This is a genomic window from Candidatus Kaistella beijingensis (assembly GCF_020084865.1).
Lineage (GTDB): Bacteria > Bacteroidota > Bacteroidia > Flavobacteriales > Weeksellaceae > Kaistella > Kaistella beijingensis.
In genome coordinates this window covers 2,422,200-2,537,542 of record NZ_CP071953.1, presented here as the reverse complement: position 1 = coordinate 2,537,542, position 115,343 = coordinate 2,422,200, and the positions used below count along the sequence as shown (strand labels likewise).

The 115,343-nt window shown below is 37.1% G+C and carries 113 protein-coding genes, 1 tRNA gene and 1 pseudogene (2 of these 115 cut by a window edge); 40 read left to right on the top strand and 75 right to left on the bottom strand.

Annotated features, from left to right (window positions below):
* A protein-coding gene (locus tag J4771_RS11825; RefSeq protein ID WP_224135198.1) for an NHL repeat-containing protein crosses the window boundary here: on the top strand, positions 1-423 show its final stretch. Its footprint begins 627 nt before the window's first position; the window shows 423 of its 1,050 coding nt (coding positions 628-1,050); the start codon falls outside the window, past its left edge; it ends in the stop codon at positions 421-423.
* 98 nt (positions 424-521) lie between these two features.
* Here J4771_RS11825 and J4771_RS11820 read toward each other — a convergent pair whose 3' ends face one another.
* Positions 522-1,943 carry a CCA tRNA nucleotidyltransferase gene (locus J4771_RS11820; RefSeq protein ID WP_224135197.1) on the bottom strand — a complete coding sequence of 474 codons (1,422 nt, stop codon included), beginning with the start codon at positions 1,941-1,943 and terminating at the stop codon, positions 522-524.
* 234 nt (positions 1,944-2,177) lie between these two features.
* Complete coding sequence (locus J4771_RS11815) at positions 2,178-2,429, bottom strand: hypothetical protein (RefSeq protein ID WP_224135196.1); 252 nt, start codon at positions 2,427-2,429, stop codon at positions 2,178-2,180.
* 217 nt (positions 2,430-2,646) lie between these two features.
* On the opposite strand from J4771_RS11815, the gene J4771_RS11810 reads away from it, so the two are divergent.
* The 4 genes from J4771_RS11810 (at position 2,647) to J4771_RS11795 (ending at position 6,431) form a co-directional block, all read left to right on the top strand.
* On the top strand, positions 2,647-3,105 hold the full coding sequence (locus J4771_RS11810) for a GtrA family protein (RefSeq protein WP_224135195.1): 459 nt from the start codon (positions 2,647-2,649) through the stop codon (positions 3,103-3,105).
* A 53-nt stretch (positions 3,106-3,158) separates the two neighbouring features.
* Positions 3,159-3,884 (top strand): lysophospholipid acyltransferase family protein, encoded by a 726-nt coding sequence (locus J4771_RS11805; protein ID WP_224135194.1) that lies wholly within the window; start codon positions 3,159-3,161, stop codon positions 3,882-3,884.
* 44 nt (positions 3,885-3,928) lie between these two features.
* Positions 3,929-5,377, top strand: coding sequence for an MFS transporter (locus tag J4771_RS11800; RefSeq protein ID WP_224135193.1), 1,449 nt, complete (start codon positions 3,929-3,931; stop codon positions 5,375-5,377).
* A gap of 145 nt (positions 5,378-5,522) precedes the next feature.
* Positions 5,523-6,431, top strand: coding sequence for a DUF3810 domain-containing protein (locus J4771_RS11795; RefSeq protein ID WP_317196345.1), 909 nt, complete (start codon positions 5,523-5,525; stop codon positions 6,429-6,431).
* Between the two features lie 253 nt (positions 6,432-6,684).
* Here the strand turns inward: J4771_RS11795 and J4771_RS11790 are convergent.
* The 7 genes from J4771_RS11790 to greA form a co-directional block, all read right to left on the bottom strand.
* Positions 6,685-6,758: transfer RNA gene (locus J4771_RS11790), tRNA-Met, on the bottom strand.
* A 46-nt stretch (positions 6,759-6,804) separates the two neighbouring features.
* Positions 6,805-8,088, bottom strand: a complete 1,284-nt coding sequence (locus J4771_RS11785; RefSeq protein ID WP_224135192.1) for a TlpA disulfide reductase family protein — start codon at positions 8,086-8,088, stop codon at positions 6,805-6,807.
* A 60-nt stretch (positions 8,089-8,148) separates the two neighbouring features.
* The gene (locus J4771_RS11780; RefSeq protein WP_224135191.1) at positions 8,149-8,370 is read right to left on the bottom strand and encodes a signal peptidase; all 222 of its coding nucleotides are present in this window, start codon (positions 8,368-8,370) and stop codon (positions 8,149-8,151) included.
* 11 nt (positions 8,371-8,381) lie between these two features.
* On the bottom strand, positions 8,382-10,430 hold the full coding sequence (locus J4771_RS11775) for a T9SS type A sorting domain-containing protein (protein WP_224135190.1): 2,049 nt from the start codon (positions 10,428-10,430) through the stop codon (positions 8,382-8,384).
* Positions 10,431-10,519: 89 nt separating this feature from the next.
* On the bottom strand, positions 10,520-11,701 hold the full coding sequence (gene clpX / locus J4771_RS11770) for an ATP-dependent Clp protease ATP-binding subunit ClpX (RefSeq protein ID WP_224135189.1): 1,182 nt from the start codon (positions 11,699-11,701) through the stop codon (positions 10,520-10,522).
* An 89-nt stretch (positions 11,702-11,790) separates the two neighbouring features.
* The gene (locus J4771_RS11765; protein ID WP_224135188.1) at positions 11,791-12,180 is read right to left on the bottom strand and encodes an HIT family protein; all 390 of its coding nucleotides are present in this window, start codon (positions 12,178-12,180) and stop codon (positions 11,791-11,793) included.
* An 81-nt stretch (positions 12,181-12,261) separates the two neighbouring features.
* Entirely contained in the window at positions 12,262-12,735 is a 474-nt protein-coding gene (gene greA, locus J4771_RS11760) for a transcription elongation factor GreA (protein ID WP_224135187.1), read from the bottom strand.
* Positions 12,736-12,832: 97 nt separating this feature from the next.
* Between greA and J4771_RS11755 the strand changes: the two genes are divergently transcribed.
* The 6 genes from J4771_RS11755 (at position 12,833) to J4771_RS11730 (ending at position 16,217) form a co-directional block, all read left to right on the top strand.
* On the top strand, positions 12,833-13,282 hold the full coding sequence (locus J4771_RS11755) for a hypothetical protein (RefSeq protein WP_224135186.1): 450 nt from the start codon (positions 12,833-12,835) through the stop codon (positions 13,280-13,282).
* Positions 13,283-13,300: 18 nt separating this feature from the next.
* Positions 13,301-13,750, top strand: a complete 450-nt coding sequence (gene dtd / locus J4771_RS11750) for a D-aminoacyl-tRNA deacylase (RefSeq protein WP_224135185.1) — start codon at positions 13,301-13,303, stop codon at positions 13,748-13,750.
* A gap of 85 nt (positions 13,751-13,835) precedes the next feature.
* Positions 13,836-14,336, top strand: coding sequence for a hypothetical protein (locus J4771_RS11745; RefSeq protein ID WP_224135184.1), 501 nt, complete (start codon positions 13,836-13,838; stop codon positions 14,334-14,336).
* An 81-nt stretch (positions 14,337-14,417) separates the two neighbouring features.
* The gene (locus tag J4771_RS11740) at positions 14,418-14,978 is read left to right on the top strand and encodes a hypothetical protein (RefSeq protein WP_224135183.1); all 561 of its coding nucleotides are present in this window, start codon (positions 14,418-14,420) and stop codon (positions 14,976-14,978) included.
* A gap of 34 nt (positions 14,979-15,012) precedes the next feature.
* Entirely contained in the window at positions 15,013-15,795 is a 783-nt protein-coding gene (locus J4771_RS11735) for an alpha/beta fold hydrolase (RefSeq protein WP_224135182.1), read from the top strand.
* Between the two features lie 56 nt (positions 15,796-15,851).
* Entirely contained in the window at positions 15,852-16,217 is a 366-nt protein-coding gene (locus J4771_RS11730) for a DUF1304 domain-containing protein (protein ID WP_224135181.1), read from the top strand.
* Positions 16,218-16,250: 33 nt separating this feature from the next.
* Here the strand turns inward: J4771_RS11730 and J4771_RS11725 are convergent, their stop codons facing one another.
* Positions 16,251-17,258, bottom strand: coding sequence for a DHH family phosphoesterase (locus J4771_RS11725; protein WP_224135180.1), 1,008 nt, complete (start codon positions 17,256-17,258; stop codon positions 16,251-16,253).
* Positions 17,259-17,650: 392 nt separating this feature from the next.
* Here J4771_RS11725 and rpmH point away from each other — a divergent pair, with 392 nt between their 5' ends.
* A complete protein-coding gene (gene rpmH, locus J4771_RS11720) occupies positions 17,651-17,809 on the top strand; it encodes a 50S ribosomal protein L34 (protein WP_039365072.1) in 159 nt (52 codons plus the stop codon).
* Between the two features lie 259 nt (positions 17,810-18,068).
* Positions 18,069-18,779 carry a cell division ATP-binding protein FtsE gene (locus J4771_RS11715; protein ID WP_224135179.1) on the top strand — a complete coding sequence of 237 codons (711 nt, stop codon included), beginning with the start codon at positions 18,069-18,071 and terminating at the stop codon, positions 18,777-18,779.
* Between the two features lie 314 nt (positions 18,780-19,093).
* On the opposite strand, the gene J4771_RS11710 is transcribed toward J4771_RS11715, so the two are convergent.
* The 3 genes from J4771_RS11710 to gltX all read right to left on the bottom strand — a co-directional run bounded on the left by J4771_RS11710 (position 19,094) and on the right by gltX (position 22,915).
* Positions 19,094-20,017, bottom strand: a complete 924-nt coding sequence (locus tag J4771_RS11710; RefSeq protein WP_224135178.1) for a Dyp-type peroxidase — start codon at positions 20,015-20,017, stop codon at positions 19,094-19,096.
* Positions 20,018-20,135: 118 nt separating this feature from the next.
* Positions 20,136-21,092 (bottom strand): acetyl-CoA carboxylase carboxyltransferase subunit alpha, encoded by a 957-nt coding sequence (locus tag J4771_RS11705; protein ID WP_224135177.1) that lies wholly within the window; start codon positions 21,090-21,092, stop codon positions 20,136-20,138.
* Positions 21,093-21,403: 311 nt separating this feature from the next.
* Positions 21,404-22,915: a glutamate--tRNA ligase gene (gltX, locus tag J4771_RS11700; protein WP_224135176.1), complete on the bottom strand. Its 1,512-nt coding sequence runs from the start codon at positions 22,913-22,915 to the stop codon at positions 21,404-21,406.
* A gap of 188 nt (positions 22,916-23,103) precedes the next feature.
* Between gltX and J4771_RS11695 the strand changes: the two genes are divergently transcribed.
* The 3 genes from J4771_RS11695 (at position 23,104) to J4771_RS11685 (ending at position 25,660) form a co-directional block, all read left to right on the top strand.
* Positions 23,104-23,451 (top strand): phosphomannose isomerase type II C-terminal cupin domain, encoded by a 348-nt coding sequence (locus J4771_RS11695; RefSeq protein ID WP_224135175.1) that lies wholly within the window; start codon positions 23,104-23,106, stop codon positions 23,449-23,451.
* A 576-nt stretch (positions 23,452-24,027) separates the two neighbouring features.
* Positions 24,028-24,858, top strand: a complete 831-nt coding sequence (locus tag J4771_RS11690; RefSeq protein WP_224135174.1) for an LTA synthase family protein — start codon at positions 24,028-24,030, stop codon at positions 24,856-24,858.
* A complete protein-coding gene (locus J4771_RS11685; RefSeq protein WP_224135173.1) occupies positions 24,848-25,660 on the top strand; it encodes a class I SAM-dependent methyltransferase in 813 nt (270 codons plus the stop codon). Before J4771_RS11690 ends, J4771_RS11685 begins: the two co-directional genes overlap by 11 nt.
* On the opposite strand, the gene J4771_RS11680 is transcribed toward J4771_RS11685, so the two are convergent.
* The 11 genes from J4771_RS11680 to pdxA all read right to left on the bottom strand — a co-directional run bounded on the left by J4771_RS11680 (position 25,657) and on the right by pdxA (position 35,557).
* Positions 25,657-26,946 (bottom strand): glycosyltransferase, encoded by a 1,290-nt coding sequence (locus tag J4771_RS11680; protein ID WP_224135172.1) that lies wholly within the window; start codon positions 26,944-26,946, stop codon positions 25,657-25,659. The two genes, J4771_RS11685 and J4771_RS11680, sit on opposite strands and share 4 nt — an antisense overlap.
* The gene (locus tag J4771_RS11675; RefSeq protein ID WP_224135171.1) at positions 26,943-27,875 is read right to left on the bottom strand and encodes a glycosyltransferase family 2 protein; all 933 of its coding nucleotides are present in this window, start codon (positions 27,873-27,875) and stop codon (positions 26,943-26,945) included. Before J4771_RS11675 ends, J4771_RS11680 begins: the two co-directional genes overlap by 4 nt.
* A complete protein-coding gene (locus J4771_RS11670) occupies positions 27,872-28,825 on the bottom strand; it encodes a CgeB family protein (RefSeq protein WP_224135170.1) in 954 nt (317 codons plus the stop codon). Before J4771_RS11670 ends, J4771_RS11675 begins: the two co-directional genes overlap by 4 nt.
* A 9-nt stretch (positions 28,826-28,834) precedes the next feature.
* On the bottom strand, positions 28,835-29,602 hold the full coding sequence (locus tag J4771_RS11665; RefSeq protein ID WP_224137842.1) for a glycosyltransferase family 2 protein: 768 nt from the start codon (positions 29,600-29,602) through the stop codon (positions 28,835-28,837).
* A 4-nt stretch (positions 29,603-29,606) separates the two neighbouring features.
* Positions 29,607-30,857 carry an ornithine--oxo-acid transaminase gene (rocD, locus tag J4771_RS11660; RefSeq protein WP_224135169.1) on the bottom strand — a complete coding sequence of 417 codons (1,251 nt, stop codon included), beginning with the start codon at positions 30,855-30,857 and terminating at the stop codon, positions 29,607-29,609.
* 109 nt (positions 30,858-30,966) lie between these two features.
* On the bottom strand, positions 30,967-32,319 hold the full coding sequence (accC, locus tag J4771_RS11655) for an acetyl-CoA carboxylase biotin carboxylase subunit (protein WP_224135168.1): 1,353 nt from the start codon (positions 32,317-32,319) through the stop codon (positions 30,967-30,969).
* 82 nt (positions 32,320-32,401) lie between these two features.
* Positions 32,402-32,881, bottom strand: coding sequence for an acetyl-CoA carboxylase biotin carboxyl carrier protein (gene accB, locus J4771_RS11650; RefSeq protein WP_224135167.1), 480 nt, complete (start codon positions 32,879-32,881; stop codon positions 32,402-32,404).
* 126 nt (positions 32,882-33,007) lie between these two features.
* Complete coding sequence (gene rpmF / locus J4771_RS11645) at positions 33,008-33,211, bottom strand: 50S ribosomal protein L32 (protein WP_224135166.1); 204 nt, start codon at positions 33,209-33,211, stop codon at positions 33,008-33,010.
* A gap of 68 nt (positions 33,212-33,279) precedes the next feature.
* The gene (locus tag J4771_RS11640; RefSeq protein ID WP_224135165.1) at positions 33,280-33,801 is read right to left on the bottom strand and encodes a YceD family protein; all 522 of its coding nucleotides are present in this window, start codon (positions 33,799-33,801) and stop codon (positions 33,280-33,282) included.
* A 142-nt stretch (positions 33,802-33,943) separates the two neighbouring features.
* Positions 33,944-34,351, bottom strand: a complete 408-nt coding sequence (locus tag J4771_RS11635) for a GxxExxY protein (RefSeq protein ID WP_224135164.1) — start codon at positions 34,349-34,351, stop codon at positions 33,944-33,946.
* A 114-nt stretch (positions 34,352-34,465) separates the two neighbouring features.
* Positions 34,466-35,557 carry a 4-hydroxythreonine-4-phosphate dehydrogenase PdxA gene (pdxA, locus tag J4771_RS11630; RefSeq protein ID WP_224135163.1) on the bottom strand — a complete coding sequence of 364 codons (1,092 nt, stop codon included), beginning with the start codon at positions 35,555-35,557 and terminating at the stop codon, positions 34,466-34,468.
* A gap of 223 nt (positions 35,558-35,780) precedes the next feature.
* On the opposite strand from pdxA, the gene J4771_RS11625 reads away from it, so the two are divergent.
* From J4771_RS11625 to J4771_RS11615, 3 genes are all read left to right on the top strand, one after another.
* Positions 35,781-36,377 carry a riboflavin synthase gene (locus tag J4771_RS11625; RefSeq protein WP_224135162.1) on the top strand — a complete coding sequence of 199 codons (597 nt, stop codon included), beginning with the start codon at positions 35,781-35,783 and terminating at the stop codon, positions 36,375-36,377.
* Positions 36,364-37,818, top strand: a complete 1,455-nt coding sequence (locus tag J4771_RS11620) for a sensor histidine kinase (RefSeq protein ID WP_224135161.1) — start codon at positions 36,364-36,366, stop codon at positions 37,816-37,818. Before J4771_RS11625 ends, J4771_RS11620 begins: the two co-directional genes overlap by 14 nt.
* Positions 37,819-37,984: 166 nt before the next feature.
* Positions 37,985-38,686: a tRNA1(Val) (adenine(37)-N6)-methyltransferase gene (locus tag J4771_RS11615; protein ID WP_224135160.1), complete on the top strand. Its 702-nt coding sequence runs from the start codon at positions 37,985-37,987 to the stop codon at positions 38,684-38,686.
* 35 nt (positions 38,687-38,721) lie between these two features.
* Here J4771_RS11615 and J4771_RS11610 read toward each other — a convergent pair whose 3' ends face one another.
* Positions 38,722-39,300, bottom strand: coding sequence for a DUF6759 domain-containing protein (locus J4771_RS11610; RefSeq protein ID WP_224135159.1), 579 nt, complete (start codon positions 39,298-39,300; stop codon positions 38,722-38,724).
* A 137-nt stretch (positions 39,301-39,437) separates the two neighbouring features.
* Between J4771_RS11610 and tsf the strand changes: the two genes are divergently transcribed.
* Both tsf and J4771_RS11600 read left to right on the top strand, forming a co-directional pair.
* Positions 39,438-40,262: a translation elongation factor Ts gene (tsf, locus tag J4771_RS11605; protein ID WP_224135158.1), complete on the top strand. Its 825-nt coding sequence runs from the start codon at positions 39,438-39,440 to the stop codon at positions 40,260-40,262.
* A 102-nt stretch (positions 40,263-40,364) separates the two neighbouring features.
* On the top strand, positions 40,365-42,725 hold the full coding sequence (locus J4771_RS11600; RefSeq protein ID WP_224135157.1) for a choice-of-anchor L domain-containing protein: 2,361 nt from the start codon (positions 40,365-40,367) through the stop codon (positions 42,723-42,725).
* Here the strand turns inward: J4771_RS11600 and fmt are convergent.
* From fmt to folK, 5 genes are all read right to left on the bottom strand, one after another.
* The gene (gene fmt, locus J4771_RS11595) at positions 42,722-43,675 is read right to left on the bottom strand and encodes a methionyl-tRNA formyltransferase (RefSeq protein ID WP_224135156.1); all 954 of its coding nucleotides are present in this window, start codon (positions 43,673-43,675) and stop codon (positions 42,722-42,724) included. The genes J4771_RS11600 and fmt overlap by 4 nt on opposite strands.
* Before the next feature lie 52 nt (positions 43,676-43,727).
* Entirely contained in the window at positions 43,728-45,629 is a 1,902-nt protein-coding gene (locus J4771_RS11590; RefSeq protein ID WP_224135155.1) for a RecQ family ATP-dependent DNA helicase, read from the bottom strand.
* Between the two features lie 83 nt (positions 45,630-45,712).
* On the bottom strand, positions 45,713-47,158 hold the full coding sequence (locus J4771_RS11585; protein WP_224135154.1) for an OmpA family protein: 1,446 nt from the start codon (positions 47,156-47,158) through the stop codon (positions 45,713-45,715).
* A gap of 34 nt (positions 47,159-47,192) precedes the next feature.
* A complete protein-coding gene (locus J4771_RS11580) occupies positions 47,193-48,680 on the bottom strand; it encodes an OmpA family protein (RefSeq protein ID WP_224135153.1) in 1,488 nt (495 codons plus the stop codon).
* A gap of 10 nt (positions 48,681-48,690) precedes the next feature.
* Entirely contained in the window at positions 48,691-49,113 is a 423-nt protein-coding gene (gene folK / locus J4771_RS11575; RefSeq protein ID WP_224135152.1) for a 2-amino-4-hydroxy-6-hydroxymethyldihydropteridine diphosphokinase, read from the bottom strand.
* A 20-nt stretch (positions 49,114-49,133) separates the two neighbouring features.
* Between folK and sppA the strand changes: the two genes are divergently transcribed.
* Entirely contained in the window at positions 49,134-50,894 is a 1,761-nt protein-coding gene (sppA, locus tag J4771_RS11570; RefSeq protein ID WP_224135151.1) for a signal peptide peptidase SppA, read from the top strand.
* 65 nt (positions 50,895-50,959) lie between these two features.
* Here the strand turns inward: sppA and J4771_RS11565 are convergent, their stop codons facing one another.
* From J4771_RS11565 to J4771_RS11515, 11 genes are all read right to left on the bottom strand, one after another.
* Positions 50,960-51,214 (bottom strand): GlsB/YeaQ/YmgE family stress response membrane protein, encoded by a 255-nt coding sequence (locus tag J4771_RS11565; RefSeq protein WP_224135150.1) that lies wholly within the window; start codon positions 51,212-51,214, stop codon positions 50,960-50,962.
* 143 nt (positions 51,215-51,357) lie between these two features.
* On the bottom strand, positions 51,358-52,311 hold the full coding sequence (gene ftsY / locus J4771_RS11560; protein ID WP_224135149.1) for a signal recognition particle-docking protein FtsY: 954 nt from the start codon (positions 52,309-52,311) through the stop codon (positions 51,358-51,360).
* A gap of 2 nt (positions 52,312-52,313) precedes the next feature.
* Positions 52,314-52,733, bottom strand: a complete 420-nt coding sequence (locus J4771_RS11555; protein ID WP_224135148.1) for a type II toxin-antitoxin system VapC family toxin — start codon at positions 52,731-52,733, stop codon at positions 52,314-52,316.
* On the bottom strand, positions 52,714-52,926 hold the full coding sequence (locus J4771_RS11550) for a DUF6364 family protein (RefSeq protein ID WP_262900172.1): 213 nt from the start codon (positions 52,924-52,926) through the stop codon (positions 52,714-52,716). Before J4771_RS11550 ends, J4771_RS11555 begins: the two co-directional genes overlap by 20 nt.
* Before the next feature lie 199 nt (positions 52,927-53,125).
* Positions 53,126-53,281, bottom strand: coding sequence for a DUF4295 domain-containing protein (locus J4771_RS11545; protein WP_224135147.1), 156 nt, complete (start codon positions 53,279-53,281; stop codon positions 53,126-53,128).
* A 19-nt stretch (positions 53,282-53,300) separates the two neighbouring features.
* Positions 53,301-53,483 carry a 50S ribosomal protein L33 gene (gene rpmG, locus J4771_RS11540; protein WP_039341297.1) on the bottom strand — a complete coding sequence of 61 codons (183 nt, stop codon included), beginning with the start codon at positions 53,481-53,483 and terminating at the stop codon, positions 53,301-53,303.
* A gap of 6 nt (positions 53,484-53,489) precedes the next feature.
* Positions 53,490-53,726 (bottom strand): 50S ribosomal protein L28, encoded by a 237-nt coding sequence (gene rpmB, locus J4771_RS11535; RefSeq protein WP_048499659.1) that lies wholly within the window; start codon positions 53,724-53,726, stop codon positions 53,490-53,492.
* Between the two features lie 162 nt (positions 53,727-53,888).
* The gene (gene proC, locus J4771_RS11530) at positions 53,889-54,692 is read right to left on the bottom strand and encodes a pyrroline-5-carboxylate reductase (protein ID WP_224135146.1); all 804 of its coding nucleotides are present in this window, start codon (positions 54,690-54,692) and stop codon (positions 53,889-53,891) included.
* A gap of 76 nt (positions 54,693-54,768) precedes the next feature.
* Positions 54,769-55,803, bottom strand: a complete 1,035-nt coding sequence (gene murB / locus J4771_RS11525) for a UDP-N-acetylmuramate dehydrogenase (protein ID WP_224135145.1) — start codon at positions 55,801-55,803, stop codon at positions 54,769-54,771.
* Between the two features lie 128 nt (positions 55,804-55,931).
* Positions 55,932-57,137 carry a pyridoxal phosphate-dependent aminotransferase gene (locus J4771_RS11520; RefSeq protein WP_224135144.1) on the bottom strand — a complete coding sequence of 402 codons (1,206 nt, stop codon included), beginning with the start codon at positions 57,135-57,137 and terminating at the stop codon, positions 55,932-55,934.
* A gap of 658 nt (positions 57,138-57,795) precedes the next feature.
* Positions 57,796-59,940 (bottom strand): M3 family metallopeptidase, encoded by a 2,145-nt coding sequence (locus tag J4771_RS11515; protein WP_224135143.1) that lies wholly within the window; start codon positions 59,938-59,940, stop codon positions 57,796-57,798.
* A 58-nt stretch (positions 59,941-59,998) separates the two neighbouring features.
* Between J4771_RS11515 and J4771_RS11510 the strand changes: the two genes are divergently transcribed.
* Complete coding sequence (locus J4771_RS11510; protein WP_224135142.1) at positions 59,999-60,793, top strand: head GIN domain-containing protein; 795 nt, start codon at positions 59,999-60,001, stop codon at positions 60,791-60,793.
* A gap of 186 nt (positions 60,794-60,979) precedes the next feature.
* Here J4771_RS11510 and J4771_RS11505 read toward each other — a convergent pair whose 3' ends face one another.
* From J4771_RS11505 to J4771_RS11495, 3 genes are read right to left on the bottom strand one after another with little or no spacing between them, the layout of a single operon-like run.
* Positions 60,980-61,798 (bottom strand): TPM domain-containing protein, encoded by an 819-nt coding sequence (locus J4771_RS11505; protein ID WP_224135141.1) that lies wholly within the window; start codon positions 61,796-61,798, stop codon positions 60,980-60,982.
* A complete protein-coding gene (locus J4771_RS11500; RefSeq protein ID WP_224135140.1) occupies positions 61,779-62,207 on the bottom strand; it encodes a TPM domain-containing protein in 429 nt (142 codons plus the stop codon). The genes J4771_RS11505 and J4771_RS11500 overlap by 20 nt, the downstream gene beginning before the upstream one ends.
* The gene (locus J4771_RS11495) at positions 62,207-62,815 is read right to left on the bottom strand and encodes a LemA family protein (protein ID WP_224135139.1); all 609 of its coding nucleotides are present in this window, start codon (positions 62,813-62,815) and stop codon (positions 62,207-62,209) included. Before J4771_RS11495 ends, J4771_RS11500 begins: the two co-directional genes overlap by 1 nt.
* 77 nt (positions 62,816-62,892) lie before the next feature.
* On the opposite strand from J4771_RS11495, the gene J4771_RS11490 reads away from it, so the two are divergent.
* On the top strand, positions 62,893-63,381 hold the full coding sequence (locus J4771_RS11490; protein ID WP_224135138.1) for a dihydrofolate reductase: 489 nt from the start codon (positions 62,893-62,895) through the stop codon (positions 63,379-63,381).
* A 117-nt stretch (positions 63,382-63,498) separates the two neighbouring features.
* Entirely contained in the window at positions 63,499-64,065 is a 567-nt protein-coding gene (locus J4771_RS11485) for a DUF2892 domain-containing protein (RefSeq protein WP_224135137.1), read from the top strand.
* 165 nt (positions 64,066-64,230) lie between these two features.
* Here the strand turns inward: J4771_RS11485 and J4771_RS11480 are convergent, their stop codons facing one another.
* The 3 genes from J4771_RS11480 to J4771_RS11470 form a co-directional block, all read right to left on the bottom strand.
* Positions 64,231-64,809, bottom strand: coding sequence for a trimeric intracellular cation channel family protein (locus J4771_RS11480; RefSeq protein WP_262900200.1), 579 nt, complete (start codon positions 64,807-64,809; stop codon positions 64,231-64,233).
* Positions 64,810-65,006: 197 nt separating this feature from the next.
* On the bottom strand, positions 65,007-65,477 hold the full coding sequence (gene coaD / locus J4771_RS11475) for a pantetheine-phosphate adenylyltransferase (protein ID WP_224135135.1): 471 nt from the start codon (positions 65,475-65,477) through the stop codon (positions 65,007-65,009).
* Between the two features lie 69 nt (positions 65,478-65,546).
* Positions 65,547-66,530 carry a D-alanine--D-alanine ligase gene (locus tag J4771_RS11470; protein WP_224135134.1) on the bottom strand — a complete coding sequence of 328 codons (984 nt, stop codon included), beginning with the start codon at positions 66,528-66,530 and terminating at the stop codon, positions 65,547-65,549.
* A 211-nt stretch (positions 66,531-66,741) separates the two neighbouring features.
* On the opposite strand from J4771_RS11470, the gene lpxK reads away from it, so the two are divergent.
* The 4 genes from lpxK (at position 66,742) to dinB (ending at position 70,718) form a co-directional block, all read left to right on the top strand.
* Positions 66,742-67,767 (top strand): tetraacyldisaccharide 4'-kinase, encoded by a 1,026-nt coding sequence (lpxK, locus tag J4771_RS11465; RefSeq protein ID WP_224135133.1) that lies wholly within the window; start codon positions 66,742-66,744, stop codon positions 67,765-67,767.
* The gene (locus J4771_RS11460) at positions 67,751-68,569 is read left to right on the top strand and encodes a purine-nucleoside phosphorylase (RefSeq protein ID WP_224135132.1); all 819 of its coding nucleotides are present in this window, start codon (positions 67,751-67,753) and stop codon (positions 68,567-68,569) included. Before lpxK ends, J4771_RS11460 begins: the two co-directional genes overlap by 17 nt.
* A 486-nt stretch (positions 68,570-69,055) precedes the next feature.
* Entirely contained in the window at positions 69,056-69,226 is a 171-nt protein-coding gene (locus J4771_RS11455; RefSeq protein WP_224135131.1) for a hypothetical protein, read from the top strand.
* A 406-nt stretch (positions 69,227-69,632) separates the two neighbouring features.
* Entirely contained in the window at positions 69,633-70,718 is a 1,086-nt protein-coding gene (dinB, locus tag J4771_RS11450; protein ID WP_224135130.1) for a DNA polymerase IV, read from the top strand.
* A gap of 114 nt (positions 70,719-70,832) precedes the next feature.
* Here dinB and J4771_RS11445 read toward each other — a convergent pair whose 3' ends face one another.
* From J4771_RS11445 to J4771_RS11425, 4 genes are all read right to left on the bottom strand, one after another.
* Positions 70,833-71,750, bottom strand: coding sequence for a helix-turn-helix transcriptional regulator (locus J4771_RS11445; protein ID WP_224135129.1), 918 nt, complete (start codon positions 71,748-71,750; stop codon positions 70,833-70,835).
* Between the two features lie 191 nt (positions 71,751-71,941).
* Positions 71,942-72,871 carry a metallophosphatase domain-containing protein gene (locus J4771_RS13275; RefSeq protein WP_317196342.1) on the bottom strand — a complete coding sequence of 310 codons (930 nt, stop codon included), beginning with the start codon at positions 72,869-72,871 and terminating at the stop codon, positions 71,942-71,944.
* Entirely contained in the window at positions 72,868-73,557 is a 690-nt protein-coding gene (locus J4771_RS11430) for a hypothetical protein (protein ID WP_224135128.1), read from the bottom strand. The genes J4771_RS13275 and J4771_RS11430 overlap by 4 nt, the downstream gene beginning before the upstream one ends.
* Positions 73,558-73,587: 30 nt before the next feature.
* Positions 73,588-74,007: a hypothetical protein gene (locus J4771_RS11425; protein ID WP_224135127.1), complete on the bottom strand. Its 420-nt coding sequence runs from the start codon at positions 74,005-74,007 to the stop codon at positions 73,588-73,590.
* 211 nt (positions 74,008-74,218) lie between these two features.
* On the opposite strand from J4771_RS11425, the gene J4771_RS11420 reads away from it, so the two are divergent.
* Positions 74,219-75,691 (top strand): alpha-amylase, encoded by a 1,473-nt coding sequence (locus tag J4771_RS11420; RefSeq protein ID WP_224135126.1) that lies wholly within the window; start codon positions 74,219-74,221, stop codon positions 75,689-75,691.
* Between the two features lie 443 nt (positions 75,692-76,134).
* Here J4771_RS11420 and J4771_RS11415 read toward each other — a convergent pair whose 3' ends face one another.
* The 20 genes and pseudogenes from J4771_RS11415 to J4771_RS11320 all read right to left on the bottom strand — a co-directional run bounded on the left by J4771_RS11415 (position 76,135) and on the right by J4771_RS11320 (position 92,223).
* Positions 76,135-76,707, bottom strand: a complete 573-nt coding sequence (locus J4771_RS11415) for an SCO family protein (RefSeq protein WP_224135125.1) — start codon at positions 76,705-76,707, stop codon at positions 76,135-76,137.
* A 229-nt stretch (positions 76,708-76,936) separates the two neighbouring features.
* Complete coding sequence (locus J4771_RS11410; protein ID WP_224135124.1) at positions 76,937-77,758, bottom strand: formylglycine-generating enzyme family protein; 822 nt, start codon at positions 77,756-77,758, stop codon at positions 76,937-76,939.
* Positions 77,759-77,807: 49 nt separating this feature from the next.
* Positions 77,808-78,824, bottom strand: a pseudogene (gene nirK / locus J4771_RS11405) (copper-containing nitrite reductase); the annotation flags it as partial.
* A 163-nt stretch (positions 78,825-78,987) separates the two neighbouring features.
* Positions 78,988-79,380, bottom strand: coding sequence for a DUF6759 domain-containing protein (locus tag J4771_RS11400; RefSeq protein WP_224135122.1), 393 nt, complete (start codon positions 79,378-79,380; stop codon positions 78,988-78,990).
* Positions 79,381-79,576: 196 nt separating this feature from the next.
* Positions 79,577-81,037 (bottom strand): IMP dehydrogenase, encoded by a 1,461-nt coding sequence (gene guaB / locus J4771_RS11395; RefSeq protein WP_224135121.1) that lies wholly within the window; start codon positions 81,035-81,037, stop codon positions 79,577-79,579.
* Between the two features lie 108 nt (positions 81,038-81,145).
* A complete protein-coding gene (locus J4771_RS11390; protein ID WP_224135120.1) occupies positions 81,146-81,319 on the bottom strand; it encodes a hypothetical protein in 174 nt (57 codons plus the stop codon).
* Between the two features lie 30 nt (positions 81,320-81,349).
* Positions 81,350-81,520: a hypothetical protein gene (locus J4771_RS11385; RefSeq protein ID WP_224135119.1), complete on the bottom strand. Its 171-nt coding sequence runs from the start codon at positions 81,518-81,520 to the stop codon at positions 81,350-81,352.
* A 139-nt stretch (positions 81,521-81,659) separates the two neighbouring features.
* Entirely contained in the window at positions 81,660-82,184 is a 525-nt protein-coding gene (locus tag J4771_RS11380; RefSeq protein WP_224135118.1) for a DUF4252 domain-containing protein, read from the bottom strand.
* A gap of 4 nt (positions 82,185-82,188) precedes the next feature.
* Positions 82,189-83,457 (bottom strand): DUF4252 domain-containing protein, encoded by a 1,269-nt coding sequence (locus J4771_RS11375; RefSeq protein WP_224135117.1) that lies wholly within the window; start codon positions 83,455-83,457, stop codon positions 82,189-82,191.
* Between the two features lie 12 nt (positions 83,458-83,469).
* Positions 83,470-84,129, bottom strand: a complete 660-nt coding sequence (locus tag J4771_RS11370; protein WP_224135116.1) for a hypothetical protein — start codon at positions 84,127-84,129, stop codon at positions 83,470-83,472.
* 99 nt (positions 84,130-84,228) lie between these two features.
* Positions 84,229-84,741 (bottom strand): RNA polymerase sigma factor, encoded by a 513-nt coding sequence (locus J4771_RS11365; RefSeq protein ID WP_224135115.1) that lies wholly within the window; start codon positions 84,739-84,741, stop codon positions 84,229-84,231.
* Positions 84,742-84,845: 104 nt separating this feature from the next.
* Positions 84,846-86,063 (bottom strand): PorT family protein, encoded by a 1,218-nt coding sequence (locus tag J4771_RS11360; RefSeq protein WP_224135114.1) that lies wholly within the window; start codon positions 86,061-86,063, stop codon positions 84,846-84,848.
* Between the two features lie 60 nt (positions 86,064-86,123).
* Positions 86,124-86,537 carry a PaaI family thioesterase gene (locus tag J4771_RS11355; RefSeq protein WP_224135113.1) on the bottom strand — a complete coding sequence of 138 codons (414 nt, stop codon included), beginning with the start codon at positions 86,535-86,537 and terminating at the stop codon, positions 86,124-86,126.
* A gap of 88 nt (positions 86,538-86,625) precedes the next feature.
* On the bottom strand, positions 86,626-87,726 hold the full coding sequence (locus tag J4771_RS11350) for a 3-hydroxyacyl-CoA dehydrogenase NAD-binding domain-containing protein (RefSeq protein ID WP_262900199.1): 1,101 nt from the start codon (positions 87,724-87,726) through the stop codon (positions 86,626-86,628).
* A 145-nt stretch (positions 87,727-87,871) separates the two neighbouring features.
* Positions 87,872-88,669, bottom strand: a complete 798-nt coding sequence (locus tag J4771_RS11345; RefSeq protein WP_224135111.1) for an enoyl-CoA hydratase/isomerase family protein — start codon at positions 88,667-88,669, stop codon at positions 87,872-87,874.
* A gap of 156 nt (positions 88,670-88,825) precedes the next feature.
* Positions 88,826-89,290, bottom strand: a complete 465-nt coding sequence (paaD, locus tag J4771_RS11340) for a 1,2-phenylacetyl-CoA epoxidase subunit PaaD (RefSeq protein WP_224135110.1) — start codon at positions 89,288-89,290, stop codon at positions 88,826-88,828.
* A gap of 146 nt (positions 89,291-89,436) precedes the next feature.
* Positions 89,437-90,186: a 1,2-phenylacetyl-CoA epoxidase subunit PaaC gene (gene paaC, locus J4771_RS11335; protein ID WP_262900171.1), complete on the bottom strand. Its 750-nt coding sequence runs from the start codon at positions 90,184-90,186 to the stop codon at positions 89,437-89,439.
* 83 nt (positions 90,187-90,269) lie between these two features.
* Positions 90,270-90,551, bottom strand: a complete 282-nt coding sequence (gene paaB / locus J4771_RS11330; RefSeq protein ID WP_224135109.1) for a 1,2-phenylacetyl-CoA epoxidase subunit PaaB — start codon at positions 90,549-90,551, stop codon at positions 90,270-90,272.
* Positions 90,552-90,587: 36 nt separating this feature from the next.
* On the bottom strand, positions 90,588-91,820 hold the full coding sequence (gene hutI, locus J4771_RS11325) for an imidazolonepropionase (RefSeq protein WP_224137833.1): 1,233 nt from the start codon (positions 91,818-91,820) through the stop codon (positions 90,588-90,590).
* 43 nt (positions 91,821-91,863) lie between these two features.
* Positions 91,864-92,223: a four helix bundle protein gene (locus J4771_RS11320; RefSeq protein ID WP_224135108.1), complete on the bottom strand. Its 360-nt coding sequence runs from the start codon at positions 92,221-92,223 to the stop codon at positions 91,864-91,866.
* Positions 92,224-92,346: 123 nt separating this feature from the next.
* On the opposite strand from J4771_RS11320, the gene ruvB reads away from it, so the two are divergent.
* The 3 genes from ruvB (at position 92,347) to coaE (ending at position 94,939) form a co-directional block, all read left to right on the top strand.
* Positions 92,347-93,369: a Holliday junction branch migration DNA helicase RuvB gene (ruvB, locus tag J4771_RS11315; protein ID WP_224135107.1), complete on the top strand. Its 1,023-nt coding sequence runs from the start codon at positions 92,347-92,349 to the stop codon at positions 93,367-93,369.
* A 64-nt stretch (positions 93,370-93,433) separates the two neighbouring features.
* Positions 93,434-94,300, top strand: coding sequence for an MBL fold metallo-hydrolase (locus tag J4771_RS11310; RefSeq protein WP_224135106.1), 867 nt, complete (start codon positions 93,434-93,436; stop codon positions 94,298-94,300).
* Positions 94,301-94,342: 42 nt separating this feature from the next.
* Positions 94,343-94,939, top strand: coding sequence for a dephospho-CoA kinase (gene coaE / locus J4771_RS11305; protein WP_224137831.1), 597 nt, complete (start codon positions 94,343-94,345; stop codon positions 94,937-94,939).
* 58 nt (positions 94,940-94,997) lie between these two features.
* On the opposite strand, the gene J4771_RS11300 is transcribed toward coaE, so the two are convergent.
* Positions 94,998-101,606 carry a T9SS type B sorting domain-containing protein gene (locus J4771_RS11300; RefSeq protein ID WP_224135105.1) on the bottom strand — a complete coding sequence of 2,203 codons (6,609 nt, stop codon included), beginning with the start codon at positions 101,604-101,606 and terminating at the stop codon, positions 94,998-95,000.
* 297 nt (positions 101,607-101,903) lie between these two features.
* Here J4771_RS11300 and J4771_RS11295 point away from each other — a divergent pair, with 297 nt between their 5' ends.
* The 5 genes from J4771_RS11295 to J4771_RS11275 all read left to right on the top strand — a co-directional run bounded on the left by J4771_RS11295 (position 101,904) and on the right by J4771_RS11275 (position 109,627).
* Complete coding sequence (locus J4771_RS11295; protein ID WP_224135104.1) at positions 101,904-104,699, top strand: T9SS type A sorting domain-containing protein; 2,796 nt, start codon at positions 101,904-101,906, stop codon at positions 104,697-104,699.
* Between the two features lie 32 nt (positions 104,700-104,731).
* Entirely contained in the window at positions 104,732-105,175 is a 444-nt protein-coding gene (locus J4771_RS11290) for a hypothetical protein (RefSeq protein WP_224135103.1), read from the top strand.
* 95 nt (positions 105,176-105,270) lie between these two features.
* A complete protein-coding gene (locus J4771_RS11285; RefSeq protein ID WP_224134934.1) occupies positions 105,271-106,815 on the top strand; it encodes an IS1182 family transposase in 1,545 nt (514 codons plus the stop codon).
* A 96-nt stretch (positions 106,816-106,911) separates the two neighbouring features.
* Complete coding sequence (locus tag J4771_RS11280; protein ID WP_224135102.1) at positions 106,912-107,454, top strand: hypothetical protein; 543 nt, start codon at positions 106,912-106,914, stop codon at positions 107,452-107,454.
* Positions 107,455-107,491: 37 nt separating this feature from the next.
* On the top strand, positions 107,492-109,627 hold the full coding sequence (locus J4771_RS11275) for a TonB-dependent receptor (RefSeq protein WP_224135101.1): 2,136 nt from the start codon (positions 107,492-107,494) through the stop codon (positions 109,625-109,627).
* A gap of 89 nt (positions 109,628-109,716) precedes the next feature.
* Here J4771_RS11275 and J4771_RS11270 read toward each other — a convergent pair whose 3' ends face one another.
* A complete protein-coding gene (locus tag J4771_RS11270) occupies positions 109,717-110,775 on the bottom strand; it encodes an NAD(P)-dependent alcohol dehydrogenase (protein WP_224135100.1) in 1,059 nt (352 codons plus the stop codon).
* Between the two features lie 121 nt (positions 110,776-110,896).
* Here J4771_RS11270 and J4771_RS11265 point away from each other — a divergent pair, with 121 nt between their 5' ends.
* Positions 110,897-111,898, top strand: coding sequence for an NADP-dependent oxidoreductase (locus J4771_RS11265; protein WP_224135099.1), 1,002 nt, complete (start codon positions 110,897-110,899; stop codon positions 111,896-111,898).
* Between the two features lie 15 nt (positions 111,899-111,913).
* Here J4771_RS11265 and J4771_RS11260 read toward each other — a convergent pair whose 3' ends face one another.
* On the bottom strand, positions 111,914-112,987 hold the full coding sequence (locus J4771_RS11260) for a DUF4407 domain-containing protein (protein WP_224135098.1): 1,074 nt from the start codon (positions 112,985-112,987) through the stop codon (positions 111,914-111,916).
* 167 nt (positions 112,988-113,154) lie between these two features.
* Positions 113,155-113,709 carry a crossover junction endodeoxyribonuclease RuvC gene (ruvC, locus tag J4771_RS11255; protein WP_224135097.1) on the bottom strand — a complete coding sequence of 185 codons (555 nt, stop codon included), beginning with the start codon at positions 113,707-113,709 and terminating at the stop codon, positions 113,155-113,157.
* A gap of 174 nt (positions 113,710-113,883) precedes the next feature.
* Between ruvC and J4771_RS11250 the strand changes: the two genes are divergently transcribed.
* Positions 113,884-115,343 carry the 5' portion of a M16 family metallopeptidase gene (locus J4771_RS11250; RefSeq protein ID WP_224135096.1) on the top strand. It continues 1,273 nt past the right edge of the window, so only the first 1,460 of its 2,733 coding nucleotides appear in the window; the start codon lies at positions 113,884-113,886; the stop codon falls past the right edge of the window.

Genomic DNA, 115,343 nt, shown 5'->3' with positions numbered 1-115,343 from the left:
AAAACCATCACTTTAACGGACGACACCATTATTCGTGATATGATTGCAGATAATTCCAATGTGTATGTTTTGAGTTCGGATTACAGCAATTCGTACATTTATAAAATTGATGCAAAAACGGGAACAGCTGCACAAACCAAATTAGCAGGAGTTTCAGGTGCCCTAAAATTGGCTGTTGACAACGGAAAAATATATTTCTTGACTTCAGGAAAAAAATTGTATTCCTATAACGGAACCGCTGCAACTGCAATGTTTGATGTAACGACAAGTAATGTTTACGGTTTCAATGTGATTGATGACAAAGTATTTGTTTCCGACCCTTCTTTTTCAAAAGATAATGACGTAAGAATTTACAATCTTACGGGAAATCTTCTTAAAACCATTACGACAGGAATCGGAACCAACGGTTTTTACAAGAATTAAGGTTTATTTAATGTTTAACAGAAAACCCTTTCTAACATAGCTTTAGAAAGGGTTTTCAATTTTAAGGAAACCCAACAAGTTTTAAAAACTTGTTAGGTTTAGTTTATTTTCAAGCCTAAAAGTTTCGCTTCTTCAATCACAAAACTTCTCGCTTCTTCTTTATCGTTGGTAATTTCGCCTTCCAAAATTGCCTCCTTTACTTTTTCCTTCAAAATACCGATTTCGCGGCTTGGTTTCAGGTTGAACATTTCCATGATTTCTTCTCCCGAAATCGGGGGCTGAAAATTGCGGATGCTGTCTTTTTCCTCAACTTCCTTTATTTTTTGGGCAACGTATTCGAAATTCTTTTTGAATTTTTCCTGTTTCGAGGAATTTTTGGTGGTGATGTCGGCTTTGCAAAGCGTGAACAAATCTTCCAAATCTTCACCCGAATCAAAAAGTAATCTTCTCAAAGCAGAATCCGAAGTTCCATCATCGATTAATGCGATGGGTCTTGACGAAAGTTTCACCAATTTTTGAACATATTTCATGTCGCTTCCAAGAGGAAGTTTCAAACGGTAGAAAAGATTCTTTACCATTTTTGAACCCAAAAATTCATGCCCGTGAAAAGTCCAGCCATTTTTTTTGTCGAACTTTTTTGTCGGTGCTTTTCCGATGTCGTGAAGCAATGCCGCCCAACGAAGCCAAAGATTTTCGGTATTTTTAGAAATATTGTCAACCACTTCCAAAGTGTGCCAAAAATTGTCTTTGTGGGTTTGTCCTTCCACTTCTTCGATTCCTTTTAAAGCGGTGAGTTCGGGAATAATTAAAAGCAAAAGTCCTGTTTGTTCCAAAAGTTTTAAACCAATTGATGGCTTCTCGGAAAGCATGATTTTATTGAATTCCACCATAATTCTTTCCATGGAAACGATTTTGATTCTTTCGGCTTCTTTTTTTATCGCCACCAAAGAATTTTCCTCAATTTCAAAATTTAAAGTTGAGGCAAACCGAATTGCACGCATCATTCTCAACGGATCGTCTGAATAGGTTTGCGACGGCTCAAGCGGCGTTCTGATGATTTTATTTTGAATATCTAAAATGCCGTCAAAAGGGTCGATTAATTCACCAAAATTTTTCTTGTTTAAAGAAATTGCCAATGCATTGATGGTGAAATCTCTACGTTTTTGGTCGTCTTCCAAAGATCCTGTTTCAACGGAAGGTTTTCGCGAGTCTTCTGCATAGCTTTCTTTTCGAGCGCCCACAAATTCCAAATCCAAACCGTTGTGTTTAAACATTGCCGTTCCATAAGTCTTGAAAATGGAAACTTTCAAATTGGGATTGATTTCTTTCGCAACACATTTTGCCAATTCGATTCCGCTTCCTTCGGTCACAAAATCAATATCGGTCGGAACTTTTCGACCCATCCACAAATCACGAACATAACCGCCGACGATGAAAACGGATTGGTTGTTCTTTTCTGCGACTTCGGAAATAAGTTTGAAAAGTTTGAGATTTCTATTTTGATTAAGGTTAATCTGCATTTTTTGATTTTACTTCTAAAGAAATATTTTTTAAACCACATAGACACATAGAAAATATTCTTAATGAGGATTTAAAGGTAAAATAGAAGAATACCACTATTTTTACTTTATCTACGTTTTTATTTTCAAGAAAAACTATGTGACTATGTGGTTTATTGAATTAAAGATTTGCAAAGATAACCAAAAAAGAAAACCATATTTCTACAGGTTTTCTTAATTATTCTAGGAAAAGTCTTACTGCAAGGTATTATTTTCGTCTAAAAGCCAATCATCAATCTCCTCTTCAAGATATTCCGTTTGAAGTTTTACGGCATTCAAAAAATCATCGGGAATGTTAGAAATATCACTGTTTTCCAGATTCCACAATTCATCCGACATCAATTCGTACTCAGAATAAATTCTTTTGAAGCGCGGACTGCTTTTTTCAAGTTCGTCAATTTTTGCTTGTTGGGGTTTGAATTTTCGGTAAGATCTTTGCGGATTCATTGTTTTTTGTTTTGTGAATTTGAACTAATATGCAGCTGTTCATAAGTCATTCAAGATAAAAAATCAATCCCACAAACTATTGAAAATGAAAAATTTATCAGGTAATACTTCCTCGTTTCGAAGATTAAAATTAAAAATAAATTTGAACAAAAAAAATAATTTAACAGATTTTCTTAATGTTTAACATTAAATTTTAAATTTGCGGTGAAATACTTTTATGAAAGAACTTTTATTAAAACAGAAACAGGTTTTGCTTTTCATTGTTGCGGGAGCTTTGAGCGCTGTTGTAGAAATTGGTTCCTTCAAACTTTTCAGTGTGAATTTGCCGATACTTTTTTCAGAGGAAACCAATTTTCACGGCATCCATTTTCCTTTAAGTAACATATTTTCAACTTTTTGCGGAATCATCACCAATTATTTTTTAAGCATTTGGTTCGTTTTTGAACGCGGCAAACATTCAAAGAAAAAGGAGTTTGCCTATTTCATGTTTGTTTCATTTCTATCTACAATTTTAAGTTTGACTTTCTTCCAGGTTTTCTTTAGGTTGGTCTTCAAAGACCATTTGGATGTAGGTTTCTTTGTGTTCAGCCAGGAAATGTTGAGCAAAATTTCAGCGATTCTGTTGGTCTCTATTTTGAATTATTCCGTGAAGAAAAAGGTGATATTTAATGGATGAGTTGAAGTACGAATTACGAAGTTTGAATTACGAAAGGAAATTTTAGAAACGAAATGACGAAAATTCTCAATTATATTTGGCGCGGTTGGATGATAATTTTGGGTGCGGTTCTCACGATTGTTCTCGGAATTCCTGTTTTGATTCTTTCTATCAGAAAAGAACATTACAAATATGCCTACCAATTTATCAGAATATGGTGTTTCGGAATGTTTTACGGAATGGGATTTCGCTACGAACTTATTAAACTTTCCAAGGAAAAAATTGAAAAAAATCGGCAATACGTCTTTATTTCAAACCACACCTCGATTATGGATGTAATGTTGCCGTGTCTTTTAATGCCGAATCATCCACTTTGCTATGTCGGAAAAAAAGAGTTGGTTAAAATCCCGATTTTTGGAACGATTTATAAAAGAATTTGTGTAATGGTTGACCGAAAATCCGCAAAAAGCCGCGCCGATGTTTACCGAAGATGCGCCGAACGAATGGAGGAAGGTCAAAGCATCGTGATTTTTCCTGAAGGCGGCGTTCCGGATGATACATCCATTGTTCTTGACAATTTTAAGGACGGCGCATTTATTCTTTCTTCAAAACATAATGCCCCAATTGCGATTTTCACCTTTGTTGGATTAAAGAAGATGTTCCCATTTGACAATTCAAAAGGTTTTCCCGGAAAAGTGAAAGTTTATTTCAACGGAATTCTCGAGCCCGGAAAAAGTGCTAATGAAGAAAAAGCGGTCGCCTATAACGAAATTAAAAAAGTTTTAGAAAACTCAATTTGAGATAATAAAATAGTTTATATTTGTTATTAAGAAATTTTTAACAAATGTCAACAAATTATTCTAAGCAAACCAATTGGGGACAGTTCGTGCCTTTGGTAACTGTGTTTTTCTTTTGGGGATTCGTTGCGGCGAGCAACGATATTTTGATTCCTGTTTTCAAAAAAGCATTTAATTTGACTCAAAGTCAGAGCCAGTTGGTTTCTTTCGCATTCTACATTGCTTACACTGTTGGTTCACTTATTTACATGTTCGTCTCTAAAACGCTGAAACAGGATTTGGTGAACAAAATTGGTTACAAAAACGGATTAATTTTAGGACTTCTCATTTCTGCTGCAGGTACGCTTTTATTCTATCCTGCTGCAAATACGGGATCATTTATGTTGATGATTTCGGGGCTTTTTATTGTGGGTCTTGGTTTTTCGCTTCAACAAATTGTGGCAAATCCACTTGCAATTGAGGTTGGTCCAACAGAAACCGGCTCCCAACGTTTGACAATGGCGGGAGGAATTAATAATTTCGGAACCACGATTGGACCTTTGATTGTTTCGTTTGCTATTTTCGGTTCTGCAACCGCTTCAAATACTGAGGCTAGTATTGAGTCTGTAAAAATTCCTTATTTGGTTTTGGGTGCAGCGTTTATTTTGGTGGCGATTTTACTAAAGTTTTCTTCACTTCCACAAATTACCCCAACAATCGAGGAAAATACCGATGATGCAATTCCTGGTGAACACAGAGATTCTGCATTGAAATATCCGCAGTTGGTTTTGGGAATGATTGCGATTTTCGTTTATGTGGGCGTAGAAGTTTCCACGGCGAGTAATTTGCCTGCATACATGGAAAAATCTTTAGGATTTGAAACTAAAGATATTGCGCCGTATGTTTCACTTTATTGGGCTTCATTGATGATTGGTAGATGGACAGGAGCAGTTGATGCTTTTGATTTTAGTGCGGGCTTCAAGAAGATTCTTCGCTTTTTAGCGCCTTATTTGGCGTTTGGCGTTTTCCTTTTGGTGAACGCGATTGCCAAACATGATTTGTCACACTTTTACATTTACGGCGTAATTATTTTGGTAATGATTGCTTGTGATATCTTAAGTAAGGGAAATCCTGCAAGAATGCTTTTGATTTTTTCAGTAATGGGTATTTTAGCCTTAATCATTGGAATGATGACTACGGGGATGACTTCGGTTTATGCTTTTACAAGTGTCGGATTATTCTGTTCTACACTTTGGCCATGTATTTTTGCTTTGGCGATTAATGGTTTAGGAAAACACACCAATCAAGGTTCCGGTTATTTAATCATGATGATTATGGGTGGTGGAATTATCAGCTTATTACAAGGTTATATTGCGGATCTCACCAATATACATGCAAGTTATATTGTCGGAGTTTTATGTTTTGCGTACCTCGCTTTCTATGCAATTCGTGTGACGAGAATTTTAAAGGCACAAGGAATCGATTTAGAAAAAGTTCAAAAATCTGGTGGTCATTAAAAATAACAAAATATATAGTAGAAAGAGATTTTGGGCGGGTTTATTACTTGCCCAATTTCTTTTGTTTTTTATATTCTCTAAGATAGATTTCGTTGTTAAAGCTTTTGAAGATTTTTTTGAGTTGCAAAAAGGCGTGCATCAAAGGATGTTTTCTTCAATTCCTTTTTCAGTTGGTGATGTGTTTTACATTTTATTAGGAATTTCGTTGATCTACTTCTTCATTAATATTTTTAATAAGAATAAGCGCAACGATATTTTATTGAGATTTGCAATGCTTTTGAACGTTCTATATTTTATGTATCAAATTTTTTGGGGAATGCTTTACTTTCAAAAGCCAATCAGTAATAAGCTTCCAAAAGGTGAGATTGATATACAGCTAACCAAAGAACTGACCGTGAAATACCTTAATCTTTGCAAGCAAACCCGCAATTTCGTGAAAGAAGACCGCAATGGAGTGTTCAAAATCGATGATTTAAAATCGATTGAAACTAAAATTTTATCCAATCAAAAAAAACTTCCTGATTTCATCAAAACCAAAGCAGGAACGGAAATTAATTCATTAAAACCAAGCCTTTTTAAGGGAATCATGAGTTATTCTGGGATTTTGGGTTATTACAATCCTTTCACAGCAGAAGCTCAGTACAATTCTGAATTACCTTCGAGTTATCTTCCGTTCACATTAGCTCATGAAAGCGCCCATCAATTAGGTTACGCACGAGAACAGGAAGCAAACTTCATCGCATATTTAATTGGTAAAAATTCCGAAAACTTCGATTTAAAATACAGCACCGAATATTTCGTTCTGAAATCGCTTTTGAATTCTTTATCTTCAGAAAATCCTGAGTTTGTAAAAGGAGTTCTTCACCATTATTCCCCATCAATGAAGAAAGACCGTATCGCCGAGAACATGTTTATCAGAAGACATGAAGGTTTGTTAGATGTCTTTTTCGGTTTCACCAACGATCTATTTTTAAAGAGCAATCAACAAGAAGGCAGCGTAACCTATTCGTATTTCGTCGATCTACTCATCCGATACGAGAATGATGGGATTTGAACAAAATAAAAAGAATCGCATCTTGCGACACGATTCTAAAAACACAAATGATGAAAAAAAATTTATTGCCTCATTAATGACCAGTGTCATCATTAAAGCGTTCTAAAATTAGTATTAATATTTCAATTATCAAAATAAATTCCAAAAAAAATAATTCCAATTGGATGTTTTTTTTGTTTCCCATAAACTAGATTTTCTATCATATTTTTTAGGTAAATGAACAAAAAAACCCAACAAATTTGTTGGGTTTTTGTAGCGAAGACGGGAATTGAACCCGTGACCTCAGGGTTATGAATCCTGCGCTCTAACCATCTGAGCTACCTCGCCGATTAAGGTGGTGCAAATATAAAAATTTTTTGTAATGTGGCAAAAATTAATTCACTTTAAAATAAGACAAAACATCGGCTGCGTGATCCGGTTTAGCGATAACCTTGTTTGAGCTGTCAAGAATAAAATATGTTGGGGTTGACTGCACATTATAGATGTCTGCAGTACTACTGTACCAACCTTTTAGTTCTGAGTCATTTATCCAGGGAAAGTCTTTTATCTTCTTTTCATAGGCGTCTTTTTCATTATCAAGTGAAAAAGCAATCACTTCCACACCTTTACTCTTTAACAAGCTGTATTGTTTCGCGATTTCTGGCAATTCGCTTTCGCAGTGTGAGCAAGTGGATGCCCAAAAAACGACTACTTTTTTATCTGCTTTAACGTCATAAATAGATTTTGCAGTAGTGTTAGCAGGTCTGACAAAGAAATAATTTGTAAATGTTGCTCCAACTTTAGTCCCATTATTCTTTGTGATTGTCGCTAAAAGTCTTTCATTAACAGGTTTTTTTAAACTTTCAGCAGTTGCAAGATATTTTTCCTTAAGCTCCTGCATTGAATACATATCAAAAATTTCAATAAGCTCCGCCAGTATTGTTTGTCCTCTAGAAGTGTTCGTGCCCGTTGCTGCAATTAACTTGTCAACATCTGCCGAAACATTGTTACTAGGACCAATATTTAAATAAGCAACTAAAATAGGACGCAGTAATGATGAAGACTCTAACAAGTTTGATGAATGGCTCAAGAAATTGCTGATTTCATCATGAGTAAGTGGTTTTTTAGACGCATTTTTTTCAATAAACCTCCCATAATTTTGATTATAAAAGTTTATGAACGGATATTTATCTAGACTGACCTGAGTTTTAGATAATCTTGAAATCTCCTCCTCTAAAGCAGATCCGAATGCTGACTTACCTTTGTAATAGTCTTTAATCTGATAAAGTGCGGGGAGGATATATTCCTTCTTTTGTTGTGTATCCTGCAAGCCGTTCATCAAATTATTGCTTTCATCCAGATAATTTATATTTTCAATTTTTCTATTGTCAGTATTCAAAACCATCTTCACGTCTTTGTTTTCTGAAATAAAATTCATTGAGGCATTAACTTCCGGAAAATAAGCTTTTAACATTCCCATATACGGCTCATTAAAGTTAATCTGCCAAGAATTTCCTTTACGGGTTTCCTTACTGTATAATTTGTCTTTTGAACCATCCAGCGTATAGATATACACTTCTTTTGATTCAAAATTCGCAGGTGCCTCAATATTAATTTTAAATTGTGCGCCTAAATGGTTTATCGCGATCAAACCTCCAATAAAAAGTAATTTTTTCATAGGGTAAATATAAAAAAACTCACTGTATTATTCAGTGAGTTTTTATTAAATGTGTAGATATTAAACTGTTTGATTTCTGTAATATTTCTTTACATAAAAAAATATCATAAAGACGGCAATAATAGCAAGCATATAAACATACATATCAATGGGAGATGTAACAGTCCCAAAACCATCTCCACCTGCACCACCGTCACCGGGAGCGTTCTGAGGTTCTGGGGGATTTTCCGCTTTAAGATAAATACTTAAAATTAATAAGGGTAACAATAATATTCTTTTCATCTCTGTGTGTTTTATTTGATTATTTTCTTAACGATTTTCTCACCTGCTTCTGAAGTAACCTGTACCAAATAACCACCTGTTACCTTTACTGGTAGGATAAAGTTAGATGAAGTATTAATATCTCCTTGTGTAAAGATGTTTCTACCTGCTAAATCAAATATTGTAATATCTGCTTTCTTCCAAGATTTAGGGAAGATGACCTGATGCGTATCAGATGTTTTTTCGAATGCTACAAATAATTGCTCTTTCTTAATTACGTCGTTGCTGCCTAAAACTACGGCAGGTTTTCCATAGTACAAACCAACATCTCCTGAAGTTGCAGAAATCAACATATTGTGAGACAACGGAACTACATTGCCTATGGTCTGTTCGATATAAAAACTCTCATTCCCATCAATGAATGTACTTTGTCCGTTTTCAAATTCTTTCGCATTTTCCGCGATTTCGAATTTATATGATGCAATTTTGGAAAGATCCGCAACCATTCTGATTTTTTTTCCAAAGAAATCATTTTGGTTCGCTTCATTGATATAGAGCCAATATTTATTACTGTACTGAGTATCTTCGCCACCTGTTGGAAGCTCTTCTCTTGTACTCAAGTAATCGCTAGAGGCAGAAACCTGTAATTTTGCCTCCGTGCTGTGTCCAGTATATTGGTCTGGCCCTACTACATAATACGTTCTCATGACTTCAACGCCATTGCTGTCCAAACCAATCACTCTTAACTGTTTGATGGTTCCCGTGTTTGAGTTTGCATTTCTTAAACCAGTTACTGAATAAGGATTTGTTGCTTGCCCTGTGATATCAACTGCACGGGTAACATAAGCGAATCTTCGCATTGTATTAAATGCAAGCGTTCTGTTTAATCCTGAAGGAGTAGCATTATTTTTTAATTTGATAACAAAAGCCTGCATAGGCTTAACAATTGCACCAGAATAATCGGCAACTGGTGTTCCATTCGCGGCAAAAGTTATAAATTTATGACTTGTTGCATGGGTACCGGTATTATTGGTTGTAACTCCTACTGATTCATATCTAACTCCTTGTATTGCTGAGATCGCATTACCATCGCTTCCAGATCCAGCCGTAGATCTTTCGTCATAACCAAGGGTACTTAAATCTAAATTGGTGAAAAATGGATTTCCGAACTGATAAATATTTCTACCAAAAGTTCCTGTTTCTGCGCCAATCGTAGCGTTGAAATAACCCTGTGTGGATAAATCAAATCCATCTTGAACGTAAGTCTTGTAAAATTCATTATACACTCCATTGTTCACAGTTCCAGTACCAACACCATAAGGAACAGGCGTAGCGCCATTCCAACCAGCGCCATTTAAAACAAAATTAATTGGCGTGGCATCACTAAATGGCATTCCTTTAACGGTATATGCATCAGCTGCAGCTGGTGGTGTAGATGGGTTCCAGTTTGCTGTTCCAACAGCATAGTATCTTGCCGCATTGTTATACTGGGTTGTTTGAGTGTCTGCACTTGCCTTATCTAAAGTACTGGTATAGCCCGGAAGATTATGCATCAGCGGTTTTGATCCATTATCCCAATAACCAACAGCTTTTGTAGTACGATCGTTAGAGAAAGATCCCGCTCCTAAGTAAGTAGCCAAGTCTGGAAGTTGCAATTTGTAAAAAGGAAGAGCCATCTGCTGCATCGAACCATTCTTTGTAGCGCGGTATTCCTTATCTACAATACCACTAAGATTTCCCTGAGTTAAACCATTAATATATAACTGACCGTACGTTGAGGTACTGTAGTTTGCATAGTCATTTAATCGTAAAATGAAATTGCCACCGCTTGTTTTTAACTTCGTTCCATCGGTATCAGTGGCATCCAAGGTTTTTAAAACATCCGAAGTTCCTCCCACGACCATCACATTCCCGTGAATGTCGTATACGCCGCTTCCTTTAGTCTGAACACCGCCACCGTTATAAACCAATGCATTTTCGCCAACATAGAATAAACCAGTTGGGTCAACATGACATATAACTTGAGAGTTCGCTGAAAAACTAAAGGCGAGAAGCCCTATAGTTAATAGATTTCTTTTCATTATAATAAGTTTTTGTGTTTTTTTCTGAATAATGATTCACCTGCAAAGATATCAGTTTTTTTTTTATTTACAAGAAAATCTACGTAAAGTTATAAATTTATATTATCATTTGTTAATAAAATCTCTTTTTCACCTGCGATATCGAACATATAATCTTCTAGAACTTTTTCTGTGGTACCGCGTAAACCCCTTGCTCCAAGCCCTTTCTCCATGGTCTCTTCCACAATTCTATCAATCGATTCGTCACTAAACTTTAACTTCACTCCGTCCATTTTAAACAGTTCTACAAACTGGTTAATGATGGAGTTTTTCGGCTCTTTCATAATGCGAACCATGGTTTCTTTGGTAAGCTTATCCAAGTAGGTTACAATTGGGAAACGCCCCAAAAGTTCTGGGATCAAACCAAATTTTCGCAAATCAATCGCATTGATTTGACTTAAGATATAGTCATCTTCATCAACTTTATTAAGTTTCTCTGCACTAAAACCGATCGCTTGCTTATTAAGTCTTCTTTCAATAATTTCCTTAATGCCATCAAAAGCTCCACCTGCGATAAACAGAATATTTTGCGTATTGACTTGGATATATTTTTGATCAGGATGCTTCCTTCCTCCCTGTGGTGGAACGTTTACAATGCTTCCTTCTAGAAGCTTCAAAAGTCCTTGTTGAACACCTTCGCCAGAAACATCACGTGTTATACTTGGATTGTCAGATTTTCTCGCAATTTTGTCGATTTCATCAATAAAGACAATTCCTTTTTCCGCTTTTTCAACGTCGTAATCGGCCACCATCAAAAGTCTTGATAGAATACTTTCCACATCCTCTCCAACATAACCAGCTTCAGTTAAAATCGTTGCATCCACAATACAGAACGGCACGTTCAATTCTTTTGCAATCGTTTTTGCCAAAAGTGTTTTACCCGTTCCAGTTTCACCAATCATGATGATATTAGATTTCTCTATTTCTACCTCACGGTTCTCATCTTTTGCGTGAAGAAGTCTTTTATAATGATTGTAAACCGCGATGGAAAGTTGTTTCTTCGCCTGATCCTGTCCAATGACATATTGATCAAGAAATTCTTTAATTTCTTTTGGTTTTTTCAAATCCTCGATTTTATCAGCAGGAGAAAACCCTTTTTTTGCAGCGCCTTCCTTAATAATATTATGAGCCTGTTCAATACAGTTTTCACAAATAAATCCATTGTTTCCCGAAATCAGCATCTGAACTTCATTTCTTTTTCTTCCGCAAAATGAACATTGATTTGAATTCATATATAATGAGTAAAGATTAATGAGTTAATAAAAACACCCATTAAAAAATTTTGCCAAAGTTACGAAACCTTGGCAAAACGATAGCTTTTTTAAGAATTTTTAATATTGTTTTGAACTTCCCGATATTCCTCATCCGACAATTTCAAGCGAACATTTTTAAAATTCATGTCCTCCATTTTATTGATTGGAATGAGGTGAATGTGAGCATGTGGAACCTCGAGTCCTACGACGGCAACGGCAATTCTTTGGTCGGGATAGGTTTTCCCTAATTTCTTTGCAACATCTTGTGCGAAACTCCAGAGGTTTTTGTAATCTTCATTTTCAATGTCGAAAATCAAATCGGTTTCCTGTTTCGGGATAACTAAAGTGTGTCCTTTTACCAACGGCATTGCATCGAGGAAAGCCAAATGTTTTTCGTCTTCAGCAATTTTGTAGCACGGAATTTCTCCTCGAACGATTTTTGTGAAAATAGAGCTCATGATGTAAATTTAAAGTTAGTATGGATTCTTTTATTATCATCAAAAACAGGTCCATGAGACTCGTTTTGATAAGAATTATTTTTAAAGTGAAATCTCCAAAACCTCAAATGAAAGTTTGTTGCCGTTCGGTAAAACAATATCAGCAGTTTCGCCAACGATTTTTCCCAATAAACCTTTTGCAATAGGGGTATTCACAGAAATTTTTCCACTTTTCAAATCGCTTTCATTGTCGGGAACCAAAGTGAATTTTTGCTCCTGTTTCGTAGCATTATTTTTAAGACGAACCGTGGTCAAAATTGACACTTTGGAAGTATCCAAAAGATTTTCGTTGATCACTTTTGAGTTTACGATTAAATCTTTCAGTTTAGAAATCTTCATTTCCAACATTCCTTGTGCTTCCTTTGCAGCGTCGTACTCTGCATTTTCAGAGAGGTCGCCTTTATCTCTTGCTTCAGCTATTTGCTGGGTGATTTTTGGTCTTTCAATGGTTTCTAGTTGCTCCAGTTCAACTTTCATTTTATCTAAACCTTCCTGTGTAACGTAACTTGTTGCCATAATTTTTTCTTTAGCGTTAGTATAAAAAAATAATCCGACATTTGTCGGACAATGTTTTCGTTGTGAATTCGTTTCACAAATATATAAATTTATTTTAATGAAAAGAATTTTTCTCGCAATTTTTTCATCAATCATTCTCATTTTCAGTTTATTGAATATCACTTCTTGCAAGGAAAGAGAAGAAACGGTTAATTGTTTTCCAAACGTGCCAATTAATGTAGTTTTAAATTTAAATCTTCCCGCATACTACGTTTTGCAAAATGTTGGTGGCTGGATTTACGTGAACGAGCAAGAATGTGGAACGAGAGGTTTAATTGTAGTTCGCACCACAAACGGCTTCAAAGTTTACGACCGAAACGCACCACATGTTTGTCCCGACAACAATACCACGTTGAATGTAGAAAACAATATCAAAGTAGTTTGCCCGAAAGACGGTGCAGAATGGATTTTGATTACTGGTGAACCGACAAAAATTGCACAAATTCCGCCAAAAACGTATCGCTATAATTTTGATTCCACGACAGGAATTCTCTCTATTTTCTATTAATTTGTTTAAATTTATTGCATGAAAGCAGTAATACAGCGTGTTTCCGAAGCCAATGTAAAAGTTGATGGCAAAATTGTGGGTGAAATCTCAAAAGGTCTACTCCTTTTGATCGGAATTGATGAAGAAGATGAAAAAAACGATGCGGACTGGCTTGTTCAAAAAATTTTAAGCCTCCGAATTTTTGGCGATGACGAAGGCAAATTAAATCGTTCGGTAATGGATATTTCGGGTGGAATTCTTTGCATCAGTCAATTCACTTTGATTGCGGATTACAAAAAAGGAAATCGACCATCTTTTATTAAAGCTGCAAAACCCGAAAAAGCAATTCCACTTTTTGAATATTTTAAAACCGAAATCTCAAAATCTGGATTGAAAACAGAAAGCGGAATTTTCGGTGCAGACATGAAAGTTTCACTTCTAAACGACGGACCTGTAACGATTGTTATGGACTCAAAAACGAAGCAGTGAAACATGGGCAATGAGTAATGTGTAATAAGTAATGAGGTACAAGTAATTTTTTCTAAATTTGAATCTGAAGATTTCATTTTTAATCATGAAGAAAATTTTTATCATCGTTTTAGCCTATTTACTTCTTTCCTGCAATAAAAACGGAAACAAGATTCCAGCTAAATCCGACAGTACCAAGATTATTGAATCCATTAATGTCGCTCGAACAAAATATAATGACAGCATTAAAACGCTCAACCAGAAAAATAATTTCGGTGATTTGTCTGGAAATCATCCATTGAAATTTGAAAATGATGACGCAACACTTTCCGGCAAAATTAATTTTATAAAAATCGGTCGCGATGAATATCAAGTAAATGGAAGAGCCACAGCAAACGGAAACAAAATTGCAGTCGCCGGAAATATAAAAAGAGTTTCGGAGAAACACTTGAATTTCGAAGGCAGAATTTCACAAATCATTAACAGAAAAAAATATACACGAACTCGCCGAAGCACATTTCTGAATGAAGGAAAGGGAAATTTTTGGAGACTCCAAGACAAGGTTAATAACGACGGTTTTGTAGATTACATCGACATTTATCACTAAAGTAAATAAAGAGCGTTTTCCACGGATGTCCTTTTCTGCATAGTATTTGTAAAGTTTTTAATAATCACCACATTTATAATTATGCAAAAATATCTTGTACTTACAGGAACCATTCTTCTTTTTTCATGCTCTAAGAAAACAGAAACGATTAAAACTCCAAGCGTTCTAAAAGAAACAGTTTATATTGAAAAACCTCTCGAAACCCAAATTGTAAATGAAGAAATCACTCCAAAGAATAATGATGCTGAAGAAGAAAACACGGGCAATTCCGTTGATGTTCAAACTTCAAATGAAAAAAGTTTAGCCGGAAAACACTCGCTCACTTTACAGTGGATTTCCTGGGACAAACCGGGAACAATTACTTTCAAACCGATTGGCAAAAATCTATATAAAGTTTCCGGAAGTCAAATTATTGGAAAACAATATTTAAAAATTGACGGTGAAATCTCCCAAGTTTCCGACAAAGAATTAAGTTTCGATGGAACAATTAGGCACAGCACGATTGTCAACGGAAACGGAAAAGAATGTGTAAAAAAAGGCCCCCAAACGTTCCTTTCTACCCAAAACCGAAAATATTGGCGTATGCAGGAAATGCAGAATTGCGACGGTATTGGTACTGATTACATTGATATTTATTTTTAAACTCAACTGGATTTTTTTTTAATTAAATTTGAACATGCTGAATTACGAAATATCTGGAAACGGTAAAGAAAACCTTGTCCTGCTCCACGGTTTTATGGAGAATCTTTTGATTTGGGAAGAACTGGAAGAAAAACTTTCCCAAGATTTCACCTTAATTAAAATCGATTTGCCGGGACACGGTCTCTCCAAAATTTATAGCGACGTTCACTCAATGGAATTGAATGCTGAAGAAGTGAAGAAAGTAACCGACCAGCTGAAGTTGGGGAAATTTCATTTGTTGGGACATTCCATGGGAGGTTATATTTCGCTCGCTTTTGCAGAAAAGTTTCCGGATGATTTAAAATCCTTAACTTTATTCTTTTCTACTTACATTGCCGATGACGAAGAGAAAAAAGAACAACGCAGAAAAAGTTTCAGAATTATTAAAGAAGCATTCCGAACTTATGTAAATGCGGGGATCCCAAATCTCTTCAATGAAAACGAAAAAGACATTTTAGAGGGAAAAATTGACTTGGCCAAAGAAATCGCACTTTCCACGAAACCCGACGGAGTTTTGGCAGCAGTAAAAGGAATGATGGAAAGAACCGATAAAAAATCAGTGATGGAAAAATTTGAGGGAAAAATTTTAGTCATCGCCGGTAAATACGACAACGCAGTGAAAACTGATGTGATGCTAAAAAATCTCCCAGAAAAAACGAACATCAAATCATATCTCCTGGATTGCGGACATAACGGACATTGGGAAAAACCTGCGATTTGTGCAGAAATCATCAACACGGAATTGCTGCATAATTTGCCGAAAAAATTGGTATTTTAGGAAACCTTACAGGTTTCGCAAAACTATAACGTTTAAAAAAATTAAAACCAAAAACCATGGAAATTGTTTCAAAAATTTTAATCACACTTGTCGCCATCGAACATCTTTACATCCTCTATATGGAAATGTTTGCGTGGGAAACGTTGGGAAGAAAGTCTTTCAAAGGTGCACTGAAAGACGAACTTTTCACTCCTACAAAAGGATTGGCTGCAAACCAAGGACTTTACAACGGATTTCTTGCAGCGGGATTAATTTGGTCTTTGCTGATTTCTGATGTGATTTGGTCTACTAATATCGCAATGTTTTTACTTGGATGTGTGATTGTTGCAGGAATCTATGGTGCGATTTCCGCTTCCAGAAAAATATTTTTTGTTCAGGCGGTTCCGGCTATTTTGGCGTTGATTTTTCTTTTGTTACGTTAGAAATATTTCCTATCCTATTTTCGAACTTCAAAATTACAAATCCTCGCCTTCAATTTTTTCCTTAAAATCTTCAATCGTATCTTCAATAGATTTAAAATATTTTCCGCCTGCTGCATTGATGTGACCACCGCCGTTGAAATATTTTCTTGAGAATTGGTTCACATCCACATCTTCTTTGGAGCGGAAAGAAATTTTGATAAAATCCTCATATAAATCTTCCATAAAAAATGCGGAAACCTGAGTTCCCATAATCGATAAACCATAATTCACAAAACCTTCCGTATCCCCCTTTTGGAAACCAAATTCTTTAAGTTCATCACGTTTAAGCCAAAGAATGGCAACTTTCCCGTCTTTTACCACTTCTATTCTGCTTAAGATTAATGACAACAAATGCAGTCTTGAGACTGTATTCGTGTCCCAAGTGTTGGAAGTAATCATTGCAGGGTCTGCTCCTTTTTCTATTAAATTAGCAATAATTCTGTGCGTTGTAGCAGATGTGGACCGAAAACGGAATCCACCTGTGTCAGTCATAATTCCCGTGTAAAGACAATCTGCAATATCTTGGTTCACTAATTTTTCTTCATCCAAAGCTTCAATAAAATGATACACCATTTGCGATGTTGCAGGAATGGTAGTGTCGGAATACACGAAATCAAAATCTTCTGGTTGTTGATGATGGTCGATGAGGATTTTAGTGGCCCTTGCTTTTTCAATCCATGGACCGACTAAATTTCCTGAACGGTGAGAGGCGTTGAAATCGAGGATGAAAATAACATCGGCGTTGTAAATTGCTTCTCCCGCCTGTTTTCTTTTGTAATCGGCGATGATGATTTTTTTCGCTTCCGGCATCCATTTCAGGAATTTCGGGAAATCGTTGGGAACGATAACGTCGGCTTGCAGACCCTTTTGTTTCAGAAAATGTTTCAGACCTAAACTTGAGCCGATTGCGTCTCCATCAGGATTGTAATGCGTGATGATTGCGATTTTGTTTTCGGGTTTTAAGAGTTGGTTGATGTCTAAAATTTCTGAAGGAGTGAACATTTTTCTGAATTATTGTAATTTGCAAATATAGATTATTTGGATGGATGTTGGGTGATGGAGGTAACGAAGTGAGGAATCTTAAAAACAAAACCAACACTTGATTCCTGTAACAAATCTTCTGAAAATGACGTTCCTCACGTAAGCGATTGAAGCGGCATCCTTTTTTCTTTTTCCGATGGAAAAGCTGCGGCAAAAACAAAAAAGATATAGCGGAAAGCGCGACCCGAGTTATGGGAAAGTTTAGAGAATCTCGTTAGTAAGCGTCGGAGAGGGATACGCCCAATTGAATTTTATTTCGGGGAAAATTTTAAAATTTAATTTGCAGAAAATAAAAACTTTACTATCTTTGCAGTCTGAAAAATAAGATATAGTTTTTACTAAAAATATTAGCAATGAGCAAGAGAACATTCCAGCCATCAGAAAGAAAGAGAAGAAACAAACACGGTTTCCGTGAAAGAATGTCTACGCCGAACGGTAGAAGAGTTTTGGCTGCAAGAAGAGCAAAAGGCAGAAAGAGTTTAACTGTAAGTGCAGCACGCGCTAAGAGATAATCTCTGGAATTATCAGATACAAAATTATGCTTGGAAAGTAAATTTTCAGGCATTTTTTGTTGTTAAAATTTGCTAAAAATTCGCTGCAAAAGAAAGTTTTACCTATTTTTGGTTTGAGCGAAATATCAGTTTACAAAAATTGAACAAATTTAATTTCCCCAATCCTTAAAGGGTGTGATTTTGCTTTATTTTTGAAGGAATTTTCGTTTTGCAATTAATTTAATTATCACTTATCAATCATTATTTATCAATCATAAATATGCCACATTCAACACTAGAAGGTCACGACGTAATTCATTTAAAAAACGCGAAAATTGCACAGAAAAATTTTACCGTTCTTAATGACGTTAATCTGAACATAAAACAAGGAAGGTTTTGTTACCTCATCGGAAAAACCGGTTCCGGAAAAAGCTCTTTGTTAAAGACACTATACGGACATATCCCACTTGGTTCCGGACATGGAAGTGTTGCCGGTTTTGAGTTGGAAAAATTAAGAACTTCCGACATTCCAAACCTAAGAAGAAAATTGGGAATCGTATTTCAGGATTTTCAGTTGTTGACAGACAGAACTGTTGAAAAAAATCTTCGCTTCGTTTTGGAAGCGACAGGTTGGGATGACAGAAAGAAAATGGAAGACCGCATCAATGAGGTTTTGGGTAGTGTGGGAATGAAGTCTAAAAAACATAAAATGCCGCACGAACTTTCTGGTGGCGAACAGCAAAGAATTGCCATTGCAAGAGCTTTATTAAATCATCCTGAACTTATTTTGGCAGACGAACCTACAGGAAATTTAGATCCTGAAACTTCAAACGAAATTATGACGTTGTTGAAACAGGTTGCTTTTGAAAATAATTCAGCAGTGGTGATGGCGACGCACGATTACCACATGATTCATAATTTTCCGGGAGAAGCGATTCGTTGTGAAGACGGCAAAGTGACGGTTTTGGATACGGCGGAGCTTTTTGAGTAATTTTTTTCTATCGCAGACTTGGCGGATTGTGCAGATTTTTTCTGTGTGAAAAAAAAAAAGTAGAATCCTGTAATTTCGATTGTGGGATTTTTTTGTGAGGATTTTTGCCACGAACGTATAGATATAATTATTTTTAGAAGATTTCTCACTTCGTTCGAAGTGACCGCTCCTTCTTATGATACAGGTTTTTTTGGCGCGGCGGCAAAGCCGCCGCGCCAAATCCCCTCAGTTCCACCCACTTCTTGAGGTCTTTTCGAATTGACGAAGACAATGAGAAATCTTTAGAATTAGAACCTTTCGAACAAATTTCAATTTTATCCAGAAAACTCATCCAAAATATCAAAAGTCGGAACGAAAAACAAAGTCCCTGTTTTTGGAAAACTAAAATCAAGCAATCGGTCGTAATTTCCTTTCGGTTCGCCCACAAACATCCTAGTCAACATTTTTTTCACCGTTGAGAATTTACTTGCATAACAGATGAAATAAGTTCCCATATCATTGGTAGAAATATTTCCAAAAGGCATATTGTCACGCACAATTTTCGCATCGTCACCAACATTTGCCAATGCAGAATGGGAGTTGGTCGGTTTTACCTCGTCCGACATTTCGATGTCTTCATATTTTGAGCGACCGATTACTTTTTCTTGCTCGTAAACAGGCAAGTTTCTCCAGGCGTGTAAATCATGCATATACTTCTGTACGAAAAGATAACTGCAACCTTTATATTCTAAGTCTTCGTCGCCGATTATTCCGAAATAGGCACGGTCTTCTCCGTAAGGATTTTCAGTTCCATCCACAAAACCGATGATGCTTCTTCCGTCCCAATATTTGAATCCGTGAATTTCTTCCACACAGTCGGCAACTTCTCGTAAAGCATCTGTAATTGCAGTTGCAGTATCCATACAGAAACTTTTATAATTCCCGCGAATATGGAAATGCAAATCGCCCTTTGTAGAAACTGCGGTATGTTTTGAACCTACGATTTCTTGAAATTCCTCAAATTCTTTCGGGAGTGGTTTTTTCAAATCCAATAAATTCCACGCATGAAAACCAATTCCCATCACCACACTTGCTTTGGTTTCGGGAAAACGTGTATTTGCAGAATGATTGAGATTGATGACTAATTTACAAACGTTTTTGAAGGCTTCTTTAATTTCAACATTTTCTTTAAAGTTCCACACCATAAAAACGGTATTGTGATTTACGCCATCGAGCACGTTTTGGGATTGAATTTTCATATCAACTTTTTTAGCAAAATTTATCCTATAAAGTTAAAGTGATTCGCGTTAAAATACAAATAAAAAATCCTCACATTCAAATAGAATGTGAGGATTTGAATTTCTATTGTTTTGAAAATTATCCCTTAAACTGACCCATTGCGATGAATTTGTCCTGTCTTTGGGTTTCCAATTCTTTTCCTGTGAATTTTGAAAACGCTTTGATGTTTTGAAGAATCGAAGCTTTCAAATGATCATACGCAACTTGCGGTTCGTAATGTGCTCCACCAAGTGGTTCCTCGATAATTCCATCGATGAATTTTTCTTTTAGTGCATCATGTGGAGTTAATTTTAAAGCATTTGCTGCATCTTCTTTGTGATCCCAGTTTCTCCATAGAATTGACGAACAACTTTCTGGTGCAATTACGGTGTACCATGTATTTTCAAGCATGTACACTTTATTTCCGACGCCTATTCCTAAAGCTCCACCACTTGCTCCCTCACCGATGATGTAAACAAAAATCGGAGTTTTAAGCATGGTCATTTCGTAGATATTTCTTGCGATGGCTTCACCTTGTCCTCTTTCTTCGGCTTCTAAACCTGGATAAGCTCCCGGTGTATCGATTAAAGAAATTACGGGAATGTGAAATTTTTCCGCCAGTTTCATCAAACGCAATGCTTTTCGGTAACCTTCAGGATTGCTCATTCCGAATCTGCGAAGCTGCCTTTCTTTAGTGGTTCTCCCTTTTTGAGTTCCAATAATCATCACCGATTTTCCGTCAATTTTTGCAAGTCCGCCAATCATTGCGGGATCGTCAGCAAAATTTCGGTCACCGTGAAGTTCCAGAAAACTGTCTTTATCAACGATTCCTTTAATAAAATCCAATGTATAAGGACGATCTGGATGACGAGAAAGTTGAACTCTTTGCCACGGTGTAAGATTTCCGTAGATTTCTTTTTTCTTTTCTATAATTTTATCTTCGATTTGCGAACAGGCAAGTTTCACGTCTACTCCACTTTCTTCACCGACCAATGAACAGGTTTGATACTGATCCATCAATTCTTTTATCGGAAGTTCAAAATTTAAGTATTCCATTTTCTTCTTTAAAATAATCTTTCAAATTTAGTAAAAATAACTGTGAAGCATAACAAAAAATCACAAATAACTTACTTTTCAAACCATAAAAGTCACAAAAGTAAAAGGGGAATATTTTGTATCAAATATTGTTCAGAACAAGTTTACAGAATTGAAAATCGGGGATTTAAAAATATTATTTCTCCACTTCTCCAAAGGGTTTCACCTTTTGCTTAATTATTCCGCCACTTCGTGGCTTTGTTGAACGGCTCTTTATGAACAAAGGGCTTCACCCTTTGCTGTTGATTTCGCCACTTCGTGGCTTTGTTGAATCACTTGATTTGATGAACAGCATTTTTTATTCTTGCGACACTTTCCTCTTTTCCGAGGATTTCTAAAATATCTGGAACATCGGGACCTTTCAATTCACCAACTAGACTCAGTCTTAAAGGCATCATCACTTTTCCAATTCCAAGTGATTTGGATTCGGCAAAATCGTGAATTTTTTGTTTGATGATTTCAGGTTTCATGTCCCAATTTTCAAGTTGGGTGGAAAGTTCATTCAAAATAGTTGCAGTTTCTTCATTCCAGGCTTTTTTTACCGCCTTTTCATCGTAGTAAGTTGGAGCTTCGAAGAAGAATTTTCCATCGTTATATATATCTTTTACAAAAGTTGCCCGTTCTTTCATTAATGAAATCACTTTCAATAATTTTTCGTCGCTTGAATTTTCAAGGTTGATTCCTTCCACATTTTTTAATAATGCCAAAACTTCTTCGTCCGATTTTGATTTCAAATATTCGCTATTGAACCATTCCGCTTTTTCTTTGCTGAATCTTGCACCGGCTTTATGAACTTTATGCAAATCAAATTCCTTCGCCATTTCATCCAAAGTCAAAATTTCCTTGTCATCAGCAGGACTCCACCCAAGAAGAGCGACCATATTAATAAACGCATCTGGCAGATAACCTTCTTCACGATAACCTTTAGAAATATTTCCCGTTTCCGGATCTTTAAAATTTAATGGGAAAACAGGGAAGCCAAACTTGTCACCGTCTCTTTTTGAAAGTTTTCCTTTTCCTTCGGGTTTTAGAATTAATGACAAATGCGCAAACTCAGGTCTTTCCCAACCCATTGCTTCATATAGTAAATAGTGAAGTCCAAGTGAAGGAAGCCATTCTTCGCCACGAATAACGTGAGAAATCTCCATTTCGTGGTCATCGATGATGTTGGCGAAATGATAAGTCGGCATTCCGTCGTTTTTTACCAGAACTTTGTCATCTAAAGTATTGGTATTTACTGAAAATTTTCCACGGATGATGTCTTCCAAATTCAAAATTCTGTCAACGGGCATTTTGAAGCGAACGACATAAGGAACTTTTTCGTCGATTAATTTCTGAACTTCTTCTTTAGATAAAGTCAAAGAATTTTTAAGGCGGTTTCTCGTCATATTGTCGTAAGCGAAGACTTCACCATTTTGTTCAAACTCTTTTCTGATTTCGTCCAATTCTTCGGGTGTGTCGAATGCGATGTATGCGTAATCGGTTTTTAGGATTTGCGCTAAATATTTATCGTAGATTTCTCTTCTTTCAGATTGACGATATGGAGCAAATTTTCCGCCGTGTTTTGGGCTTTCGTCGGGAATAATTCCGCACCATTCCAACGCTTCCATGATGTAATCTTCCGCACCTTCCACATATCTCGCTGTATCGGTATCTTCAATTCTCAAAACGAAATCGCCGCCTTGATTTTTGGCAAAAAGGTAATCGTACAACGCGGTTCTAACTCCTCCCAAATGCAATGGTCCAGTTGGACTCGGTGCAAAACGCACTCTTACTTTGCTCATTTCTCTGTAAATTTTAAGATGCAAATTTACTCAATTTGGTGCAAGGTGCAAGACGCAATAGTTGCAAATTGTATTTCATAAGATTGCAATTGATTGAATTGATAAAATGCTAAAGTTCCGCATTGATAATTTGGCACATAGTTGCATTGAAATTTTTTTATTTAGTTTTGCAATTAAATAAGAATTTTATGTTAGAAATCGGCGAAAGACCGTGGGGAAAATATTTTGTTTTGGAAGATGAGCCCAACTATAAATTGAAAAGAATCGAGGTAAATCCAGGACACAGACTTTCTTATCAGTACCATCATCACAGGCAGGAGTTTTGGACGATTGTGGAAGGAGAAGCAGTTGTGGTTTTGGATGAAGTAGAACACGTCTTAAAATATGGTGAAAGCATCTTTATACCACTTGGCGCAAAACACCGAATCGAAAACCGTGGGACTGAAATTTTGGTTTTTGTGGAAGTACAAACTGGGAGTTATTTCGGGGAAGATGATATTGTGAGAATTGAAGACGATTTTGGCAGGAGTAAATAATTCCGCATGAAGGTTGTTAAAAATTCATTAAACTATCTTAAGGAAAATTTTCAGATTTCGTTTACATTCCTTTTTGGATATCTTTTTCTGGAAATTATTATTTGTAGTTTTTTAGGCAACCCAATGCAACAAATCTTACCCATAATTTTACTTGCGCTCAATTTTATTTTCCTTTTGATTGGTAAAGAAGATAAGAGTTTTGGTTATAATGTACAGCGTTTGGAGCGATTTCTGGCAATAGTAGTCATCCTGAATTTTTTTCTTTTTTTCACTGGAAAAATCGCTGTTGAAAGTCAATTTTTTGATGTTTTAAAAAAACATACGGGGATCAACTGGAAAGCGATTATTCTGGTTTATTTGGGGTTTTGCATGCTTTCGGTTTTTAATGTGTTTAAAATAAATTTTAAGAAAGCTGTAATTCCTTTATTGATTTTTTCAATTTCAACTTGTTTTGTCCTACCGATTTTATTTCCGGATCCATTCATTGATCTATATCTGATTTTAAAGCAATCCATAACCGATCTTAATTTTTTACAAAATCCTTATCAACGTACATTTCCTGACATCTATAATGGAATGTACGATTACGCCTATCAAAAACAACCCGTAAAATTGGTGTATTGGCCACTCAATGTTTATCTACTTTATCCTTTTCAAATTTTTTTTGGCGATTTGAGGTTTGCAAATTTGTTTTATTTGTTTTTGGGATGTCTAATTCTGTTTTGGAACTTCGGGAATAGCCGAAAAGTTTTGTTTTGGAGTTTAGCTTTGACTTTTTCTTGCCCGTACACATTTTTCATGATCAAATACGGCTGGATTGACACCCTTGCTTTTCCATTTTTATGCCTGATTTTCGTTTCTCTAAAAAACGGAAAATCCCTTTACAGTTTTATTTTTTTGGGAATGTTGATGGCACTTAAACTGTACTACGTAATGATATTCCCGTTCCTCGTGATTTATTTTCTACGGCTGGAAAACACGAAAAAAGATTTGCTAAAATATACATTGATTTGCTGCATTGCTTTTCTCATCTCCTTCTTGCCATTCGTTCTTACAGATTTTAAATCAATTCAATATTCTATTCAATACTTTTCAAACAGTAAACCGAGGATGGATGCTCTTTCTATTGTTGGATATCTGTATCAGTTTGGAAAAGATTTTTCCACAATTTTTAATCTTTTTACCTTAGGATTTGCTTTAGTCATGTATTATCTCTTTTATCAAGCCAAAACAATCAGCATCACAAAGCTTATAAGTTATATTTCCATAACGCTTTTCACCGTATTTTTGCTGGCAAAGCAATCTTTCGGTAACTATTACTACAACATCATTTTGCTCTCGGTAATTTTGGTTGTATTTTTACTTGACAAAAGCTTAACACCATTAAAAAATCAAAATGAATTGTAATATCTGTACACATCCCACCGAAAAAATATTCAGCAAAAAAATATTGTTGAAGTATGATGCAGATTATTTTCGCTGTACTAATTGTGGTTTCATACAAACGGAAGAGCCGTTTTGGCTTAAAGAAGCCTATAATTCTGCCATTACCTCACTTGATATCGGAATATTGGATCGTAATAAATTCTTACTGCGAGAAATACCGAAAATTATTGACAGTTGTTTTCCGGAAGGTCAAATTTTTCTTGATTTTGCAGGTGGTTACGGGCTTTTTGTACGTTCGATGAGAGATTTGGGATTCAATTTCTTCAGACAGGATTTTTTCTGCGAAAATATTTTTGCCAATCACTTTGATCTTGAAGATTCCGCTACAAAACAGTTTGATGCAGTAACTGCTTTTGAGGTTTTTGAACATCTTGAAAATCCGCTTCCTGAAATTGAAAACATCCTTTCTTACTCGGAAAACATAATATTTTCAACAGACATCATTCCGGATGACGAAAAAATTGAGGATTGGATTTACATCGCCCACGAAACCGGACAACATATAGCATTTTACACCGAAAAATCCTTGAGAATTGTAGCAGAAAATTTCGGGAAAAATTATTACAGAAAGAAAAACCTCCATGTATTCACTAATAAAACGTTTACGCAGGAACAGCTAGATTACGCGTTTCATGACAACGATTTAAAAAAAGACTTTTGGGGTACCATTAAAAAGAAAAACAAGAAATTCAGTATACGAAGAGAAAGTTATCAACATCGAGACTACTTGAAAATTAAGGAAATACTAAAACGAAACGCTTAAGATTCCCACATATATTTTCTCTTTTTTCCGGTAATTTTATTTTGGAAATTTTTAAAATTTTCTTTCAGCTTTACATACCAAAGACTTCTTAATTTCTCTATTTTCTGTTGCTGAATTTTATTTTCAAGCAACAGCAATGATTCTTTTGAGGACGCTTTATCATGCATCCTGGGAAAAATCTCTGCATTGATAAATTGAAGTCTGTTTTTAATTTTCTCGCCTAAAAGTTTTGGGCTCAAAAATCGTTTAACATCAGTTTCGCCACGATTCGCGATTTTCTTTGCTTCGGCAGGATTTTCGTAAACGAACAGCATTTTTTCCGCCGCATCATTACAATCAGGATCTGCCCAAAAATCTTTATCTGTACTGAAATAATACTGTTTGCCGGTTTTAACCAAACTATACTTCACCAAAAAAGAATTGTTTAAATTCATAAATTCAGTATTTGCGGAATATCCTGTCGCAATTACCGGTTTTCCCAAATACATCGCTTCTGCCATCGTGAGCCCAAAACCTTCCGAACGGTGTAAGGAAACAAAACAGTTGCAACAGTTCATGAGACTGAACAGCTGATTTCTTTCCAGAATTTCTTCAATCAACACAATACTTTTGTTGGAGCCAATTCTTTCCATAAGCGTACTTTTCTCCTTAGGAAATTCGTTGCTGAGAGAAGATTTTATAACCAATAAAACTTCGGAATTGTTTACTCCAAAAGCTTTTTCATAAGCGTCAATTGTCGCAATCGGATTTTTTCGATGAATTGAACTGTAATAATCGAACATGGTAAAAAACACAAATTTATCTTCCGGAAGATCAAAATCTTTTCGAGTAAAAAGAGGTTCTTCAATGGCGATGGAATGCATAAATTTGAGCACCGGAACAGGAGAAACTTTTGAAATTGCTTCGGTGCAAAAATTACTCGGCACCCAAATTTCATTAAAAAGATCGAAAAAAACTTTGGATTCTTCAGGGAAATTTTCAAGTTCCCATGCCCAAAAACCGATGTTATATTTGTCCTGAAAATAACTTTTGTCCGTTTTTTCAATCACCTTCAAAAGCTGATCGATGTTGATTTGTATAAGATTGATGTTGTAAGGATTTTCTTTAGTGATTTCCTGCGAATGGTCGTCCTTCACATATTTCGACAATTCAATATTGAAATCGTTGAGAACATATGGAACGTCCGTAGTTTTTATGGCTCGAATGTTAGAACGAACCCCTTCACCAAGTCCAAATTGTTTATTAATGTAGCCGGAAATATTTACGCCAAAATTATTATTACTCATTTTTTTAAGAACATTGATTGTATAGGAAATTCTTTCTTCACTTGAATCTTCAAATTGTAATATCGTTCATTTGCCATCAAAAGACACTGTTCCAACATTTGATTTTGAATTTGTGATTTCTCCGCTAAAATTGCAAATTTTTTCATTGAATTTTTCAGGCTTCGTAAATGCTTGCGATACATTTTGAAATCTCTTATTTGGTTTGACCCTGAATAGAATTTTTTTAAATAGGATTTCCAAACCTCTGTGTTATCAAAGAAGACACCACCAACCAGCTGATTTTGGTGAAATCTGTATTTAAAATATTTGCGCTGCAGAAAGTGAAATTTGTTATAATAAGAAGCTACCAAAGCAATCCATTCATCATGATGAATGTTTTCAGTTTGTGGAACTGGTAGAATTTCCGGGAGAAAACTTTTGCGGATCGCCATTGAAGCACCGGTCGCAATATTTCTTATAAATGCGATCGATTCAAAGAAATTAATTTGTGAGCCGTTTTCAGAAATAATTTCGGGAGCGTCCCAAACACTTAACTTATCTAAAATTTTGCCCTCTTCATCCATCGCAAAACCAGTTGAGCAGAGTACAGAAACATCTTCTACATCGCTAAAAAATTTACAGTAGTCATTAACTTTTTCGGGCAACCATTCATCATCCTGATCGCTCAAAAAAATAATCTCGTTTTCGCAAAGTCGAATTGCTTTTTCAAAATTTTTAACACTTCCAAGATTGTTTTCATTTTGATGTATCTTGAAAACATTTGGAAAATTTTGTTGATATTCTTCCAAAATTTTCAAGGTCGAATCGGTAGAACGGTCATCACAGACTACAATTTCATCAACTTTTATCGATTGGTTCAAGATTGAATCAATTTGTTGGCGGAGAAATTTTTCACCATTAAAAGTACACAATGCAACTGAAGTGGTCATAAATCAAACACAATTTTCACCCAGTTTTCAAGGGTGTATTTTCTGTAAATTTCAGGGTTCAATTCCTGATAGTCCGTCTCGAAAAAAGATTTTTGAAGATTTGAAAAATCCTCATTCAACACCAAAATATTGTTTTCGTTATAAAAATCGTAATCTTTAATCGTGTGGTTGTTGGTAATTATTTTTTTCTTTAAAGCCATTGCCTCGAAAATCCGGAAGCTTAATCCGGTTTGCTTATCACGAATAAGATCGAGCAAAACTTTCCCTTTTTTGTAATAACCAGGAATTTCTTCGTGTCTTATTCTCTTCACACCATAACTTACAGAAGAATTTTTGCTTGTGAAAAGTCTTTTTTTCCATGATTTTTTTCCAACAATTTTGGCGTAAACCGACAATCCCGATTTCTCTAATTTTTTAATAATTTCATAAAGATCTACTAATCTTTTGTCAAAAGATGCCAAATAAACTAGATCAAACTTGGGAGTTTGATCCATTTGATTTTCAGGCAAATAATTGTAATTTGTAATCAGCTGAAAACCATGTTTTTCCGCATCAGCTTTGTCAAAACTAAAAACTTCGTCGAAAAGATCCAAAAGATGTTCTGCAGGACAGCGCGACAAACTGTCATAAAGATAGGCTTTGTACCGGTTCGTGCTTTTTTTGATTTCAAGATGAAACTCGCGTTGAATGAGTTCCGGATTAATCACCAAAATCTGGTCTTGTTTTCCAAGTTTATTCAAACGATCCAGGATCATTTTTTGCCTTTTTTCAGTTTTCAAATTACGCCCGAAAACTACTTTAGAAAAGGCATTTTTAATCTTTGCAAAGAAGTTTTTATGCTGATAAGCGCCAATATTGATATGATGTGCGTCAATGCCCTGATTCCGCAATTCATCCACGATATGTGAATCATAATTCCAGAAATCAAAACTAATTACGCAGATTTTCATTGAGCCAAATTACTGTTTTTTTTCGAGTGTCTGTAAAGAATTGTAAGTTTCGAAAACACTTAACGTTTGCAATTCTGCAAGCTGAAACCCTTCCTTACCATCCAAAAAGCCTAACCTGATAAAATAGGTTTTGAAAAATTTAAATGCCGTTTTGGAATATTGAGTTATTCTGTTGTATTTTTTTCCCTTAGCAAAAAGTTCCTTTCCCTTCAGTTGACCATAATGAATCATTTTTTCACGGTAAGAATCGTAATCAGCAACAGAATAGTGAAGAAGTTTATTTTCCAGTACTCCCACTGTTCCATTCACCTCTAAAGTTTCGTGCACTTTTTTTTCTGCAACATATCTGCATTTACTTTTTCTAAAAAGGCGGAAATTTTTGTCGGTTTGCGTACCTGAAAAATTTATTGGTTTTCCAGCAAAATAAAATTTTCTGTAAAAATAATAAGCGTCTTTCTTCTGTGGTTTTTTCAGCTCATCAATAATTTCTTGCCGAAGTTTGGGGGTAATTCGCTCATCACCATCCAAAAAGAGGATCCAGTCGTTTTTTACAGAATCAATTGCGAGATTACGTTGCTTGGTAAAATCCTCAAATTTATTTTGAATAATTTTTACTTTGGGATTTTTTTTGGCTATTTCTAACGTTTGATCGGTACTGAAAGAATCAACAACTACAATCTCATCACAAAAATCAAAACACTCAAGAACTTCCTGAATGTTTTTTTCTTCATTAAAAGTAATGATGGCGCCGCTGATTTTTTCTTTCAGTTCCAAAATTTTATCATTTCTTAAACTCCAAAAATGTTTTCTCGATAATCGAAACGCACTCCATCAATTGCTCCTCAGAAATAACCAATGGTGGTGCAAGACGGATGATGTTTCCGTGAGTTGGTTTTGCAAGCAATCCGTTTTCTTTTAAATCTAGGCAAAGATTCCATGCTGTTGGCGAATGTTGGGAGTCATTAATGATAATCGCATTTAATAAACCTTTTCCGCGAACGTTTGCAATTAAGTCGGTTTTCTCAATCAACATTCTCATTTCATTTCTGAAAATCTGACCTAATTTTTCGGCCCTTTCAGAAAGATTTTCGTCCTCCACAACATCTAAAGCCGCCATCGCAACGGCGCAAGCTAAAGGATTTCCACCGAAAGTAGAACCGTGTTGTCCGGGATGAATTACGTTCATGATATTGTTATTTGCCAAAACCGCAGAAACAGGATACATTCCTCCGGAAAGTGCTTTTCCTAAAATCAAAATATCGGGCTGAACTTCTTCATGATGACACGCGATGAGTTTTCCGGTTCTTGCAATTCCGGTTTGAACTTCATCTGCAATAAAAAGAACGTTGTGTTTTTTACATAATTCGGAAGCACCTTTCAAGAAACCTTCGTCAGGAACATAAACTCCCGCTTCACCTTGAATGGGTTCTACCAAAAATGCGGCGATATTTTCAGCATCTTCTTTAAGAACAGTTTCTAAAGCCGCTAAATCATTGTAAGGAATTTTGATAAATCCCGGTGTAAAAGGTCCGTAGTTATTGTGTGCATCGGGATCGTTGGAGAAAGAAACAATCGTGGTTGTTCTTCCGTGGAAGTTGTTTTCACAAACAATAATTTTTGCTGAATTTCCTTTGATTCCCTTTACTTCATAACTCCATTTTCTTGCAATTTTTAAAGCTGTTTCGACCGCTTCCGCTCCGGAATTCATTGGCAACACTTTATCGAAACCGAAAAGTTTGGTGATTTTCTTTTCGTACTCCCCCAATTTTGAATTGTAAAAAGCACGTGAAGTCAACGTCAATTTTTGTGCTTGTTCAATCAAAGCATCTACAATTTTTGGATGAGAATGCCCTTGATTCACCGCAGAGTAAGCCGAAAGAAAATCGAAATATCTCTTGCCTTCCACATCCCAAACATAAACACCTTCACCTTTATCCAAAACCACAGGAAGCGGATGATAATTGTGTGCGCCGTGCTCATTCTCAAGTTCTATAAAATATTGTGAATTCTTTTGGTGGGTTGCTGTTGACATATTTTTGATTTTACTTTTTTACAAAATTAATGATAATAATTGGAATTTAAATGAGCATAAAAAAACCTGACAGATTGTGTTTGTCAGGTTTAAATATCGTTAACGAAAATTAATTCTCGTATTTCTTATCTATTTTGAAATCTTCCATAAACTTCGTGGTATAATTTCCGGCAAGGTAATTCTCGTCTTCCATTAATTGTCTGTGGAATGGAATGGTAGTTTTTATTCCTTCAATATAGAACTCTTCCAAAGCACGTTTCATTTTTGCGATAGCTTCTTCGCGGGTTTGAGCCGTTGTAATCAACTTTGCAATCATGGAATCATAATTGGAAGGAATCGTGTAACCTGAATAAACATGGGTATCAACACGGATTCCATGTCCCCCCGGAATATTCAGTTCAGTAATTTTACCAGGACTTGGACGGAATTCGTTAAAAGGATCTTCCGCATTAATTCTACATTCGATGGAATGAAGTTTAGGGAAATGATTTGCTCCCGAAATTGGAACTCCGGATGCCAATAAAATCTGCTCACGAATCAAGTCGTAATCAATCACCTGTTCTGTAATTGGATGTTCCACCTGAATTCTCGTGTTCATTTCCATGAAATAGAAGTTGCGGTGTTTATCTACTAAGAATTCAATCGTTCCAACTCCTTCGTAACCGATATATTCTGCGGCTTTCACAGCAGCTTCTCCCATTTTTTGACGAAGTTCGTCGGTCATAAAAGGTGATGGCGTTTCTTCCGTCAATTTTTGGTTTCTTCTCTGAACAGAACAGTCTCTTTCAGAAAGGTGACACGCTTTTCCGTATTGATCACCCGCAATCTGAATTTCGATATGTCGCGGTTCTTCGATTAATTTTTCCATATACATTCCGCCGTTTCCGAACGCAGCAACTGCTTCCTGAATGGCAGATTCCCAATGGTCTTTTAAATCTTCTTCTTTCCAAACGGCACGCATACCTTTTCCACCGCCACCTGCAGTTGCCTTGATCATCACCGGATAACCGATTTCTTTGGCAATTTTTACCGCTTCATCATAAGAATCAATCAAACCATCGGAACCTGGAACACACGGCACTCCCGCTTCTTTCATGGTTGCTTTCGCGTTGGCTTTATCTCCCATTCTGTCGATCTGTTCAGGAGTTGCACCGATGAATTTGATTCCGTTTTTTTGGCAGATTCTGGAGAAATTAGAATTTTCCGACAAGAATCCATAACCCGGATGAATGGCATCTGCATTGGTAATTTCTGCAGCAGAAATAATGTTTGGAATTTTCAGATAGGAATCTTTGCTCATTGCAGGACCGATACAAACTGCCTCATCCGCGAAACGCACATGGAGACTGTCTTTGTCCGCAGTGGAATAAACCGCCACCGTTTTGATTCCCATTTCTTTGCAAGTACGAAGAATACGCATCGCAATTTCGCCACGGTTGGCTATCAATATTTTTTTGAACATCTTAATTAATTTGAAATTTGAAATTTACGATTTGAAATTGATGACCGTTTAATTATGACCAATCATCATTTATCAATTATAATTAAGATGGATCTACCAAGAATAATGGTTGATCATATTCCACCGGAGTTGCATCGTCCACCAAAATTTTAACGATTTTTCCGGAGATTTCAGATTCAATTTGGTTGAAAAGTTTCATAGCTTCAATTACGCAAACCACTTTTCCGGCAGAAACTTCATCACCTACGTTTACAAAAACATCTTTGTCTGGTGCAGGTTTTCTGTAGAAAGTCCCAATCATTGGAGATTTGATGGTTACGAATTTGCTGTCATCGGAAGCAGACTCTGCGGCAGGAGCTGCTGCAGGTGCAGAAGCAGGAACCGCTGCAGGAACTTGTTGTGGTGCAGCGTGATACATCTGCGGTTGCGAAATATAACTCACCTCGCTTCCTGCAAGTGGAGTTTTGATGGTGATTTCGAAATCTTTCGTTTTGTATTTAACTTCAGAAACTTCTGCTTTAGACACAAATTTAATTAGGTTTTGAATGTCTTTAATGTCCATTATTTTGGGTGTTTATTTTATATGCCAAAGATACTAAATTTCAACAAAAAACAACAAAAAACCACTCGAAATTGAAAAAATCGAGTGGTTTTGGTATGAAAATGAAGTTTTTCTAAACTTTCGGGTTTAGTTTTCTTCTGTAGTTTCTACTGCTTTTTCCATTACTACTTTACCTCTGTAGTACAATTTTCCGTCGCTCCAGTGCGCTCTGTGATAAAGGTGCATTTCTCCTGAAGTTGCATCTTTTGCCAATTGAGGAACTTCTGCTTTGTAGTGCGTTCTTCTCTTATCTCTTCTTGTTGACGATTGTCTTCTTTTTGGATGTGCCATTTTCTTATACTTTTAATTTGATGAGCGATGAGTTTTTGATTGCTCAATTCTCATCATTTTAAATTATGTTAATTTTTGTCTTTTAATTTTTTCAAAACTTCCCATCTTGGGTCCACTTCTTTCTCTTCTTCCACTTCTTCTTTCGGACCGAACTTTTCCAAAACATGCAAATCTTCCTCTGAAAGATTAGGCGAAACTTTTTTCATCGGGATGGAAAGCATCACATCTTCGTAAATCAGTTGAACTACATTGAAGGCGTGATCAGTGGACGGAATCGTAATTACATCTTCTTCACTGTCGTCATATTCTTCCCCGAATTTTACCAAAACTTTGATTTCGTTTTCAATGGGATAATCAAAATTTTCATTCGATATATCGCAAACCAGATTTACAGTTCCTGTGGTTTTTATCTCGAACTCCAAAAAAGTGGTGTGTTTATCCATCAAGATATCCGCAACAATTTGGGGTTCTGTAAATTCCTGTTCAGTATCGAAAAGTTGAAAGAACGCTTTATCTATCTCAAATCTGAACTCATGCTTCCCGTTTTTCAGTCCCGAAAACACGATATCGTAGTTTCTTAACTTGTCCATAAAATGAGTGTGCAAAAATATGCAATTTTTTTAATATTACAAATAATTTTTAAAAAGAAATTTTGAATAGCTGAATTTGTTTTAACCACATAGTCACATAGTTTTTTTATTTCTTTAGTGAAAATAGATTATTGCCGCTAAGTTAACTCAATTGCTGAAAATATTTATTAACAAATGTTTTTTGTCCTTCATGGAAAATGTTTGTTACATTAAAGTTAACCAAAATACCTTTAGGAACTTTCAAAAGATTCATATAATTTAAAACTTGCGCTTTGTGAATGTCATCGATATCTTTCACGGATTTTATCTCAAGGATTATGCAATCGGCAATTAAAAAATCACATCTGAAATCGGAATGAACAATTTTTCCTTTATAATCAATAGGAATCTGCAATTCAGAAATAAAATTAATGTTTTGAATTCTCAATTCTTCTTCTAAACATTTCTGATAAACACTTTCCAACAAACCCGGACCTACGATTTTATGCACCTCAATGCAGGCTCCAATAATATTGTAAGTTAATTTCTCGATGTAAGATTGTGTTATCATTGTTTTTTATATTTAAACCACACAGTAACATAGAATAATCTTGATAAATACATATATTTCTATTTTTACTAATATAATTCACAAAAAACTATGTGACTATGTTGTTACCAAAAATCAATGTTCCGCTTCGTCCGGTAAATCCTCATCAACTCCGTTTCCGACTGCTGCTCTTCTTGGTTTCATACGATTCGTCATTAAATCGTTATATTCCTGTCGGTTTTTAAAGATTTTAATAGCCATGAAAATTGCTTCCGTGAAACTTTGTTCATCTGCAAGATTTTGTCCCGCAATGTCATACGCAACTCCGTGATCGGGTGAAGTTCGGATAAAAGGAAGTCCAGCCGTATAATTCACGCCCTCTTCATACGCCAAAGTCTTGAACGGCGCCAAACCTTGATCGTGGTACATGGCTAAAACCGCGTCGTAATTTCTGTACTTGTTGGGTTGGAAAAAACTATCCGCCGGAAACGGACCGAAAGCTAAGACACCGTTATCAAACAATTCTCTGATTGCAGGTTCAATGATTTCAATTTCTTCTTTTCCTATTGCGCCGCCGTCTCCTGCGTGTGGATTTAAACCGAGAACTGCAATCTTTGGTCTTTCAATGCAGAAATCTTCAATTAAACATTGATTCAATAATTTAATCTGTTTTTTGATCTTTTCTTTAGAAATATTTTCCGCAACCTGCGAAACCGGAATGTGATGGGTAGAAACAGCCACCTTTAAATCATCGGTTACCAAAAACATCAAGCCTTTTTTTCCGAATTTTTCTTCAAGAAATCCAGTGTGACCTGCATGTTTGAAACCTTGTTTTAACATTTCGTCCTTATTAATAGGAGCGGTTACTAAAACATCGATTTCGCCATTCATTAAAGCTGTTGTTGCGGCTTCCAAAGAATCGATTGCCATTTTGGTGGATTCTTCGGTTGGTTTTCCTAAATCAACATTTACATTATCTTTCCAAAGATTCACCATATTGATTTTATCATGCTGCGCTTGAGAAACTTCTGTGATATAATGATAGGTTTGCTGCAGCTTGAAAATATTCTTTTGGTAAGTAAATAGTTTTCCCGAAGCAAAAATAATGGGTGTAAAAAAATCGGTGATGTTTTTATCTTGTAGGGATTTCATAATGATTTCGGGACCTATTCCATTGAAATCGCCTACTGAAATTCCGACTTTTATTTTATGTTGTTTTGCACTCATTTTCTTGACTTTGAGAATTATTAGAATTTTACAAATTTAGGAAAATAGAATTTAGTTATTTTGAATATTTTTGAACTATTACGATTGATCAATAATTTTAATAATAATAGAAATCGTGGTTTAAAGGCGAATGAAGATCAAATTTCCTTAGGATTAACAAAAAATCGCTTGTGAAATTAAAATCTCTTGCTTTCTTTTAGTTGTTTCCCGTATCTTTACCCCTATGTTTACAGGAATAATCGAAGCAACCGGAACGGTAGAAAAAATCATCAAAAACGAATCTAATATTGACTTTGTTTTGTCTTGCGGATTCACGCATGAACTGAAAATAGACCAAAGTTTGGCACACAACGGATGTTGTTTAACCGTAGTTGAAACCTATGACGACAAATATAAGGTGACCGCCATCAACGAGACTTTAGAAAAAACCAACCTCGGAAAATGGGAAATAGGGACCGAAGTAAATTTGGAACGGTGTTTGAAGTTTGATGGCAGACTCGATGGTCACATCGTTCAAGGTCATGTTGATAAAACCGGTACCGTTGAAAATATTCAGGACAAAGACGGAAGTTTTTTTATCACCATTCATTACGACGAAACTGATGAATTTGTTACCGTTCCGCAAGGTTCGATCACCGTGAACGGAATTTCTCTTACCGTTGCAGGAAGTGGTTTTGGTAAATTTTCCGTGGCGATAATTCCCTACACTTGGGAGTTTACCAATATGAAAAACCTTAAAATTGGCGACACCGTAAACCTTGAATTCGACATCATCGGCAAATATGTAACAAAATTGTTGAAAAAAAATGCCGCTATCTAAATATAAAGGATACAGTTTACGAAACAAAGTCTTTTGGGGCTTCCTGCTGATTTGCTTTCTAAGCATTGCAGGATCCACGATTCTTTCCTTTTATATTTTGAAGAATAATGCGGTGGAGCAAAGCCGAACCGACTTGCAGAAAAAAGCAGAATCGCTCATGTCGGCGCTTGATTACTCAGTTTCTCATACCCAAACTCAAACCGACGATTTACCCAAAATATTATCCAACGATATTTTTGAGATTGCAGATATCAACAATCAGGATATTATCATTTATGACTTAAAGGGAAATTTTCTTATTTCTAACAAGGACATCAATCTTATTCCCCAGAAAAAGCTGCCGCTCGGAATTGCAAATCAGGTTTTAAGCAGCGACAAAAGACTCGACTTCAACAGTTATGATCAAAAAACGGATGCCAATGTAACTTCTTCTTATATGATTCTGAAAAACAACATGTTGGAACCGATCGGAATCGTTTATTTCCCATTTTATCATAATGATGGATCGTACTTCAGTGTTTTTAATAAATATGTGAATTACATTATTATCGTTAATCTTTTAATCATCATTTTCGGGGTTTGGTTGAGCTGGATTATTTCAAATAATTTAACAAGAGCAGTGACCAAATTTTCTGATATGATCAATAAGGTGACGCTTTTCGACAGTGATCCGAAACCGATTAGGTATTATCAGAACGATGAATTGAATCAATTAGTGAAAGCCTACAACACGATGATTCTTCAAATCAAGGAGCAAAAGGAAAGACTCAGCTTCAAAGAAAAAGAAGAAGCATGGCGTGAAATGGCGAAACAAGTTGCACACGAGGTGAAAAATCCTTTAACCCCGATGAAACTGACCATTCAAAATTTTGAGCGAAAGTTCGATCCGAATGATCCCAATATTCATGAAAAAGTGAAAAACTTGAGCAAAACGATGGTCGATCAAATTGATTTGGTGGCGACTGTTGCAAGTGCTTTCTCACAATTCGCACAGTTACCTGAAAAACACAACGAAATTTTTGATTTGAATAAGGAGATTAGAACCATCATGAATGTTTTCAGCGACGAGAAAATTTATTTCCACTCCAACAAAGATGAAATTATGGTGGAAATGGACAAGATTTATCTCTCAAGAATCATCACCAATCTCGTTGCGAACGCAATTCAGGCAAAGCACGATGACCGAGAAAATATTATCAATTTGGATGTAGAACAAAGGCAAAAAAGAATTTTCATCACCGTAACCGACAACGGAAAAGGAATTCCCGAAGATCTGTTCGACCGGATTTTCGAGCCCAACTTTACTTCCAAAAGTGGCGGAACCGGACTTGGTTTAACGATGGTTCGCAAAATGGTGGAAGACTATAAAGGAGAAATCACCGTACAGTCCGAAGTTGGAAAAGGTTCTACATTTACGATTTCTTTGCCGAATAACGTCTGACAGAATTGTTGGTGTGTTGGTGAGTAGTTGAGTTTGATAAAAAAAACTGATCATTGCCTTCGTCGAATCTTCGATTTCACGGCGAAACGAATTCACCATTCAGTATTTTTCAGTATTCAGAATTATTACTTATTGCTCATTACTTATTATTTATTACTCATTAAACTTGAAACCTTTCCACTTCAAAAAATTTTCCATCAACCAAAGCAAAGATGTTTTCCGAGTTGGAACAGACGGAGTTTTGTTGGGCGCAATGTGTTCGGTGGAAAACGCAACAAATATTCTTGAAGTCGGTACAGGAACAGGTTTGATTTCACTGATGATTGCCCAGAGAAATCCGAAAGCAAATATTTTAGCGATTGACATTGATGAAAATGCAGTTAAACTTGCGGAGGAAAATTTTACAAATACTATTTTCTCTGGAAGATTAAATGTTTTAAATAAAGATTTTAAAAATTTTAGTGGAGAAGAAAAGTTTGATTTCATTGTTTCAAACCCTCCTTATTTTGAGGAAAATTTATCAGAAAAAGATGTGGTTGCAAGACAAAGAAAAGAACTCAAATTCGAAGATTTAGTTGAAAAAGCATCCGAAAACTTATCCGAAAACGGAATCTTTTCGGTTATCATTCCCTTTGAAAGTTCAGAACATTTCGAAAAAATCTGCAGTAAAAATAACCTTTCTCTTCATCGAAAAATTGTGGTTTTAGGTATTCAGAATTCAAACCCGAAAAGAGTTATTCTAGAATTTGGTTTTAAGGAAAAAAAGGCTATTCAATCTGAATTCACCATTGAAAAATCTCCAAGAAAATACACCGGTGAATATTTGGAGCTGACAAAAGATTTTCACGTCTTTAAAACAGAGCATTAAATATTACTCATTGCTTATCGCTCATTACTTATCAGTTATTTCGGCGCATTCAGCGTCACCACAATATCTTTGCTGATATTTTTTGCGGAAGTATATTTGGCGTCACAAACCATCGTGGTCAAGGTATAACTTCCTTTATCAATCAAAATAAAGTTTTGGTTGTTTGCCGGAACATCCAAATTGTAAAATCTTTTTCCGTTAATTTTCACAATCAAATTACATTTTGATTTGTTGACAATCTGTACATAAGCGGTCTTACTTGAAGGGTCGCTGTTGAAAAGATGATTTAACAAATCCGCAGTTCTCTTGTGTTTGTCGTTGCTTCCATCTTTAGCAACATCTTTCTTAATGGCGGTTTCCAGCTTTTTGGTACTTATTGGAGCCACCGTTGGTTTTGCAACCGCAGCTTTTGCCGCAGGAGCTTTATTGTTGTTCATCACGGCGAACAGCTTTCTCTTAAACTCTGGAGTTCTTGGATGGTTCGGATTGAATTTAATAAAATTTGCAATTACCTGCGGATCACTGCTCTTCTCTACTTGTGCCTCTGTATATTTGGACTGTGAGAACGCAAAAAATGAAGTCAAAAAAATAAATATATAAAGGATTTTTTTCATCAATGCCGTGATTTATAGAGTTTTAAATTTTAATAATAACGAAGAAATCTTCTTTTTAGTTTGCCCGAAATTTATTATCTTTGCAACGCTTAAAAACAAGGCTAAAATAATCAATTTTTTAATATAAAAATAACAATATGTATACACCGGTTGCTGCAGATGTAGCTAAACTAAGAAACATTACAGGCGCAGGAATGATGGACTGCAAAAAAGCATTAGTAGAAGCTGAAGGAGACTTCGACAAAGCCATTGAAATCCTTAGAAAAAAAGGACAAAAAGTTGCTGCAAACAGAGCAGACAGAGAATCTACTGAAGGTGCTGTAATCGCTAAAGTAAACGAAGATAACACGATTGGTGGAATCATTGCTTTGAACTGTGAAACTGATTTCGTTGCAAAAAATGACAACTTCGTACAATTGGCACACGAACTTGCTGAACAGGCGATGATGTATGCAACTAAAGAAGAATTCCTAGCTTCTGATTTTAACGGAATGAGCGTTGCGGAAAAATTAATCGAGCAAACGGGAGTAATCGGAGAAAAAATCGAGATCGGTTCTTTCGAAAGAATTGAAGGCCCTTATTTGGGAGCTTACATCCACGCTGGAAACAAAATTGCTTCCATCGCTTCACTTTCTGCAAACGTAGACGGAGCTGCAGAAGCTGCAAAATCTGTGGCAATGCAGGTTGCTGCAATGAATCCAATCGCTTTGGACGAAACTTTGGTATCCCAGGAAACCATCGACAAAGAATTGGAGATCGAAAGAGAATTGTTGACTAAGGAAGGAAAACCTGCAAACATCATCGAAAATATCCTGAAAGGTAAAATGCAGAAATTCTACAAAGACAACACTTTGGTACACCAAGCTTTCATCAAGGACGGTGGAATGTCTGTTGCTGATTACGTAAAATCGGTAAACGGTGACTTGAAAGTGCTAGGTTTTGTAAGAGTAAGCCTTGCTTAATTATAAGTTTTAATCTTAAGATATGATTAAATCTCTTCCGTTTTATGGGAGAGATTTTTTCTTTCTGCTTTTTAAAGTAAATTTGTAGCCCGCAAATTTCACATGGTCAAAAATAGCTTTCTTAAAAATCTTTTCTCGCTGATTTTTTTCATTTCTCTAAATCTTGGGAAAGCGCAGCAGTACATTACGGTAAGTTCTAAAACCGCTGATGAATTAGTGAAAGACGTTTTCATTGGGCCACAAAATGCGAGCTGTATTTCGGTATCCAACATTTCAGTTAACGGATGGCAGGATTATGGGAACTACCCTTTTAGTTATGGATATTTTGAGAAAGGAACTCTACCTTTTGATATTGAGAAAGGAATCATTTTAAGTACAGGTGCTGCAGCAAACGCAGCCGGCCCAAATAACACTACAATTGTAAGCGACGGCGCTGGAAGCGATTGGGTAGGCGATCCAGATCTTTCGATCCTGGGTATTTCCGGAAAATTCATGAATGCAACTTCTTTAGAGTTTGATTTTGTGGCAAACAACATTACTGGAATAAGCTTTGACTACATGTTTCTTTCTGAAGAATATCACGGAACAAGTGGCTGTAACTATTCCGACGCATTTGCATTTCTAATCAAAGAAGTGGGTTCAAGCAATTATGAAAACATTGCCACTGTTTTGAATTTAAAAACAGGGAATCTTGATCCGGTTTCGTCCACGTCGGTTAGAGATAATACTTTTTGTCAACCACGAAACGAGGAGTATTTTGGGAGATACAATATTCCACCTTCATTACCACGAAATCTTTCGCCAACAACTTTCGATGGCCAAACCAAAGTCCTTACCGCCAAGAAAGACAATATCATTCCTGGCAAAAAGTATCACATCAAATTGGTAATCGCAGATCACGGCTCCAATGCGAACACTCAATATGATTCCGCCGTTTTTTTAAAAGCAGGAAGTTTTGTTGGAAAAAAAGATTTGGGACCAGATTTATTAATTTCGACCAATAATCCCCTGTGCGAAGGAAGCAGCGATAAAATTATTGACGCCACCACAGCAGGAGCCTCCTCTTATAAATGGTTTAAAGATGGTGTTGAATTAATTGGGCAAACCAACCCTACGCTTTCGGTTCCGGGTATTCCTGCTTCCGCTGGTAAATATGAAGTCGAGATTAATTTGTCGGGTTGTATTTTAAGAGGTTCAGTGATTATAGAAATCGGCGAAAAAGCAATCGCCCCGCTCGGAACTTTTTCTGTTTGTGACAAAACACTTTCCGGAAGTGTGCCGATCAATTTTGATGAGCTGAATCCGCAGATCATCTCTAATTATAACACGACATTTATCCCAAAATATTATTTGGATAAAACACAGGCTCAAAATGGCACAGGAACCCCATTGGTGAATGGTTGGCTTTTAACAGCGAATACAAAACTCTATGTTCGAATAGAAAGTATTTATAATTGCACTCCTGTTATCGGTGAAATCACTTTAACCATTGGCAACAAGGTAAATTTAATCAAAAACACATACTCAACACCCGGTATTTGTAACGACAACTTTCAGGGCGTAAGTGTAAATCTTTCCAATTATAACAGTCAGTTCACTACTGATCCTACAGTGAATGTGATTTTCTATAATTCGTTGAATGAAGCAAAAGCAGCAATCGCAGGAACTTCAATTAATCCTAATCAAAATTTAAATGATACAAAAACTTTTGGTATTCGCTTGGAAAACGCAACGGACTGCCCAAATGTTGCCTCATTAACTGTCAACATCAAATCTCCAAAAAAGTCTACCGTTCTGCAGGATAAAAAGATTTGCGGTAATTCAACTGTTGTGTTGGATGCAGGATCAGGATTTGATCACTATCTATGGAGCGACGGAACTACTTCGCAGACGATCACCGCTGGAATTGGCGAATATTTTGTGGACTTATTCTTCGATCAGTGTGTCTATCGGCAAACGGTAAAAGTAACCGCCGCTGAAATTCCGGTGATCACTCATGTAGATGTGGTGGGAAATACAGTCACTATTTTCGCAACTGGTGGAAACGCTCCTTACCAGTACGAATATTCAATTGATGGCACCAATTTTCAAACTTCCAATGTTTTTTTTAATGTTCCGCGTGGAGTTCATACCGCTTATGTTAAAGATTCCGAAAATTGTGGATATGGACAGAAACAGTTCTTAATCTTAAACCTGATCAACACCATTACTCCAAACGGCGACGGAATCAATGATGTTCTGAATTACTCCGACCTAAAAATGAAGAAAGATGTGAAAATGGAGATTTTTGACCGATTTGGTAACAAGGTTTTTAAAGCTTCTGACCACTATATTTGGGATGGAAAGCTTAATGGCAGAATTTTACCAACCGGAACGTACTGGTACCTTTTAAATTGGACTGAGCCTGACTCCAATCTTCCAGTTTCTTATCAAGGATGGATTCTGATAAAGAACCGAAATTAATTTTCGGCCATCGAAATATTATCAAAATTGCGAAAGCCATTTAAAAAATCTTTTACATTCATTCTCTTTTTTCCTTCCAATTGCAGTTCTTGCGGCTCGTAAAAGCCATCTTTTGTAAAAATTTTGAAATGATTTTTATCGATTTCTAAAGTTCCCGGTGATTTTTGAGGATTTGAAATCTCGAATTTCCCACTGTAGATTTTCAGCGATTTTTTCTCGTTCCCTATTGTTAAAATGGTGAATGCACAAGGATATGGCGACATTCCGCGAATAAAATTGTGAATGGTTTCTGAATTACGATTCCAGTTGATTTTAGTGTCGTTTTTAAAAATTTTAAAGGCATTTTTAGGATGTTCAACCATTGGTTGCGGTTTTTCCCGAATAGCGTTTTCAGCAAGTCCGTCTAAAGTTTTCACCACGAGTTTCGCACCCATTTGCATCAGTCGGTCGTGAAGTTCTCCCGCGTTTTCATCTGGTAAAATTTCAATTTCTTCCTGAAGTAGAATATTTCCCTCGTCGATTTTTTCATTGATGAAGAATGTTGTTGCACCAGTTTTAGTCTCGCCATTAATTACCGCATAGTTAATCGGAGCCGCACCACGATAGTCTGGAAGTAATGAGGCATGAAGATTGAAAGTTCCAAATTCTGGCATCTCAAATAAGACTTTTGGCATCATCCGGAAAGCGACTACGACAAAAACGTCTGCATTTAAACTTTTGACTTGATCCAAAAACTCTGGATTTCTCAATTTTTCGGGTTGAAAAACGGTAAGATTATTTTTTACGGCAAAAGTTTTTACTGGGGATTCATGAATTCTCTGTCCGCGACCGCTTGCTTTATCTGCAACGGTTACCACACCAACAATTTGATGTTGTGATTGATGAATAGCTTCTAGCGAGGTTTTAGCAAATTCTGGTGTCCCGAAAAACACAACTTTTAATGACTTCATTAATTATAATTGATGATTGATAATTTACTGTTTGTTGCTTATAGCTCATTACTCATGCAACAGTATAGGTTCTGAAATTAAGCATTTTCACTTTTCCTTCATCTAAAAGATAAATAAGGTTTTCGAGGATATTTTCCTTCTCATAATAATTTAGTCGGATGGATATTTCCTCAACATTTGAAGGTTTGTTTCGTAAAACCTGAAGAATTTCTTCGGAGATATCTCTTCCAAAAACGCTCTCTTTCTGTTTCTCACAAACCGAGCATTTACCGCAGCTTTTCACCTTCTTTTCACCGAAATAGGAAAGGATCAACTTCATTTTGCAGAACTCTGAATTTTCTACGAAAAACTTCATTTCTTCCCACTTTCGTAATTTATTTTTTTGAATCTGTTCAAAAAGACTCCAATATTTCCCATTAATTGAACGCTCGTCCCGATGTTTCAGAAACTTTACGCTGGAAAGTGCTCCATCAATATATTCCAAATAATTATTCTGCTGCAATTCTTTAATTCGCTCCTTGATCACATGTTGATCCACATTGATTTTATTGCTTAAGGTCTGCTCGCTGAACATGATCTTGTGAGAAGTAAGTCCTGGAAAGTTCCGAAATAAAGTTTCAACAAAATAAGAATCTTTTTTGGAAAGCAAATCCAACTCTTCCGGAGAAATTTTTAATTCCAATGATGAAAGCGACTTATTACTGTTGAAAAAAATAATTTCCTGATTATGAAGAAAGGTCAGCACATTCCTGATTTTCGCCAAAGAAGTTTTTGTGAAATTCTGAATTTTTTGGATATGGAGTTGAAAAACATCTTCCGGCAAATCGTTTTCCGCAATCTGAAAGGTAGAATACAGATATGAAACTATATTTTTAAACTCCGTTTTTGACGGAATTTGATTATTAAGAATTCGATCCAAATTTTCAAGTTCCTGTTTATTCCAAAGAAGAAAAGTGTAAGATTCGCCACCGTCTCTTCCTGCCCTCCCAATTTCCTGGTAATAGTTTTCTATGGACTGTGACGGAGAAAAATGTACGACAAGACGAACATTGTCCTTATCGATTCCCATTCCGAAAGCATTTGTTGAAACCAATACCTGATTATCGTTTTCAATCCAATGTTTTTGTTTCAGATTTTTTTCCTTTACGGGTAATCCTGCATGAAAAAAATCTACATTTTCAATTTTATTTCGGTGCAGAAATTGAACCAATTCTTCGGACTCTTTTCTTGTCCGTACATAAATAATTCCAGAGTTTCGGTTGTATTTCATCAAATTCAGTACCCTTTCATATTTATCAGAAATCTGGTCAGCAACAATATGAATGTTTGTTCTGCGGAAACTTTGCTTAAAAATTTCAGGATTTCTTAGGTTGAGTTTTGATTGAATTTCGTTGAGAACTTTCAGAGTAGCGGTTGCCGTTAAAGCCAAACATGGGATATGTTGAAAATTTGCTCTAAAGTTTTTAATATTTTGATAACTCGGTCTAAAATCTTGTCCCCATTCAGAAATACAATGTGCCTCATCCACCGCAATAAAAGAAATTTGAATTTCTTCCAAATTCTGAAGAAAGATCCGGTTCTTTAATCTTTCCGGAGAGATGTATAGAAGCTTTGTAAGTCCGTCTTTGCAGCGGTTAAAAATAACTTCTGCATCAAAGTTATCCAGTTCGGAAGAGAGATATTCTGCTTCAATTCCATTATTTTTGAGTTGATAAACCTGATCTTTCATTAAAGCCAAAAGAGGAGAAATCACTAAACAAGTTCCTGTTAAAATGAGGGCTGGAAGTTGGTAACACAAAGACTTTCCGCCACCAGTCGGAAGCAGAGCCAAAGCATCTTTTCCCGAAATAATTGAGTTGATGATTTCCTCTTGTGAATCACGGAAAGAGTCGTATCCCCAAAAATGCTTTAGGGTGTCGAACTTCAGCTTTTGAAAATCTTGCTGGGAAATCATTTCGTAAAATTACTGAATCTAAATCCACCAAACAAAAAAAGCCACGCAGTGCGTGACTTTTATTTATCAATAATTTTTAAAAATTATTTTGCTTCAAAGTAAACTCTTCTGTTTGCTCTGTTTTTCCATTCAGGACATTTTGTAGCTGGTTCACACTCTGGATATTTAAGGTCTTTTTCACCTCTACCAATTGCGTTTAATTTACCTGCTTCTACACCATTCTGGATTAAATAACTTTTTACATTGTTTGCTCTTCTTTCGGACAATTTTTGGTTATAAGCGTCAGAAGCTCTTGTATCTGTTGCGCCAATTACGTTGTAAGAACCACTTGAAGAGTTAATATAATTTACAGCGTTATTTAAGATAGGAGTATTTGATGGAAGAATTTTGTCTGAATTCAAGTCAAACTCAATTCCTTCCAAAGTTCTTGTGTTATCAGAAACTGTTGAAGAAGAAGTTGTAGGACAACCGTTATTTTCAACTGGTCCTGGAACGGTAGTACATTTATCATAAAGATCGATTACGCCATCTAAGTCTGTATCTAGAGCTACACCTGCACCATCAACTCTTGCACCTGCTGGAGTATCAAGTTGTCTATCCCAATCATCACAAACGCCGTCGTTATCAGCATCTCCTTTTTTACAAACTTCAACATCCTGGTTTTTGTCAGCCAAGACATCTAACTTGTAATAGATTTCCTGTAGCGGGTCATGCCAGAAAAGGTGTGATTCGTGTTTTCCTAAATTTAAGGTAGCTCCCAAGGTAACGTTGATTAAGTTATCCGATGGGTTGTCGTTGACGATTCCATTGTAAGACCTTCCACCTGCACCATCAAAATCTTCATCTCCTGTAACAATGTACATCATTCTTCCTTCTAAGTCAATAGATTTTGTAGCTCTATACTTCAGACCGGCACCAGCTTGTGCGAAAAGACTTCCCAATTTAAATGGTTTTACTTCTGTAATTAGTTGCTGATTATAAGCTGCACCTGCATCTTGTCTATATGCCCTATATGATAATGAACCTACTCCGGCATAACCGTGAAGAGCCCATCTAAATGGAGAGTGATTATCTACTCTTCTCAAAAGGTTAGAAAAATTGATATCTCCTAATAATGAGATTGCATCATATTGAGTTCTTGCCCCATCACCTGTTGGAGATGCAACATGATCTTTTGTATTTACAAACCCTTGTCTTGATTCACCTTTATCATACTGCAATTTTAATCCGAAAGCATGAGTAATAGCTTTATCAACGCTTAAATAAGCAGACCACCCGTATAAATTCTTACCTGCTCCAAATCCCTTGATTGAAGTTAAATCTGATGACTGCATCAACGGAATACCTGCTCCTGCAGAGATTGCCCAATCGTTAAATCTCTTCGAAGCTTGTGTAAAAGGAGATACGTTTGCAGAACCAGAAGTATATGCATTTGGATAATTTCCAGTTGAAACCGCAACAGAATCTTGTGCAAAAACAGCTGTAGGTAAAACTAGAGCCAATGCAACGCTTGTTAAATTTAGTTTCATAAAATTTTTGTTTTTAAGTTTAAAAATGATGTTATTATTTTTGAGCGAAATATACTCTTCTGTTTGCCTCGTTTTTCCATTCAGGACATTTTGTAGCAGGATCGCATTCAGGATACTTAAGGTCAGTTTTGCCTCTTCCTTCCGCGGTCAATACAGATGAGTTAACTCCTTTGCCAACTAAGTAATTAACTACCGCATCGGCTCTTCTTTGTGATAATTTTTGGTTTAGATCGGCAGAGCCTCTGGTATCAGTTGCACCAATGACCAAAAATTTGCTGTTTGCATCTAAAGATTTGATGACTTCAGCCGCTTGATTTAGTTTATCAAAAGATTTCGTTCTGATTTTATCACTATTAAGTTCAAATTCAATTCCCTCAAAAAACTTATTTACTTCATCAATTGCTGACGTTGAGTTTTGCGTTACCACCGGTGAGCTTGTTGTTGGGCAACCATTATTTTCAACTGGTCCTGGAACTGTGACGCATTTATCGTAAAGATCGATAACACCGTCCAAGTCCATATCCAAAGCAACACCTGCACCGTCAACTCTTGCACCTGCAGGAGTATCAAGTTGTCTATCCCAATCGTCACAAACGCCATCATTATCGTTATCGCCTTTTTCACATACTACAAATTCATTTGGTGTACTCTCCAAGGCATTTGTTCTTCCGTAAACATCTTGCAATGGGTCATACCATGACAAATGCGTATCATGTTTTCCTAATTTAAAGGTAAGACCTAAATTAACTGTAAAATAGTTATCAGAACGTCCTGCTGTAATAGCATTATACGGAGGTATAGCTACCGGTGTCCAACCACCGCCGTCGAAAGAGTCATCTCCAGTGATGTAATACATCGCTCGTAACTCTACGTCGATCAGTTTAGATGCATTGTACTTAACCCCTGTTCCTACTTGGTAGAAAAAGGTATCAAGACCTAACTTCTGGTCAATTTCAATGGGAATCCTTCTAGGGGAATTATTCCATCTAGACATATCGTTATCCAGCAATAGCGTATTATACCCTACAAAACCAACACCACCATAACCATGTAGCGCCCATCTGTAAGGTGAGTGATTGTCTACTCTTCGAAGTAAGTTTGAAAAATTAACATCCCCCAAAATAGAAACTTGGTGGAATTTTGTCCACGCAGTTGCAACACCTGCCGCAACTCCTAGAGCTCCGGGTAACATCGCTTTTTGATTGGTTTTACCCATCATGTACTGTAGGCTCATTCCGAAAGTATGGGAAATCTGCTTGTCCAAGCTTACATATCCATTCCATCCAAAATTAACTTTGCCGTCGTAGAAAGAATTAACATCTGCAGATTGTAGAAATGCTCCACCACCTCCAACAGAAACCGACCAGTCACGAAACATCCTTGAAGAATTGTTAAAAGGATGCACATTTGCAGAACCACTAGAGTAGGCATTTGGATAATCGCTCGTATTCCCAGCAGATGTGTTGCTTTGGGCATAGAATACAATCGGCAAAGCCAGTGTTAATAATAAATTTAATTTCATATTATTGTTTTTAATGTTTTGTTAGTTGATCTAACAACTTTCTAGAAAATTCTCGATTATACAAATGCTTAAAATGCGGTATTTGTAGCCTTTCTGAGACAAAATGCACGCCTCCAAACAGAACAATATCTATATCGATACTCCTGTCTGAATATGAATTTGAAATCAATGTATCTTTTGTTCTCCCCATATCATACTCGATTTTCTTTATAGAATTCAAAATATGTATAGGCGAAAATTGTGTTTTTAAAAGTAATGCAATATTACAAAAAATATTATTACTGACAAATTCTACGGGCGCTGTGTACAAAATTTCAGTTTTTTCTATAATTTCACCAACGCTGCTTTCTATCCGTTTTAATGCAGTTTCAATATTTTTTTCTCTATCTCCCAAATTACTGCCAAGTAACAAAGTGACCAAATGTTGCGACATATCCCCAAATTATAAAATTTATGAAAAGTTTTTTTAAAAATGTTATTGCAAATATAGTCGCAATTATGATTGTGATCGCAATTGGCATTTTGGCATTGTTGATGATGATTGCAGCCAGCGCTTTAAGTGGCAGCGAAAAAGCTCACGTTAAGAATAATTCTGTACTCACTTTAGACTTTAATACTAATATTATCGACAGTCCTTCCGAAGACAGCCCGGAAATGTTTTCATTCAACGCAGAAAAAGAAAAAAACGTTCTGATTTTCGATATGATTGAAGCTATTAAGAAAGCAAAATCAGATGATAAAATTAAAGGAATTAGTATTGAAACAGATGGTTTGAGAGCCGGAATGACACAATTGGACGATATTCGCGCTGCTTTACAAGATTTCAAAAAGAGCGGTAAATTTGTGTATGCGTATGGAAATAACGTTTCTCAACCTGCTTATTATCTAGGGTCTGTTGCCGATAAATATTTCCTGAATCCTGCAGGTGGAATTGAATTGAAAGGTCTATCCACAGAGATTCTCTACATGAAAAACTTTATCAACAAATACGGGATCGGAATGCAGATCATCCGTCACGGAAAGTATAAATCTGCAGTGGAGCCTTTCTTAAGAGATGACATGTCGCCTGAAAACAAGGAGCAGATTTCAACCATGCTTAAAGATTTATGGTCAGGAACTTCAGAAAAAATGGCTGCTTCAAGAAAAATCGATACTGCACAGTTTAGAACTGTTGTTGACAGTCTTTATGGAATGATCCCAGATTTAAGTTTGCAACACAAATTAGCCGATCAACTGATTCAAAAAACCGAATATGACAATCTAATAAGAACAAAACTTAATCTTAAAGAAAAGGATAAGCTCAACAAAATTTCTTTCATCAAATACATCAGTTCTTACAGCGAAGACAATGTTAAAAAAGACAACCAGGTTGCGGTTTTATACGCATCAGGAGCAATTTACAATGGTGAAGGTTATGATGCTGTTTATTCCGAAAACTTTGTGAAAGAAATTAAAAAACTAACTGAAAACGATAAAGTAAAAGCGGTCGTTTTCCGAATTAATTCTCCGGGCGGAAGTGCAAATGCTTCGGATGAAATCCTTTTCGAGCTTCAACAACTGAAAAAGAAAAAACCTTTGATTGTTTCCTTCGGCGACTACGCCGCTTCCGGAGGTTATTACATCGCAATGGGTGCTGATAAAATTTACTCCGAACCCAATACTTTAACCGGATCGATCGGAGTTTTCGGTATGATTCCCAACTTTAAAGAAATTGCAAATAAAAATGGTCTAAGTTCACATGCCGTAACAACAAATGCCAATTCCAACATGTATTCCCCAATCAACGGAGTTACTTCTGGTGGAATTTCGATGATGACGAGAAGTGTGGAACAGACTTACAAAAGATTCGTTTATTTCGTGACACAAAACCGTAAAAAATCTTTCGAACAAATTGACGAAATCGGCGGCGGAAGAGTTTGGAGCGGAACCCGCGCAAAACAACTCGGACTTGTTGACGAATTGGGAAGTTTAAACGATGCTATTAATTACGCAGCCCAAAAAGCAAAAATGAAAGAGTACAACGTTGCGGCTTACCCGAAAAAAGTAAGTCCTTTCGAGCAATTCTTTAAAAACATGGAAGAAGACGAACTTTCTGCACGTCTTATTAAAAACAAAATAGGAAAAGAAAACTACAAAGTTTTTGAACAAATCACCAATCCAAAACTTCAGGGAGGCGTAATGATGGAAATGCCTTATCAAATCAAATTCGACTAATTTCCCCATAAAAAACCCCGGTTTGAAAAATCAAACCGGGATTTTTAATTTTTTTTGTAAAAAGATTATCCTCGCTTCGTCGCCATTCCGTAAATCCAGAGGACTATTAATGCACCTGCAACAGCAAGAAACATACTTCCGATGTTGAATCCTGTAACGTCACCCAAGCCAAGAAGTTGACCGATAAAAGCTCCAACATAAGCTCCCACAATACCAAGAATAATTGTTAATAGCCAACCCATTCCCTGATTTCCAGGCATAATGAACTTAGCGATTGCACCTGCAATAAGACCAAAAATGATCCAAGTTAAAATTCCCATAGTTTTAAAATTTTAATGTTAATATTTAATGAAATTATTTTCCTTTATAGTTTTATCAAAATTAAGACCAAAAATTGATATCACCGCAAATAAAATTAATTTTCTTTTCAGCTAAAACTTATATCACTACGTTTTCAACAAGCTTATCTCCTTTTAAAGAAGGAATCCACAAACTCGGTTCCGTTGAAGAGTTGGAGATCCGTCATCTTCTCTCCCACTCCTATATATTTTACCGGAATCTGAAACTGGTCAGAAATCCCAATCACTACTCCGCCTTTCGCTGTTCCATCTAATTTAGTCACCGCTAAAGCATTTACTTCTGTTGCTGCGGTAAACTGTTTCGCCTGTTCAAAAGCATTTTGACCTGTACTTCCATCGAGAACCAATAAAATTTCGTGTGGAGCATCAGGAATTACTTTCTGCATCACTCTTTTAATTTTAGTAAGCTCGTTCATTAAATTTATTTTATTGTGCAATCTTCCCGCAGTGTCGATGATAACCACATCTGCATTATTGGCAACCGCACTTTGAACGGTATCGAAAGCGACTGAAGCAGGATCGCTTCCCATATTTTGTTTTACAATCGGAACTCCGACTCTCTGACTCCAAATCACCAATTGGTCAACTGCAGCTGCTCGAAAAGTATCTGCAGCACCGAGAACAACTGATTTTCCTTCAAATTTAAATTGATGAGCGAGTTTTCCAATAGTAGTGGTTTTCCCAACTCCATTCACCCCTACAACCATGATGACGTAAGGTTTTTTGCTCTCATCGATATTTCCTGTTCCTGCGTGTGGATTTTCCAATAAAAGTCCTGAAATTTCTTCACGAAGGATTTTATCGAGTTCATCGGTTCCAACAAATTTATCTTTTGCGACGCGGTTTTCGATTCTTTCGATAATCTTAATCGTAGTTGAAGCACCCACATCTGAAGCGATGAGGACTTCTTCCAAATCATCCAAAACCTCATCATCAACTTTTGATTTTCCGACCACTGCTTTCGTCATTTTTTCGAAAAAACCTTGGTTGGATTTTTCCAAACCTTTGTCTAAAGTCTCTTTTTCCTCTTTTTTAAATATATTTTTATACCAACTCATTTTTATATGCTGTTAAAAGTTTTTAGAAAATTTTCGGGGTCCATTACGGGAACATTGCTGTGTTTGTAATCTTTAATATTTCTTGTCACAATAATATCGATTTTATTTTGTTCTGCAGAAAAATTTTGGAGGGCGTCTTCGAAATCGTTAAAGTCTGAATTTAAAGCTTCTCTTATCGAATTCTTACTAAAATTCACCACATCTGTTATTTGAATCAGATCACTCAAAATACTTTTCAAATCTTTTCTGGATTTTTCCTTCTGAATCATGTCATTAATATTGCTAAAGATAATTGGCGTAATAAACCCAGAAACTTTTTCCAAATAGCAAAGATTTAGAATTTTTGCAGAATATTCTACAAATGGTTCCCTCTCAAAGACAAAATCGAGGATTACGTCAGAATCAATCAAAATTCTTTTCATATCCTTTCCTATGTTTTTCCCAGATTGCATCTTCCAATTCTTTCTTATAATCAAAATCTGCAGGAACTTTTACTGCTTTTTTTCTCATCGATTCTATGAACGGACTTAACGGAATTTCATTTTCAGTTTCTTTTCTTTTTGCCGTCAAGAGTTTCAAATAATTTTCCACCAATTTAGAAAGGCTGCTTCCCATTTCTTTGGCGTATTTTTTGGCATCTTCTTTTACATGGTGGTCAATAATTTAAGTTAGTTTTGTGTCCATCACTCACAATTTTATTCAAAGATAATCAATTCTTAATACGTGTAAAATACATCACAATCACACGTGCTAAATTCTTTCCAAAAAAAAAACTACCCAAAAGGATAGTTTTATATTTACTCGAGCGTTGCGATTACTTTTTCAAGAAATTGTCAACTTCGTCTGCGTTCATTACTTTTTCTTCAAAAACGTAAGCACCGCTTTTTGGCGATTTTACCATTTTGATTACTTTGGTCATTTTTTTAGAACCTGCACCACCTTGAAGCGTTGCTACTACTTTCTTTGCCATTTTTTATTTTTTTAAAAAATTACTTGATTTCTTTGTGAACGGTGTATTTTTTAAGAACAGGATTGTATTTTTTCAATTCCAATCTTTCTGTGGTGTTCTTTTTATTTTTTGTAGTGATGTATCTTGACATTCCTGCTACACCAGTTTCTTTGTGCTCTGTGCACTCCAAAATTACCTGAACTCTGTTACCTTTTTTTGCCATGATTTCTTATTTAATAAATCCGTTTCTAGTTGCTCTCTCTAATGCTTCCTCAATCCCAATTCTATTGATGATTCTCAATCCGTGTGCAGAAACTTTTAAAGTTACAGATTTTTCTTGCTCCGGAAGGTAAAATTTCTTCTCCAATAAGTTAATTTCAAAACGACGCTTCGTCTTGTTATTAGCGTGAGAAACATTGTTTCCTACCATCGCACGCTTTCCTGTTATTTGGCAAATTCTTGACATATCTCGATGTTCTTTATTACTACTATAATGTTTGAGGTTGCAAAATAACGAAGAAATTTTCACATAGACAAATATTTATAAATTAATTATTTAGAAATTTTTACAAAATATTGGTGAGCCTTTTATTGGAAGTAAGTTCGGGTTTGTAAGTGAGAAAATATCTCATTTACTCAATTCCCTCGAACGGTTTTCCGCCGCTAAAATTCCTTTTTTTAATGTGATTTTCAGTTCGTTTTCGTCGAAAGTTTTCAGTGCCGCTTCCGTTGTTCCGCCTTTTGAAGCTACATCTTTAATTAATTCTTCCAAATTTTTCTCTGAATTATTGATGAGATGATACGCTCCCAACATCGTCTGTTTCACAAACAGTTTCGAAAGATTTTCATCGATTCCCATTTCCGTTCCCGCCTTAATCATCGCATCCACGATATAATAAAAGTAAGCCGGTCCGCTTCCGGAAAGTGCGGTTACGCCATCCAAAAGGTTTTCGTCTTCCAGATAAACGGAGCGTCCTGTAGAATTCAGCAATTTATCGATATTCATCAAATCGTTGAAAGAAATTCCATCTGCGGCAGTATAACCTGTAATTCCCATCCCGAGAAGAGTCGGAGAATTTGGCATGGAACGAACTACTTTTTTATGGTGGAGTAATTGTTGAATTTTCTCAATTTTAATTCCTGCCATGATCGAAAGCATCATCTGATTTTCCTTAAATCTAAAAGAAAGATTTTCCGCCACGAACTGAAAATCTTGAGGTTTCACGGCAATGATGATCAAATCTGCATCAATATCCGAAATTTCATCAAAAACAGAAACTTTTGAACCCGGAAATTCCTCCGATATTTTTTGAATTTTTTCTTTCTTTCTTGTAATTAGATGTAGGTTTTCAGGTTTGATGAGTTCGTATTTCAAAAAAGATTTTGAAAATGAAATGCCCATTTTTCCTGCACCGAGAACAGCTATTTTCATGAGTGATAAATGATAAATGATAGTTGATAAATGATAGTTGCAAACCGCCGAAAGCTGATTGCAGATGCCGAAAGCATTAAATAATATTCACTTCCCTTTCAAGCTCAATTCCGAATTTCTCTTTCACTGAATCAATTATTAATGACGAAAAATCAAAAATTTCTCTTCCGGAAGCGTTTCCTGTGGCGTTAACAATAACGAGTGCCTGTAAATTGTGACAGGCCACATTTCCAATTTGTTTTCCTTTCCAGCCGCATTGTTCAATGAGCCAACCTGCAGGAACTTTCACCAAATCTCCACTTGGATAATGAGGAATTTCAGGATATTTTATTTGAACTTCCTGAAACCGTTCCTTAGAAATGGTTGGATTTTTAAAAAAGCTTCCCGCGTTTCCTATCACTTTCGGGTCGGGCAATTTGCTTTGACGAATATGTATCACGGCTTTTGAAACATCTTGAATGGTGGGATTGTCAACGCTCATTTTTTCAAGTTCACCTTTAATCGCGCCGTATTCTGTTTTAATTAAATGATTTTTTGTGGTCAGTTTGAAAGTCACCTCCAAAATCACATACTTTCCTTTTCCTTCCTGCTTGAAAATAGAATCCCGATAACCAAATCTGCATTTTTCATTATCAAATTCTTCGATTTCCAGAGTTTCCAAGTTCAACACTTTGCACGAAACGAAAACATCTTTAATCTCCGTTCCATACGCACCGATATTCTGCATCGGCGAAGTTCCCACATTTCCTGGAATTAAAGACAAATTCTCTAATCCACCATAATTTTTATTCAAACAAAACTGAACGAACTCGTGCCAATTTTCACCCGATTTTGCGGTAACCAAAACTTCGTTTTCATTTATGATTTGTTCGGAAACCCCTTTCAAGTCCAATTGAATGACCAAACCATCGAAATTTTTTGTGAAAAGGATATTGCTTCCACCACCTAAAAAGAGTTGTTGAGTGGGTGTGTTGGTGAGTGCGTGAGTTGGGTTTTGTTTTAAAACTTCAATTAGTTCTCCTACAGAATGAACTTCTGCAAAATATTTTGCGGAAACATCAACTCCGAATGTATTGTGATTTTTTAAAGAAAAGTTTTCTTGGATGGTCATCAAATTGTAATAAGTCGCAAATTTAATAATTTTATAAGTAGTAAAAATGCCACGAATTCACTAATTATTCGTGCATTCGTGGCAAATTGATACTATTTTTGGTGCAAAGAAAAATCTTCGAAATTTAATTACAAACCAAACTCAATCTTATACTTTTGCAGCGCATCATTCAGCAACTCCACGCTTCGCCGCAAATCTTCCTCCTTCAACACATACGCAATTCTCACCTGCTTTTTCCCCAATTCCGGATTGCTGTAAAATCCCGTCATCGGAGCAACCATTATCGTCTCGTTGTTGTGCGAATAACTTTCCAAAAGCCACTGCGCAAACTTGTCGGAATCATCAATCGGCAATTCAACACCACAATAAAATGCTCCTTTAGGTTTCGGACAAATCACACCGGGAATTCCGTTCAGCAAATCCACCAAAAGATTTCTTCGCTTTGTATATTCTTCCCGAACTTTTAAAATATATTCTGTATCGTTGTGATGAGCGGCAGTTGCAGCAATCTGTCCCAAAAGAACCGGACTCAGCCTTGCCTGTGCAAAAAGCATCGCCGCATCGTGAATTTTTTTCGAGCGGGTCACCATAAAACCAATTCTCGCTCCACACATGGAGTAACGCTTTGATTCTGAATCGATAATGATACAATGGTCTTTCAACTCCTTAAACTCAAGCATTGAATGTTGCTGTTTTCCGTCATACACATATTCGCGGTAAACCTCATCGGAAATAATCACGATATCATGCTTCAACGCGATCTGCGAAAGTTTCTCCAACTCCTCTCTCGTATAAAGATAACCGGTGGGATTACCAGGATTACAAATAATAATTGCACGAGTTTTATCGGTAATTTTTTTCTCAAATTCTTCAATGGACGGCAATGCGAATCCCGTATCAATCGTCGATGGAACCGCAACAACTTTCACATTAAACGTATTGGTAAAACCATTGTAATTCGCATAGTACGGCTCCGGAATGATCACTTCATCGCCATCATCACACAACGTGGAAATCGCAAAATTCAACGCTTCGGAACCACCATTGGTCACGATAAAATCCTTGGTCGTTAAATCTGTAAATCCTAATCGGTGGTAATAATCCTGCAACGCTTGCCGATACTCCAAATTCCCTTCAGAAAGCGCGTATTCATAGATCTTCAAATGATTTTCTTTCACTGCATCCAAAGCAGTTTGCGGCGTTTCAATATCGGGTTGCCCAATATTCAGATGATATACTTTTATCCCTTTTTGTTTCGCCTGAATCGCATAAGGAACCAATTTTCTTACAGGTGAGGCAGGCATATTTTGCGCGCGTTGAGAAATTTTCGGCATGAGGTTTTTTTAAAAATTTGAATCTGACAAAACTACAAAATTTTTAGGAGCAACAAGATTTTCGCTTCTCCAAAAGTTCGTACCGGCTTTCCACTGCAATTCCTCGTTCCATAGCTTTGTCCAACGCATACTGCGGGATTTACGTTTCAATCCGGGCTACAAAAAAAGGCGGACTTTCTTTTGAAGGGAAAAAACTTCGCCAAAGTTCCCAATTGTCTCGAAGTTGCTTAATTAGAATAATTTATAAATTGCAACAGAATGTCAATAGGAACGGTTCAAACACCGTTTAAACCGGTTTTAACCAAAACTTACAATTTCAAGAATTGATGTCGCCACTTCGTGGCTCCGTTAAATGTTTTTGTACCATTCTCAAAGGGCTTCACCCTTTGCCGATGCTTTCGCCACTTCGTGGCTTCACAAAAAACTAAATGAATAAAAAAATTACAACTCAAAAATGGAGCGGAATTGCGTTTACAGTAAAAAATAAAATTCGCCAAAGTTTGGAACTTTGGCGAAGTTTGACAAATTATCTTATTCTTATTCGAAGGAGCCGAATTGGTTTTTCAGTGAGAAAATCATTCGGACTAGTTAGTCAATCACTCACCAACGAACCCACTCTCAAACTCTCCCACTTTCAAACCCTCTAACTCACCCACAATTACTTTATAAACCCCTTATTCTTCAACAACGGATTAATACTCGGTGTTCTGCCCGTAAAATCTTTAAATGCCTGATTCAAATCCACCGAATTTCCAACCGACAAAATATATTTTCGGAAACGGTCACCGTTTGCTCTAGTCATTCCACCGTTTTTGGAAATCCAATCCCATGCGTCCGCGTTTAACATGTCGCTCCACATGTAGGCGTAATAACCCGCAGAATAACCACCGCCCCAAATATGTGCAAAATAAGGAGTGTGATAACGTGGTGGAACAGCATTCAAAGTAAATCCATATTTATTCAACACGTTTTTCTCGAATTCCAGAGTCGGTTTCAATTGAGATTCATCTGTTACCGAATGCCAATTCATATCCAAAGTTGCTGCGGAAACAAGTTCCGTGGTGGAATAACCTTGGTTGAAAGTTCCCGCCTTTTTGATTTTATCCACCAAAGCTTGTGGCATCGGTTGTTTGGTTTGATAGTGAATTGCGTAGTTTTTCAAGATTTCCGGTTCTAAAGCAAAGAATTCGTTGATTTGCGAAGGGAATTCCACAAAATCTCTCGGCGTATTCGTTCCCGAAATGGAAATGTACTTTTGATCAGCAAAAAGTCCATGCAAAGTATGTCCAAATTCGTGGAACATGGTGGAAACATCGTCATAAGAAATCAAAGACGGTTTTCCTTCCGCAGGTTTTTGATAATTGAAAACATTCACGATCACCGGTTTTTGACCCAAAAGATGCGATTGCTCCACAAAGTTGCTCATCCAAGCGCCACCATTTTTGTTGTTTCGGGTGTAGAAATCAAGATAATAAATTGCCAAAGATTTTCCGTCTCTGTCGAAAACTTCATAAGTCACCACATCTGGATGATACACCGGCAAATCTTTTCTTTCTTTAAAAGTGATTCCGTAAAATTTTTCCGCAGCATAGAAAACCCCTTTTTCCAACACGGTCGTCACTTCAAAATACGGCTTGATTTGATTTTCGTCCAAGTCATATTTTTCCTTTCGAACCTGTTCTGCATAGAAATTCCAATCCCATGGTTCAACGGTAAATCCACCTTTTTGCTTGTCGATTAATTGTTGAATTTCCGCTTTTTCACGGGTTGCAGTTTCCACGGCAGGTTTTGCGAGTTGTGCCAAAAGATTCATTGCGTTTTCGGGATTTTTCGCCATTTGGTCTTGAAGTTTCCATTCAGCAAAAGATTTTTTTCCTTGCAAATGCGCTTTTTCCATTCTCAATTTCGCTTGTCTTTCCAAAATGTTTCTTGTGTCGTCTGCATTTCCTTTTTCTGCTCTGTACCAAGATGCCTTAAAGAGTTTTTCCCTGGTCGCACGGTTTTTTAAGTTTTGAAGAAGCGGTTGTTGAGTGGTATTTAATAAGGCCAACAAATATTTTCCATCTTGACCTGCTTTCTTAGCATCAGCAGCAGCTGCCGCGATTTCATCTGCAGAAAGTCCGTCCAATTCCTTTACATCAGAAATCAGAACCGCTCCATTTTTTCTCGCATCCAAAAGTTTATTGGAAAACTGGGTAGAAAGTGTCGCCAATTCCTCATTGATTTTTTTAACTTTTTCCTTATCAGAAGCAGAAAGATTCGCTCCTGCGATTTCAAAATTCTGCAAATAATATTCGGTCAATCGTTTTTCTTCACCTTTCAATTTAGAAATATCGATTGCTTTTAATCGTTGATAAAGATTTTCATTCAAATAAATTTTATCGGATTGAGCCGCGAATTGTGGCGCATATTCTTCCTCCAATTTCTGTAAAGTCGGATTTGTATTCGAACCTGTTAAGTTAAAGAACACAAGTTGGGCTCTTTTCAAAACCTCACCACTATTTTCAATGGCGAGAACGGTATTTTCAAATGTCGCTACAGATTTGCTGTTTGCAATTTGATTGATTTCCGCTAATTGCTTTTTCAAACCATAATCGAAAGCAGGTTTGAAATGTTCATCTTTAATTTTGTCGAATTCTGGCGCTTGATATTGAAGCGTACTTTTTTTCATAAACGGATTCGAAGCCAAAAATGCGTCAACTGCGGGAGTTTCGGTTGGAGTTGTGGTAGTATTATTCATCGTAGAACATGCGGAAATGGCCGCCAAAGAAGAAATTAATAAAACGGATGTAATATTTTTCATTTTTAAATTGTTATTTAGGGTAAAGGTATTAAATTTAAGCAAAATAAAATCCCATTCCATGAAAACACTCGCTCTACTCGCAGTTTCCGCAATGACTATTTTTTCCTGCAACATCAAATCAGATGGCGCAATCTCGTTCTTCACCACACCAAAAGAAGGAAAAGGTCCGATTACCGATAAAGAATTCAAAATGAATTTTGATGAAATCAAAGTCGCGCAATCCATTGACGCGGAAGTAGTGAAAGCATCTGAAGAAAAAGTGGTGATTTCTGCGCCATCCGATATTTTGGAAGATATCTTGGTTGAAAATTTAGGTGGTAAATTGTACATTCATTTTAAGCCGGGAATCAATATTTCTTCCCGAAATGTTTCGGCTAAAATTTTTGCCAAAGATTTTTCTGCGATTAAAGCAAGTTCTTCCGCAACCATAATCGTTAAAGACAAATTCACACAAGGCAAAACCGATATTGAAGTTTCGAGTTCGGGAACGATTAAAGGTGATTTCGAAGCGAATGATTTGTCCATCGACGTTTCAAGTTCAGGGACTTATTCCGGGAAAATTTGGGCCGTCAATTTGGAATCTGATGTGACTTCTTCCGGCGACATCAACATTTCTGGAAAAGCTAAAAACGCTAATCTTTCCGCATCGTCTTCAGGAACATTGGATGCTCAAAACGTAATCGCAGAAAATGCAGATATTTCCGCTTCAAGCAGTGGTGATGTAAGTTTGGCGGTTTCCAATTCATTAAAAGCGTCGGCAAGTTCTTCGGGAAGCATTGATATTTCAAGAAAAGGGAATTTGAATGTCTTAAGTCAGAAAGAAAGCAGCGGCGGAAGCGTGTCTATCAAATAAACTACTTTTTTAATATTTAATTGAAATGTCCCGCAAGATTTTTGTGGGATATTTTAATAAAAAAACCAGCCAATTCGTTGGCTGATTTTAAATTTTTTGTGATTTCATAAATATTAAAGAAGGATAAATTTTCTTGGTAAATATGGTTTTCATACTGACAAATTACTATTTGTCCCTTGCAAAAAACTACCATCCTCCAGAAGCTCCTCCTCCGCCAAAACTTCCGCCGCCGCCGAATCCGCCGAATCCACCGCCTCCGAATCCTCCTCCGGAACCGCCGCCAAATCCTCCACCGCCGAAACTTCCCGGGAATGGGAAAAATCCGCCCGGATAAGTTCTTCTTCCGCGTCGGGAAAGAATAACGTCTTCATCATCATCGTTGTAATTTCCGCCACCTCCGCCTCGATTTCTGAATAGGAAACTTAAAATCAAAAAGATGAAAAAGGCAATCAGCAGAAGTTGAAATATACTCAAACCTTCATCCGAAGAAGTGTCTTTGACAATAGGTTTGAATTTCCCCTGAACAGCCTCCATTAAAGCAGTTGTACCACGATTAATTCCGTCGTACCAAAGTCCTTGTTTAAAATTTGGCGTTACAATATAATCTAGAATTTGCCCCGCAACTGAAGCCGTTAAATATTGTTCAACTCCTCTTCCCTGTTGAATGGACATGGTATGATCTTCGGTCGCAATTAAGAAAACGATTCCATTGTCTTGCGTCTTTTCACCAATTCCCCATTTTTCACCGTACATCGTGGCGAGATAATTAACATCTTCACCGCCGGTTGTAGGAATAATGATGACTGAAATTTCCGTAGAAGTAGAATCTGCAAAAGCTATCAATTTTTTGTTGAGCACATCTTCTTCCGTTTGATTCAGAAGATTTGCCTGATCATAAACTGGATAAAGAATTGCCGGTTTTGCAGGAATTTTTTGGGCAAAAACAAAAAGGTTTAAGCCCAGAAATAAAAAGGCAAAAAAGTATTTAAGAGAATGTAATCTCATTCGGCAGTTCATTTGGATTTTCCCCCGTGATTGGGAAGTATTTTTTCAGTTCGGCACCTGTTTCAAGCACTGCATTTTTTAAACCTTCATAAAACTTTCCATTCGCAAAATCTGCGGTGGTTTTGTCGTGAAGTCTGTCCCAAAAACTTTGATGAACTTTTTTGTGAATACCTTCGTCCCCGATAATCGTGAGATACTTTCTCTCAAAATTCACGTGAAAAAGCACGCCATTTTGAGCAGCAGTTTTGTCCTTGCAAAGTGTTCTGAACACTTCGAAAGCCATTTCCGCATTGTTTCCTTCTGTGTTGGAGTCAATGTGGATTCTGATTTCTCCGGTGGAGCAATCTTCTGCTGTTTGAATGGCTTCCACGAGGGAAGCCATTTCAGTATCTGTGAGGAAAGTATTCATTAATTTGTGAAAACCTCAGGTGCTTTCTGCGCTCCTGCTTCCGCTTTGAAATAAGGTTTTTCTTTAAAGTTGGTAAAATTCGCCAAAATATTATTTGGGAAGGTTTTTATCGAAGTGTTGTAATCCTGTGCTGCCTCGTTGTAATAAACGGTTTCGCTTCGGATGCTGTTTTCAATAGCGGTATATTCTCTTTGGAAGTTGATGTATTGTTGGTCAGCTTTCAAATTTGGATATTGTTCAACTACTGCCATCAATCTGCTTAACGCTCCACTCAATTCACCTTGTGCAGCCTGGAATTTTGCCAAATCAGCTTCCGTCATGTTGGTAGGATCTACAGTGATTGAAGTCGCTTTTGATCTTGCTTCAATTACTTTAGTTAGAGTTTCCTGCTCAAATTTAGAGTAAGATTTTACGGTTCTTTCCAAGTTAGGAATTAGGTTCGCACGTTTTTGGTAAACGGTTTCCACGTTAGACCATTTTGTGTTTACATTCTGTTCTTTAGACACGAAATTGTTATATCCGTTCTTACCCCAAAAGAATAAAATTGCTGCAATTACGAGAAGAGCAATACCGATGGTTCCGGCGCTCATACAACCTCTATTTCTCATAGTTTAAATTTTTAATGTTTAAAATTCGATACCCAAATATACAAATTATGTGCTAAATTTGTAAAAATTTCTAAAAAATGATAACATTAGTGGTCGCAATGGGACTGAATCGTGAAATTGGCGTTGATAATCAGTTACCATGGCATCTTCCGAAGGATTTGAAACATTTTAAAGAAATTACTTCCGGTCATCCAATCATCATGGGCAGAAAAACGTATGAAAGCATCGGAAAACCGCTTCCAAACCGCACCAATATCGTGATTTCCAGAAAAAAGGATTGGTTCGAAGAGGGAATCCTCATCGTAGGAAGCATTAAAGAAGCGATTAAGTTCGGTCAGAAAATTGACGAAGACATCTTCATCATCGGTGGTGGAAATATTTTCGAACAAACCATGGATATAGCCGATAAATTGGAAGTCACCGAAATTAAAACCAACATTGAAGCCGATACTTTCTTCCCAAAAATCGACCCAAAAAATTGGACAAAAACGGATGAAGTTTGCCACGAAAAAGACGAGAAAAATAATTTTGACTTTTGTTTTCAAACATTTCAAAGAGCCAAGTAAAAAGAGGCAAGAGCCAATTAAAATTCGTGCTGCTTTCGGCGGTGCGTTGAAATCTTCCGACTTCCCGCTTCCATCTTCCATCCCAAATTATTACCTTTGCACATCTAAATTTTAACAATGAACAAATACATAAAATTCGTTATCGCAGCTATTATGATTGCTGCAGGAATTTACTTAATGTTTAACAGAAATGTAGGTTACGGAATTCTTTTGGTGATTCTTTCCGCCGTTCCAATTTTCCTGTTTTTTAAGAACGAGAATATCCTTTTGGCTTTTTGGTTTTTGAGAAAGCAAAACATGGAGAAAGCCACTCGTTGGTTAAATAACGTCACCAATTTTCAATCGCAACTTCACAAATCTCAATACGGATATTTTCATTATTTGCAAGGTTTGACTTTAGCTCAAGACCACCCTCAAAAAGTTGAGCCTTTAATGAAAAAAGCTTTGGATTACGGTTTAAACATGAAACATGACCGTGCAATGGCGACTTTGAATATCGCAGCAGGAGCTTTACAAAAAGGCAGAAGACAGGAAGCGCAAAAATTATTGGAAGAAGCAAAAAGACTCGACACCGCAGGAATGATGACCGACCAAATTAAAATGTTGAAAGACCAACTGAAAATGCCTTCAATGCAGAAACATGCGCATAATCCGAACATGAGACAAAGAGGGAAATTCTTTTAAGAGCCAAGTAAAAAGAGCCAAGAACCAAGAAAGTGAATGGTGAATTTGCTTCGCAGTGAATTCGACTTCGTCGGTGAATTAAGCTTTAACAAAATATATAAATCCTGAAATTTTTTCAGGACTTTTTGTTTGTTCCGGCTTCCATCAACCAGCTTCCATCTATTTCTACATTTCCGAATTCTGGTCCGTTCCATAAAACTTCGGCATTTGCCAATGGTATTTTACCGCTAAAGTTCGAATGAGGACAATCAATAAAATGGTTGAAATTTGCACGAAAGTATAAGACAGCGTAGTAAATTTTGCCAACATCATAAATATACTTCCGCCTACAATACAAGCAGTTGCGTAGATTTCTTTCCTTAAAATTAAAGGAATTCTGTTCAACAAAATATCACGGATAATCCCTCCAAAACAGCCCGTAATAGTTCCCAAAGTCACACATATTATGGGATGTAAATCTGCATTCAATCCTTTTTGAATTCCGACAATCGTGAACAACCCCAATCCAAAACTGTCGAACAGAAATAGTGTCACCCGAAATTTTTTCTCTAAAGATTTAAAAACCATTGCAATAATACAGGTCACAAAAATCACTGAGCAAATTACCAAATCGTGCATCCAGAAAACCGGAACGCCCAACAATAAATCACGCACCGTTCCGCCACCAACAGAAGTTACAAACGCAATAATCAAAACTCCGAATGGGTCGAAACGTTTCTGCATTGCCGCAAAACTTCCCGACATGGCAAAAGCGATGGTTCCCAAAATTTCGATGGCGAGGTTGAAGTTTTCGTGTAATTGCAAAATTTTCTAAATTTTGTTTGTTATGATTTGACTTTGTTGGATTTTTATTTCGTTGGATAATAAAAATTCTGCGAATTTTGGACAATTGACTACGTCGAACCACTGCGTTAGGGTTCACGATTTTTCCCTACAGTACATCATTGTTTAGGAACTCTTACCGCTTCCGGAACCAACAATTCATAATTTCCATTAAACGTAATAATTTCCCGAACAATACTGCTGCTGATAAATGATTTTCCTGCGGAAGTTAATAGAAAGATGGTTTCCACTTTATTTTCCTGCGTAAGTTCACGGTTGGTTTGTGCGATGGCTTTTTCAAATTCAAAATCGGCCGGATTTCGAAGTCCGCGAAGAATAAAGTTGACGTTTTTGCTGCGGCAATAATCAATAGTCAAACCTTCAAAATGATCCACTTCAATATTGGGGAAATCTTTGAAAGTTCTTTTGATGAAATCCATTCGCTGTTCCAAAGAAAACATGTATTTCTTCTGCGAATTCTGACCAATGGCGATAATGATTTTATCAAAAAGCGGATACGCCCTTTCAACGATATCGAAATGACCAAGCGTGATTGGGTCGAAAGAACCCGGGAAAACTGCAATTCTCATGAATTAGATTTGAGATTTTGAGATTTGAGATTTGAGATTTTCTATCCCTTATCTCAAATTAATTATTATTTATTTTGCTAAAGCCTTTTCAACCTCATTTCCGCAAAGATCTTGGATAGAAATTCCGTAATGTTTTGCCTGTTGAGGAAGAATTGAGGCGGGTGAAAATCCCGGATTGGTATTCATTTCGAGCATGTAGGGAGTTCCGTTCATGATGATGTATTCACTTCTTGAAAAACCGCTCATTCCCAAAGAATCATAAGCTCTTTTTGCAATTTCCTCGACTTTAATTCGGGTTTCGTCATCGATTCTTGCCGGCGTAATTTCTTCGGAAGCGCCTTCATATTTTGCTTCGTAATCGAAAAATTCTTTGTGGGGAACAATTTCAGTTATTCCCAGAACAATGGTTTCTCCGGCAAAATCCACAACTCCGACCGAAACCTCCATTCCGTTGAGGAAACTTTCAATTAAAATTTCATCATCCTCTGCAAAAGCAAAATCCAATGCTTTTTTGAGTTCGGATTGTTCCTTCACTTTGGAAATTCCTAATGATGAACCGCTCTGATTGGGCTTTACAAAAAGTGGCAATCCGAGTTCTGCTACTATTTTATCTTCATTAATTTCTTGTCCGTTTCTCAAGTAAATGCTTTTCGCAGAAGGTATTCCGTATTTCGAAAGAACAGCGAGCGTGTCTTTTTTATTAAAAGTCAATGCGCTTTGATAGAAATCGCAACCAGTATATTTTTGTCCGATGGTGTCCCAATACGCCTGAAGTTCACCATTTTCACCCGGTTTTCCGTGGATGATGTTAAAACACACATCGAATTTCACTGTAAAACCGCTATCTAAATTCACCGAAAAATCCGCTTTGTTGATCGGACTTTTCTGTTCGCGGTCATCCAAAAAATACCATTCATCCTTCAGAATCACCACTTTATACACATTGTACAAATCGCGGTCGAGGGAATCGTAAATTAATTGTCCGCTTTTCAGAGAAACTTTGTATTCATCGGAATAACCGCCCATTACAACGGCTACATTTTTCTTGCTCATGAGTTTTCTTTCTAGTTCAAGCAAATTTAAACAAATTGTTTAAAAATAAAGAGTTCAGCGCGGAAATATTATGACATTATAGCAATTTGATTTGATAGGAATTGTGGATAAATTGAACTTTCTCCATTTTATTTTCCCCTCAAAAAATCGTAATTTTGCCGGCTATGAAATCGTAAGGTTTCATGTGTCCATAAAAAATAAACATCTTCACATGAAAAGATGGTATCTCTACCCTTTTTCCCTTGTTTATCATTTGGTAACGGGCATCCGTAACTTGTTTTATAACCTGGGAATTTTTAAATCAACTCAATTTAAAACTCCGATCATCAACGTCGGAAATCTTTCTGTTGGCGGAAGCGGTAAATCACCGATGGTGATGTATTTGGCGGATCTTTTGTCGAAACATTACAGAACGGGCGTACTTTCAAGAGGGTACGGAAGATTGACCAAAGGTTACGGAATTACCAATTACGACAGCAATTACAAAACAGTTGGAGATGAAGCAATGCAGTTGTTTGAAAGATTCAAAAATCGTTTCGTGATCGGTGTTTCGGAAGAACGAGTTCCCGGTGCGAAAAAGATTATCGACGATATGGATTTGGATGTCTTGATTTTGGATGACGCCTATCAACACAGAGCCATCAATCCCGGATTCAATATTTTGATGACGGATTACAACGACCCTTATTTTAAAGATTTTTTACTTCCTGCAGGTGATTTACGGGAAGGAAGAAGAGGTTCAAAAAGAGCGCAAATTGTGATGGTTTCAAAATGTCCCGATGATTTGACGGAAGAAAAAAAGCAATACTATATTTCGAGAATTAAACCTCAACACAACCAAAAAGTGTTTTTTTCAAGCATCGGTTATGACGAAAACATTTATGCACACGACAAATTTTTGCCGGATAACAATTTAAGTTATTACGACATTCTTTTAATCACCGGAATCGCAAATCCGAAACCACTTCTCAATCATTTGTCAAGATTTTCGCAAAGAGTTAAGCATTTAAAATTTAAGGATCATCACAATTTCAGCGATCAGGACATCAAGAATATTTTGGCTGAATATAAAAAACTTGGGGAGTACAAATTGATTTTAACCACTGAAAAAGATTACGTTCGTTTAAAGACATTTGATTATCTTCGAGACCTTGTTTATTATTGGCCAATCAATGTAAACATCGACAAAAAAGAAGAATTCAACCAAATCATTTTAGATTATGTTAGAAAAAATTAAGGAAACCGCCCATTTCATCAAAAATATCATCAAGGAAACTCCCGATTTTGCTATTGTTTTGGGTTCCGGTCTGGGAAAACTTCAAAAAGAGGTTGAACCCATTCATGTGTTGGAATATCAAGACATCCCAAACTTTCCACAAACTACCGTTGTTGGACATGGCGGCAAATTAATTTATGGAATTTTAGAGGGCAAAAAAGTCTTGATGATGAGCGGCAGATTTCATTATTATGAAGGTCACGACATTAAAACCGTTGTTTTTCCTTTCCGTGTTTTTCATCTTCTTGGAATTAAAAATCTGATTGTTTCTAATGCTTCCGGTGGAGTGAATCCTAATTTTCGCGTTGCAGATATTATGTTGATTAATGACCACATTAATATGATGCCTGAACATCCGCTTCGTGGAAAAAATTTGGACGAACTCGGACCGAGATTCGTAGATATGAGCGAGCCTTACAACAAAAAAATGTTGCAAGTCGCAGAAAATTTTGCCAAAGAAAACAATATTCCCGTTCATAAAGGTTGTTACGTTGCTTTGCAAGGACCAACTTTTGAAACTCCCGCTGAATACGGAATGATTCGCGCAATTGGCGGCGACGCGGTTGGAATGAGCACCGTTCCCGAAGTCATCGTTGCAAAACATCAAGGGATGGACTGTTTCGGAATTTCCATCATCACCGATGTTGGTGGACCGGACATTGCATTTGCCGTTTCGCATGAAGAAGTTTTGGAAGCCGCAAATAAGGCAATGCCGAACGTGATTAAAGTGGTGAAAGGTTTGGTGAAGAATTATTCAGGATAAAAATTTCTATTAAAAAACTGATAATCAGAATATTTTGTTGATAATATCTTTGTCCAAAAAATGTTAGAATGTGGATAAACTCCAATTTACCTTTTAATAAAGGAAACGTTATCCACAATTTTCTCTCAATAACTTCTTGAAAATCAGTTGATAAAAACAATTGTTTTTATTTGCATTTTTGATTCGATCTGTTCATCTTTACATCAACAATCAAGTCAAACTTGCAGAGTAAAAAAATCTAAACCGAAAGGTTAAAAATTTAAAACTCAAGTTAACTGAATACAAAATTGAACTTCAAAAGATTTTAAGATTGACTGGAAACCGTAAGGAAGAAGCCAAGAAATAAAAATCCCGAAAGTGAAATGAAGTTTCAGATTAGCGCAAAAGACTTAAAGTATCAAAACTTTGAAAAGCCGTTTTAAAATGGAAACCGTAAGGTGAAATGGAAGAACGAAACCTCAAAGCGACGATTTAAAAGTTGGAACTTTGACCGAAACAGAAGTTTTTAAACCAATTCAGAAAAAGGATGGAAATTGCAAAATGGAAATCACAGATTTGAAAAAAGAAAAAACAGGAAACAGAAATTACGTTGAAACTGAAAAGTGTTTACTGATTTGCAGAAATGAAGAAGCAGAACCGAAAGGAGAAGTTTTTTAAATTAAATTTTTAAAAATCGGTACTTGATGTGAAAACAAAAAGTGAAAACTTTAACTGATGATTCAGCAACCGGATTTGCAAAAATTCAACAGCAGAATCATCAGTTTTTCTTTGACAATCAAATTTTTTACATAAATTTTTAAAGTTTTAGCGCCCATTTTATTGGGAAAGCAAAAAATTTTTCCAGAAGACGCGAGGGAAGATCGCGTCTTTTTTTTACGAAAATTTTTAGATTTGAAAGTATTTTCAAATATGCAAAATTTTGTCACGTTGAGGTGAAGTTTATCCTGAGCTTACCGAAGGGAAGCGTCTTTACATATTATTATCCAAAACCATTTTCTTATAAATTCTTCATCATTAAAAACATAAGTTTTTAGTTTATTAGTCAATTCTCTAATTTTGTTGCATGCAACACCGCAAAATCATACACGTCGATATGGATGCTTTCTACGCTTCCGTGGAACAGCACGACAATCCCGAACTGCGTGGGAAACCTGTTTGTGTAGGTGGCGGAAAATATGGCGTGGTTGCAGCAGCAAGTTATGAAGCGAGAAAATTTGGAATCCGTTCTGCAATGCCGGGAAGAATGGCGATGGAAAAATGCCCGCATTTAATCGTCGTAAAACCGAGATTTCAACGATACAAAGAAATCTCCCAACAAATCCGAAATATTTTCTACGAATATACCGATTTGGTGGAGCCGCTTTCTTTAGATGAAGCCTACCTCGATGTAACTGAAAACAAAAAAGAAATGGAATCCGCCAACGAAATTGCTCGGGAAATCCGTAAACGAATTTTTGACGAAACAGGATTGACTGCTTCTGCGGGAATTTCCATCAATAAATTTTTAGCGAAGGTCGCTTCCGATTACAACAAACCAAACGGACAAAAAACCATCCATCCTTCCCAAATCATAGAATTCATGGAGGAACTTCCCATCGAAAAATTCTTCGGAATCGGGAAAGTGACGGCAAATAAAATGCATGAACTCCATATTTTTAAAGGAAGCGATTTGAAATCAAAATCTTTGGAACAGCTTACGGGATTGTTTGGAAAATCGGGAATCTATTATTACAACGTCGTTCGCGGCATTCACAAAAGCGAGGTGAAACCTTTCCGCATCCAAAAAAGTGTGGGAGTTGAGGAAACCTATTGGGAAAATTTGTTGGATGAAGAAGCCGTTTTTAAACAACTGAAAATCATCAGCGAAGATTTAGAAAGTCGCCTTAACAAAAAGGAAATCAAGGGAAAATCTTTAACGCTGAAAATAAAATATAAAGATTTCAGCGTTTTTACCCGAAGCAAAACGCAGGAAGTGTATTACGAAAACGCACAGGATTTTTTTGAGACTTCACAAAAATTGTGGGAATTGAGACCTTTTGACAAACCTGTTCGTTTGCTGGGATTGTCGTTGTCGAATTTAAATACGATGGAAACGAAATTGGTTTCGGTGCAGCTGAAAATTAATTTTCCCGATTTTGAATATGAGTGATGAATGAGTCTTGCTTGATTCGTGGATGCTTCATCGATAGTTCATGGTTAGTTCATGAAATGTGTTTGGTCAAATAATAATGAGCCGATTACGAAAATTAATCGGCTCATTTGTCTATGAATAATACGAAAGCATTTCTGATATCTCGCTCTTAATTTCGTTCCGAAAACTTACGGGAGCAATAACTTTTACACGGTTTCCATAAGAAAGGATTTCCTGTTTGAGATCATACGTTGGATAAAGATGGAGTTGGATTCGGAATTCTTCGCCGTTATCAATCAAAGTTTCCTGCGAGTGGTGAAGCGGCAAAGATTTGATGTACTGACCTTGATGCGCGTCGAAACTCAATATCACCTTTTCCAAAGCATGTTCATTTTTTGAAATAATACCAAAAAGATTTTCATATTCTGCGCCGATATCGACTTTCTTTCTTTTAAAGGTGGAGTTTTTTATTTCTAAATTCGAGATTCGGTCGAGTCCGTAAGATTTTAGTTTCAACTCGCCATTTTGGAAAACATTTGCCAAAAGATACCATCTGTATTTGAATTCTTTCAGCGCATAAGGTTCCAAAACAAGTCTGTTTTCTTCTTCCTGAGAAAAACTTCTATAGTCCAACGAAATCAATTTTTTGTTGATAATCGCATGAACCAAACCATGAAGATTTTGCAAGCCCCTCGATTTTCTCTGCTCGAAAAACATGATGTCGGTTTTGTCTTTCGTTTCGCGATACGCCTGAACTAAAAGCAAATTATCAAAAACACTGTCGGAATTGTTTTCCAATTCTTCTCCGCTGATGTAGTACACGTTGTTTTTTCGGGAATAGGAAATCTCGAATCCCATGATTTCGGCGATGGCTTTTTTGTCGCGCTCGAATGTTTTTTTGCTAAATTTCAGTTCCTGTTCCAAGTCTTTTCCTGCGAAGTGGTATTCAAGATATTCCTCGATTTCTTCGTAGGAAGCGCCTTTTTCTTTGCGGTTTCGCAAAAGCGTTTCAATGAATTTTAAGCGGAGGATTTGTTCGTTTTTTGCCATGGGATTTTTGGTTTGATTTGGTTGGAATTTGTTTGAGATAGTTTGATTTTGTTTTGGCAAATGTAAGAAAGTTAAACGACAAATTATGGCGGTTTAATAAAAACTTCGCCAAAGTTTGGAACTTTGGCGAAGTTGGATTTAACCTTGTCGATATTCAAAACTTTGACAGGCTAAGTCAAAAGTTAGAATAATCAGCTACATATATTAAAATTCTCCAACAGTTTTTCAATATTCTCCTTTCCCACAGGATTTTGGCTGTGAACTACAAAATTGATTTTAGAAATTCCGTTGTCCAAACAATACTTCACCAAAAATTTCGCGCAGTCGAAACCCGTTTTTCCTTCGCCCAAATCATGATCGAAACTGATGAAATCGGGAACGCTGTTTTCGTTGATGAATTGCACAAATTCTTCATAGTTGTAAACTCGCACAAAATTGTCGGGAGTTTCTCTCACATCATCGAGATAAAGATTTATCCCATTTTGATTTTTCTTAAATTCAAAAACGATCACTTCATTCACCATTTCATAACGCTCATTCAAAACACTGCCGTTCATAAATGTGGTGAATTCATTCCGCTGAATTCCATAATTTTCGTGAATATGCCCGAAAAGGTGATATTTAGGTTTTATTTGATTTACTTTTTTCAAAAGTTCTTGGCAACCTACATTTAAGCCCGAAATAGTTTTATCCAAAATTCCGAAAGGCGGACCATGAGTAACCAAAATATCTGTATCGGTAGGAATCTGTTTCCAAATTTTAGCAATGACTTTTCCACGATCAAGGTTGAATGCCCAATTAAAAAACGTCGGTGTATAAGGTGATCCCCAAATTTTTATGCCGTCAATTTCTACGGAAGAATTATAGAGGTAAAAGGTATTTTCATTTAGAAATCTTTGGATGCTTTTCGGCGTTTCTCCTTCAAAAAAGAAATCGTGGTTTCCTGCAACGAAAATTTTGTAACGATAATCTAATCCGGAAAACCACCGAATAAAATCCTCCACTTGGTAATCTCTTCCCATTTTGGAAATATCGCCGCTGTGCATGATGAGGTCTGCTTTTGGCAAATCTTTCAGTTTGCGATGTTGGGAATGCGTGTCGGAAAGGAAGAGGATTTTCATTTGTTATTTCGAGCCGATCTAATATTTTCTAAAACCAATTCAACATTTGACCACTTTTTACTTTTCCTTAAATATCTAGGATGTTGCAGTCTGTAACTATGTAAAGGTAAAAACGGAGAAGACAGTTTTGCAATTTCTTTCAAACTTGTTTCGTTATTTAAATTTTTAAATTTTACTGTATTATGTAAAAGGTGGTTAATTGCAAAATCCCAATTAGCGCCCGTAAAAAAAATTACAATTTCTGGCTGGAGAATTTTAATTTCATCACTTAATACATTAAAATTTTCGTTTAAAACATAGAAATCATCATCATCATTAATTGTACCTCCTGTTTCCGCAACACAAAATTTGGAAACATTTAACCACATAAAATCTTTATTGTTTCCACTTTTTAATAAATTATTTTTAAAATCATAAAGATATTCCCAAAACGCAGTATAACTTTTACCACCTTTATCACAAAGTTTGAAAGATTTATATTTATCAATTAATTCTTTAACATTGTGCGAAATATAACCAATCCAACCATTTGCTTCTTGACCAACAAAAAGTATTTTGGTAGAAGCATTTATGTAGTCATCAAATGCAAATGCTAAATGTGGTCCATCGTAAAGCTCCCTATTAACAGAAACTTTCTGCAAATTCTGCATTTGTTGTTCATAAAGATTTAAAAGTTCTTCATTCATAATTTTAATTTTCTCAAAATTAACAAATTTTCAAATGGTTTTTACAAAATAATTTAACCAAATACGATCAATCCAACTCAATCCCTTCAGAAAGTTATCATTGGTTTTGCAAAATTCATAACATCTTTCATAAGTTTTAACAATTTCCCTTTGATAATCATTTTTAGCATAAATATTGGGAAGTTTATCAATGATAAAATCTTTGTAAAATTGGTCAATGTTGTCATTTAAAACCACAGAATATTTCGTTTCATCTTTAAAAAAATCACGAAACAGTTTCTTTTCCTGTTTTCCGAAACTTTCTTTTTCATACTGCATTTGCAAAATTGCTGAAGTAAAAATTAAGAGGAAAAGAATTCTTTCGCCACCTTTTTCAACTTTAAAATCATCTCTCCATATTTGGAAAGAAAATTTTCCTAAAGGCTTCTTGTTCAATATTTTCTTAATCATTTTCTCCTGTTTTTCTGATGCTAAAACATAAACTTTATTTGGAAAAATTATTATTCCATCTCGAAAAATTTTGCTGATTGTGAAGTTTGCTGCCATATTTAATCATTTATTTTATGATGCAAATATCATAACACTCTCCGCCAAACTGCGTCCTTTAAAAAAACTTTGGACAAATTTTTGCTAAATACTCGCAAATCAAAAAACAAAAATTATGAACGGCACAATGATTCAGTTTTTCCATTGGTATTCAGACGGAAATGGACAGTTATATGATCAGATCAAAAACTCGGCGGATTATTTAAATGAACTGGGAATTTCCTCGGTTTGGTTTCCGCCCGCTTATAAAGGTGCAGGTGGCGGTTATTCGGTCGGTTACGATCCTTACGATTTGTTTGATTTGGGTGAGTTTGATCAGAAAGGAACGGTTCCCACAAAATATGGAACAAAGGAGCAATATCTTGACGCGACAAAAACTTTGAAAGAAAAAGGAATCCGTGTTGTTGCAGATATCGTCCTCAATCACAAAGCAGGAGGCGATGAAAAAGAACGTTTCAATGCCATAAAAGTGGATGAAAACAACCGGCAAAAAAACATTTCAGATGCGTTCGAAATCGAAAGTTTTACAAAATTCACCTTTCCCGGAAGAGGCGACAAATATTCGGATTTTAAATGGGATTTCACCTGTTTTTCGGGAGTCGATTTTGCGGAAGGACAAGATGGTGGAATTTACCAAATCATCCATGATCACGGCGACGGTTGGGAAGAAATGATTGGATCCGAAAAAGGAAATTACGATTATTTGATGTACAACGACATTGAACACCGAAATCCTTTCGTGCGCGAAGAACTGAATTATTGGGGAAAATGGTATTTCGAACAAATTGATTTTGACGGCGTTCGTTTGGATGCAGTCAAACATCAATCACCCGAATTTTATAAGGAATGGCTTCAACTTTTACGCTCCAATTCGGGCAAAGATATTTTTGCGGTGGGTGAATATTGGGCTCCGGGACAATTAAATCTTTTACAGAAATATATTGATGCAACCGATGGTTCGATGTCGCTTTTCGATTCTTCCCTTCAACAAAATTTTCATGTCGCTTCTAAAGAAGGCGGAAATTACGATTTAAGGAGAATCTTCGATGAAACTTTAACTTTAGCCGATCCCGCACATTCTGTAACCGTGGTGGATAATCACGATACGCAACCTTTGCAACAATTGGAAGCACCTGTTGAAGAATGGTTTAAGCCAATCGCTTATGCTTTGATTTTGTTGAGAGAAAATGGTTATCCTTGCGTTTTTTATCCCGATTTGTTCGGTGCACATTATGTCGATAAAGACAAAGAAGGCAACGATCAGGAAATATTTTTAAATAAAGTTGATGGAATCGAGCAACTTTTAAAAGCAAGGAAAGAAAATGCTTACGGTTTGCAAAGAGATTATTTTGAAGATGCACACTGTCTTGGTTGGACAAGGGAAGGCGACGGAGAACATAAAGGTTGTGCCGTTGTTTTAAGCAACAAAGACCAATACGAAAAACCTATGGAAATGGGAATTGCATATGCGGGACAAAACTTTTACGACTTATTGGGAAGATTCGGGCATAAAGTGACCATCGACGAAAACGGTTGGGGAAATTTTGCTTGTCCTGCAGGAAATGTGAGTGTTTGGATTCCTGAATAACTTAAATTTATCAAGTAATTGAGTAAGGAGCGAATGAGGATGATGTACCAAAATCATTTACAGTTCATCCCCGTTATAAACCCAAAGCAGAACAGGCTTTCGGGTTTTTTTCAGTTTTGCATCGAGATATTTCATGTGGGAAAGTTCAATTAGGGGTGGGGAAAGATTGGCGGATTGAGGATTTTAAAGATAAACTTAATGAATAAAAAACAGGGATTAAGATATTAAACATCAATTCTTTGCACAGAAATATTTTTAATAATCTGTGTAAATCTGTGTAAATCCGTGCGCTTTTACTCTCACAGATTTACACAGATTTGCACAGATTTTTTTGTAGAAGGAACACATGAAGGAATCCCAAAAAATAATGCCACGAAAGCTCAAATTGAATTATTCGTGCATTCGTGGCATTTATTTTTTAAAGGTTTTTAAGCCGTTTTAAGTTACTTCAATTCATTCAAAATTTTCGCAACCGATTCAGAATTTACGCCCGCTCCTTCTTGCTGATTCACCATTTCGCCATTTTTGTTGAAAATTGAAATGAGGTTGGAATGTGAAAATTCAATCGGGGAAATTTGCTTGTATTTCACGGCAAGAACATTGGCAAATTCACGGATGGATTCGTCGTCGCTCACCAAAAAAGTCCACGGTTCGCCGTACATTTTTCGTTCTTCGGCAAATTTTTTCAAAACTTCGGGAGTGTCATTTGCAGGGTCAATCGAGATGAGGACGAGATTGGTATCCTTGATTTTATTTTTGTCCAATTTATCGTAAACCTTCTTCATATCGGCTACCAAAAGCGGACAGGAAGTTTTGCAACTCGTGAAAATCATCACAATTGCCAAGTTTTTTCCCTTTAAATCTTTCAGTTGAATGGTTTTTCCATCCTGATTTTTCCATTGAGAATCGAGGTAGAAAATAGAATCGGTTGTTTTTTTTGCGGTTGGAGTTTGTTCTTCTTTTTTGCAGGAAATTACTATGAATAAAGAGAGTATTACAAATAGGAAATGTTTCATAATTTTAATTGAAGATTTTTTTAAATGATTTTCAGAGATTCCTCACTTCGTTCGGAATGACCAGTTCTATTATACAGTTAGAAAGCGATTTTGCGGAGCTGCGGCGTCGCCGCAGCTCCGCAAAATCGCTTAATACAAAAACAAACTGAAATGTCATTTCGAGCGAAGCGAGAAATCTCAATAGACCCATTCATTATTTCAAATCGCAAAACATATTTTGTATTCAGCATCACTTCGCACACCTAAAACCAAGATTGGCAACGGTATAATTCGCTTTCAAACTCTGTCGGAAAGCGTATCTCATAAAAGATGCATAATTCAAAATATCGGTGGAAGTGGTTGCTGCACTTGCGCAGAAAATTCCCTTGTCGTCGTATTCCGCAGTTCGGGAATCGTTGGTGGTGAGTACGGAATTGAAATCTCCCGTCCATTCCCAAACCGAATCGAACATGTTGTAAACGCCGTAATAATTGGGTTTCGACTGCATCACCGGATTTTTTTCCTTGAATTTTACTTCGTACTGTTTAATAATATCCGAAGAATAAGACGGTTTTTTTCTTGCATTGGGCGAAGTTTCATCTGCCATTCCTACAAATTCCCATTCATCGATGGTTGGAAGGCGTTTTCCTGCACTTTTTGCGTAGGCTTTCGCTGCAAACCACGAAACGTAAGTTACAGGCGCGTTCGGATTCATGTCATCCGCCAAAGTTTCGTCGTTTTTCCAATTTTTTAAGTAGGTGGAATCGGCGAAAACGGCTTTCACATTGCTTCGTTTCCATTTCGGGTTTTTCTTTACGAAATCAAGAAATTCTGCGTTGGTTACAGGTCTTTCATCAATTTCAAAATCTTTCACCAAAATCAAACTGTCTTGTTTTCCGTAGAAAGGTTGGTATTTTCCACCTTTAATGGAAACCATTTTCACATTGGGTTTGATGGCGGTTTCTTGGTGATTTTCAACCTTAAAATCTTCGGAAACTTTGCCCGAACTTTCGTTGCAGGAAATAAAAAAAATTCCGCAGAAAATCAAAATTAGATAAGGAAATTTAATCATCACGGAATCTTTAAAAACACAAATTGAAAAAAAACTATTACTGTACTTTATTGTAAACCTTCGGATTTTTCTCGCCGGTTACCTTCAATTTTCCAATCGCACCTTTGTTGAATGCACGGAAAATAGAGTGGTCCACCAAAATATATTCGCCCGGTTCTTCTACTTTAAATTCTACCATTGCGGCACCACCTGCAGGAATCAAAGTCGTCTGTACATTTTCATTGATTTTGCTGCCACCTTCGATATATACTTTGTCGAAAATTTCACCAATTACGTGGAATGAAGACGCCAAGTTTGGCCCACCGTTTCCTACGAAAAGACGTACGGTTTCACCAACTTTTGCTGTCAGTTCATTTTTGCCCATCAAAGCATTTTTCTTCCCGTTAAACACTACGTAAGTTGGGTTTTCATCCACACCTTTGTCTTGGTCGAATTCCTGTAAACCTTTTTCATCGGTTTTTCCTTTCGTGTAGAATTCACCTTGCATGATGTAATATTCGCGGTCAACTTTTGGCAATCCACCTTCCGGCTCCACCAAAATTAAACCGTACATTCCGTTTGCAATGTGCAATGGAACCGGCGCTGCAGCACAGTGATACACGTAAAGTCCCGGATTTAAAGCCTTAAAATTAAAAATCGCTTCTTTTCCCGGAGCAACATTTGTCGCTTCTGCACCACCACCGGGACCGTTCACAGCATGAAGGTCGATATTGTGCGGCATTACGCTGTTTGACGCATTTTTCAGGTGAAGTTCCACCTCGTCACCAACTCGAACTCTGATGAAAGTTCCGGGAACGGTATTGTTGAACGTCCAAAATTTGTACGTTACGCCGTCTGCAAGTTCGCCTTCAATTTCGGTAGCCTCCAAATGAACAACCACTTTTTTTGCGGCTCTGTCTCCAACCGGAGCAGGAACCGTTGGTGGTGGAGTTACTTTTTGATTTTCCGTTTCGCCGCTCACTTTCATGTCGATTGCGGGATTTGAAGTTGAAGTTTCGCTCGGATTCTGCTTACAAGCCTGAAGCGTGAGTAAACCTACAGCCAGAATTGATACTAATTTTCTCATTAATTTTCTATTTAATTACTAATAATTTTTTCACTTGTTTTAATAGGACAAAATTATCCTATTTAAAATTCACTTTAAAATTTAAACGTATGAGTTTTATCAGCACTTGTTTCGTTGTGAATTTCAGCGGACAAAGATAAAAATTTATCAAAGAAAAGCAGGTTTAATTCACGCCAAGTTTCAGAATCAGCGGGTCTGAAATCACTTTTTGAGTATAATAATTGGCGTTGCAGATTTTTGATTTCAAGGTGTAACTTCCTTTAAGAATTTTGAACTGATTTTTACTGTTTCTTTGTACAGGAAGATTATAAATCTGTTCTCCTTTTATCGCGACTAATCTTACGATAATATTACAGCTTGATTCGTTGGTAATAACGGCTCCGGTAAATTTATCTTTCGGGTCGGTATCGTTTAAAAGATAGGTGAGGACTTCTGCGGTTTCCCGTTTTTTGTTGAGTTGGTCTTTTTCCCATAACTCGGAAAACTCACGGCTTTCACTTGCAGAACTTCCTGAAGATGATGGAGTAGAGCCATAAACAGGGTAATTTATTGGCATAATGTCACAACTTAAAAAAAGGAAAAACAAGGAAGTGAGGAAAAAAGATTTCAATTTGAATTTAATTTGAAAGTAAATTTAAAGATTATTTGATAACTAATCCAAAAAAATTCCAACCACAAAAAAATGTGATTGGAATTTTTAATTTTAGAATTCTAATTTCTTAATCCTTCTAATTTCTTAATTTCTTAATTTTTTACAACGAATAATTCGGCGCTTCCTGTGTAATAATTACGTCGTGTGGATGAGATTCTTTCAAACCGCTACCGGTAATGATTACCATTTTGCCGTCGTGTTGTAAAGTTTCGATGTCTTTAGTTCCGCAATAGCCCATTCCTGCACGAATTCCGCCGGTTAACTGAAAAACCACGTCTTCTAATTTTCCTTTGTGGGGAACTCTGCCTTCAATTCCTTCGGGAACAAATTTTTTCGCCTCACTTTGGAAATATCTTTCTTTTCCGCCACGTCTCATTGCAGACAAACTTCCCATTCCTTGATAGGCCTTGAATTTTCTTCCCTGAAAAATAATTTCTTCACCAGGAGCTTCGTCTGTTCCTGCTAAAAGTGAACCCAACATCACAGCATTGGCTCCGGAAGCAATCGCTTTCACAATATCGCCTGAAAGTTTAATTCCACCATCGGCGATTACGGCAATATTTTTAGTTTTAGCATATTCAAAAACATTGTAAATCGCGGAAAGTTGTGGAACTCCGACTCCTGCAATCACTCTTGTTGTACAGATTGAACCGGGACCAACTCCCACTTTCAAAACATTGGCACCGGCTTCAATTAAATCTTTCGCAGCATCGGCTGTTACGATGTTTCCACCAACAATATCCAATTCCGGGAAATTTTTTCTGATTTCTGAAATTTTATCTAAAACGCCTTTCGAATGTCCGTGAGCAGAATCTACTGCGATAATATCAACTCCCGCTTTTACCAATGCGGAAACTCGGTCAATCGTATCTTCGCCAACTCCAACTCCGGCTCCTACGATTAATCTGCCGTTTTTGTCTTTGTTCGCGTTTGGATATTCTAACTGATTATCGATATCTTTAATAGTAATCAAACCGACGAGTTTGAAATTTTCATCCACAATCGGAAGTTTTTCAACCCGGTTTTCAAGGAGAATTTTCTTGGCCTGCTCGAGATTTGTATTTTTATCGGAAGTGATGAGTTTGTCTTTCGTCATCAGTTCTTCCACCTTTGCATCGAGGTTTTCCTGATATTTTACGTCTCGGTTTGTGATGATTCCAATCAATTTATTTTCTTCGTCCACAACGGGAAGTCCGGAAATTTTGAAATTTGCCATCAACTCTTTTGCTTCCCGTAAAGTGTGGTCTTTAGACAAAGTTACAGGGTCGGAAATCATTCCGTTTTCGGAGCGTTTCACTCGGTAAACTTGTGATGCCTGTTCTGCAATCGGCATATTTTTGTGGATGAAACCAATTCCGCCAACTCTTGCCAAAGCAATCGCCATTTCAGCTTCTGTCACCGTATCCATCGCTGCGGAAACAATGGGAACATTGAGCGTAATTTTATCGGAAAGCCGTGATTTTAGGGAAACCTGATTGGGTAAAACTTCTGAGTAAGAAGGGATTAAGAGAACGTCATCGAAAGTGATGGCAGTTTCTACGATTTTGTTGTGAATAGACATCTTTACTTTCTGCGCGAAATTACGGTTTTTTTGTGAAAAATGAAAATGGAGGAATTTTATTAACGAAAATTAATATAAACAAAGCCGCTCAAATACAAGCGGCACTGTTTACCTCGTTATCATTCTGAGTTGGGGCGATTTCTGATAAATATTGATGATCGCAGAACCATAACCGTTCTCGTATATTAACCGAATGGTTACCGAAGTACATTTTTTGATTTCCAAATTATTATCATCATCAAATTCTCCAAATGTTTTCGTTTTTTTGATGCCTGCTTCCATATGATCATAACTGCCGATGCCTGCGGAAATTTAACCCCTCATCAGTGTCGCAGGATATTGTTGGTAGCAAACGGTAGTGAGCATCACCTGCACCAAAATATCTTTTGGGGTGAGGAAGGAGATGGTTTTGTATTCAGTTTTTTTGGTGTTTTCGGCTGTGCCAATTGAGCCAATAGATTCTGTTTGAATTAGATTTTTCATGGTTGTTGATTTTAGTTTATCAAATTTATTTCTTTTTTTCAATAAAACAATAGCTAATTTTAATTTTTCAAATACGATTAAAAAAGATTGAATCGCTTCCAAAAAAGAAAGCGGTTCCACGAAAACAATTCAATTTAATTTATTTGGAAACTATTTTTTTTAGGTCATTTTTTTCTGAATAATTGATGATTTTCGAAATGTTGTCCGCGGTGAATTTTCCTTTCACATCCACGTAAACCAGGTCTTTTCCTGAGGCAACTGTGATTAAAAGATTCCGAATTTCCTCACCGTTCTGCTTTGCCTGAAATTTGATGATTTCATTTTCTTTCTTGATAGTCATCCATTCCTCGAAATTATTTTTGGTTAAATATTTCGCAAAATCGCCAATCATTTCTTCATTTCCGTTAGAAACTACCATCACTTTTACATCCGCCACTTTTTTGATGAGGTTGATGAGTTCTTCGCTTTCGCCATCTTCACGCAACGCTTTTTTCACGATAGGTTTTGCGAGAAACATCGGGACATTTATGCTTACAAATTTGGCATCTTTGTAGTCATAATAAGGGTTATCGAAGAATCCCATGTTTGGATGTTTGGAGACGATACAGGACTGCAAAGAAAAAATAAGGACTGCAAATAAGGAAAAAATAGTAATTTTTTTCATGATTTTAATTTAAAGGTTTAATGCTTCCGCCGCTGTTTTGATGAACAGATGATGTGAAAGTTTTAGGTTTCCCTTTGTAACGCACAGAACCGCCTGAACCCGCAGTTGCAGCCAATTGATCGGTCGCCTGAACTTTCAGGTTTCCACCCGAAGTTGAAGAAGCGGTCACTCGATTGGCAACAAAATCCTGCGCATTACAGGTCGCCGCACTCGAAGTGTTGAAAACGGCACTTTCTGTTTTTCCAACGACTGTGATTGTGGCACCACTAGTTCCGTTCAAACTAAAATTTTGGGATTCGACATCCAATTTTCCTGCTGCTCCTGAAGAAATTTCAATTTCCACAGAATTTTTTGCGTTGATATCCGCATTTAGGTTTGCTCCTGAAGAAATATCTGCTGTGAAATCTTGTTCGTTCACCGTGTTCATCGTGGTTAAAAGTGAGCCCGAACTTAAATTAACCGAAGAAAGTCGCGGTGCTTCCACATTCACCAAAAGCTTTTTGAATCTCAGATTATTTTTGCCTTTGCTGTTGACAGAAATTTTCAGAATTCCCCCTTCCACAACGGTAGAAACGTACTGTTGAATATCGGGATCGGTTTCCACCACCACGCTTTGGTTGTTTCCTTGTGTAAAATTCACCTTAACTCCTTTGGAAACGGAAATTCCTGTAAAATTTCCCACATTTCTAACTTGAGTGACACCGTTTGAACTTATGTTTTCGGTAACCACAGAAGTTTTCGGGGTTGAATTTTCTGCCTCCTGAATTAATCGGTTTACGTCATCCATCGAAATTTTACCATCCAACATCATTAAAACCGTGTTGTCTTCGGAGTTGATGCTCAACAAAAGATTTTCTAAAACTCCGTTCGCAGCGTCGGAAGAAAGAAATTTAATTTTATTGTTTTTGCTGTGAACCGTCATCAGTTCTTCATATTTCATGTTTTTGATGGAAGCTGAAATATCGTTTTGAAGATTTTGGAAAAGGTTCTGTTTTAATGCTCCGTCTTTGGCGTCGGATTTTACTTCCGGTTTTTCTACGATGAGAATTTTCAGTCCGTTGATTTTACTTAAAAGCGGTTTAATCTGGTCGAGTTCGGAATCGCCAATGTTCAGGTTGTTGAGCATCTTGAACATCGGTTTTGCGATTTTGATGGAAGTAACGCCATCGGATTCCTGATATTTTTCAAACAGTTGGTCGAGTTTGTCTTTCTGCGCATTCACGTTGAAGAAATGCGAGAAGAAAAGTGCGAATATGAGGAGAAATTTTTTCATTGCTTTAAAAGGTTATTCGTTAATAAAAGTGGGGATGGCTTCAGTTTGAGCCACGGTTTTAGAAACATTTTCAGACAGAATTCGGAAAGAATATTTGGTTAAGTCGATGGCTTCCTGTTCGTTTTCAATTCTTTGTCCGTTGATGATCACATAGTTGGATTGGTATTCAGGAGTTGCAGATTTTTCAGGGGCAGATTTTTTTTCTTCTGAATTTTGAACGTAAAATTGGCGAACGGGTTTTTTCAAGCGGCCTCTTCTCGGTAAAATTTTGTCCATCACTTCCTCGTCATTGCTCACGGAAACGGAATCGGTCACCAAACTGTCTTGAACCGTTTTCAAAGAATCTTCGGCATGAACCGCCACAATTTCATTCCCTTTACCGAAATCATTTTTCTGTTTAAGGATTTCGTTTTTCGACAATAGATCCTGTTTCTCAATTTGGTTTTTATTGAAAACTTTAAAGAAAATTCCGAGCGAAAAGAGCAGGACTAAACTTGCAGCCATCCAAAAGAATTTCGGGAAAGACGCGCCTTTCTTCTCTGAAATGATTGTGGTTGGTTGTTCGGATTTTTCGGCTTCTTTTAAGAATTCATCAAAATCCCAATTCATCTTCTCGGATTTTAAATCGTGGAAAATTTCGTTGTATTTGCTTTGGGAATTATCGTTTTTCATATTTGTTTTTTCGCCACACAGGCACATAGAAAGTGAATTAATATCAATCAAATTTGATTTTGATGTAAAAAAACTATGTGTTCATGTGGCTTTTAATATTTATAAATTTTCAATCACTTTGTTTTCAAAATCCATCAGTTTCTGAATTTGTTCCTTGATTTTCGTTCTCGCCCTCATCAAATTTACCCTTACTGCATTTTCCTCCATATCAAGGATCTCTGAAATTTCGGGAACGTCGTATTCTTCTACATCTTTCAGGTGAATCACGGCTTTTTGTTTTTCGGGTAATCCGTTGATAAAGCCCAGAATTTGTTCCTTCAGGTTATTGGTCTCAATTTGGTAAAGCTCACTTCTATGAATTTGGAAATCTGCAAAACCCATTTTCACGTCGTGGTGCTTCAACCTGTTCAAACATTCGTTTTTCACCGATTTCAAAACATAGGATTTCAAGTTTCCGAAATTGGCGAGATCTTCTTTTTTTTGCCAAAACTTCATCATCAAATCCTGTACAACGTCTTCCGCTTCGTCGCTGCTCATCACGAATCTTTTCGCAAATCGGTACATCTCGTCCTTGAGACAAAATACCGTGTTTTTGAATGTTTCGTGAGTCATAGTTTTGTTTCTATTAGTAAGACAACGAAGGTCGGGAATTTATTACATGGGAATAAAAAAAACTTCAAAATGAATTGAAGTTTTGTAATTTTCCGAAGATTTTTCTAAAAAAGATTATAGCTGAAAACGACTGAAGTTGTTTGGTAATTAGTACTTGTCATTAAATAGTCACTTGTAATTCTTCTTTTTGAGTGTGTCCTCAACTCAATTCCATATTTATCTTTGTACTTGTAACCAATCCCAAAACCGAGCGAAGGTTGTGAACGAAGGTCATAAGAAAGATATGGTGAACCATCTGCTCTAGTCATTTCTATTGACTTTCCCAAAGAGAAATCTACAATATAAACGGCATTGACAAATAATTTGGAATCTGTGTTTAAATACATGTAATATCTAATTCCGATTGGTAATTCTATCGAACTGTAATCGGCTTTTACAATAACTTTTCCCCCAATTAAAGATGAATCATCAAATGTAGCCTCCGATTTGTAATATTGATAAGTTGGCTCTACAATAATTGCAAATTTATTTTTATTGAAGGCTAGTAGATATTCTGCTTCCAAACCAATTGCAAATGTTGTTTTATTTCCTAACGGATACGTTTTCATTGTATTTCCAGAAAAAATTTCCAGCGATGAAAAATTGATACGTGGTCGAATATTTAAATTAAATTTAGGCTTGGTCTCGTTTTGTACGGCCAACTTGAAATTAGGATCAGCGCAATGATTATAATTTACAAAAAAATTAGTGAGGTCTTTTTCTTTGTATTCCAATTTTGAAATATCAGAATTAGATATTGACGAGCAGGTGAAATTATTTTGCAATTGTGAAATATAGTCTTTGTTGTAAGTCATGTCCGTTTCACCAACTTGATATTGCTTATAAATGAGCTGTTCAGGAGCAGCATCTGAATTTTGATAGAAATATTTGGTGAGGTTACCTTCAGTAAATTTATAAAGTTTACCTTTCCCGTTAACTAATTCTTTAAGAAAAACTGTTTCTTTTACAAATTCTGGATTTTTTTTCCTAGATAATTTATTTAGGTCAGTGCTTGAACGGTCAATATTCACCTCATATCGTACAAATTTTGCCCCATTGTATATTTCGAATTGTTTGATGCCTTTTATAGTTGCAGTCTGGGCTTTAGCAGCTTCCGAAATTTTATATTCGAATGAATTGGGATTGCTTTTCCAGTCAAGGTTTTTAATAAGGCATTCAGTTATCACATCTTTGTTATCAATGAAGTAGCCTTTCTCAAATTTGATTTGCGAAAATGCCCACGTACAAAAGAACGACATGATTAAAAGTAATTTTGTTCTCATAATTTAATTATAGTTTGTTTTTAAAGTCTTTAAGTCAAATTTAAGTTTAAAATATTTATTCTATAAATCCGTCACCTTCCTCTCAATCTTATACACCGTTCCCCGAAAAGTTGCCACCAAAACTTTGTGCTGATTCGTAATCGAAATATCGTAAACTCCCGTTTTTCGGGTGTCGGAAATCAAAACACTTTCCGCAATTAAAGTGTCGCCCAATTTCACCGCTTTCGTAAAATTAATCATACAGTTCAAAGCAACGGACGCTTCATTCGTATTGTTGCTCGAAAAAGCCAACGCAGAATCAGCAAGAGAAAAAGTCACGCCGCCGTGAACGGTTTTCAGTCCGTTGATCATTTCTTTTTTTACGGGCATTTCAATCAGGCAGTATTTTTCACGAACCTCGATGAGTTTGATTCCCATCCATTTGGAGAATTCATCCTGATTGAGCATGTATTGGGCGGTTTCGAGTGGAGTCATAGTTTTGTGGTTGTGTTATTGAGTGGGTGCGTGGGTGAGTTGAGGAGTGATTGAGTCCTAATTGCGTCATTGTTACATTGATAAATTGTTACATTCTCCTAAGCAACGGACTTTGTCTGTATCTTTCCTCTTGATATTCCTCGTATAGTTTTTGAAGTGTATCAGAAATTTTTTGGTAACCAATATCAAATCCCCATTGCAGTAAACCTTTTGGATAATTCACTCCTTTTTGCATGGCGAGTTCCAAATCTTCATCATTCGCGATTCCCAAACGTTTTGCTTCCACCGCTTCATTAATCAGCATTGAAATAATTCGGCTGAAAATGGTTTGATAAAGTTCGTCATCCTTTTCAGGAAAAGGCTTTTCTGAACCTTCCGAGTATTCGTAAAATCCTTTTCCGGTTTTTCTTCCCAACAATTTTGCTTCCGCCATTCTTTGTTGAAGTAGGGAAGGTTTGTATTTGGGATCGTAGAAATAATCGGCGTAAACGGTTTTGGTCACGGAAAAATTGATATCGATTCCAATTAAATCCATTAATTCAAAAGGTCCCATTCTGAAATTTCCTAAAGTCCGCATCGCATCGTCGATTTGTTCGGGAGTAGCGATATTTTCTTCAGCGATTCTCAACGCTTCTCCATAAAAAGGTCGTGCAATTCGGTTCACGATAAATCCGGGAACATCTTTAGCGATTACGGGAGTTTTGCCCCAACTTTCCATTAAAGCATAAATTTCTCGGGCTAGAGATTTTTCCGTCAAAAGCCCGGGAATTACTTCCACCAAAGGCATTAACGGAGCCGGGTTAAAGAAGTGGATTCCAATAAATCTTTCAGGTTTTTTTAATTCTGCCGAAAGTGAAGTAATAGAAATAGAAGAAGTGTTGCTGCCAATCACACATTTTTCAGAAACGATTTCTTCCAATTTTTTGAAAACGTCGGTTTTGATTTCTTTGTTTTCGATGATGGCTTCAATCACTAAATCGCAATCCTTTAGTTCAGCCAAATCGGCGCAGAATTTTATTTTATTAAAAATATCCTTGCTTTTTTCAGCCGAAATTTTCTGTTTTTCAACGAGTTTATTTAAGGTCGATTTTAAATTTAGCAGAGATTTTTCCGTTTGCCAGGAATTCGCGTCGTAAAGAAACACTTCACAACCTGCAGTGGAGGCCACTTGTGCAATCCCAATTCCCATTGTTCCGGAACCGATGATGCCAACTTTTGAGATTCGAGATTCGAGATTCGAGATTAGAGATTCAGAATTCGAGTTTTCAGAAATCATAAAATATTGTTTTAAATGGGATGAGGTTTGAAATTTCAAACTTCAAATTTCAAATGAATTATCGGCCACGATAATTCGGTTTTCTCTTCTCCAAAAAAGCGGTAACTCCTTCACGGAAATCTTCTGTTTCTGCGGCTTCCTGCTGTAAAATTCCTTCAACATCCAATTGTTTGCTTAAAGAATTGTCATAAGATTCGTTAAATGCTTTTTTGGTTAATGCAATTGCTTTAGTCGGCAAATTTGAAATCTGTTCCAAAACTCCCATCGCATTTGTCAAAAAGCTTTCATCCTCAAAAACATCGGCGATTAATCCTATTTGTTTTGCTTCAGTTGCGGATATTTTTTTTCCCGTAAAAGCTAAATAATTCGCTTGTTGACGACCCAAAAGCTTTGGTAACCAATATGTTCCGCCTGTATCAGGAATTAATCCAATATTCACAAATGCCTGAGAAAAATAGGAAGATTGTGTTGCCAAAGAAATATCGCAAATCAAAGCCAACATTGCGCCGGCTCCAACAGCAGGACCGTTCACCAGAGAAATGACAGGTTTTCTGCAATTGGCGATTTCGTTCACCAATGGATTGTAATAATCGATCACCATCCTTTGAATGATACGCTCTTCTTCTGGATCGTTCATCGACATGGCGTCTTTTAAATTTTGTCCGGAACAAAATGCTTTTCCACGTCCAGAAATAGCGACGCAACGCACACTTTCGCTATGGCTGCAATCGTGAACAAATTGTTTGAGCTCACGAAGCAAAACTTTGTTTAAACTGTTGTAAGTTTCGGGTTGGTTGAGATAGGCAATTTGAAGTTTCCCGTCAAAATGGGATTCTATTTGGAGCTGTGTGTACATATTTAATTTGAAAATTTTAGAATGGGATAATTTGAAAATCTTGTTATCTACAAATATAGAAGTTTATGATTTGAAAATAGATGGATTTAAAATGTTTAGCACAGAATTATTGGGCGAAATTTTCAAATTCTCAAATTGAATCATTTTCAAACTCACTCAATGACATTTGAAATAATCAAAAGGTTCCAAACAATCATTACATTGATAACTCGCTTTGCAAAGCGTTGAACCGAAACGGCTGATTTGATTGGTGTTTTCCGAACCGCATCTTGGACATTTTTTTGGAACATTTAAATGGTCCTCGTGCGCTCCCTTTTCGGGTGGTGTAATTCCATAAGCGCGAAGTTTTTCACGGGCTTCGTCTGTAATCCAATCGGTGGTCCAAACCGGTGAAATTTTGGTGATGACTTTTGCAGAAATTCCTTTTTCTTTAAAAAGTTTAATGATGTCTTCCTCAATATTGAACATCGCAGGACAAGCGGAATAAGTTGGAGTAATCACAATTTCGGCCTCGTTTTCCGAAATCATTTTCGCACCACGAACAATCCCGAGTTCCACAATGTTGATTACGGGAATTTCGGGATCGGGAATGGTTTTTAATATTTCTAATAAATTTAACAATGTAGCAATGTATCTATGTAACAATTTGGCGCTTTCGGCAATCGGCGTTCAGCTTTCGGCAAGATTGGATACCATATGTAGCAGCGATCCAGTCTAAATTACATCCAAAGCAATCTTCCAGCATCATCTTCCATCACCCAGCTTTTTTACCAAACACAATCCGGATACGTTCGCTGCATATACTGAAGCTCGCACAGAATGTAACCAAAATATTCCGTGTGATAACCCGTTCTGGAACCTTTCTGCATAAACTCGCTTTCAGGAATTTCGATGCCGAAATTTTGGAAATCCTTTGAAACTTCAGCTTTCCAATCTTCATGCAATTTTTTGGAATCAGGAACGATGTCGAGTTTTACCAAATCTTTTTCACCAGGAGTTTCAGCAAAAATTCCACCGGTGTATTCCCATAAATGATGAACCGCATTTTGAAGTCGGGTTTTGCTTTCATCGGTTCCCCCTGCAAACATTTTCACCCAAGTTGAAGCATGAGTGTAATGGTATTTTACTTCTTTCAGAGATTTTTCAGCGATTCCGGCAAGTGTTGGGTCGGTGCTTTTCATCAATACTTCGTAAAGTAATTTCTGATAAACGGAAAAGAAATAAACCTTCAAAATTGTTTGTGCATAATCACCGTTTGGAAGTTCGGAGAGTTGGCAATTCAAATATTCTTTCTCCAAACGCAGAAACGCCAAGTCGTCTTCGGTTTTGTTTTCATTTTGAACTTGGGCGGCGTATTTAAAAAGATTGTTGCTTTGTCCCAAATAATCGAGAGCGATGTTGGTCAATGCGATATCTTCTTCCAAATAAGGACCTTTTCCGCAAAGTTCCCCCAATCTTTGACCAAAAATCAAAGTGTCGTCTGCAAGTTTTAAAAGGTAGTGGTATAGTGGATTCATTTTAGTTTCTTTCGGCGATCGGCTGTCTGCTTTCGGCGGTGCAAAATTGCTGATTGCCGAGAGCTGAAAGCTGACTGCATGTTTTACATGTTCTTCACATCATTTGGGATTTCGTAAAAAGTCGGGTGACGATACAATTTATCATCTGCAGGATCAAAAAACGCTTCTTTGTCAACACCTTCCGAAGTCACTAAATATTTACTCGGAACCACCCAAATCGAGGTTCCTTCCATCCTTCTAGTATAAACGTCTCTTGCGTTTTGCAGCGCCATTTCGGCGGTTGCGGCTTGTACGGTTCCTGCGTGTTTGTGAGAAAGTCCAGGTTTTGTTTGGATGAAAACTTCCCACATATCTAAATTGCTCATCAATGAAAATTTTAATGCTTAAAGATAAGGATATTTTTAAATTTTTTCACCATCGATATAAACGCTTTCCGCTTTCAGGCTTCCCTGTTGATAAAGAACGTTTTGGAAATTATCAGTATTAAAAGTCACAAAATCCGCCTTCATTCCTTTTTCCAATTTTCCGCGATCTTTCAAACCTAATGCAAAAGCAGAACGAAACGTAATTCCTGCCAAAACTTCTGCCGTGGAAAGTTTTTCAAACGTCGCCAAAATCGAAGCTTGAGTAATTAAATTTCCCATCGGTGCAGAACCGGGATTCCAATCGCTTGCAATGGCGAGAATTCCGTTTTTGTCTAGAATTTTTCTTGCGGGAGTAAATTTTTCACCCAATCCCAAACTTGCTCCAGGAAGAGCAACAGCAACGGTTTCGGATTTTGCCAAGTATTCGATGTCTTCATCAATGGTCGCTTCCAAATGATCAGCAGATTTTGCACCAACTTCCACCGCAATTCTAGAACTTCCAGGCGTGAATTGATCTGCATGAACCGTGATTTCAAAACCTAAATCTTTGGCCTTCAACAAAAATTCCTTGCTTTCATCCGGCTGAAAGGCAGATTTTTCAATGAAAATATCGACACGTTTTGCGAGATTTTCTTCTTTGACTTTAGGTAAAATGTGTTCTAAAATATATTGAAGATAGTCTTGCGAAGTTCCGTCAAAATCTCTCGGTTTCAAATGTGCGGAAAGACAGGTCGGTACCAAAGTAGCTTTACTTAAAGATTGTGCTTTTCTGATGACACGAAGCATTTTCAACTCGTTTTCCAAATCCAAACCATAGCCGGATTTTACTTCAATAGTGGTAATTCCCAAAGAAATCAAAAAGTTGATTCTTTTTAAAATGGTTTTCAACAGATCCTCTTCGGACGCATTTCTCGTGTGTTGAACCGAACTCCAGATTCCGCCACCGCTTTCTGCGATTTCTAAATAGGTTTTTCCGGCATTTCTCATGGCGAAATCATTGGCACGATTTCCACCGAAACAAATGTGGGTGTGGGAATCTATGAATGCGGGAAGAACTATGGAGTTGGTGAGTTGGTGAGTTGGTGAGTTGATGAGTTCAGGATTTTCAGATTTCAGTTTTTCAAAATTATCTACGGCTTCGATTTTATGATCTGAATTGATTAAAATTCCACCGTTTTCGATGATTTCGAGTTGTTCATCTGAAAGTTTCCCACGTAACGGAAGGTTTGCCAGAGTTACGATTTGTTTGAAAGGACCGATTAGTTTCACAGGTTGAGGTTGAGGTTGAGGTAAAGGTTGAGGTTGAGAGCGTTTAGTTTCTAAGAAGATGGTTGGTGATTTTGTTGAGTTCATGTACAACTTCCTCTATTACGAATTTAATTTTTACATATTCTTTTTCTGTGAAATATTTTACACGGACACCATAAATTAAATGACTTTTGGTTTCAAATGCAGAACCCCTCGAAATATCATAAAAAAGCGTTTTGTCTTTTGAAGTTCTTCTTCCAAATCCTTCTGCAATATTTGCCGATATACTTTCTGCAGAACGTCTCAATTGTGAAGTGAGAGCATAATCTTCTTTTCTTGGTAAGTCTTCGGATATTTCAAAGCACTTCTCAGCAATATCCATTGCTTTTTGCCAAACCGGCATTTCTGTAAAATCACTAATCATTTCAATTAGTTTTAAGTTATTTCCAAAAATAATCAAAATTTACGAATCACGTTTCCTCAACCTCAACCTTAACCTTAACCTGGAAATTTTTATTACCTTTGAAAATATTCAAACCAAAATTTAATGCCCGACTTTTTACACGCAGACAAAGAGAATTTTTCCGATGAGGAACTGATGCAGGAAGAGAAAATCCGTCCGCAGAGTTTTGCAGATTTTGCAGGACAAAGAAAGACTCTGGACAATTTGGAAGTTTTCGTTGCGGCGGCGAAAAATCGTGGCGGTGCTTTGGACCACGTTCTTCTTCACGGTCCACCCGGGTTGGGAAAAACGACTTTGGCGCACATTATAGCAAATGAATTGGGAGTAAATTGCAAAATAACTTCCGGTCCTGTTTTGGATAAACCTGGAAGTTTAGCGGGATTGCTCACAAATCTTGAAGAAAACGACGTTCTTTTCATCGATGAAATTCACCGGCTTTCCCCAATTGTTGAAGAATATCTGTATTCGGCGATGGAAGATTATAAAATCGACATCATGCTCGAAACCGGTCCGAATGCGAGAAGTGTGCAGATTGGTTTAAATCCTTTTACTTTAGTTGGAGCAACCACAAGAAGCGGAATGTTGACCAAACCAATGCTCGCAAGATTCGGAATTCAAAGCAGGTTGGAATATTACACCGTGGAACTTTTGGGAATGATTATCGAAAGAAGCGCAAGAGTTTTGGGCGTGAAAATCTATGAAGATGCCGCTTTGGAAATCGCCCGAAGAAGTCGGGGAACACCGAGAATTGCAAACGCGCTTTTAAGAAGAGTCCGTGATTTTGCTGAAATAAAAGGAAACGGTGAAATTGAAATCAACATCACCAAATTTGCCTTAAACTCTTTAAATGTAGATGAATTTGGTTTGGATGATATGGACAATAAGATTATGCGCGTCATGATTGAAAACTTCCGTGGAAAACCTGTGGGAATTTCCGCATTGGCAACTTCTATCGCAGAAAATCCCGAAACTTTAGAGGAAGTTTATGAGCCGTTTTTAATTCAGGAAGGTTTCATCATCAGAACACCGAGAGGAAGGGAAGTGACGGAGAAAGCTTATAAACATTTAGGAATTTCCAGACCGAAAAATTTAGGGGAACTTTTTTAAAAGTTTTGGAAATAACGCAGAAAGAAATTATTCATTTTTAATGGTCAATTATTAATTAAATTCTATGAAACTCTATCCTATACAATGCGGAAAATTTAAACTAGACGGTGGCGCAATGTTCGGCGTCGTTCCAAAATCTTTGTGGCAAAAGACAAATCCCGCAGATGAAAAAAATTTAATTGAACTTGGAACCCGCTCACTCTTAGTGGAAGACGGAAAGAAACTGATTCTCATCGACTGCGGATTGGGAAATAAGCAGGATGACAAATTTTTCGGACACTATTCACTTTGGGGCGATGATTCTCTGGATAAAAATTTAAAAAAATATGGTTTCGTTCGAGAGGATATTACCGATGTTTTTTTAACACACCTTCACTTCGATCACTGCGGTGGAGCAATTGAATGGAATGACGATAAAACGGGTTACAGACCTGCCTTCAAAAATGCCCACTTCTGGACGAATGAAAACCATTGGAAATGGGCCACAGAACCAAATCCACGTGAAAAAGCCAGTTTTCTGAAAGAAAATATTTTGCCAATGCAGGAAAGCGGACAACTCAATTTCTTGCCAATTCCACAAAACGGGAACTACGGTTTTGCACCGGATTTGAAAATGGATGTAATTTTTGTGGATGGACATACCGAAAAGCAAATGCTCCCTGTGATTCAATATCAAGACAAGACCATTGTTTTTGCGGCAGATTTAATTCCGACAGTGGGTCACATTCCGCAAGTTTATGTGATGGGTTATGACACTCGTCCACTTTTGACCATGGAGGAAAAAGCGAAATTTTTGAAACAATGTGTCGATAATGAATATCTTTTATTTTTCGAACACGATGCTCACAACGAATTGGCTTCTTTAAAAATGACAGAAAAAGGAGTTCGTTTGGATGAAATTTTTACGATGAATGATATTTTTGGATATTAATAAGATGAATGCTGGAAGATGGATGCTGGAAGTTTAAATAATCTGCCTAAAATAATTGGCTTAACCGGAGGAATTGGCTCGGGAAAATCTACGGTGGCGAAATTCATTGAAGAAATGGGATTTCCTGTTTACTATTCTGATGTTCGAGCCAAAGAAATCGTGAATGATGATGAACTCTTGAAGAAAGGAATCATCGAACTTTTGGGTGCAAAAGCGTATGATGAAAATGGTTTGTACGATAGGAAATATGTTGCCGAAATTGTTTTTAATGATGAAGAGCTTTTACAGAAATTAAACGGAATGATTCACCCCGCCGTGAAATATGATTTCGAAAAATGGGTGGGAAATCAAACAACAGAATTTGTTTTCAAGGAAACTGCGCTTCTTTTTGAACTTAAATTGAACGAAAGCTGCTTTAAATCAGTTTTAGTTACAGCCGACGATAATTTACGGTTGAAAAGAGTGATGGATCGCGACGGAAAAACCTACCGAGAAGTTGAAAACGTGATGAATAAACAAATGCCAGAAAAAGACAAGATCAAGATAGCGGACTTTGTGATTTTCAATAATGATGGAATGGACGAATTGCAAGCTGAAACCGAGAATGTTATTCGCCAAATCGAAAAGCTGAATGAGTAATTATTTTTGAGTTAAAAAAAGCCTGAATTCAAATTGAATTCAGGCTTTTTTTGTCCTATTAATCTCTGTTTTTCACTAAAACCCAACCACTGTATTGAGATGGCGTTGCCACACCTGGTTCAGTCCAGTGCATTACCAACCAATAACTTCCTGTTGGTACTGCTTTTCCGAATGCTCTTCCATCCCACGTATAACGGTTGTTTTTGTCTCCAACAAAGACTATTTTTCCGTAACGGTCAAAAATTTGCATGAACGGAGCATCCTTTTTCAGCAATGCGGAATAATTGAGCACATCGTTAATGCCATCTGCATTCGGAGTAATTACGTTATAAGGCTCTACAACTGTAATTTCATAAGAAACCGGAGCACAGTTGTCGCTGGAAATTACATAAATGGTATGATCACCGCCGCGGACATTGTGGAATACGTTTGACGACTGATAACTTCCATTGTCAATCGCATACTGATAAGGTGGATTTCCTCCAGAAACGTTAACAGTAACAGTAGTTCCCATGATTTCAACCCCAGTGATTGTTGGCATAGGGACAGAGCTTACAGTAACATGTTGGCGGAAAGTACAGCCATTGAAGGTTAAATCAACCCAATAATTCCCAACAGGTACATCTATCGTTTGAGTTGTTTCCCCGGTACTCCATAGATAGCTGTCAAAACCTGGCCCTGCATCAAGTTGCGTAATCGTTCCCGGACAAATTGCTTTGTCTTTCAAGACAATAGATTTTTTAGGAATTTGAATTGTTACATTTAATTTAACGATGACGTCACAATAATTAGCTTTATGTAATCTCAAATAATAAACGCCCGACTGATTCACGGAAACTGGATTTGGAATAACCGTTCCGCTATTTTGTGCAGCATTTAAGTTGTCATAGTATGTTGCAGTGACACCCGAAAGAGCTGTGAAATTTGAGATATATGAACCCAGGTTCACGGTTTTAATTCCATCTTCGTTATTGTCGGCGTTATCACACTCCGTAACAGAATCTTCGGTTTTACTAACAGGTATATCATTCCCTTTTTTGAAATCAAGCTGCTTCACTTCTCCTGGACAATATTGTGAGAAAGCACGCACCCAAATCGTCGTATTAGTTGTGTAAGACCAAGCTGCTGGATTTTGGATGTAATTGTTGTTTCCAACATTTGCGTCGTTTTGGTTTAGATAATAATGTACCGTAAACAAACTGCTGTTGCCAATAATTACCGGTGTTATATCATTCAAATTAACATCGATTTGTCCATCAAAATTTTCATCGCATTTTACTCCGCTGAAAAGATTAAGCTTCCAAACTGGTTTCGGAGATTCAAGAATCGTGATGGTTTTCGTGAAAGGACATCCTGAAGCATTGGTAAAAGTAATAGTGTAAGTTCCTGCTCCTAAAGTTGCGGTGTTTGTGGTTGAAACAGTTGCAGTTCCTTTTTTCCATAACCAAGTGGTGTACGTAGGCGAAGGTTCTGCCGTGAGCAAAATAGTACTTCCCGCACAAATGGTGTATGAATTTAATAACGCAGTAGGTGTCGGAGATTTAAACAATAGATTTAAAGTCCCTATAACATCGCAGAAACCTGCTTTGCTAAATCTGTAATAAAAGGTTTTATCACCGGAAATTGTTTGTGAAGCGGCAATATTCTGTCCAGGTAAGTTGTTTTGAGCCTTAACCAAATCATCAAAATATTTTACCGAAGCTGTTCCATCGGCGGTAAATATGGTTCGGTAGTTTGCCAAATTCACAACTTCTGATCCGTTCATCGTGTTATCGTCGCAAACTGTTCTTGTATCCGAAGTTTTAATAAGAGGAACACTTACTCCGAAGCCGAAGTGAATTTCCTCCGGAATATAGGCGCAGTACTGTGATTCTGCTCTCACGTATACGATGGTTGGTGCTGTAAACGTCCAGTTGGTCAGATTCGGAATCGTGTTGCTGTTTCCCGCGTCCCTGTCATTTTTATTCAAATAATATCTCACATTGAACAAGGTGGAATTTGCAGCATAGTTGGTCACGATAATCGGGGTTACCGTGTTGAAATTCACTGGATCACTGATTCCATCAAAATTACTGTCACACAGTGTCGCGTTATATGCGGCAATATTAAAAATTGGTTTTGGGGAATCAACAACCGTGATGGTTTTCGTGAAATCGCATCCCGAAGCGTTGGTAAAGGTTACGGTGTAAACCCCCGCTCCCAAAGTCGCCGTGTTCGTCGTGGAAACCGTAACGCTTCCCTTCTTCCACAACCACGCCGTGTAAGTTGGCGAAGGTTCTGCCGTGAGCAAAATAGTGCTTCCCGCACAAATGGTGTATGAATTTAATAACGCAGTAGGTGTCGGAGATTTAAACAATAGATTTAAAGTCCCTATAACATCGCAAAAACCTGCTTTGCTAAATCTGTAATAAAAGGTTTTATCACCGGAAATTGTTTGTGAAGCGGCAATATTCTGTCCAGGTAAGTTGTTTTGAGCCTTAACCAAATCATCAAAATATTTTACCGAAGCTGTTCCATCGGCGGTAAATATGTTTCGGTAGTTTGCCAAATTCACAACTTCTGATCCGTTCATCGTGTTATCGTCGCAAACTGTTCTTGTATCCGAAGTTTTAATAAGAGGAACACTTACTCCAAAGCCGAAGTGAATTTCCTCCGGAATATAGGCGCAGTACTGTGATTCTGCTCTCACATATACAATGGTCGGTGCTGTAAACGTCCAGTTGGTCAGGTTCGGAATCGTGTTGCTGTTTCCCGCGTCCCTGTCATTTTTATTCAAATAATATCTCACATTGAACAATGTGGAATTTGCAGCGTAGTTGGTCACGATAATCGGGGTTACCGTGTTGAAATTCACTGGATCACTGATTCCATCAAAATTACTGTCACACAGTGTCGCGTTATATGCGGCAATATTAAGAATTGGTTTTGGGGAATCAACAACCGTGATGGTTTTCGTGAAATCGCATCCCGAAGCGTTGGTAAAGGTTACGGTGTAAACCCCCGCTCCCAAAGTCGCCGTGTTCGTCGTGGAAACCGTAACGCTTCCCTTCTTCCACAACCACGCCGTGTAAGTTGGCGAAGGTTCTGCCGTGAGCAAAATAGTACTTCCCGCACAAATGGTGTATGAATTTAATAACGCAGTAGGTGTCGGAGATTTAAACAATAGATTTAAAGTCCCTATAACATCGCAAAAACCTGCTTTGCTAAATCTGTAATAAAAGGTTTTATCACCGGAAATTGTTTGTGAAGCGGCAATATTCTGTCCAGGTAAGTTGTTTTGAGCCTTAACCAAATCATCAAAATATTTTACCGAAGCTGTTCCATCGGCGGTAAATATGGTTCGGTAGTTTGCCAAATTCACAACTTCTGATCCGTTCATCGTGTTATCGTCGCAAACTGTTCTTGTATCCGAAGTTTTAATAAGAGGAACACTTACTCCAAAGCCGAAGTGAATTTCCTCCGGAATATAGGCGCAGTACTGTGATTCTGCTCTCACGTATACGATGGTCGGTGCTGTAAACGTCCAGTTGGTCAGATTCGGAATCGTGTTGCTGTTTCCCGCGTCCCTGTCATTTTTATTCAAATAATATCTCACATTGAACAATGTGGAATTTGCAGCGTAGTTGGTCACGATAATCGGGGTTACCGTGTTGAAATTCACTGGATCACTGATTCCATCAAAATTACTGTCACACAGTGTCGCGTTATATGCGGCAATATTAAGAATTGGTTTTGGGGAATCAACAATCGTGATATTCTTGGTAAAAATACATCCCGAAGCATCCGTAAATGAAACAGTATAAGTTCCGGAGCTTAATGTGGCCGTTTTAGTATTTGAAATCGTTGTTGCTCCCTGCATCCAAAGCCATGCAACATAAGTTGGCGAATCTTCAGCTGTAAGGGTAATAGTTTCTCCCTGGCAAACGGTATAAGAATTTAACAAAGCGGTTGGAGTAGAAGGTTTCAGTGAAATATTCAATGTACCGATTACATCGCAGAAGCCAGCCTTTTTAAAACGATAGAAGAAACTTCTTGGACCTGCAATAGTTTGTGCGTCAGTAGTTGTTGGCGTGTTATTTTTAGCATTTGCTAATGTGTTAAAAAACTGGACTGTTGCACCCGGGTCGGTTGTAAACTTTGAAGTGTAATCCGAAAGAAGGATGTTTTCTGAATTGTTCTGATCATTATCGCATTTATATTCTGTTACCGGATCGGTTATGGTGAAAGCGGTTCCGGTTTGCAAGATAATTTCTTTAATGACAGAAGGGCAACCATTTGGAGCATCAACTCTAATCCATATACTCCCACCAGGAGAAAAACTGTATGTCCCAGTAATATTATTTGCACCGCCCACATTGGCACTGGCTGCGTCTGAGTAGTAACGCACAACAAAATTAGACGCTTGAACCAAAACAATTGGCGTAATGGTGCTTACATTAACTTTATATATGCCATCCATCACTCCATCCAAATCCTCGTCGCAATGGAGTTTTGTGTAGAGGTTTTCTTTAACTTCAGGCGCGAGCTTTGATTTTAGTTCCACTTTCGCGACCGAAACACAACCTGCACCGTTTACCAGACGAACATAGATGAAGCCGTCTGCTGAACTGTAGTTGGTGAAATTCAAGATTTGATCTGCTGCAATATTATTTTGCGCGCCAGAAAATGTTTTGAAATAACTTTTTGTTAGAGTGGTATCCGGAGTTACGTTCGCTGTGGTTAAGTTATAAGTTGCAATTCCATTGGTCGAACATTCTTGTAAAACCTGATTATCATTTTTTTCGATCATTTGTATCGAGTACTGAATCGTTTCACAATCTGGAATCACACCGATGCCGCAGAAAGAAATTTTGAACGTATCTGTACCACTTACATTGGGGTTTGCGGTGTAGATCACCTGTCCTGTTGGAGTTATGGTAACAGTTCCTTTTGTAGGAGGTGTTGTCAAAGTTACCGTTGCCGGATTTACCGTTTGCGAACTCAAGGCAAACGAAGGCGTTAATGTTTCACTACCACAGGAAGGAATATTCTGGTTGGTATAAGTTGTACAATTGTAGAATTTATAATCCTTCGTCTGAATTTCTGGACAGGATCCCTGCTTTACTTTTACTGCGTAAATCCCTGCTTGTGGAGGGTCGTATGAAAAAGTGTTATTGATTCCCGGAGCAGGACTGTAAGATCCGTCAGGATTTTTAAGAAGCCATTCGTAGGAATCGTAACCTGCTGTAACAGCAAGTGTTACTCCCGGTAGACAGTTACCATCAACCTTTAATATTAAAGGAATTGCAGAAAACCCTGCAAAATAACCACCATAACCAAACGCACCATTTCCACTTGCAATTCCCGCTGTTACTGCTTTTGTGGAAACTACAGTAATATTCCCCGTTACATTAGGAATAGAATAAGAAACCCACTTTTGATTGGCTGCAACCGAAGAAATATCGTAAGGTCCATACAATGGATTTGGAGTGGTGCCATTTACTGTAACTGCCGCTCCTTTTTCCGTAATAATATTCAGTTTTGTTTGAAAAGGCGGACTGTGTGGAACGTTTGATAGATAATTAATGTAACTGATCTCATCAATTCTTTTTGGCAGATAACAGTTTAGTGGCGGTATATAATTCATTCCCCCTGTAGCCAAAGGTGATGAGCCGCTTTCTACACCTCCTAAAACCTGATAAACGTATATGTTCTTGTCCGATTTAATATGCATATTAAAATGCGTGCCTCCCCGAAGAATATAATTATTTTCTTTGATAAAGTAATAATCGCCTTCATTGGCTAAAGTTGCGATCGGTGTAGGCGAATCATTTACAAAAACCTGCGTGTTTTTTTCGGTAGCCACCACAATAGCACCCTCCATATTATTACCGATTTGTCCGTAACCTTTTACAATTACGAATTCATCTCCCAGTTTATCCACGGGCACCGACTGATCCATCAAAATATCGGTCCCGGCACCGCTGTTGGTGGTTGCATACTGCCCGTTAAAATTACCGTTGCTCATCGAAATGGGCTTATCCGCGGTAACTGTTGCCCCGATGAATCCATCATAATTGTTAGTAGCATCTGACCTTCCGTCAATAATATAAGATTGTCCTTTATTTAATGTAAAGGTGAAACTTGTGGAAGAACCTGCACCATTGAATGTTAAAAGTTTCTTGAAATTATTTACAGTAACCGTAGTATTGTCTTCTGTGGCAAGAAAACTTGCTGCAAAACCCGTATTGGTACTGTAGTAAGTGTTTGGAGCAACTACGGTATAGAATTTTGTGCCGATTCCCGCCGTTCCTTTTGAAGTTATAATTTCAGTATGATTGGTTACCCCAAAGCGCAAATTAGCAAAGCAAGGCTTATCGGCTTTTATATATAAACCAAGCGTTCGAACTTTAAACAGATCAAAAGTATCGGTGGTGATTATATAACTCCTAGGAACGTTATAAACGCCAGGATTTCCCTTGCTTATTGTGAGGGTTGTTACAACCAAATTATTGTTGTAGACATACACTTTGAAAGGTGTCGTCTCATTGGTTGAGACCTGTAGAAATTGTTCGTCTCCACCATTCGATTGTCCATCAAACATTGGGGCAAACCAGTGTTCACGGTCAAGCTGCGCAAAAGAGAAAAACGAAATAAAAGAAAATAAGAGGAATAGAAGTTTTTTCATGGCGGAAAACGAAATTATTCACAAATGTAACATTTTATTAGTATGTTTTAAAGAATATTAACATTCTGTTGCGAGGTTGAAATTTCAAAAAAAATTAAATAATAGGTAAAAACAGATGAACACTCTTTATTAAATTCGTTTACTCCGAGGTTGAACTGTTGAAAAACTCAAAAAACATAAACGAGATGTACGTTCATTAAGGTTAAAATGAAAAATTCAAAAATTAACTCCAGAACCGACCTAAAAACTATAGAAATTTCTTACATTTACGCATCATAAACTTTTAAAACAAACCCCATGAAAAAAAATATTTTTACTTCCCTTACAATATGTTTATCCATTTTAGGATATTCACAGTATTTATCGCCTAAATCGCAAGATCGAGCAATAAAAAAAGAACGCAAAGAACTGGTGAAACAGTACGCGAAACTTGAAAAAAGCATGAAGTCCATCCATGCGCAAAAAGGTAACGCAATTCCGCCAAATGCTTATAACGAGCAGGATTTTCAAGAAACCATGAATCCGAAAACAGGTGCACCAGAATTTTACAAATTACTGGATTTAAAGGCTGATTTAGATGCGGGGAAATTCAAACCAAAGGAACCGCTTTCACTCCTCGCAAATATCGGAGGCAACAACGGAAGCGACAAAAGCGTGATCAATCAACCTTGGACTGAAAGAGGTCCTTACAGAGTAGGCGGAAGAACACGCGCAATAATGTTTGATCCCAACGACCAAACTGGTAAAAGAGTTTTTGCAGGAGGTGTTTCAGGAGGTTTATGGAGAAATGATGACATTACCAGTAGCGTTTCAGAATGGCAGCCAATAAGTACATTTTGGTCCAATACGTCCATCTCCTCCATTTCTTATGATCCCAATAATCCAATGACGTTTTATGTGGGAACAGGCGAATGTGAAACCGGCGACGCCATTGGTTCAGGAATTTGGAAAACAACCGACGGCGGTGCAACCTGGACCAACATATTTGTACTCCCACCCTACTACAACGGAACAACCCGTAACGGAAATTTCTACATCAATGACGTAAAAGTTCGAAACAACAATGGTGTTTCTGAAATTTATGCCGGCGTAAGTGGAGGAAATATTTCCATCAATTTTAATGACGGATTTTCAGGATTAATGCAGGCAGGTTTATATAAATCTACCGACGGTGGCGCTACTTTTAACAAAATTTCTTCACTTTCTGTTCCCGAGAATCCCAATCTTGGGCTTTCTGTTCAACAGATTGAGATTGGGGCAGACAATGCGGTTTGGGTTTCAACGCGTACTTCCAGATATTCTTCAGGAGCCAGTTCAGGTGGAAAAATCTACAGATCAACCGACGGAACTACATTTACAAAAATTTATGACGCGAATATTTCTGGTGCAAGAGTAAAAATGGGACTCTCTAAAACTAATCCTTTGAAGGCTTACGTCCTAATGAGTGCTTTAGAGCCAGTACGCATTTTAAAAACTGTTAATGGAGGCGCAACCTGGGTCGCTACAAATGACGCTTCACCTACCATTACCTTACCACAAGATGCAGACACCGGGATTCCTACTAATGATTTCACCAGAGGACAGGCTTTTTATGATTTGGTAATTACTCCCGATCCCGTTAATGATGAAATAGTATATACAGGAGGAATCGACCTCTTTAAATCTACTGACGGTGCAGCCAGTTGGAAACAAATTTCAAAATGGTCGAACAATAATAATTTAGCTAGTTTAACAGCTTCCTTGGTTCATGCAGATCAGCATGCGATTGTTTTCAATCCTAAAAATCCACAGCAAATGCTTTTCGGAAATGATGGTGGAATTTTTTACGCTGCAAACAATACCAACTTCAATTCCAGCGTAGCGATCTTAGCCAGAAATACACGTTATAACGTTACCCAATTTTATGGTGCAACACTTAACCCTGTTAAAACTCCGAATGATGAAGAGTTTTTAGCAGGTGCTCAAGACAATGGAACTTCGCGGTTTGCAGGTGGACCACTTGCGAATAATTTCTACAACGTCTCTTCTTATTATGGCGGTGACGGATGCCATACCGAATTTGACGATCAAGGACTTTACAAAGTATATAGTTATGTTTATAACAACCACTTCATTACTGCACCAAACGGAAGCAACTATTCCTTATTTGCCGTAAACAATGGTTTATTTGTAAATATTTTAGCAGTGGACAGAAATATGGATGTATTTTATTCCACAATATCCGGATACACCATGAACCGTGCAACTGGTCTGAAGACCAACAATGCTTACGTGAAATCTACCATAAGTGCAGGAACTGCTTCAGGAGACAGAATTTCAAAAATATCCGTTTCTCCTTACACCACCACTTCTTCGACCTTGTTTTTAGGAACCAATTCCGGAAAAATTATTAAGATGATCAATGCTGACACAACGCCGGTTAGCACGGTGATCGCAACTCCTTTTGTTGGTAATGTTTCTGATATCAAATTTGGAGCAAGCGAGAACGAAATTTTGGTAACGCTTTCCAATTACGGTGAGACCATGAAAAACGTTTACTTTACAAATGACGGTGGAGCAACTTGGCAAAATAAGGAAGGAAATCTCCCAGACATGCCGGTAAGAGCAATTTTCATGAATCCGACAAAACCTTCTGAAGTTATCATCGGGACCGAAATGGGAATTTGGGGAACGGCAAATTTCGCAGCCGCATCACCAACTTGGGCACAGTACTCCGATGGGATTGGAAACACCAGAGTAACCAAAATTGACTACAGACCTTCAACCAAAACTTTATTGGCAGCAACTTACGGAAGAGGAGCCTGGACTTCAACCAACACCAATGATTTGGCTGTTCATAACACTTCTTCCAGCAAGGAGAATTTCAAGATTTATCCAAATCCCTCAAGAGGTTCGCTATACATTAAATATGAGGAATCAAAATTCAGAAAGCTTAATATTTCCTTATTTGATGCCTCCGGAAAAAAAGTGTTCGCAAGAAATAATGTTGGTTCCGATGAGGAAATGCTTACTACCCTTCCGAAAGGTTTTTACATCCTTAAAGCTGAAAACGGCACGGAAACTGTTTACACCACTCCGGTAATTATTAGATAATGTTTTTAAAAGCTTTAATAACAACAGCTACAATGATTCTTTCCTGCAGTCCTGTAGCGAATGAGTCAGCGGTGGTTAATCAAAAAACCGCTGTTGTACAAAAGCTGTCGGTATTGTCTGCAACTGAAACCGATTGGATTGGAGGTGTTCAAGGCGTTCGTGGAAAAATTTATACCATCAGAATCAAATCAACGTTGAAACAGAAAGCTACTTTTTCAGCTTTGGAAATGAATGGCGAAAAAATTCCCGTGACCGCATTGCTTAAAAACAATATTTATACAGTTACAGCCAGAACAACCAATCCAAATCCACAACCGGATGCAGGTTCAGCTCTTGGAAGTACTGAAATTTCACCAGCAAAAAGTGGGGTTCTTTCTTATACCGAAGGAACTTCCAAGACTGTGAAAAAATTGGTGATCAGCAAATTCACCCCCGTAGAAAATGTGCTGAAAAACGGTGACGAACCGGTGCAATAAATTTTATTTAGAATCCGTCTCACAACTGAGGCGGATTTTTTTGGTTATTATTTAGGATTTTTGTATATTTATCATTGATAATCAGATAGTTGTTTATGAATTTCAAGCATTATAACCAAAATCAGCTGGTGCTGTTTCCTTATAGTTTTGAGGAATTGATTCCCGAAAATCACCCTGTTCGGATTGTCAATGATATTTTGGAGAGAATTAATATAGATCCGCTTCTAAAAGCCTACAGCAGAGAAGGAAATCCCAGTTATCATCCCGGGATGATGCTCAAAGTGATGGTTTTTGCGTACATGAATAATATTTATTCCTCCCGGAAGATAGAAAAAGCGCTTCGGGAAAATATCAATTTTATGTGGCTTTCCAACATGAGCATTGTGGATCACAATACCGTGAACCGCTTCCGGAGCAATAAGCTGGAAGCGGCTTTCAAGGATATTTTCTCGCAAGTAGTTTTGCTTTTGGCAGATGAAGGCTTGGTGAGTTTGAAACAGGTTTTTGTGGATGGAACGAAAATCGAAGCACAGGCAAACCGCTACACTTTTGTTTGGGCAAATGCCATTAAAACCAATAAAGAAAAAATGCTCCGCCAATTGGAAGATCTTTGGAAATACGCTCAAAACGTGGCAAGAGAGGAAGACAAAGACCCTGAACCGCCTGAGTTTAAAGAAATCAGCAAAGAAAAGATCCAGCAAACCGTAGAAAATATCAATGCCAAATTGAAAGGCAGCGACCGCAAGACCGATTCCGACAAAAAAGCTAAAGCCAAGCTGAATTACATTAAAAATAATTTTGAGAAAAACCTCGATAAATACGAAGCTCAGGAAGCGATTTTAAAAGAAAGAAACTCTTACAGCAAGACGGATGAAGACGCCACTTTTATGAGAATGAAGGATGATCACATGCAGAACGGACAACTTAAACCCGCCTACAATGCACAAATTTCTACGGAGAATCAAATCATCGTCAATTATACCATTCATCAGCAGACCAATGACTTCAATACCCTAGAGCATCATCTTAAAAATTTTGAGAAACTCTATGGGGAAAAAAGATTGGCGGAATTAGAAGAACTCACTGCCGATGCAGGTTATGGGAGCGAGCAGAACTATGAATTGCTGGAACAGAACAATATTACACCTTATGTAAAATACAACACCTTCGACAAAGAGCAGGATGCCCATTATCAGGCGAAACACAAAACATTCAGCAAAGAAAATCTGCACTACAATCAGGAAAAAGATTATTACGTCTGTGCGATGGGTCAAAAGATGGAAAAAACACACGAAAGCACTCGGAAAACCAAGACCGGTTACCCTCAAAAACTCTCGCATTATCAGGCTAAAAACTGTGATGGATGCCCAATCAGAGGCGTTTGTCACAGTTCCAAAGAAAATCGCAGTGTAGAGCGAAACCATCATCTGGAACAGTACAAAGAGAAAATCAGGGAACTATTAAACAGCCAAGAAGGCATTAAAAAACGCAGACAACGCTCGGTTGAAGTAGAACCTGTGTTTGCACATCTGAAACATTGCAACAATTTTAAGCGGTTTACCCTGAAAGGTCTGAAAAAAGTAGAATTGGAGTTCGGATTGCACGCATTAGCACACAATTTAAGAAAGAAAGTTGCCTAAAGAAGACAACTTTTTCTTTTTCCAAAACATTGAAGATTGGAACTGCAATAAAAAATCCGCCTCAATTTTTATTGTGAGACAGATTCTTTACTTTTAATGAAACTCAAGAATCTTTATTTTCTATTAATCACCGTTTTAGTTGCGGTTTCTATATTTAACTTGCCTATTCTCAGTACTTTCAGAGCGCATGTTAAATACAAAATCCGTGTTGATATCATCAACAAAAACTTTAAAAATAAAGACTTGATTGTTTTTGAAAGCTCCCAAATAACTGATGCGAAATGGCTTGAAGAACACGAGTTTATTCTGAATGACGAAATGTTCGACGTCATCAAAAAAGAGGAAATCAACGAGAAGACTTATTATCATTGCTTTAATGACACCCATGAAAACAAGGTGAGAAAAGTGCAAAAATTTGTTTCCGAAACCCTCAAATTTAAATCTGTTGAAATTCCAGAGATGGGAGTTCCGAAAGTGGTTTTACATGCGCCACAAAACCAATGCTGCGAAATAGTTGAAGCGCAAAATGGTATCCTCAAAAATTTCAAGATTTCTCCGTCGAAAATCGCGGTAACTGATCGCAGATTTGCTTACTGTTATTGCCAAAAATTCAATATTCCGCCCGAAAATTACTGTTGATTCATTATTTAATTTTAACAGTAATATTTTTCATTCAATGAACAAAACATTAACCATTGTTGCAGTTTTGGCAACAACATTTTTCTATGCACAAAATCAAGCACAGGCTATTGATACCGTGCAAATTCAGGGACGCACCAAAGTGAAGAAAGAACGTTCCGAATTCAAAAAACACGCACAAAGCACCGAGATTCTTTCAAGTTACGAACTGAACAGAAATACCAATAATTTCATTGAGCAATCTTTGGGAACGCTTTCAGGAGTTCAAGTGGATAAAAGAACTACCGTTGGTGGACAAAGAATCGTGGTTCGAGGTTACGGAAACGATCAGAAATTTAACAACTGGGGCGTGAAAATGTATCTTAATAATTTTCCATTGACCAATGCAGACGGTGTTACCAATTTGGAAGACGTTGACTTTACTTTGATTAATCATATCGATGTCATTAAAGGTCCTGCATCCACGCTTTATGGAGGTGGAGTTGGTGGAACGTTACGATTTTACATTCAACCTGAGGCGGTAAAAGGAACCTCGCTTTCCCAAAGTTTTATGGGTGGATCGTTCAAGACTTTTCAGTCGGCGACGAGAGTGGATGCAGTTTCTGAAAATTCTTCCTTAATGCTCAATTACAATCATTTCGAAAGTGAAGGTTACAGACCGAGAGGAACGAGCAACAGAAATAACTACACGTTTTTGGGCAACTTCAAACTCAATTCGAAGCAAAACTTGGAAGTTTATGCCGCTCACAATAATACAAGAGAAGGGGTTCCGGGACAGATTTCCTACGCAGATTATTACGCCGGAATCGATGATGGGAATTTAGCTTATGCTAGAAGAAATGCGAGAAATATTTTCGTTTCCAGCCGTTTTTCTGTGACCCATCAGTGGAAAATTCTCCCAGAATTGGAGAATAAAACCAGTATTTTTTACGGAAGCCTTGAAACTGACAGAAAAGCTGCAGGAGCTTATGAGAATACGATTTCACCAACTTATGGTTTCAGAACAGCGTTTGTTTTTGAGAAGAAACTCGGTGAAAACTTTAGAAATAATCTAGAGGTTGGAGCGGAACATTTGATTACAAAAGCACTCACTTCAAACTATCGTTACACTGGAACCAATCCAAATGTTCCCGATGAGGTTCGACCGATGGATAAAAATTCTTACTTCAAGTACAACAATTTTGCAACCTCCATTTTTGCGGTGGACAGAATTACTTACGAACCGTGGGATTTGACTTTTCTTGCAGGAATTAGTTACAACACATTGGGTTACAACCGAAATGATTTGCTTGCGGTTCCCGGTGCCGTGGCGAGTTCATATAAGGATCAATCATTTCAAAAAGATTTTAAACCGACTTATGCGCCGCATTTTGCTTTGCAGAAATCATTTGGTTCTCACCTCTTGAATGTAAGCTACAGTGAAGGATTCAACGCTCCAACTGCGGCAACCGCCTTTGTTTCTGGAACTGGAAAAGCGAATGATGATTTGAAAACGGAGCACGCAAAAATGTGGGATTTATCTGCACACGGACTTTTTGCAGATACCAAATTCGATTATCAGGTTTCAGTCTTTTCCATGAATATTTCCAATAAATTAACCCAGCTTTCCGGTGGAAATTACACGTATTGGGCAAATACAGGAAGCCAAAAAAATAAAGGGTTAGAATTGAGTTTGGGTTATGTAGAAAATTTCGATTCTGGATTTTTTAAGAAGATTGAACCTTACTTCAATTATTCGCTTTATGATTTTAAATATGATAATTTCGTAACCAACGGAAAAAATTATTCGGGAAAAGAAGTAGTGGGTGTTCCTAAACACAAAGCATCTCTTGGTTTGGATTTCACTACACATTCTGGGTTTTATCTCTATAACACGTTTAATTATTTGGACAGAATTTATACCGATTTTGCTAATACTACTAAAGTGAAAGCATATCATCAGTTAAATATAAAATTGGGTTACAAAAAATCGTTTGGTCAATTTGAAATGGACGCTTATGTCATGGGAAATAATTTGACCAATAGAATTAACTACACGTTTGTCTTTCTTGGAAACAGCGTAGGAGACAACGACCCGGACTCCCAATATCCCCAAAATGTTGCAACGGATATTACTCCAGGTCCAAAAAGTGCTTATTTCTTTGGCGGTTTAAATGTGAAGTATCGTTTTTAAGCAAATAAAAAAAATATTGCCACAAATTCACAGCAATTAAATCAGTGAATTCGTGGCAATTTTATTACTTATTAATTATTGCTTATTGCTCATGATTTCAAACTCTGCATATCGATCACAAAGCGATATCTCACATCGCTTTTCAGCATTCTTTCGTAAGCGTCGTTGATGTCCTGCATGTTGATCATCTCAACTTCGGGAAGGATATTTTTCTCGCCACAAAAATCGAGCATTTCCTGAGTTTCGGCAATTCCACCAATCACCGAACCCGCAACGGAACGTCTTCCCAAAATCATTGGAGGGGTTTTCAGCATATCCTCCATGGAACCGATATATCCCACCAAAACCAATGTTCCCGATATATTTAAAGTTAAAATATAAGGATTGATGTCGTGATCATAAGGTACGGTATCGATAATTACATCGAATTTTCCTTTCACCGAATTCATTTGCTCTTCATCGGTAGAAATAATGACTTCATCTGCGCCCATGTCTTTTGCTTCCTGCTCTTTTGAGGGAGTTCTCGAGAACAGAGAAACATGCGCTCCCATTCCTTTTGCCAGTTTAATCGCCATGTGACCAAGTCCGCCCAAACCAACAACTGCAACTTTGGAATTTGGACCAACTTTCCAATGTTTTAAAGGAGAATACGTGGTGATTCCTGCGCACAAAAGTGGCGCAACTGCCTTTAAATCTAAATTTTCCGGAACCCTTAAAACAAAATCTTGGTCAACCACTACTTTTTCGGAATAACCGCCATAAGTTTGCTGTTCAAGATATTTGTCTTTGCTGTTGTAAGTTCCGGTTGAGCCGTTCAGGCAATATTGCTCCAAATCCTGTTTGCAACTGTCGCAAGTTCTGCAAGAATCCACCAAACAACCGACTCCAGCTAAATCTCCGACTTTAAATTTCGTCACTTCCGAACCAACTTTCGTAATTCTTCCGATGATCTCGTGACCGGGAACTGCGGGATATTTTGTTCCGCCCCAATCGTTTCTTGCGGTGTGTAAATCGCTGTGACAAACGCCACAATACAGAATATCTATTTCTACATCTTTCGGCTGAACTTCGCGTCTTGCGATGGTCATTTCTTTTAAATCTGCATCTATTGCTTCCGTTCCGAAGGCTTTTACGTTATGCGTGTTCATATTTTTTTTGAATTTAATTACTACAAATTTAAAGTTATAATATCGTTTTTTCGTCTTTATAAATGGTTTTAAAATTTATTTAACAAAAAATTCACTACATTTAATTATCAATAAAGTCAATTTGAAATCATTCTACATCACCAAATACGACAAAACCTCACCTTTAAAATTCGGCGATTTGCCGATTCCCGACATTTCCGCTGACCAGGTTTTGGTGGAAATGCATTACGCAAGTCTCAATCCCATCGATTTTAAAATTAAACACGGCGACCTGAAAATGGTTTTACCAATGAAGTTTCCTTTAATTTTGGGGAATGACGGTTCCGGGATTGTTTCGAAAATTGGCAAAAATGTGAAACATTTTAAAGTTGGAGATGAGGTTTATCTTCGACCAGATAAAAACTCAGGAATTGGAACTTTAGCTGAATTCATTGCAGTTGGCGAAGACGAATTGGCTTCAAAACCGAAAAATTTGTCATTGGAAGAAGCCGCCTCGATTCCTTTGGTTGGTTTAACGGTTTGGCAAATTTATGAAAGAGCGGGATTGAAAAAAGGACAGAAAGTTTTCATTCAGGCAGGTTCCGGTGGAGTGGGAACATTTGCAATTCAGTTGGCGAAATATTTGGGAGCGGAAGTCGCAACAACCGCAAGTCCAAAAAGTTTTGAAATGCTTCAGCACCTCGGAGCCGATATTTTGATTGACTACAAAACCCAAAACTTCGAAGACCTACTAAAAGATTACGATTTGGTTTTGAATACTCAAGACGAGGAAACACTTTTAAAATCGATGAAAATTCTAAAACCCGGCGGAAAAATTATTTCAATTTCTGTGGTTCCAGATGAACAATTTGCCATAGATTCTGGAGTGAATTGGTTGGTGAAATTTGTCATCAAAATGAGGAGCGCAAAAGTGATCAAGGAAGCCAGGAAACGCCAAGTTGATTATTCTTTTTTATTAATGCATTCGAGCAGAAAACAGTTGGAAGAAATCACAAGCATCATCGAAGAAGGTAAAATTAAACCGGTCATCGACAAAGTTTTTCCTTTCAATGAAACCAATGAAGCGATGAATTATTTGGAAAGCGGACGAGCCAAAGGAAAGGTTTTGGTGAAAATCAGGTAACCCTTTTGTTACCCGTTATTCCTTTTTAAGATTTTCCTTAAAATCTTCGATTCGCCAATCTGTTCCAACATTTCCTTTTTCGATTTTTTCTTTGGCGTAAAGTCGGAAATCGTTTTCGGTTTTGTCTAAAAGATAATCGTAAGGACCCACCGATGAAATTAGTTTTACCAAGACTGGTGAAATTTCAAGACAGATAAAAAGCCCCATGATAAATGTTGCCGCAATTCCGATGATTGCTGAGTTTTTTCCAAGTTCGTCCAAGGCTTGAAGTCTTGCCGCAAATCCGTTGAATTTGTCTTCAAAAGTTTCTGTTTTGTTTCTTTCCGTTTCGATATTGGTGTAAACTTTTGAGATTTCTTGGTCTAAATATTCTAAACGAGGAGCAATTTGTTTTTGATAATTTTCTAAATCTTGTCGGCGTTGTTCCTTCAGTTCGGATTTTCTTTTCGCGTTGGAACCGAAACCTACTTTCCCGGAAGTTAAACCAGACTGTTTCCCCAGAATTTCCTTCTCTAACTCAACCGAAGCAGAATCATAAGCTTTTTGATACTCTGCAACTTTAGCCTGAATCTGTTTTTTCTCGGTTTCAAAAGGTCCTGACTGTTGCAGGATTCTCCCGTTCATTTCAGCTTGAAGTTGGGTTTTATTTCTCTGGATAATGGTGTTCAATTGCTTGTTGACTTCTTTCTCAAAAATTTTCAGCTCCAAAGGTTTGGAAATGATTATTCCTAAAAACGCCGCCAAAATCAATCGTGGAATCGCCATTAAAACTTGATTCCACCACGTTCCTGTTTTCTTGATGGAAGAAACAATATATCGGTCAAGATTAAAAATCATCAAACCCCAAAGAATTGAAAATCCTACCGAAATCCAAATATCATCGAAAACGGTGAACATCGCATAACCAGCAGAGAGCGTCGCAAAAACCGCAGTGAACAAAATGATTCCGCCAATTCCGGCGAACTTGTTCCATTCGCTTGGTGTTTTTCTTAAAATATGGATGTTGCCACCTGAACAAACTAGGAGGAATTTTTGAAACCAATTCATCCTGTGGTTCACAATGGTTGGATTTATTTTTTGTGCTTTCATTTTTTTAAAAAGTTTATTTGTTGAAACCTCAAATCTCAAATCATTTAATTGGTACATTAAAACGCAACAATGTTACAGATAGTATTGGGCAATGCCAAGTAAATTGGTTGTAAAATTTTTGTAAAATTCAATTACAATTTAAAGCACTGAAAACAAATTGATTGCCTTTATTTTAACCTTTCGGGATTCTGTTTCAGAAAACTCGCCCAACCTGTATAGTTTTTCTCGGTTATCGCACTTCCCGAATTGAAATGATGACAAACCGCAACCGCTAAACCATCGGACGCGTCGAGATATTTTGTGGGAAATTCCTTTAGACTTAAAAGATTTTGCAGCATTCCGGCAACCTGTTCTTTGCTTGCATTTCCGTTTCCGGTGATGGCCATTTTCACTTTTTTTGGGGAATATTCGGTAATCGGAATATTTCTGTGAAGCGATGCAGCCATGGCAACACCTTGCGCTCTCCCCAACTTCAACATCGATTGTACGTTTTTTCCAAAGAAAGGTGCTTCTAAAGCAACCTCATCGGGATGAAATTCGTCGATTAATGCTAACGTTTTTTCGAAAATATATTTCAGTTTCGTTTCGTGATTGGGATATTTCTTTAAAATCAATTCATGAATGGAAATCATTTCCATTTTACTTCCCTTCACAGAAATGATTCCGAAACCCATAATCGTGGTTCCCGGATCGATTCCCAAAATAATTTTTTCGGTTTGCATTTGGTAAAAATAAGGAATCGGTACTTAAAATTATAATTTGAGAGGTAATTTTCATAATCTTCTACTTTCTTAATTTTAGTTAAATGTAAGGAAAAACTTTTTCCAATTACCGCACTTTGTATAACTTTGAGCAGCTGATAATCATAAATCTTCAATAATATAAATTTCAAAGACATGAGAAAATTTTTCCTCACTGCTTTGGTTGGATTAAGTTTAGGTTTTTCCCTAAATCTAAGTGCCCAAAAAGCAGAAACCCCAAAATTCATCGGAAACGTGGAAGGAATTAAGGAATATTCCCTCAACAACGGCATGAAAGTTTTGCTGATTCCCGATGCGTCGCAAAGTAACATGATCGTAAACATTGTGTACAACGTAGGCTCGAAAGACGAAGGTTACGGTGAAAAAGGAATGGCGCATTTGCTTGAACACATGCTTTTTAAGTCAACTAAAAGCTTAGGCGACATTAAAAAACAATTGACCGACAAAGGCGGTGCTGCAAACGGAACGACTTGGTACGACCGAACCAATTACTATGAAATTTTTCCCTCGAACGACGAAAACCTGAAATGGGCAATCCAAATGGAAGCGGACAGAATGATTAATGCGACTATTCTGCAAAGCGACCTCGACAAAGAATTTTCTGTGGTAAGAAATGAATTTGAAATCGGCGAAAATGATCCAAACGGCGTATTGATGGAGAAAGTGTTCTCCACTGCTTATATGTGGCACAATTACGGAAATTCAACCATTGGAAGTAAAGAAGACATCGAGCGTGTAAAGGCAACGACCTTAAGAAAGTTCTACGAAAAATATTATCAACCTGATAACGCAACCTTAATTATTGCAGGAAAATTTGATGAAAATAATGCGTTGAAATATATTTCAGACTATTTCGCAACCCTTCCAAAACCTACACGAGAATTGGGCGGAACTTACACTGTAGAACCTGCTCAAGACGGCGAAAAAACAGTTGAACTGAAACGTAGCGGAGAAAGCAAACTCGTTGCCGCTGCTTATCACACCGCAGCTTTTGCCGATAAAGATTACGCCGCTTTAGATGCTTTGAGTGAAATTTTAACGGCAAATCCTTCTGGATACCTCTATAAAAATTTAGTGGAAACACAGAAAGTTTCAAGTTTGTGGGCGTATTCGCCGCAGGTTCGGGATGCAGGTTTGATGTATTTCAATTTCGATGTTCCAAAAGACAAAGATTTAGAGGTAACTAAAAATTTAGTTAAGGCTGAACTGGATAGAATTTCAACCCTCAATTATAACGAACAAGATTTGGCAAGAGCAAAGTCTAAACTGCTGAAACAAATTGACGACATTAGAAACAACACCATTCGATACGCCATTTCTTTAACCGAAATCATTGGTGCAGGAAATTACAAACTCGCCTTTCTTTACCGTGACAATGTAGAAAATCTTTCGCTTGCCGATATTAAAAGGGTGGCCGAAAAATATTTCAGAAGCAACAACAGAACGATTGGGGTTTTTGTTCCATCCGCCAATGAAAACCGAGTAAAACCTGCTGAATATTCGCCTTCACAAATCGCTTCATTAACCGATAACTACAAAGGAAAAGCATTAGAAAAAGAAGCCGCACCTTTCGAAGCAACAATCGCCAATTTGAA

What these genes read in the sequence shown, in the direction of transcription:
- J4771_RS11820 (WP_224135197.1), bottom strand. Translation starts at nt 1,943, where the DNA reads ATGCAGATTAACCTTAATCAAAATAGAAATCTCAAACTTTTCAAACTT.
- J4771_RS11815 (WP_224135196.1), bottom strand. Translation starts at nt 2,429, where the DNA reads ATGAATCCGCAAAGATCTTACCGAAAATTCAAACCCCAACAAGCAAAA.
- J4771_RS11810 (WP_224135195.1), top strand. Translation starts at nt 2,647, where the DNA reads ATGAAAGAACTTTTATTAAAACAGAAACAGGTTTTGCTTTTCATTGTT.
- J4771_RS11805 (WP_224135194.1), top strand. Translation starts at nt 3,159, where the DNA reads ATGACGAAAATTCTCAATTATATTTGGCGCGGTTGGATGATAATTTTG.
- J4771_RS11800 (WP_224135193.1), top strand. Translation starts at nt 3,929, where the DNA reads ATGTCAACAAATTATTCTAAGCAAACCAATTGGGGACAGTTCGTGCCT.
- J4771_RS11795 (WP_317196345.1), top strand. Translation starts at nt 5,523, where the DNA reads ATGTTTTCTTCAATTCCTTTTTCAGTTGGTGATGTGTTTTACATTTTA.
- J4771_RS11785 (WP_224135192.1), bottom strand. Translation starts at nt 8,088, where the DNA reads ATGAAAAAATTACTTTTTATTGGAGGTTTGATCGCGATAAACCATTTA.
- J4771_RS11780 (WP_224135191.1), bottom strand. Translation starts at nt 8,370, where the DNA reads ATGAAAAGAATATTATTGTTACCCTTATTAATTTTAAGTATTTATCTT.
- J4771_RS11775 (WP_224135190.1), bottom strand. Translation starts at nt 10,430, where the DNA reads ATGAAAAGAAATCTATTAACTATAGGGCTTCTCGCCTTTAGTTTTTCA.
- clpX (WP_224135189.1), bottom strand. Translation starts at nt 11,701, where the DNA reads ATGAATTCAAATCAATGTTCATTTTGCGGAAGAAAAAGAAATGAAGTT.
- J4771_RS11765 (WP_224135188.1), bottom strand. Translation starts at nt 12,180, where the DNA reads ATGAGCTCTATTTTCACAAAAATCGTTCGAGGAGAAATTCCGTGCTAC.
- greA (WP_224135187.1), bottom strand. Translation starts at nt 12,735, where the DNA reads ATGGCAACAAGTTACGTTACACAGGAAGGTTTAGATAAAATGAAAGTT.
- J4771_RS11755 (WP_224135186.1), top strand. Translation starts at nt 12,833, where the DNA reads ATGAAAAGAATTTTTCTCGCAATTTTTTCATCAATCATTCTCATTTTC.
- dtd (WP_224135185.1), top strand. Translation starts at nt 13,301, where the DNA reads ATGAAAGCAGTAATACAGCGTGTTTCCGAAGCCAATGTAAAAGTTGAT.
- J4771_RS11745 (WP_224135184.1), top strand. Translation starts at nt 13,836, where the DNA reads ATGAAGAAAATTTTTATCATCGTTTTAGCCTATTTACTTCTTTCCTGC.
- J4771_RS11740 (WP_224135183.1), top strand. Translation starts at nt 14,418, where the DNA reads ATGCAAAAATATCTTGTACTTACAGGAACCATTCTTCTTTTTTCATGC.
- J4771_RS11735 (WP_224135182.1), top strand. Translation starts at nt 15,013, where the DNA reads ATGCTGAATTACGAAATATCTGGAAACGGTAAAGAAAACCTTGTCCTG.
- J4771_RS11730 (WP_224135181.1), top strand. Translation starts at nt 15,852, where the DNA reads ATGGAAATTGTTTCAAAAATTTTAATCACACTTGTCGCCATCGAACAT.
- J4771_RS11725 (WP_224135180.1), bottom strand. Translation starts at nt 17,258, where the DNA reads ATGTTCACTCCTTCAGAAATTTTAGACATCAACCAACTCTTAAAACCC.
- rpmH (WP_039365072.1), top strand. Translation starts at nt 17,651, where the DNA reads ATGAGCAAGAGAACATTCCAGCCATCAGAAAGAAAGAGAAGAAACAAA.
- J4771_RS11715 (WP_224135179.1), top strand. Translation starts at nt 18,069, where the DNA reads ATGCCACATTCAACACTAGAAGGTCACGACGTAATTCATTTAAAAAAC.
- J4771_RS11710 (WP_224135178.1), bottom strand. Translation starts at nt 20,017, where the DNA reads ATGAAAATTCAATCCCAAAACGTGCTCGATGGCGTAAATCACAATACC.
- J4771_RS11705 (WP_224135177.1), bottom strand. Translation starts at nt 21,092, where the DNA reads ATGGAATACTTAAATTTTGAACTTCCGATAAAAGAATTGATGGATCAG.
- gltX (WP_224135176.1), bottom strand. Translation starts at nt 22,915, where the DNA reads ATGAGCAAAGTAAGAGTGCGTTTTGCACCGAGTCCAACTGGACCATTG.
- J4771_RS11695 (WP_224135175.1), top strand. Translation starts at nt 23,104, where the DNA reads ATGTTAGAAATCGGCGAAAGACCGTGGGGAAAATATTTTGTTTTGGAA.
- J4771_RS11690 (WP_224135174.1), top strand. Translation starts at nt 24,028, where the DNA reads ATGTACGATTACGCCTATCAAAAACAACCCGTAAAATTGGTGTATTGG.
- J4771_RS11685 (WP_224135173.1), top strand. Translation starts at nt 24,848, where the DNA reads ATGAATTGTAATATCTGTACACATCCCACCGAAAAAATATTCAGCAAA.
- J4771_RS11680 (WP_224135172.1), bottom strand. Translation starts at nt 26,946, where the DNA reads ATGAGTAATAATAATTTTGGCGTAAATATTTCCGGCTACATTAATAAA.
- J4771_RS11675 (WP_224135171.1), bottom strand. Translation starts at nt 27,875, where the DNA reads ATGACCACTTCAGTTGCATTGTGTACTTTTAATGGTGAAAAATTTCTC.
- J4771_RS11670 (WP_224135170.1), bottom strand. Translation starts at nt 28,825, where the DNA reads ATGAAAATCTGCGTAATTAGTTTTGATTTCTGGAATTATGATTCACAT.
- rocD (WP_224135169.1), bottom strand. Translation starts at nt 30,857, where the DNA reads ATGTCAACAGCAACCCACCAAAAGAATTCACAATATTTTATAGAACTT.
- accC (WP_224135168.1), bottom strand. Translation starts at nt 32,319, where the DNA reads ATGTTCAAAAAAATATTGATAGCCAACCGTGGCGAAATTGCGATGCGT.
- accB (WP_224135167.1), bottom strand. Translation starts at nt 32,881, where the DNA reads ATGGACATTAAAGACATTCAAAACCTAATTAAATTTGTGTCTAAAGCA.
- rpmF (WP_224135166.1), bottom strand. Translation starts at nt 33,211, where the DNA reads ATGGCACATCCAAAAAGAAGACAATCGTCAACAAGAAGAGATAAGAGA.
- J4771_RS11640 (WP_224135165.1), bottom strand. Translation starts at nt 33,801, where the DNA reads ATGGACAAGTTAAGAAACTACGATATCGTGTTTTCGGGACTGAAAAAC.
- J4771_RS11635 (WP_224135164.1), bottom strand. Translation starts at nt 34,351, where the DNA reads ATGATAACACAATCTTACATCGAGAAATTAACTTACAATATTATTGGA.
- pdxA (WP_224135163.1), bottom strand. Translation starts at nt 35,557, where the DNA reads ATGAGTGCAAAACAACATAAAATAAAAGTCGGAATTTCAGTAGGCGAT.
- J4771_RS11625 (WP_224135162.1), top strand. Translation starts at nt 35,781, where the DNA reads ATGTTTACAGGAATAATCGAAGCAACCGGAACGGTAGAAAAAATCATC.
- J4771_RS11620 (WP_224135161.1), top strand. Translation starts at nt 36,364, where the DNA reads ATGCCGCTATCTAAATATAAAGGATACAGTTTACGAAACAAAGTCTTT.
- J4771_RS11610 (WP_224135159.1), bottom strand. Translation starts at nt 39,300, where the DNA reads ATGAAAAAAATCCTTTATATATTTATTTTTTTGACTTCATTTTTTGCG.
- tsf (WP_224135158.1), top strand. Translation starts at nt 39,438, where the DNA reads ATGTATACACCGGTTGCTGCAGATGTAGCTAAACTAAGAAACATTACA.
- J4771_RS11600 (WP_224135157.1), top strand. Translation starts at nt 40,365, where the DNA reads ATGGTCAAAAATAGCTTTCTTAAAAATCTTTTCTCGCTGATTTTTTTC.
- fmt (WP_224135156.1), bottom strand. Translation starts at nt 43,675, where the DNA reads ATGAAGTCATTAAAAGTTGTGTTTTTCGGGACACCAGAATTTGCTAAA.
- J4771_RS11590 (WP_224135155.1), bottom strand. Translation starts at nt 45,629, where the DNA reads ATGATTTCCCAGCAAGATTTTCAAAAGCTGAAGTTCGACACCCTAAAG.
- J4771_RS11585 (WP_224135154.1), bottom strand. Translation starts at nt 47,158, where the DNA reads ATGAAACTAAATTTAACAAGCGTTGCATTGGCTCTAGTTTTACCTACA.
- J4771_RS11580 (WP_224135153.1), bottom strand. Translation starts at nt 48,680, where the DNA reads ATGAAATTAAATTTATTATTAACACTGGCTTTGCCGATTGTATTCTAT.
- folK (WP_224135152.1), bottom strand. Translation starts at nt 49,113, where the DNA reads ATGTCGCAACATTTGGTCACTTTGTTACTTGGCAGTAATTTGGGAGAT.
- sppA (WP_224135151.1), top strand. Translation starts at nt 49,134, where the DNA reads ATGAAAAGTTTTTTTAAAAATGTTATTGCAAATATAGTCGCAATTATG.
- J4771_RS11565 (WP_224135150.1), bottom strand. Translation starts at nt 51,214, where the DNA reads ATGGGAATTTTAACTTGGATCATTTTTGGTCTTATTGCAGGTGCAATC.
- ftsY (WP_224135149.1), bottom strand. Translation starts at nt 52,311, where the DNA reads ATGAGTTGGTATAAAAATATATTTAAAAAAGAGGAAAAAGAGACTTTA.
- J4771_RS11555 (WP_224135148.1), bottom strand. Translation starts at nt 52,733, where the DNA reads ATGAAAAGAATTTTGATTGATTCTGACGTAATCCTCGATTTTGTCTTT.
- J4771_RS11550 (WP_262900172.1), bottom strand. Translation starts at nt 52,926, where the DNA reads ATGGGAAGCAGCCTTTCTAAATTGGTGGAAAATTATTTGAAACTCTTG.
- J4771_RS11545 (WP_224135147.1), bottom strand. Translation starts at nt 53,281, where the DNA reads ATGGCAAAGAAAGTAGTAGCAACGCTTCAAGGTGGTGCAGGTTCTAAA.
- rpmG (WP_039341297.1), bottom strand. Translation starts at nt 53,483, where the DNA reads ATGGCAAAAAAAGGTAACAGAGTTCAGGTAATTTTGGAGTGCACAGAG.
- rpmB (WP_048499659.1), bottom strand. Translation starts at nt 53,726, where the DNA reads ATGTCAAGAATTTGCCAAATAACAGGAAAGCGTGCGATGGTAGGAAAC.
- proC (WP_224135146.1), bottom strand. Translation starts at nt 54,692, where the DNA reads ATGAAAATAGCTGTTCTCGGTGCAGGAAAAATGGGCATTTCATTTTCA.
- murB (WP_224135145.1), bottom strand. Translation starts at nt 55,803, where the DNA reads ATGACCATCCAAGAAAACTTTTCTTTAAAAAATCACAATACATTCGGA.
- J4771_RS11520 (WP_224135144.1), bottom strand. Translation starts at nt 57,137, where the DNA reads ATGCCGAAAATTTCTCAACGCGCGCAAAATATGCCTGCCTCACCTGTA.
- J4771_RS11515 (WP_224135143.1), bottom strand. Translation starts at nt 59,940, where the DNA reads ATGAAAAATATTACATCCGTTTTATTAATTTCTTCTTTGGCGGCCATT.
- J4771_RS11510 (WP_224135142.1), top strand. Translation starts at nt 59,999, where the DNA reads ATGAAAACACTCGCTCTACTCGCAGTTTCCGCAATGACTATTTTTTCC.
- J4771_RS11505 (WP_224135141.1), bottom strand. Translation starts at nt 61,798, where the DNA reads ATGAGATTACATTCTCTTAAATACTTTTTTGCCTTTTTATTTCTGGGC.
- J4771_RS11500 (WP_224135140.1), bottom strand. Translation starts at nt 62,207, where the DNA reads ATGAATACTTTCCTCACAGATACTGAAATGGCTTCCCTCGTGGAAGCC.
- J4771_RS11495 (WP_224135139.1), bottom strand. Translation starts at nt 62,815, where the DNA reads ATGAGAAATAGAGGTTGTATGAGCGCCGGAACCATCGGTATTGCTCTT.
- J4771_RS11490 (WP_224135138.1), top strand. Translation starts at nt 62,893, where the DNA reads ATGATAACATTAGTGGTCGCAATGGGACTGAATCGTGAAATTGGCGTT.
- J4771_RS11485 (WP_224135137.1), top strand. Translation starts at nt 63,499, where the DNA reads ATGAACAAATACATAAAATTCGTTATCGCAGCTATTATGATTGCTGCA.
- J4771_RS11480 (WP_262900200.1), bottom strand. Translation starts at nt 64,809, where the DNA reads ATGTCGGGAAGTTTTGCGGCAATGCAGAAACGTTTCGACCCATTCGGA.
- coaD (WP_224135135.1), bottom strand. Translation starts at nt 65,477, where the DNA reads ATGAGAATTGCAGTTTTCCCGGGTTCTTTCGACCCAATCACGCTTGGT.
- J4771_RS11470 (WP_224135134.1), bottom strand. Translation starts at nt 66,530, where the DNA reads ATGAGCAAGAAAAATGTAGCCGTTGTAATGGGCGGTTATTCCGATGAA.
- lpxK (WP_224135133.1), top strand. Translation starts at nt 66,742, where the DNA reads ATGAAAAGATGGTATCTCTACCCTTTTTCCCTTGTTTATCATTTGGTA.
- J4771_RS11460 (WP_224135132.1), top strand. Translation starts at nt 67,751, where the DNA reads ATGTTAGAAAAAATTAAGGAAACCGCCCATTTCATCAAAAATATCATC.
- dinB (WP_224135130.1), top strand. Translation starts at nt 69,633, where the DNA reads ATGCAACACCGCAAAATCATACACGTCGATATGGATGCTTTCTACGCT.
- J4771_RS11445 (WP_224135129.1), bottom strand. Translation starts at nt 71,750, where the DNA reads ATGGCAAAAAACGAACAAATCCTCCGCTTAAAATTCATTGAAACGCTT.
- J4771_RS13275 (WP_317196342.1), bottom strand. Translation starts at nt 72,871, where the DNA reads ATGAAAATCCTCTTCCTTTCCGACACGCATTCCCAACATCGCAAACTG.
- J4771_RS11430 (WP_224135128.1), bottom strand. Translation starts at nt 73,557, where the DNA reads ATGAATGAAGAACTTTTAAATCTTTATGAACAACAAATGCAGAATTTG.
- J4771_RS11425 (WP_224135127.1), bottom strand. Translation starts at nt 74,007, where the DNA reads ATGATTAAGAAAATATTGAACAAGAAGCCTTTAGGAAAATTTTCTTTC.
- J4771_RS11420 (WP_224135126.1), top strand. Translation starts at nt 74,219, where the DNA reads ATGAACGGCACAATGATTCAGTTTTTCCATTGGTATTCAGACGGAAAT.
- J4771_RS11415 (WP_224135125.1), bottom strand. Translation starts at nt 76,707, where the DNA reads ATGAAACATTTCCTATTTGTAATACTCTCTTTATTCATAGTAATTTCC.
- J4771_RS11410 (WP_224135124.1), bottom strand. Translation starts at nt 77,758, where the DNA reads ATGATTAAATTTCCTTATCTAATTTTGATTTTCTGCGGAATTTTTTTT.
- J4771_RS11400 (WP_224135122.1), bottom strand. Translation starts at nt 79,380, where the DNA reads ATGCCAATAAATTACCCTGTTTATGGCTCTACTCCATCATCTTCAGGA.
- guaB (WP_224135121.1), bottom strand. Translation starts at nt 81,037, where the DNA reads ATGTCTATTCACAACAAAATCGTAGAAACTGCCATCACTTTCGATGAC.
- J4771_RS11390 (WP_224135120.1), bottom strand. Translation starts at nt 81,319, where the DNA reads ATGGAAGCAGGCATCAAAAAAACGAAAACATTTGGAGAATTTGATGAT.
- J4771_RS11385 (WP_224135119.1), bottom strand. Translation starts at nt 81,520, where the DNA reads ATGAAAAATCTAATTCAAACAGAATCTATTGGCTCAATTGGCACAGCC.
- J4771_RS11380 (WP_224135118.1), bottom strand. Translation starts at nt 82,184, where the DNA reads ATGAAAAAAATTACTATTTTTTCCTTATTTGCAGTCCTTATTTTTTCT.
- J4771_RS11375 (WP_224135117.1), bottom strand. Translation starts at nt 83,457, where the DNA reads ATGAAAAAATTTCTCCTCATATTCGCACTTTTCTTCTCGCATTTCTTC.
- J4771_RS11370 (WP_224135116.1), bottom strand. Translation starts at nt 84,129, where the DNA reads ATGAAAAACGATAATTCCCAAAGCAAATACAACGAAATTTTCCACGAT.
- J4771_RS11365 (WP_224135115.1), bottom strand. Translation starts at nt 84,741, where the DNA reads ATGACTCACGAAACATTCAAAAACACGGTATTTTGTCTCAAGGACGAG.
- J4771_RS11360 (WP_224135114.1), bottom strand. Translation starts at nt 86,063, where the DNA reads ATGAGAACAAAATTACTTTTAATCATGTCGTTCTTTTGTACGTGGGCA.
- J4771_RS11355 (WP_224135113.1), bottom strand. Translation starts at nt 86,537, where the DNA reads ATGACTCCACTCGAAACCGCCCAATACATGCTCAATCAGGATGAATTC.
- J4771_RS11350 (WP_262900199.1), bottom strand. Translation starts at nt 87,726, where the DNA reads ATGGGAATTGGGATTGCACAAGTGGCCTCCACTGCAGGTTGTGAAGTG.
- J4771_RS11345 (WP_224135111.1), bottom strand. Translation starts at nt 88,669, where the DNA reads ATGTACACACAGCTCCAAATAGAATCCCATTTTGACGGGAAACTTCAA.
- paaC (WP_262900171.1), bottom strand. Translation starts at nt 90,186, where the DNA reads ATGAATCCACTATACCACTACCTTTTAAAACTTGCAGACGACACTTTG.
- paaB (WP_224135109.1), bottom strand. Translation starts at nt 90,551, where the DNA reads ATGAGCAATTTAGATATGTGGGAAGTTTTCATCCAAACAAAACCTGGA.
- J4771_RS11320 (WP_224135108.1), bottom strand. Translation starts at nt 92,223, where the DNA reads ATGATTAGTGATTTTACAGAAATGCCGGTTTGGCAAAAAGCAATGGAT.
- ruvB (WP_224135107.1), top strand. Translation starts at nt 92,347, where the DNA reads ATGCCCGACTTTTTACACGCAGACAAAGAGAATTTTTCCGATGAGGAA.
- J4771_RS11310 (WP_224135106.1), top strand. Translation starts at nt 93,434, where the DNA reads ATGAAACTCTATCCTATACAATGCGGAAAATTTAAACTAGACGGTGGC.
- J4771_RS11300 (WP_224135105.1), bottom strand. Translation starts at nt 101,606, where the DNA reads ATGAAAAAACTTCTATTCCTCTTATTTTCTTTTATTTCGTTTTTCTCT.
- J4771_RS11295 (WP_224135104.1), top strand. Translation starts at nt 101,904, where the DNA reads ATGAAAAAAAATATTTTTACTTCCCTTACAATATGTTTATCCATTTTA.
- J4771_RS11290 (WP_224135103.1), top strand. Translation starts at nt 104,732, where the DNA reads ATGATTCTTTCCTGCAGTCCTGTAGCGAATGAGTCAGCGGTGGTTAAT.
- J4771_RS11285 (WP_224134934.1), top strand. Translation starts at nt 105,271, where the DNA reads ATGAATTTCAAGCATTATAACCAAAATCAGCTGGTGCTGTTTCCTTAT.
- J4771_RS11280 (WP_224135102.1), top strand. Translation starts at nt 106,912, where the DNA reads ATGAAACTCAAGAATCTTTATTTTCTATTAATCACCGTTTTAGTTGCG.
- J4771_RS11275 (WP_224135101.1), top strand. Translation starts at nt 107,492, where the DNA reads ATGAACAAAACATTAACCATTGTTGCAGTTTTGGCAACAACATTTTTC.
- J4771_RS11270 (WP_224135100.1), bottom strand. Translation starts at nt 110,775, where the DNA reads ATGAACACGCATAACGTAAAAGCCTTCGGAACGGAAGCAATAGATGCA.
- J4771_RS11260 (WP_224135098.1), bottom strand. Translation starts at nt 112,987, where the DNA reads ATGAAAGCACAAAAAATAAATCCAACCATTGTGAACCACAGGATGAAT.
- ruvC (WP_224135097.1), bottom strand. Translation starts at nt 113,709, where the DNA reads ATGCAAACCGAAAAAATTATTTTGGGAATCGATCCGGGAACCACGATT.